The following is a 113056-nucleotide window of genomic DNA, read 5'->3' as shown; positions in this document are numbered from 1 at the left end:
TGAGGAAAAGGCCGTTTCCAGTTGCAGCTTTGTATCCAAAAAGCCGCAGGCCAGCCGTAGCTTTAGCGAAGGCTGGCGGAGAGAGTGGGATTCGAACCCACGGAACCTTGCGGCTCACCTGATTTCAAGTCAGGCGCTTTCGACCACTCAGCCATCTCTCCAGAGTCAGCTTATAGCTTTCGGCTTTCGGCTTCTAGAGAAAATTGCTGCTATGGCAAAACGTCAATCCTCGAACTTTAGCTCTTCCACAAGCCCAAGTCTGCGCCGCAAATCGTCATTTTTCGGTAGTTTGTCCGACGGAACGGAACGGGCTTTCCATGCCTGACGGAGTCCCTCCAGATAGCCTTTGTTGTTGATGAGCATATCGACAAACGGTTGTGCCTGTTCGCGGAAGCGGCTGGCACCCAGACGGTTAGTCATCATGTAAACCGAGGAGACGAACGCATCTTCGCCACCGGTTACTTCCGTGTGGAGCTCGTCTTCAATTGCATCGGCAATACTGTCGGCATCAATTCCTGCAAAAAAGAGAAGGTCTTCTGCTTTTCCGGATGGGAAAAACTGATTGAGTCCCAGTCTGCGCAGCGAGCAGGGGAGCTGGAAGTCAGCGATAATATCCGCAACCTGCGATGCAATGCCGCCTTCGGTGTTGTGATCTTCCACCACGACGAGATGCTGCGTTTCAAATGCGGCCTGCATGATTGCTGCGGCATCAATAGGGCGGATGCTTGAGAGATTCAGAAGGCGGATGCTGCGCTTGTTGCGTTCCACGGTCATCAGGCTGTCTACCGCTTTCACTGCTTCGTGCAGCGCGAGACCGGATGCAATTACCGTGATGTCATCGAGCGCATCGCCGTGACCGCGGATGAGATCTGCTTTGTTATCGTACTGATAGTCAGCGCCGTAAATCGGTTCACCATTCGGGGAGAGCAACTGCGGATGATCGCTGCGCGGAGAGAAAATGTACACGGACTCATAGCCCTCGCTGATAATTTCCAGTGCTTTCTCTGCCATCGCTCCTGCCTGATTGCTGTCACCCGGCATCCAGACCTGTGTGTGACGGAAAGGAATATTTAGATAGTTCTGTTCCTGATGTGTCTCGCCGTCTTCGCCGACGCTCAGTCCTGAGTGTGTACAGTCGTGAATGACGCCGCAGCGGGTGTGACCGCAGTTGATATCAATGAGACGGGCATTCGCGCGTGCTTCGTTGGTGCCGAATGCGGCGAAGGTGTAGGTAATAGGGAGTAGTCCGCTCTGGCGCATACCGGCGGCCATCATGTACATGTTTGCTTCGGCGACTCCGACATTGATCACGCGGTCAGGAAATTCTTTCTGCACTTTATCAAACCCACCGGAACCCGCGAGATCCGCATGGAGCACGACGATGCGGTGATCATGTTTCATCAGATTCTTCAGATGGGTGGCGCCGAGGTCTTTGCGCGCGGCACCTTTCTCTGTGGTGATTGTGCGCTTGTAGTCCTTGCTGACTGTCCAGTCGATCACGAGATCGGTTTCTGTTCTGGAATCCGCTGTGTAGCGTTTGAACTCTGCAGCGTGGAACGGTTCGTAGGATTTCACGACTTCTGCCAGACTCGGCATGTCTTTCAGCGACGCTTCGTACTCATCTTTGCTTAAGGGGGCACCATGATAGTTTTTTGCCCCGGTGTTCGATCCCGCTTCCATCACGGCAACGCCGTAGCCCATCGTTGTATAGTAACAGATGAAGGTTGGACGCTTTTCTTTGCTGGATGTGCGGAGGGTTTCTGCTTTCTTCAGTGCTGCTGCTACCTGAGCCGGATCGTTGCCGTTCTGTACTTCAATGACGTGCCAGCCGGCTGCGTGTGCGATCAATGCAATATCGGCGGCAACGACTTTGCTCGGGAGATCAGACAGCTGAATGTCGTTTACGTCCGCGTGGACAATCAGGTTATCGAGTTTCAGATGCGACGCGAGGCGCAGTGCTTCCGCCACCTGTCCTTCCTGACTGTCGCCGTCACCAATCAGCACATCGACAATACCGTCTTTCTTCTGATACTTGAGACCGAACGCCGTGCCGAGTCCGTGGCTTAATCCTTTGCCGAGCGGGCCGGTGCCAAAGGGAATATCGCCGATATCCGCTTCGACGTGGCCGGGGAGACCGTTTGGAATGCGGAAGTGATCAATAATCGCCTGCGGGTTTGCCAGGCGTGCGTCATGACCTTCGCGACCAAACAGCCACTGGAGTCCGTACGCCAGAAGCGAGAGATGTCCGGCGCTGATTCTGAGCGGCTGATCCACATGCGGATTGCGGATTTTTCCGAGCATGTAGGCAAACGTGAAAGACGAGAGCGGGCCACCCGGATGTCCGGACTGATGATCAAACGGTGCCTGAATGCACAGGTGACACATGATCTTGTGTGCGAGTTCGTACTGCCTCCGTTCGTCATCGCTCAACGTCACTCCATCGTTCGGTCCAATCCAGATAGTTTCCAGCTCCGGATTTGCCGCAAGCACGCGCTGGGCGGACATGGGGACAATGGACGGATCTTTTCCAATGAGATCTTTGCGGTCGGGGCGGGATGTGAGCATTGAGATTGAGGGATGAGGTTGAGATTACGGGGAGTATACAGTGTCACTCTGCCTGCCGGCCATAGCCCCTTGGGCGACGGCTGGAGCTCGTCGAAGAGTGTCTTGAGCCTTTTTGAAAGACTGTAGACATAACAGAAAACCGGTGTATGTTCGGTTTATCCTTCCTTTCTTCCTATGAATCTGAACCTTACCCGTCAGTGGTTTGATGCCGTTGATGAGTCGATAACCCCGGAACCGGCAGATGCGTCGCCCCCGTTGCAGGAATCGCTCTACCTGAGCCAGCAATTAGGTCTGACGATTGGAGAGTGTCGATGGGAAGCATTGGATGCATGGCGCGAAGAAGCCAATAAGAGACCCAGTGCTTTTTCGACTATGGCATTGGCTATTATCAGTTCTGTTCGAGAGGCTGCGAAAAAAGTGTCAGCAAACGGCCAGATATTTTTACCCGGAGAATGGACAGTGCTGCGGGAGCGCATGAACGGCGTTATTGATGCAGATCCGCAGATGCCGGCGTTTGCAGAAGCAGTCACTGCGCTTGCAGAAGAATTGCAGCCAGCTCTGTTAAATACCATGATGGTCGCCCCCCAGGGGTATGGAAGCTTTGGTCTTAAAAGCTCTTTGCGAACAATGAGTGGCACGGTTGCAAGTGGCATCAGTGCGCTTGCCCCCAAGTCTTCGAAAACTGGTATGGATGGAATCATGGAGGATCAGGCCAATAGAAATGAACCTCTCATCGATAGAGATCCGCGAGCAATTGTTTTTGATTTGTTGAGTGAGGTAGCGCAGACAATTTTTATTGTGACAGGGGAGATGAAGGCATATTTCGACAGAAATGATTTGATCGGCGAGCCATTGCCTCCATTTGAAACATGGCCGGAACGCGTCCGGAAAAATCCGCTTCCTGTTTCTGTTGAATAAGGATGGCAACCATTGATGACTTCCAGGCTCTCGACATCCGTGTTGGAAAAATTATTGCCGCAGAACCGTTTCCGGAAGCGCGCAAACCTGCCTACAAACTGACGATTGATTGCGGAGCTGAGATTGGCATCAAGCGATCATCGGCTCAAATTACGGCTCGTTATAGTATTGATGATCTTATCGGTCGTCAGATTCTCTGCGTGGTGAATTTTCCGCCGCGACAGATCGGGCCGTTCATTTCGGAAGTTCTGACACTCGGAGTTCCTGATGAGAATGGGGAAGTGGTCCTGATTCAGCCAGATACTGCCGTTCTGCTGGGTGGCAGGTTATATTGACTTTTTAGTAAAAAATTTTATAATATTCAAGCCAAGAATCGCTTGGTTTACAATTAAAAGCACTGTTACACGGAGAATAATGATGGGAAGCGTTTCTCTAAAGGTCGGAAGCGATGGCGCCTTGATTGCTCACCAGCACCAAAACTACTGGCTGGCAATTGAGTTGCGACTATACGCCCGTTGTACAGCACATTCCGTGGAATTCGCGCCATACACGGAAACCAAAATCGGAACGGTTTCCTGCACAACGCCGATCGAATTCCTGGTGCATGCGGACAATATTCTTTTGGTCCGCCATGAGTCCGCTGATCCGATCTGCCTGACGATTACCATGGAAGGGGATGAGCCGGTGACATTGAATAATGTTGCCAGTGGCGACCAGATTGGCGTAGTCGCTTGTCACGGCTCACAACGTCTGGTTATCCAGAAGGAGTGAGAAAGATTCTTTGTGACAGTGCCGCCGCCCTTGCTCTCGATGTCTGTCGGGAGCCGGGGCTTTTTTACTTTGTAATTACCAGCATCTTCTTCGGTCCGCTCAGGATCGTATCCGTTGATCCGTTCCAGTCATGAATAGCGTTGATGAGCGTATCGTAATCGTACTTGTAGCCTTCGCCGCGGCGGGTGCCGACGTCATTGGTGATGAAGTTTTTGCTGTCGTAGCCGACAACGACAAGCATGTGGTACGGAGGACCGTCACCGGAGAAGTACGGGTTTCCGAGTGTCTGACCGGCGGCAGGGATAATGACCGGATTTCCTGCAGCAAGTTCGCGCTTCAGACTCTCGACGCTGACATCTGTCACAATGCGTCCGTTCAGTCCGTACAATTCTTTCGCGATGGTCAGGAGCTCTTCGGTGTCGACGTCGATTTTGTAGCCGTTTGCTGTTTCCCATGCGACCAGTTTCTGGATTTCATCTTCCATGGTTTGTGGCGTGATTGTTTTTCCTTCAAGGAAATATTTCACAAGAATGAGTGATGCTTCCTCGCATGCTTCCTGATGCAGTGCGTCCCAGTTTTGCAAAGGGGCTTGTGAGGCAAACGGAACGTCGATGCGGACGGAAGAGGGGAGATCGTCGTTGGAGTTTTCTGTTGCAGTGGATGATGTTGCTGCAGCGGCGGACGAGGTGACCGATGTTGCAGAGGAGGCAGAGGTGTTTGTTGATGATCGCCCGATAGTGGATAGAGATGACGATTCATTTCCGAGCGGGAACACAACATCCGGCTGCTGATAGTAGGCGATGGTGGCGTAGGTGCCGACGCTGACAATCGCGATGCCGGCAAGAATAAGTGGAAAGGGACGCATCATAGTGTGAGGAAGGATATGATTCTTATACTCCTCCTAAGACAAAAATGTGGTGCCTCTCTTTCAGAAGCATCGTGCATAGCGTCTGCATTCGTTGTATCATCGCATTGCTTCTTTCCCATCACACTCATGAAATTATTTTTGGACACGGCAAATGTTGAACAGGTAGCACTCGTTGCGAGCTGGGGCGTCCTTGATGGCGTGACCACCAACCCGTCGCTCGTTGCGAAAGAGGGGAAAGATTTCAAAAAAACCGTGATTGAAATGTGCAAATATGCGCCGTGCGTGAGTGCGCAGGTGACCGCAACCGATTTTGAAGGAATGAAGAAGCAGGGAACGGAATACGCAAAGTGGCACAAGAACGTGTACGTAAAAGTCCCGATGACGACCGAAGGTTTAAAGGCTCTCAGGTATTTCCGCTCCAAAGGAATCCGTACGAACACCACACTCATCTTCAGTGCATCGCAGGCGCTGCTTGCTGCAAAGGCCGGTGCCAACATCATCAGTCCGTTCATCGGACGCCTGGATGATATTTCCGAAGACGGCATGGCACTCATTGATGAAATTATGGATATCTGGGACAACTACGATTTTGATTGCGAAGTGCTCGTCGCGTCCACGCGTCATCCGCGTCACATTGTCGACGCAGCGAAAACGGGCGCTCACATCTGCACGCTTCCGTTCGATGTCTTTGCTAAGCTGCCACTTCACCCGCTGACGGATGCGGGGCTGAAGAAGTTTCAGGATGACTGGGCGAAAGTGACTGCAAAGAAGAAGTAGAGTGCGCAATTTCTTTGAGCATCATTAGCAATCCTGCATACTTGTTTTCAATCTGTCTGACCAAGGCACCCCATTCCACCTGACGCAGGTCAGTATCATCAAATGGTTGTTCCAGTGATGCGTTATTGAAAGGATGAAGCACAGTCTCCGGATTTTTAAGGCGATTGATCTGTGTCAGAAATGTTTCACGCATGGAAAAATAGATTTTCTCCCATTCTGTCCTGCTCTCCTGGGACACATTTTCCAGGGCAAGAGAGAGTTCGTCGGGCATGTTTTTGACTTCGCTGAAAGGAAAGTAGCCGTTGAAACGATCCATTGCTTCTGCCGCTTCTGCGTGTGATTCTGTCATAGAAGAAAAAAGGGAGTGATTCTATGGGAGAGGTGCTATGCTACACAAGAACATATGTCTCTGCCCGCTCTCGGCGTCATCGGCCTTAGTACCATGGGAAGCAATCTCGCCCGTAATGCAGCGAGAAACGGTGCGATGGTATCAGTCTTCAACCGCACGACAGAAAAAATGGAGGAGTTTATCAAGAACCACGGAACGGAAGGCCAATTTGTTGCCTGCAAGACTGTTGCGGAGCTTTGCGCATCACTCGCACCATCCCGCGCGATTTTGATTATGGTCAAAGCCGGCCAGCCCATTGATGATGTCATCGCCGAACTTCTGCCGCATCTGTCGCCGGGCGATATTCTGATTGATGGAGGAAATAGCCACTACAGCGACACACAGAGACGGTTTACGGAGCTTGCTGCAAAACAGATTCACTTCATGGGAATGGGTGTCAGCGGCGGCGAAGAGGGGGCACTGAACGGCCCGAGTATGATGCCCGGTGCGTCCAAGGATGCGTTTGAATATATCAAACCTCTTCTTACATTGATGGCTGCCGATGATGGCGCCGGGGGAAAGTGCGTAGCGTACATTGGCGAAGGCGGTGCGGGTCATTTTGTGAAGATGGTTCATAATGGCATTGAATACGGCATGATGCAGATGATTGCCGAAAGCTACGATCTGTTGAAACGCCTTGGGGGGCTCACCAATGCGGAAATGGCGACGGTCTTTACCGAGTGGAGTACGAGCAATGAACTCCGTGGATTCCTGATGGAAATTACGGCAAAGATTTTTACGAAAAAAGATCCGGAGACCGGAGCGGATGTTCTGGATGTCATCAAAGATGCTGCAGGACAGAAGGGGACCGGCAAGTGGACGACGGAAGCTGCGTTCAACTACGGCGTTTCCGTTCCGAGCATTACTGCTGCAGTCGATGCGCGTATTATGTCCGGCGCAAAAGATTTCCGTGTGATGCAGGCTGCCGCGACACCGCTTATTGTGGATGAGATTACCGTCGATCGTACTGAGCTGATTCAGGAGGTGCGCATGGCACTCGAGCTTTCTATGCTGAATGTGTATGCACAGGGATTGCAGCTCATCAGCGAAGCATCCAAACAGGAAAAATGGAACCTCAATATTTCCGAAATCTGCCGTATCTGGAGAGGGGGCTGCATTATCCGCAGCAGTATGGTGGAGCAGTATCAGAAAGCATTTGCAGGTGATCGTGACGCAGGTCTTGCGCTCCGTGCGCGTTTCAGCGACGGACAGATTGCCTGGCGCCATGTGGTGGTGATCGGAGCTCTCCGCGGCATTGCTCTTCCTGCCATCAGCTCCTCGCTCTGGTACTACGACACCTACCGCACCGCACGTCTCCCGCAGAATATCATCCAGGCACAGCGTGATTTCTTTGGAGCACACACCTTTGAGCGTCTGGATAAAGAGGGCAGCTTCCATGTGGAGTGGAATTCCTAAGCTATCACTATGATCTTTTCTCCTCTTCCCGGTACGCCGGTTGTCACACAGGGATTCGGTCAGAATCCGGAAATCTACAGTCAGTTCGGGTATCTGGGACACAACGGTATCGATTTTGGTGTGGATATCGGGACGACGATTTACGCTCCGAACGATGGGATTGCGACTATCAAAGACGATGGAACCAAGGGCTACGGCTTGCATGTCGTTCTCAAGAGCGACAGACGGTACAGTCTGCTCGCACATCTCTCAGAGGTCAGTGTGCAAAACGGACAGAGTGTGTCGCAGGGGGATCCTGTCGGGAAAAGCGGTATGAGCGGATTTTGCACAGCTGCACATCTGCACTGGACATATAAACTGCTTGCAAACGGTGCCGTACTGAATAAAGACAACGGCTATGACGGCGCAATAGATGTGACGGAATTGACGCGTCTCTGGCTCGATAAAGATCTACACCATGACGCGGAATTCACGGATTTTGCACAAGAGTATCTGACGATGAGTTTTTCGGATGCACAGTATCTGAAGCGCGTGATTGCGTGATTTACTTCAGGAGCAACGCTGCTCCGAGTGCCCCGGATCCATCCAGTGCTGCAACCGCAAGTTCCGGGAGGGGAGTTTCCGGTAGTGTCCACTTCTTGAGCTCGTCCCGTACTTTTGACATGTGCGGCATCAGGGCGCGGCCGGCGCTTCCGCCAAAAACAATAATATCCGGATTCAGCAGGTACGTGAGGTTCGTTGCGAGCCAGGCCGTTTCCTCAAACACGTGCGGCTGCAACCAGTCGCACACTTCTCCTTCCAGATAATCCTGCGGCTTCTGTGCGGCCGTACAACGGCGTCCCATCGCGGTTCCGGACAGAAACTGTTCCACATCTCCGCGCATGTCGTCTGTATGATACGGGGGCTTTCCCGGCATCAGGAGCATGTGTCCGATTTCACCGGCGAATCCGTGGCTGCCGCCGAATATTTTCCCATCAATCACAATACCGCCGCCTACACCTGTTCCCATTGTAATCCCGACCACAATCTTCTTTCCTTTTCCTGCACCGAGCATTGCCTCTGCCAGTGCAAAACATCCTGCGTCATTCGCGACGCGGACGGGCAGCTTCAGTTCTTTTTCCAGGAGTTCTTTTGCACGGATATTTTTTCCGGCGCTGATATTCGGTGTATGGATGACCACACCTTCCGGTTGGCGGATGAGCCCCGCAATACCGACCCCGACCCCCGTTGTCGTGGGTGTGCGCATTTTTGCTGCGATCTGCATGCAGTCACGCAGAACAATGTCCAGACCTGCGGATGCATTTGTTGCAATACGTTCTTCGGTTTGTCTCTCATAGGTTATTGCGTCGTACCGTGCGATGATGGTTTTCGTTCCGCCAAGATCAATACCGATGACTGAGGTGTTTTTCATATCGTTAGATTATCACGATCATTTTCTTGGCGCACTGTTCACTTCGTAGTATAATGGAGGATTACATTGATTTTTTGGCATACTACTGCGGAAAAAAGAGGGTCTATCGTCAATGCAATATGCCCTGGAAATGGCAAAATGACGGTGACAAATCGGGCGTCATGCCTCAGAATTTGAGATTCATTTCCCCCTATTTCTATGGCACCACCCGCTGTTACATTCCCGGTTGCAGATGCCTCCTCTGCAGTCGAGCGAGAATTCCTGGCTGCATACGATGCCTATGCCGATGCCATCTTCCGTCACTGTTACTTCCGTGCGTTCGACCGCGAGCGCGGGAAGGATCTCATGCAGGAAACATTCATGCGTATGTGGGGTTATCTGTCGAAAGGCGGAGAAGTCCAGAACATGCGTGCGTTCCTCTATCGTATTGCGAACAATCTGCTTGCAGATGAAGCGCGGAAGAAGAAAGAAATGTCACTGGATAAGCTCCAGGAAGACGGATTTGATCCGGGTCTTGATGAAACCCCCATCATGCAGTCCAAAATCGAACATTCCCGCGTCATGCGGTCTCTCACACATCTGGATGACAATTACCGCGAGATGATTGTCATGCGCTATGTGAATGAATTGTCTCCGTCCGAAATCGCGGAAGTAACGGGCGAATCCGCTAACACCGTGTCCGTCCGTATCTACCGCGGCCTGAAGCAGCTTCGTTCCTGCCTTGCTACGGCGTACTGACCTGTTCTTTCTATTTTTGTTTTATTTCCTCTCCCACCCTTTTTATGGACCTGTCGCTCTCGCGCTTCTTCCGGGATGCACGATCAGAGAGACTGTCCGATGACGAGAAGTTGTCCCTGAAAAATGAGCTGATTACAGCTATTCAGGCTCGCCCTGCGCTGGCATATGTGCGCATGGAACTCTCTCCCATCGCCATTTCCCACTGATAGTAACCGTTTGTACTATCCACTGTCCCCGGCATACCGCCGGGGATTTTGGTATGCTCCATCGTATGCGCACCCGCAATCTCTACAGTCCAGACTCTTCTGAGCCCTATCCGCTCAGCAGATCCAAGCTGGAACTTTTTCTGGATTGTCCACGCTGCTTTTATTTAGATCGCCGTCTCGGTATCGGGCGTATCGACAGTCTGCCGTATTCACTCAATCTTGCAGTGGATGCGCTCCTCAAAAAAGAATTCGATCTGTACCGCGCAAAAGGGGAGGCACATCCGATGATGATCGCCTGCGGTGTGGAAGCGATTCCGTTCCGACACAAAGACTTTCTTACGTGGCGCGATTCACCGGAAGGCATCCGTGTCCTGCACTCACCGACAAATTTTCTGCTGTTTGGCATTCCCGATGACATCTGGGTGAATGAAAAAGGGGAGCTCATCGTTGTCGACTACAAAGCGACAAGTACCATTGCCACTCTTTCGCTCGATGGCCGTGATTCGTACAAGCGTCAGATGGAATGTTATCAGTGGCTGCTGCGTGCGAGCGGATTTGCCGTCTCCTCAACCGGGTACATCGTCTACGCGAATGCCATCAAGGACAAAGACATGTTCGACCGTATGCTTGAATTCACTCTGCAAATGCTTCCCTATGAAGGGAATGATGGGTGGATCAATGATGCGCTTCTCGGTGCCCATGAGTGCCTGCAGGCCGATCTGCCGCCTCCGCACGTCGAAGACTGCGAGTGGTGTGTGTACCGGAGAGATGCGCGCGGAGTAGAGTGATGTTTTTATAGTGACTTGCCAGCCATAGCCCTTCGTTCAATAAACTCGCGTCCACCTTCGTTCTTGCTACGACGGACAGCTTCGCTTTGCGAAGGCTGGCGGAGAGGGAGGGATTCGAACCCTCGAGACTCTTGCGAGCCTGCCACGTTAGCAGTGTGGTGCCTTCAGCCACTCGGCCACCTCTCCGTGAGTAGTGGCAGTATATGCAATTACAAACTCTTTGCCAGTGTGCTTTTGTTGGCCATGACGGGCAGTCCTTTCACGGTCGCGACTTCCAGCGTGTTGTCATTTAATGCATACGTCATAGCCAGAATCTCCAAGACCTCATCAGACACCAGCACGCATCCCATACTCTTGTAGCGGTCATCCTCAGCCAGGATTTCATCAATGTTGCCGGTGGCGTGAATGCCGTAATTGGTCTCGTACTCGCCGTCCATATAGAGGCGCAAAAAGAGGCCGCTTTTGCCGAATGTCCCGCGGTCGCGCTGGATGGTCGTGGATTTGACTGTCCAGAGCTCCTCCGGCGTGGCTCCGTTATACGTCTTTCCGATGTACCGGAGTGTCTTTTTCTGCCCTGATCCGATCTTGAATGTTGTATAGGAACCGTTCATATGCACGATGTAGCCCTGATTGGCTTCTGTATCAGCAATAAAGCGATCATGCTGCTGCGGAACCCACTCATGAACAGGGATGGGCTGCAGAACGGTCGAATTGACCGAAGATACCGTTGCCAAGCCAAAAAGTATGGAGACGATCTGAAGCATAGAAGCACATAATAGACTTTTATTCACTTTTGTCAATTATAGACGGCGTATTCAAATCATTAAATAGGTTCAAAATTTGATAGTTATGAGCCGATTCTCCCCATAGATTGAATAAATATTGTATACAATAATCCTCTCATACCGGATACCTCAAAATATTGCTCAGAATCAGCAATCCTATACACTTTAGCCATCTTATGACCGGACCCATGACTCACATTCCCGTGCTCGAAGAAACAGCCCTCTCATTCCTCAAGCCAAAGACAGGGGAGAGGGTGCTTGATGTCACGCTGGGACTTGCGGGACATGCGACACGTTTTTTGCAGGCGACAGGCCCGGATGGAGAGTTTGTCGGACTGGACGCAGATGCGACAAATCTCGCTTTTGCACGTGAAAAGCTCTCAATATTCGGCGATCGCGTCACACTTCATCATGTGAATTTCGGTCGTTTGCCGGAATTGGAACTTGAGCCTGTCGATATTCTGTTTGCGGATCTGGGACTCAGTTCGCCCCATGTGGATGATCCGGAGAGGGGATTTACATTTCGTGCAGAATCTCCGCTGGATCTGCGGTTTGACCAATCGATAGGGTTTTCGGCATCGCAGTATATCGAACATGCATCGGAAGAGGAGATTGCGCAGATTATGCGGGATTTCGGGGAACTGTATCAGCCGGCACGGCGCATCGGGAAAGAGCTTGCCGGGAAGACGTTCACAACATCCACGGAGCTGCGAGCAGTCATCGAATCTGTGTTTACGTTTAAGGCAAAATCGATGTTGCCTCAGATTTTCCAGGCATTGCGCATGGCGGTGAATGATGAGCTGGGGGTGCTGCAGACACTGCTTGAGACGGGGCCGTTTCTCCTGAAGTCTGGCGGACGGATGGGTGTCATCAGTTTTCATTCCCTGGAAGACAGAATGGTGAAGCAGGCGTTCCGTGCGCTTACCACACCGGAAAAAGATCCCATTACCGGAAAGATTTCCGTGGACGCTGCATTTGAATTGGTGACCACCAAAGCAGTGGTTCCGGACGCAGCAGAGATTGCTGCAAACCCGCGCGCCCGAAGCGTCAAGTTTCGCATTCTGCGTCGTCGGTAGTAGAATGCCGTCCTCATCCCTGTGTCTGCGTTTACATCCCGCACATCGGCTGTCACCAAACGTTCCTCCCTCGGCACGCTCGTTGACCAGAGCACGATGCTTCTGATGGTTGCGATCGGATCGCTGATTCTTCTTCTTGCGCTCCTGATTCTCTTCCACGAGAACGCGAACGCGACGACGGGGTACAGACTCCGTACGCTTGAGCGTCAGCGTTCACAATTGCTCCTCAGTGAAGAAGTGCAGAACATGCAGATAGCGCAGCAGCAGGCTCTCGAACAGTTGCAGCAGGATCCGAAAGTACAGGCGATGGTGCCGGCGAAAAATACGAAATATATTGTGGAGACCGGCCGATAATCGAACAGAAAAAAATCCGATTGTATTTCTACGCTCGGATTTTTCATTTCATATGTCGAATTTTTCTTAGGATACCTTTCTCACATGCACAGAGTGCACCGGTCCATCGGTCGTCTGTGTATCTGCAACAACTACAACCTGCTGACCAGCGGTGAGCAAACCTTTTTTAATGGCTGCAGCATAGGCAAGAGCAAGGGTCTCATCTGTATTGTCATCGTCTTTCTCGATATGAACAGGGAAGACGCCGTGCAAAATCTGCATGAAGCGTTCGACACGCGGGTCTGCAGTGCAGGCGATGATCGGCAGGTTTGAACGCAGCTGACTGACAGCCTGAGCGGTTTTGCCGCTGCGCGTGAGGACTAAAATAGCAGGGGCGCCCAGGGAGAGAGCCATGCTGACCGCAGCCTCTGCAAGTGCTCCGCGCTCACCGAGCATGCACATGTTATCGGTCTGATGATCCGATGACTGGTGCTTTTCTGTCTCTTCGAGAATCTTGTTCATTGCCTGCACAGATCCGAGTGGATGCTGACCGGCTGCTGTTTCTCCGGAGAGCATGGTGGTATCTGTACGTGTAGTGGCGGCATGGGCGATGTCTGTGACTTCCGCGCGCGTCGGCATCGGGTTTTCGATCATGCTTTCGAGCATTTGCGTTGCGACAATCACCGGCTTCCCTTTGTGGCGGCACTTGCGGACGATCATGTCCTGAATAGCAGGAATACGTTCGTAGGGAATTTCTGCACCGAGATCACCGCGTGCGACCATGATGCCGTCGGACTCATCAATAATCGCATCAATATTTGCGACAGACTGGCGTGTTTCAATTTTTGTGATCGTGCGCATCGGGCTGTTGTGCTTCTTCAGAAATTCGTTCACTTCCTTCACTTCCTCTGCTGTACGGATGAAGGAGAGTGCGACGTAGTCCATATCTTCCTTGATGCCGAGTTCAAGATCGCTCCAGTCTTTATCTGTCATGGACGGCAGGCTGATATCGGCACCCGGGAGGTTCACATGGCGGCGTGAGCCGATACTCCCGTCGTCGTGCGATTTTGCAATCACCGATCCGTCATCATTGATTTTAACCACTTCAAAAGACATCACGCCGTTATCAAGCAGAATGGTTTCTGCGTCCGCCACATCTTTCGCAAACTCCTTATAGTTGATGGCGATAACCGGGCGGGTGGCATCGGTGACCGGTGTGTGCGAGAAAATCACTTCCTGATCCTTTGCAATGACAATCGGTTCCGTGACATCTCCTGTGCGGATTTCTGCTCCTTTCGTATCAAGCAGCAGCGAGATGCAGCAGCCTTTTTCTGCATTGACTTGCTTTATTGTCTGGATTGTTTTCTGATGACCTTCCTGCGATCCATGCGAAAAGTTGATTCTGGCAATATTCATGCCCGCCTGCTGCAATTCGTAGATTTTCTCAGCAGAATTGGAAACGGGGCCCAAAGTGCAGATGATTTTTGTGAGACGCATGGGAAAGAGGAAGGAAAGAAGGGAGCCCATGTTTTAGCATATAAATGGAAGCTTGCCCAATCTTGTTCTGGATTAAAACTGCAAAGAATGCTATAATGACTGGATTTATGAAAACACACATTTCACTCTCCGGATTCTTCACAGCGATGAGCGCCGCGGTCATGCTCGGACTCTTTGTGCTGCAGGCAACGGTCCAGCTTCGTCCGCAGTATCTTGTGTCGTTTGGTATTACGCAGCAGATTGCGTACGGATATGCATCATCCTCTTCATCGGCAGCGCCGGTGTGCGGCAACGGAATCAAGACGTCGCTCGAAGGATGTGACGATGGCGACACCTCATCCGGTGACGGTTGTTCTGCAAGTTGTACCGTGGAGTCCGGATATAGCTGTACCGGAACGGCGCCCAGCGTCTGTGTGGAAGTGTGTGGTAACGGAGTAAAAACAACATCGGAAGCATGCGATGACAGTGACACCTCATCCGGTGACGGTTGTTCTGCCACCTGTACGGTTGAAACAGGATATTCCTGTACCGGAACGGCGCCCAGCTCCTGTGAAACCACCTGTGGTGACGGCGTCAAAGCAGGTGCTGAAGCATGTGATGACGGTGACACCTCAGCCGGTGACGGCTGTTCTGCAACCTGTACGATTGAATCGGGATACAGCTGCACGGGTACAGCACCAAGCGTCTGCGCGACAGGATGCGGCGATGATGTTGTAGCAGGCGCTGAAGAGTGTGACCCGGGTGCAGCAGGACAGACAGCGCTGTGCAACAGTGACTGTACTACAGCCAGCTGCGGGGACAGCAAAACAAATACTGCGGCAGGGGAACAGTGCGATGCCGGCTCTGAAAACAGCAGCACTGGTACCTGTACTGCAACATGTCAGAAGACATACTGTGGCGACGGTATTATCCAGACACCGAATGGAAACGGGCAGTCAGAAATCTGCGAGCCCGCTCTCCAGTCCACCTGCCAGAACAGCTGTACACTCGGACAGGGTATTGGAGGAACGACCTATACACCTCCTCCTGCTACCAGTTCTTCCAGTACAGCCCGTCTTGCACCTCCTGCTACCTGTGGAAACGGCGTGTTGGATCTTTCAAAGGGTGAAGAGTGTGACCAGGGGCGTTTCAATGGACTCTCTCCTCTCTGTGACCGCTGGTGCCGCTCGCAATTCTGCGGTGACGGTGTTGTCCAGAAACAGAACGGTGAAGAATGTGAGCCAAGCCGCGATTCTGACGGAACGTATAACATCATGCAGTGCGGACAAACCTGTACTGTTCCGACCTGTGAAACAAATGGCTATTGCGCCGGAGGCTGTCGCTGGCTGTTCCTCTCCGCGTGTATGGCGACCTCACAGGAAGCAGTATCATCTTCGTCCTCCTCCGCTGCGTCAGCTGCAGTATCGTCCTCATCCGTGAGTAGTTTTATGGATGTGCAGAATGATATTGCTGTTGGCATTGAAGAGACGACGGGGCCGTTGAGCGGCACATTGCAGTCGTCATCAGCAATCAGCCTGCAGTCTCTCATCCTTCCTGTACCTGAGAGCAGCAGTGCAGAATCTTCTTCTTCCTCTTTTGATTTCATTTCTCCTACAACAGCATTCTGCGGAGACGGTGTTTTGAACATTGATGAAGAATGTGACCGGGGGATGGCCGACAATGAACTCGGAAACGGCTGTACGCCTACCTGTAAAATCAGTATCTGTGGAAACATGTCACTCGAACCAGGGGAGGAATGTGATGACGGGAAACGGAATTCTCTGTCCAAGCCGGATTCCTGCAGCACACTCTGTCTGCTGCCGCGCTGTGGTGACGGAATTGTCGATCCGGCTTTCGGTGAAATCTGTGACAACGGTACAAACAATTCTGCAACCCAGCCTGATGCATGTCGTATGAATTGTGTCCCTGCAACCTGCGGCGATCTTGTTCTCGATGCATCTGAACAGTGTGATGACGGTCCGAATGGCAGCAATACCTGCTCTTCATCCTGCACTCTGAAAGGCGTTGCAGCCGATACAGACGGATTGCACGCTGCCGCTCCGGAGACAGACAATTCCACTCAGATTCTGCTCTTCCTTCTGTTCCAGCTCCTGATTTTTGTGTACAGGCTGGATAGGCAGGTGCATAGACGATAACATAGGCGAGCTTTGGTCATGTCCCGGTAGCTCAGTTGGATAGAGCGGCAGCCTTCTAAGCTGTAGGTCATTGGTTCAATTCCAATCCGGGACACCACGTAAAAACACGCACAGCGAATTGAGCAGCTTATTTTACGTGTCTAAATATAATGCACTCACATAAAACCTCCCCACTAGCCAATTTGTTGGCAGTGGGGGATGGTGGTTTCTCATTCTTCAGGGGGATCTGCTTTGTAGGTGATGTACCGGAAGATGCCATCACTTCTGCGTCCAAAGTGGATGTCCTTTTTCAGTCTCTCGGATGCGTCGAGTGCGAACTGCGCCATCGTCCAACAGAACAACTTCATCGCTTGTTCATCGGGTTCTCGATACCCCTCGAGGATTATTTCAATTTTCCCACTGACATTTCTTGTGACCGTGACTTTTCCTCCGTTTCTATACAGCGTGGGATGATTGGCGCTCACAAACTCAAGTTGTTCAATGCTTGTTGTTTTCTTTGTGCGCTCTGATATGAGTTGTGCCCTCACGTTCGTTTCTGAAAAAGTGAGAATGAATTCCACTTCTGTTTTTGGTCTTTCTGTCATCATGATCACTATCGCAATGACGAGGGACGCGAGAACAATCTTAGGAAGTGAGCAATAGCGGTCCGCCCAATGAGCCGGGTTCGCAGGCATGTGTATCTCCTACAAAGTTATGCGTGTGAATGATCAAACCAGTGGAGAGAGTGTAATGCTTTTTTTGTGTTTCAAAAGCGGATTATAAGCACTTCTGCAGTGCATCATAAAAGTGACCCCTGCCTGCATGCAGATAGGGGTCACGATTTTGACGGTTTCTCTTATTTATCTCATCGGTCCAGTCTTAATATTGATACATAATTCACATCTGTTTTCTGGAAGAGGGTTTATATAGGCCACATTGTTCGTTTTTAGAGCCAGATTCTTTTTCTCACAGTACAAAAACTTCAATGCCATAAAACATCCAAGAGTCTCTACTTTTGATTGTGCGTCTTTTGCATCAGCGTAGCCGTGGATCTTGATTGTCATTGTTGTGGTGTAATTGACCACTTCAATGCTCGCCGGTTCTTTGAAACAGTCGGCGTACTTTTTTACTTCTTCACGGACATTCGAGTCAAAAAATTTCTCCAGACGGGGACTGTTTGCATTTGCAGATACTTCTCCATTTTGAATACTGATTGTCAGGGAATCTTCCAGTAGCTCAGGTTTCAGTCGTTCCAGTGAAATGACTAATAACCCTAGCCCTAACGATGGAATGAAAATTTTCACAAAAAAATCCCATATCGCGCTTTTCATCAAAACCTCCCGTTGAATTCTAAGAAAAATATCTATTCTATCCAGCCCTTTCCAGCCGGTGAGATAAAGGAACAAAGAAGTGTCAAAACCTATGTAAACTTTACTCTACATTCTTTCTTCTGCAATAATGAATCCCTCCAAAGCCCGGGTCCTGTTCATAGACGATGTTCGGATTCGATCCGTCATGTGTCGGCCTCTTTCTTGTTCTCTCTGCATAAAACAGCATGTTCCAGCCATGTCATTTTCCCTATAAATCTGCTATACTGTACAGGATGGACAATACACCCAATCCCACACAGATTCTGCCCACACCTCCTCTGGATGATGTTCAGGAGAACAAAGATATCGCTGCACTCGGGTACGTGTGGATTCTGTCTGTGTTTGTGTATTTCTGGAAAAAGGATTCGCCGTTCGTGCGTTTTCATGCGAAGCAGGGGATTGTGCTCTTCATTCTGAGTATTCTTCTCTGGGCGGTGCCGATTGCCGGGCGGTTCCTGGAACTTCTGATTCTTGCACTGATGGTTCTTGGATTTTTAGGTGCCGCACAGGGGCAATGGAAAGATCTGCCGATTATCGGGGACATGGCATCCGGCCGCTGGTCGCATGTGCGTCAGTCGTGGAAAGATATTGTGCAGAGCATTGCCAGCCTGTGGCGCCGCCTCACGCAGTTTATCCGCAAGGAAAAAGAACGCGCTGCCGCCACAAAGCCTGTTGACGAAACTCCTGTAACAAACGACACTTCTTCCAATCCAAACCCTCCCACACCTTCTCTATGACCTACAAGCGCATTATGCTCAAACTTTCCGGTGAGTCCCTTTCCAGGGAAGGTGCCGGACAGGGCATCCATCAGCCGACACTTGCGAAAGTGGCAGAGGCGATTGCAGCAGTCTCGCGCGAGGGGGTGGAAATGGTGATTGTGGTCGGAGGAGGAAACATCTGGCGCTTCCGCGATCAGGCCGATAGCGGCATTGAGCGCACCGCCAGCGATACAATGGGTATGCTTGCAACCATCATGAACGGTGTGGCGCTTCAGGCCTCACTCGAATCCATGGGTTGCTTCTGTCGCGTTGCATCCGCCATTCAGGTTCCACAGGTCGCAGAACCGTATATCCGCCGCCGCGTCATCCGTCACCTTGAAAAGAAGCGCATCGTGATCTGCGCAGGGGGAACCGGAAACCCGTTCTTTACCACAGACAGCGCCGCCGCCCTCCGTGCACTGGAACTGAACTGCGATGCCGTTCTGAAAGCGACAAACGTTGATGGTATTTACGACAAAGACCCGAACAAGAATCCGGACGCTGTTATGTACAAGGAACTCAGCTACCAGGAAGCGCTCGAGAAGCATTTGAATGTGATGGACCAGGCGGCATTCAGCCTCTGTCAGGATGCCAAAATGCCGATCCGTGTCTTCAACTTCACCGATGTCGGGAATCTGATGAAGGTGGTGAAAGGGGAGGAAATCGGGACGTTAGTCCATTAACCGGTTATGAGTGATCGGTTATGGGTTATGGGATTTGCTATATTTCTTTTTTCCGATAACCGGTAACTCATAACCCATAACTTTTCAGGTGTAGACTTTTTTGCTAGTATGCAGCTATGTCTGATGTAAGAATTTCCACCTTCGAAGCCGACTCCCAGAAAGTGATTGCTTTCATGCAAAGCGAGTTTGCAGGTTTGCAGACCGGTCGCGCATCTGCGGCTCTTGTGGAAAATATTGATGTCGATGCCTATGACCAGCGCATGAATATGAAGGCGGTCGCGGGAATCAGCGTGCAGGATGCAAAGACGATTGTGATCCAGCCCTGGGACAGAACGGTTCTGTCTGCCATTGAAAAAGCTATTCAGCAGTCGAGTCTGGGTTTGAACCCTATGAACGATGGCGTCGTTATTCGCCTGACTCTTCCTGCTATGACCGAGGAGCGTCGTGAACAGCTGAAGAAACTTGTGCATAAAATGGCGGAAGAGGCGCGCATTTCCGTGCGCCAGGCTCGCCAGAAGGCGCAGGACAGTATCAAGCAGGAGGCGAATGAAACACTCAAAGGAAGCCTTACCAACGAACTGCAGAAGGCTGTAGACAAAGCGAATGAGCGCATCGATGAACTCCGTGCGGCGAAAGAGGAAGAAGTGATGAAAGTCTGACGAAGTTATTGGTTCTGGTTATTAGTTATTGGTTTATGGATCGAAGAATTTGCCTGCTGGCTCATAATGTCCGTTCGCTCTGGAACGTCGGATCGTTTTTCCGGACGTGTGATGCGATGGGCGTGGAGAAGATGTATCTGACCGGGTACACAGGTATTCCGCCGCGCAGAGAAATTACAAAAGTGGCGATCGGGGCGGAGGAGTTTGTGCCGTGGGAACAGTATGCTGACCCGCTTGAGATTCTGACAAAGTTAAAAGAAGACGGCTGGAGTCTTGTGGCACTGGAAATTACGCCTGACGCCATCGACATCATCAACTATCAACCAGCAGACAACGTGTGTCTGATTGTTGGTCATGAACTCACAGGAGTGCCGCCGGAGATTTTATCGCTCTGTGATGCGACGGTGATGATCCCGATGCTGGGACAAAAGGAATCGCTCAACGTGGCGGTTGCGGCTGGCATAGCTCTCCATCAATTACGAGTGTGAAAGTTAGAACGTTTGAAGGGTTTAAAGTTTCTACAAAAGTAAAAAGCCCGTCACTTTTGACGAGCTCTTTACCGTACAACATTTATTTTTTAACCTTTAACGTTTAAACAAACATGATCACATAATTTTCTTGTAGCGCTCGTACTTCACGCGGAGCACTGCGCCGTAGCCGATCAGGACGGCAACTGTTGTCACAATCCAGCCGACAATCGGCAGAATGCCAACAATCTTGAGTGCGAGGAAAATACCGAGGCTGATGCCGAAGATCATCCAGTTGTTCCACTTCTTCTTGTACTGCGCCTCAATGTAGCGCGCAAAGACCATGGCGGTGACTGCCTTTGCAAAGAGGAGACTGAGAGCGAAGAGCAGTGCGACAGCAATCGCGATCGGGAGTCCGATAACGGTAATGAGAAGAAGGACTGTTGCGATCGGGGTAAGGAGGAAATAGAGCAGACCGGTCAGGAAGCTCACGCCCGGCTTGGATTTCAGAACTTTTGCAGAATCCTTGAAGAACGTTTTCGTCAGAAGTACAAAGAGTCCGATCATCAGCGCTCCGGACAGAACGGAGTAGATGGTGATAGCCGTAATAAATGCTGCGAGAATACCGAGACCTTTCTCTGTCTCCGGCTTGTCGTTCATGGCAAATGCAGGATCGAACGTTGCGGTTCCGCGCACCATGGAGCCGAAATCCTGCTCACCGGTCGGAAGCCAGTAGGTGAGGTTTTTGTTGAAGAGAGTGGTGGATGCAGTGGTGAGAGTGCGTGCTGCGATAATAGTGTTGCCGAGCATCTGCCCTGTTACATCTATTGAATCACTCTGCACATCGGCGTCGCCGCGGATGATGCCATGAAGCACTGCAGATCCGCCCCGGATTTTCAGTGTTCCGGATACGTTTCCATCAATGGTTGTTTCGCCGGCCAGAGAGAGGACGCTGCCGCCCACTTCCACACCCTGCTGGATACGGACGTTTCCGCCGCCGACCAGGATATTGCCGCGCACATTTTTCATGATGACGACGGTTCCGCCGAATACGCGGACGTTTCCGCCGACAGTGTTGCCGAGAATGACAGTGCCGCCCATTGCCTGGACGCTGCCGGTGACGGGCGCGTTCACCGTAACAGTGCCGCCGCCGACGATGAGATCGCCCGTGACAGGCTGATTCACACTGATCTCATTGCCTCCGACATAGCGGTCAGAACCAATGGATGTGATAAATGTTTGGCTGCCGTTTGCGGCAAGCGCAAGAGGAGCCGCCGTCAGAAGAGACGCAGTCAGCAGACTGAGTGCCGTAAATTTTTTCATGAACAAAAGGGGAAGGAGGTTCTTAGTATAAGAGACTGTACGTCAGGTCTGTAATGCAAAGTTTTAAAATTGTTCCTTATATGCAATCAATCGGATCAATGTCGACGACTGCATCACTCAGATCCAGGGAGGGGAGTATGGTCCGCAGATCTTTTCCTCTAAGCAGTACGTGCCACACCTTTCCACCGCCGAATAGTGTCGGTGCGACGCTTGCCTGTGCCTTCATGTCCTCCTCATGAATGAAGCGGAGAATGGCAGCGTGCAGTTTTTTTGCGTTTTGTTCGGCGCGTTCTTCACGGAGAATAAACCGAATCATTTCGGTGGATGGGGGATAGTGCAGTTGCTCGCGGAGGGTGAGTTCTGTTTCCAGATAATCGCGTGTTCTGTGCTGCGATGCCGCGACCACCTCGACTGCTTCGGGTCTAAATGTCTGCACGATCACTTCGCCCTGCTGCGCGCGTCCGCTTCTTCCTGTCAGCTGCGTGAGCAACTGAAACACGCGTTCGCCTGCGCGGAAGTGGGGGAGCGAGAGTCCGATGTCCGCAATCATCACAACCGCAAGTGTGACGCCCGGCAGATCGAGTCCTTTCACCACAGATTGTGTGCCAAATAAAATATCCGCTTCCCGATCGCGCATTTTCTTCAGAAGAGTGCGCATCTGTTCCGGATACTGAAGCACATCGCTGTCAGCGCGGAGAATGCGCGCCTGCGGAAATTGTGCTGCGAGAATGTCTTCCACTTTCTGTGTACCCGCGCCAACGGGGAGAAGATCGTGTGCACCACAGTGCGGACAATCCGCAGGAAGATTCGCGGTCACTCCGGAAAAATGATCAAGCAAAAACGGCTGGCCGTATGATGAACGGTGCAGCGTGAACGGCAATTGTGATTCCGGTGAGACCAATCTCTTTCTGCACTTCAGACACAGAATCGCACTTGCCATACCGCGACGGTTTAAAAAGAGCACCGTCTGTTCACCTTTTTTCAGACGGTCACCGATGGCAGCAAGGAGAGTGGGGGAGAACGGGTACAGGGAGCCAAAATTCACAGTCGCAAGATCGACAACTTTTACGGTGGGAAGAGACTGGTTTTTGTACCGCTCCGGAAGTTCTGTCATATGATACCGCCCGCTCTTCACACGCGACCACGCTTCAAGCGATGGCGTTGCGGTTCCCATCACCAATTTTGCGCCGGCAAACTCGCACAACTTTTCTGCAGTCTCGCGCGCATGATATCGCGGCGTCTGTTCATTTTTGTACGTCCACTCATGTTCTTCATCCATGATGATGAGTCCGAGTTTGTGACACGGTGCAAACAGAGCAGAGCGTGACCCAATCACCAGTGCCGCTTCACCACTGCGGATGCGCATCCATTCACTTCTGCGTGATGCCGGCGTGAGCCGGCTGTGGAGCACGGCAATGCGATCGCGGTTAAAGAGAGTTTCAAATCGGTGGATAATGTGTTCGGTCAAAAGAATTTCCGGCACGAGGAGAATCGATTGCTTTCCTGCTTTTGCCGCATCGGAGATCATCTGCGAATATACTTCTGTTTTTCCGCTTCCGGTAATACCAAACAGCAGTGACGGTCGTTTTTCTTTTTTCATCTCCTCATATGCACTTTGCTGCAGTGGCGTGAGAGTGGGGGGTGTCCCCGCAAACACATACGGCTTGATCTCTACTGCGTCCGGAGAATGTGATTCCTCTTCTATGCTTCCGAGTTCTTTCAATCGTTTGATGATGGCTGCACTCACATCTGTTTCTTTTTTTACATCACTCACGCTCATCCAGCCTTCCCGCCGCAGTGTATCAATGACTACCTGCTGCTTCGGCGTCAGCTTTTCCGGTTCTTTGATGAAGCGATAGCCCGGAATATTTTTCGGGATCAGTGTTCTCCAGGGTGGTGACGGCAAAAACGGCGTCATCGCTGACCGCAGTGAGCAGTAATAGTAGTCCGCCATCCACTGCAGGGTTTTGAGCTGTGCAGTACTCAGGACCGGTTCCTTGCTGATAATTTCGTCGATCGGTTTCAGGGTAAAACCTTCTTCGTCCAGCGGTCCGTTGTCCGTAGAAAGGACGATTCCTTCCATCTCTTTTTTGCGGACAGAGATGCGCACGAGCATGCCCGGCTCCACGGTCAGATCGCCCGTTTCGTAACTGAGGCCATTATGGATGCCCGGTGAGCGTGAATTGACCAGAACGGTACAGCGCATGGACAAAGTATACCCTTCTCTAGCCGAACGTGTGTTTTTTGCTAGAATGTCTGCGTTCGGGGCGTAGCTCAGTTGGCTAGAGTATCTGCTTTGGGAGCAGAGGGTCGCGAGTTCGAGTCCCGCCGCCCCGACCATTCGTCACTTTTTCTCACAGCGAGCCGTTTCTATCGGACAATAAAATACCCCCAGCCCGTGGAGGTATTTCTCCGTTAGACTGAGGGTGGTTAGCCGCTCATCTCACTTTTACTTTCGGATGCTATCGATGTTCCGTGCTCGGCTCATTAACATCAGATAAATTCCAATGCTGAGCAAGGACACGAGAGCTCCCATTTCCATACAAAACTTTGGTGAAAAGCCTTGCTTGAACATGAGTGCAGCTGCCATGCATCCAAAGACTGCTCCAAACAAAAGACCCATCTTGACCATCGCAACTCTCCGATTTTAATGAGCGCTATGCCTGTATTGGCCGGCGCTCAACCTTAGGGTTAAGCACTGATCCAATGATCAGGCTTTTAACATTATAAACATAATATTAAATATTGTCAATATTTGTATTATTCCTGAATAAATCCGCGCACCTGACTTTCCCACAATCTTGCATAGATTCCTTTTTTCGCGATCAATTCTTCATGATTACCATCTTCCAAAACCACACCTTTATCGAGCACAATGATGCGATCCATCATTCTGAGTGTCGACAGACGATGGGCGATAGCGAGGACTGTTTTGCCCTGCATAAGCTGTTGGAGTGCCTGCTGAATGGCAGTTTCACTCTCACTATCAAGCGCGCTCGTTGCTTCATCGAGCACAAGAATCGGAGCATTCTTCAGAATGGCTCTCGCAATGGCAATACGCTGACGCTGTCCGCCGCTCAGTTTCACACCACGCTCTCCGACGAGAGTGTCATATCCTTTTGCAGTCTTGAGAATAAAAGCATCAGCCTGCGCCATTTTTGCAGCGGCCAGTACGTCATCGTCGGTTGCATCCAGTCTGCCGTAACGGATGTTTTCGCGGATGGTGCGGTGAAAGAGGGAGGTGTCCTGTGGTACGAGTGCAATCTGGTGACGCAGACTTTTCTGGGTGATGCGTCCGATGTTTTGATCATCAATCAGAATGTCGCCGTGCTGAATGTCGTACTGCCGGAGGAGAATGGATGTCAGTGATGTCTTCCCGGCACCGCTGTGTCCCACGAGTCCGACTTTCTGTCCGGGTTGAATCAGGAGATTGAAGTGATCAAACACCGTCTGATTGCCGTAGGAAAATGTTACATCGCGGAATTCGACTTTTCCTTCATGTACAGCCAGGTGTTCTGCTTCCTGTATGTCGACGATTTCATGCGGGACAAGTAGTTCGTTCAGCCCCTCTTTTGCCTGACTGTAGAAATCCGTGAAACGATTCATTTCATTGCCGATCGCAAAAATCTGCCTGATGAGCTGCAGCATGAGTCCGATGATCATCACCACATCTCCGACCGTGATAAGACTCTGTTCCAGTAACCGGATCAGCACCCAGAACACCACGCCCATGAAGAGCGCCTGCATGACATTTCCCGTCACTAAAATCCATTCCGAATAAAACCAGTTTCTGATTCCCGAGCGTTCGTATTCACCCATGTAGGTTTGCAGATGTGCCATTTCATATTCCTGATGCGCATTCTGATGCACTGCGGAAATATTGGATGCACTGTCGACCATGGTGCCGCGCATTTTTGAGACATTCTCGGCAAAGGCGATAGCATGTTTTCTTTTGCCGAACACCAGAGCCAGATTGATACCAATGTACAGGATCGTCCATCCAGCAAGGATAAGAGAAAAGAGAATGTTTGCCTGTGCTGCAGTGTAAAAACCGACGATGATAGTGATGACGAGCGGTAGAAACTGCCACAAAATGTTCTGCATGATTTTATCGACGCCTTCTGCGACGTTTGAGATTTTATTGGTGAGCGCTCCTGCAAAACGGTTATTAAAATAATTTGAACTGTGATGCGTCAGATACTGAAAAAGAGTCGTATATCCGTTCGTGCGTGCGTACGTCATCCATCTCATGCCGCAAAATCCGCTCATTCTCCAGATGCAACCGGTCACCAGTGTCACGGCAACATAGACGGTCGCCCAGTACCGGACATCCCGCATATCTCTGACGGTGGTTTCCATGGTCAGCAGAATGCTATCAATCAGTGTTTTCAGAAGCAGGTTCAGGAGTCCATCGAGCGTACTTCCAAGAGTGACAGCAAAAAGTGCGCCTACAGCCCACGGCCAGTACGGTCTGGTTGCGAAGAGTCCAAAAGCGAATGGTGTGCGTGGGATTGTTTTCATAGAGGGAAGAATCCATGCTAGCAGACTCAATGGTTTCCCGCAGAAAAAAGCCACAAAAAAGGGCGGAGAATCTCCACCCTTTTTCTATTCTCAACAAAGAAGAATTTATTTCTTGCCGCCGAATCCGACACCCAAACAAACGAGTGCAATTGCAGCGTGCAGGTAGTTATCAGCCTGGTTGATCACGAAGAGACCGAGAATATCGGTGCCACTCATGAATCCGAGGACTGTCACAAGAGCGTATACAACGCCGAAGATGATGAGATACAGGCGTGCGTATGAGAGACCGGCTGAGACGGCGATCAATCCGACGATACCGCTCAGGAGGTGAATAACGTTGTGGACTGTATCGACTTCGAAAATGCCGAGGATCGGATCATTTACGAAACCGAGAAGACCGACAACAAGGAGCACGACGCCCAGAATCCAGGTAACTGTCTTGATCATGGAAGGAAGGGGGATGGGGTAAAAAGAGAACAAAGCCGATTATATCATGACTTGATGCCAAAGTGTACCGATTGGATGTTTCTGCAACTCATTTTTATGACACATCGTTAAACATTCTCATGCTGAAACGTTTCATCGATACTTTTTATTTCTGCTATGCTCTTTGTTCTATGGCTCAATCATCCGCTCCCATCGCATACCGGCTCCGTCCCACACAACTTTCGCAGTACGTGGGGCAGACGCATATTGTGGGAGAAGGAACAGCACTTCGCCAGGCCATTGAACACGACGCACTCTCGTCGGTACTTTTATCCGGTCCGCCGGGAACGGGGAAAACAACGCTCGCCAAAATCATCGCTGAGGCCACAAAGGCGCAGTTCGTGCAGGTGAATGCGGTCATGAGTGGGGTCAAGGAGTTGAAGGAAATCTGTCTGGAAGCCGAAAGAATGCTCACGACGTTCAAGCAGAAAACGGTCTTGTTTATTGATGAAATCCATCGCTTCAACAAAGCGCAGCAGGATGCGCTTCTGCCTTTTGTGGAAAACGGTACCGTGATTCTGATTGGGGCTACGACGGAAAATCCGTACTTTGAAGTGAACCCGGCGCTTGTCTCTCGTTCGCATGTCTATCTGCTGAAACCGTTGACAGTAGAGGAGCTTGTGTCGATTCTGAAGCGAGCACTGAACGACAAAGCAGGATACGGCGGAGCGGTGCGCGTGACAGATGACGCATTGGAGCGCATTGCGCAGATCAGCAACGGTGACGCACGTATTGCGCTCAATGCACTGGAGCTTGCGGTCATGACATCCGGAAACAGTATCACCATTGCACAGGCGAATGCGCTGTTTCAGGAACGTGCAAAACGGTATGACAACGGAGGAGAGGATCACTACAACACCATCTCTGCATTTATAAAAACGCTGAGAGGAAGCGATGTCGACGCGGCCCTTGTCTGGCTTTTCAAGATGATCGAGAGTGGAGAGGAGCCTCGATTCCTCTTCCGCCGCATGCTGATTTTTGCATCGGAAGATATTGGCAACGCCGATCCGCAGGCATTACAAATGGTCCTCAGCGCGCAACAGGCCTTTGAAGTCGTTGGACTACCGGAAGGGGAGTACTTCCTTGCTCATGCGTGTATCTACCTCGCGCAAGCCCCGAAGAGCGATGGCGTGAAACATGCGATGGGTGCCGTGAAGCAGGCAATCAGGCAGCAGCCAACACTCGAAGTGCCGAATCACCTCCGCAATGCGCCGGTGAAAGGAATGAAGCAGCAGGGGTATGGTGACGGATATTTGTATCCGCATGATGCGGAAGAAGGTGTGGTTCCCGCGAACTATTTCCCGGTCGGCATGCAGCCGCAGGAGTTTTATGTCCCGGTCGACAGGGGATATGAAACGGATATCAGGACTAGAATTGCCAAAGCGAAGCAGATCATCCATCAGCAATGATTGCTGGCTGCTATTGCTAATATAAGTAAAAAATGTTATAATATAAAAAACACATGCGAACCACATACCCCCATCCTTCGACGACGCTCAGGACGAGCATCGCGTTTAGACCCTTTGGCTTTAGCTATGAGGAATTGCCTGCATTCCATGCAGCGTACTTCATGCTAGCGGTCATTTTTGCCGGTATTTTCAATCTGGGATTCTTTGCGGTTCTGATTGGGCTGCATCTTGTGCTCGACTTCATCAAATACCGCTTTTATCTCCGCAAAAAAAGAGCAAATGCTGCATTCACCGTGTTCCGTGAGAGTATTGCCGATATTGCACTGTTCTTCCTGGCATTGAGCTCTGTTGTGTATCTGCATTCCACTCTGCCGATTATCGCAGGACTGAGCGGGACCAAACTGACACACGTCATTGTCATGCGCGGTCTGGCAGTCCTCCTTCCGAAACTTACGATTCTTCATCACACATTGCGTATAGTCTTCAATGTTCCTGCCTATCTGCACACACCGACCGAACGTCCGCGCAGATTCTGGTCACTTGCAGAATGTGTGTATGCATCGACGCTGTGTCTGTCGCTGTTCTTCCTTGCAATCGCCCCGGGTATTCTTGGACTGAGTATTGCTGAATTCAAAGAGATGCTTCTGGAGCAGCTGATTCCGTGGAATATCTGATGTTGAGATTCTAACTTTCAGGAGAAGAGATCTGGGGCACCATTCGGGAAGAGATCGGCCTCAATCTCTTTTGTGAATGTGTACCACGTATCGTGGTCCACTGATTTTTGACCGTTTCCGTAGCGCATGACGAAGTCGTCAAAGCGTTCGTTGACTGTGACAATCCGGTCCATCAGGCAGCGTTTATCTGCATAGAACAGCAGTTTCTGCTCAACGGTCTGCATGGAGGGAAGGGGAGCACGCAACCCGTGGGTTTCCACTATTTGTGAGAGAACGGAAAATCCTTCCTCTGCGAGGAACTGACTGCAGGCTGCCTCGTGTTTCCCAACCGGATAGCGCTTTTTCCATATCTCCCAGGTCTGCAATGTCTCCGCTGTTTCGACAATGCCCACCGGCCGTACTCCTTTAAAATCCACAAACCGCAGAAGATCGTGCAGACGTGCAGCTGCAACAAGTGCGTCTTTGCGGACAATCTGTCCGTTTGCAATCAATGCATCTGCAAGCATTGACGATACGCGGGCGACTGCTTCACAGTGTGCGGTAATATGCGGAGAAATCATGGTTTCCGCACGCCAGTCATCAATCTGTTTTTCGGTTGGAATGTCCGTGTCACCAAACTGTGCCCGGAGATGGCGTCCGCTTCCGTCTTCTTCCAGATGCAGACTGATGGCGTACCGGTCTTTCATGCTGTCCGGGAGTCTGTTTGCCCACTCAATACAGCGGATGCCTGGCAGGTCCTCTGTCGATTCCACCAGCTGGACACTGTCGCGCTCGTTCAATCGGTACAGATCCAGGTGAATGAGCGGAAGATCGCGGTTTGTGGCATATCGCTGCTCCAGAGCGTACGTCGGACTGGTGAGCGGATCTGTAATGCCGAGTTTTTTTGCAAATCCCTGGAGGAAGGTGGTCTTTCCAGCGCCCAGATCGCCAGTCAGGAAAATCGTGATGGAATCGCCGTAGAGCGAATCAGCCAAAGATTCACCAGCAAAACGGGTTTTTTCCGCATCAGACAGCCGGAGGTGGAGGGGATGGTTCATTGACTTATTGATACAAAAATGATATTATAGGAGTAAATCTACATAAACAAATATCCTATGCACCTAACGAAGATCAAATCGGCAAAGAAAGCAGGTTTTTCAAAAAAAGTGATTCGCCGCCGGAAAGATCCGCCGAAGCAGACGATTGCGTACATGAAACAGAAGTCATCATTCCTGGTGGCCGTATTGTCGCTCGTCGCGTTTATTACAGGAAACATGGTAGGGGAGCATGGATGGTACGCTTTCTGGAAAGCAGCACTTGGTAACTACGATGATAGTCTGATCGCCTACACCGGAACAGTCCCTCCGATTGCGTATGTCCCGGATTATTCCAAGTGGTCGACCTACGGAGGAAATGCAGAGGAAAATACCTACCGCCAGATTCCGCAGGATCTTCTTATTCCGCTTCCGGCATACGATTCCCAGCATGAGCGGACGAAGAGCGGTGATGAAGGAGGAGATGTCTACTCCGTTGCCTACATGGGAGATTACGATAAGGGTATTGAAGGAAAGGGCAGTCACCCGGGTGTCGATATCCGTGTTCCGGTCGGCACTCCTATCCGCTCGATTGCAAATGGTGTTGTGACGGTTGTGAAAAATGATTCCAATGGATTCGGTCAGTTAATCGTCATCCGCCACCCGCACATGCCGGATCCGTCCAATCCTGATTACGAAACAGTGCTCCACTCCGTGTATGCTCACTTGAGTGCACAGCTTGTCGCTGTTGGTGACACTGTGCAGAAGGGTCAGCAGATCGGACTCTCCGGTAAAACCGGTGATGCATCCGGCCCGCACCTCCACTTCCAGGTCGACCGTGATGAAGCTCCGTGGCATCCGTACTGGCCGTTTACCGGTGAGGAACTGCGTCAGGCCAATCTGAATACCTACACTGCCGTCAATAAAGGATTCAAGCAGGACATTGCCTATCAGTACACGGTAAACCCGTCTGTGGTCGCACAGATGAACTATCCTGCTGCAAAGTATAAGCAGTCAGCTCCAACAACTGTTGCATCTAATACTGTCAAAAAGCCGACAACCGTTGTGAAAGCGACGGAACCGAAACTGACTGCTGCACAGCTTGCAGCCAAGCGCCGCGCAGACCGCGTTGCTCTTGCAGCGACCCGTCCGGTTGTGACGCAGACCGTTGCAACTGCTACAAAGCCGACGGTCATTCAGAAGCAAACAGTGGTTTCCGGTACACAGCCGGCTGAAGCACTCGCTCCCGCTCCGGTTATTGTCGCTGCTCCTCCGGTCAAAACCATTCACACAATTACGATTGAAACAGCTTCCAAATATACAGAACGCAAATGGCAGACGGTTCGTCTGACTCTCAAGGATGCAGACAATAAGACAATCTCCGGAGAGTCACTCTCCCAGAAAGTCTACATGCGTACCGCCTACGGTGACGCTGAATTCGAGCCAGCCGTGCTCACAGGGAAAGACTTCAAGAACGGTGTTGCGACTGTGCAGATGCTCCCGCGCGGACAGCGTACGGTTGTCATCCAGCTTCAGCCTCTGAATATTCTGAGCAGCCCGGTGCAGTACGCCGGGGAATAAGGGTGGGCTTCAGGTAGATTTCTACAAAAAATCCCTCACGGCCTTGCGGCTCTGAGGGATTTTTTGATAGTTGCTGATTCTTATTTTGCAGAACGAGCTGCTGCGCGGGAGGCAGCATTGGATTTGCTCGGTGTCAGTGTTGCGCGGCCGCCGAGGTCGAACGTGACCGTCAGTGTGCTGGTGGCATCGACAGTATCATCTTCAGGGTCATAGGTGCCGTAACCGTCAGCCCATGTGCTGAGGTTTGCGCTGGTGATAGTCGTCAGACGCTTGCCGAGCAGTTTTTCGAAGACTGCCTTGCGTGCGTTGAGCTGCGTTGCGAGCTCATCGAGAATGCTGAGTTCGTGTGTCTGCGTGTTCACGAGACGTACGTCCCAGCTGACGGAGCAGCCTTTTCCTTCCACATAATCACTGATTGCTTCGACTTTGCTTCTGTTGGTGATGCGGATGAAGATGCTCAGAGTAGCGTTGAAGGAATCCGTCGATACACCGGTACCGTCGTAGTACGGGTATGCGGATACAGAGCCGGACTTGCGGACACGGCCGTCTGCACCAACAAAGTTCTTGATGTCGGTGTACACCTGCTGCAGCATGTCGCGAGCAGCCTGACGGGATGCCATTTTGCCGCTTTCACAGTAGGCGTTGATAGCCACAAAATCCGGCTTCAGATTTTTTGTGACAGACGCAGAGACCTGCACGCCGGCCGGGTTACCAGGATAGTAAATGGAAGAATCCATCATATAACCGCCGCCCTTTCCGTCGACTGCTGCAGGCATAGCGGGGGAAATAACATCCAGCAATTCATCGGTTGTGACAGGATCTGCTGCCGGCTCTACAGCTGCTGTTGCTGCAAAGGCAGACATTGGTGCGCTGAGCGTGATAGCGGACGCGACAAGGAGGGAAAGAGATCGGGACATGTGAGAGGAGTGAGGAAATAGGAAGTAGGCGAGAGGGTTTTGGCCTAAGTTGAGACTATGACGCAATGATGATGCTTCTCTTACAAAGTATTTATGGACGATCAATTGATTTTGGTGCGCTGTACCACGAAAGCCCAAGCATCAGCAGAAACAGACAAAGAGCGGCGATGAGTTTCTGGAAGGAACTGAGGAACAGTGCCGTCGATCCAAAAAGTAATCCGATGGATGCTGTGAGGGCAATAACCTGACGTGGTGACCAGCCTTTCGCGAGGAGCCGGTGATGCAGATGTTCGCCGGACTGACTTCCTTTCATGGGGGATTTTCCCTGCAGAATGCGGCGCATAATCACAAAGAAACTGTCGATGAGCGGCACGCCAAGAACGAGGAATGCAGTTGCGACTTTACCGCCTGCAAAAATGGTCAGCGTCCCAAGCATCAGTCCGAAGAACATTGATCCACTGTCTCCAAGGACCACGCGGGGTGGCGGCACATCAAACAGAAAACAGGCGATAGCGATACCAGCAAGAATGAATGCGAGGAGAGCCAGTTCTGGCTGATTCACACGGGACGAAAGTGAAAGGAGGCCGATCGTCAGAAATCCGATCACGGAGAGAATCGACACCTGTCCCGGAATGCCATCAAACCAGTTGAGTGCGTTGATAGTGAGCATCAGCCACACAACTGTAAAGACGCCGCTCCAGATGGGAAGGGTGCCGAAATACGGCACGCCGACTATCCACGTATCCAGCTTCAAAAAGGAATCGCCGAGAGGATTGGTCAGTGTGTAAATGCGTGTGCCTGTTGCGAAAATCAGCAGTGCGATCAGTACCTGAAACAGTAGTCGTGTCCCGGGGGAAAGCTGGCGGCGGTCATCTGTAAAACAGCTGATTCCGAGGAGCAGCACCCCAATGACCAATCCTGCGTGTTGCATGGTCCATACGCCATAGTTCATCAGTGCATACACAATCAAAAACGTGAGAACCCCGAGGATACCGGTGGGGTAGGGGAGACGGGCGCGGATCAGTCCGTAGCGTTCCGGGAAATCAAGCAGTCCCATGCGCGGAAACATGCGCAGTGCAAGAAGATGCAGACAGACACAGAGAAGTCCTGCAAGGAGGGGAGAGGTCAAAAGGGGAGTCACGGTTGAAAGTGTAAATGGAGAATGGAACGCTTGTCGAGCGGACCCAAAAGAACACCTCTATCCCTGGGCACGAATAGGAACAGAGGTGTTAACTGAGAGAACCCTGCGAGCTCTCTCTGCTTCAGAAGGTATTGTTAGCCATTAACCTGCAGGACCTTTCGCTAAAGTATGTGCCCTTCTGAAATAGTACTATTCATCATTGTACGATTACTTTTAAAATCGTCAACGATTGTGGATTCAATGCGCTTCGTTACAATGCCTCCATGCCTACGTATCCCACACTTTCCGAAGCAGATCTGAACGGTAAACGGGTGCTGCTTCGTGCTGGTTTTGATTTGCCGATTGAAGACGGTGTTGTCACCGATATCACGAGAGTGGAAGCTCTCGTACCGACCATGCGTTATATTTTGGATCACGGAGCGTCACTCATTCTGATGTCGCATCAGGGGCGGCCGAAGGGCAGAGCGAATCCTGCATTCACCCAGCGTCCCCTTATCCCCGTTCTCGAAAAACTGCTCGGGACGACCGTACACTTTGCACCGATGTCGACCGGTGGTGAAACGTATGCACAGGCGATGGAATTAAAAGCGGGGGAGGTGCTGTTGCTCGAAAATCTGCGGTTTGATCCGCGGGAAGAGCTGAATGATGAGGCGTTTGCCAAACAGCTTGCGAGTCTGGGCGATGTGTATGTGAACGATGCGTTCACGAATTGCCACCGTGCACATGCCAGTATGATCGGTATTCCACGGCTGCTTCCTTCCTATATGGGATTGCAGCTGGAGCAGGAAGTCCTGCATCTTTCCAAGGTAACCGAGAATCCTGCCCGCCCGCTTGCGCTCATTATCAGCGGCGCAAAAATGGAAACAAAGATTCCGGTCATTCAGTTCTTCCTCGGAAAAGGCGACGACATTCTGCTTGGTGGTGCCATGGCCAACACGTTCATTGCAGCGACCGGAAAAGACGTCGGCTCCTCCTTGTTTGAAGCGGATTATGGAGAGAGTGCCAGAGAAATGCTTGTGCATTCTGACGGTGCGCGCATTCATGTTCCGGCTGATGTGATTGTTGCCCCTGCGATGACGCAGGAAGCAGAGTCGTCCACTGTCTCTGTTGATGCTATCCCGCACACACAGGCAATTTATGACCTTGGCGAAAAAACGGTGGATGCGTATATTGCCGCGATTGAAAAGGCTGCCACCATCGTCTGGAACGGACCGCTCGGTGTGTATGAAATAGAGCAGTTTGCCGGTGCCAGCCTGCGCATTGCCACAGCTGTCAGTGATGCCACCAAGCGTGGTGCTGTCACGATCATCGGTGGTGGTGACACGATCGACCTTCATACGAAATACAATCTGTCACTTGATGCCTATACATTCGTGAGTACTGGCGGCGGCGCCATGCTCGAATTTGTATCGGGTCAGGAATTACCGGCGCTTACTGCATTGCGTAATTAGACATTTTCCCGATGACCGATAACCGGTAACTGATAACCAAGCATCATGCCATCATCCACGTCACAGGCTATTCATGTGCTGTTCCCGCAGGACGGTGAATCGTGGGCGCAACTCGTCGAGCGCATGAAGCAGACAGACGGCGAAATCCTCCTCGTTCTGTCAGGACGGGAAAACGATCTGCTTGCCGCGAAAGACGTGCGTACATCCTTTTTCCGTGACTGTAAAAAAATCCAGCAGAGATTGCGCATTGCAACCAAGCAGCCAACAGTCGCCGCAGATGCACGTTCGCATGGCATCCGTGTGCTCGATCGGACGAAGTATATGCGCACACTTCTGGCAGGACACCCAAAGTTGAACGAAGCGCTCAGACTGTTTTCACCGCATCTCTGGCGTCAGCAGCTGAAGTCACGACTGCAGCGGATGGGACTGCTGGCGGTACCGAAATTCCGGACCTTCTTTCTCTTTGCGCTGAGCATCGGACTGTTTTATGTGGTGGTGTTCCGCCTGCTTCCGTCTGCCGATATTTACGTGCAGCCGCGCGAAGAAGCCATCAATCAGACCATCAATATTTTCCTCACGCAGAGTGGCGCAACACTCGAATCAACCAGTCATGTTCGTACGATGCCCCTTGTGCCTGTTGCGGTGCAGCTGCAGCATACGATGAAATTTGATCACATCAGCAAGCAGTTTATCGGACAGTCCGCACGTACCGAACTCACCATCATCAACAAATCCAACCAACTCTATTCGCTGCGCGTCGGTACGCGTTTTTCAAACCAGGCGGGCATGATCTTTAAAATTCTGGATCCCGCAAACGTGCCTGCCAAGAGCGAACTTGTGGTCCGCGCCGAAGCGGCTGATGAAGACCTGTACGGTCAGATTATCGGTGACCGCGGCAATGTACCTGCGGGGCTCAAATGGGATATCCCGGGACTTGCGATCGAAGAGCGTCCGAATATCTATGCGGAGAACAAGAAGCCTGCAACGGGGGGAACCACTGCGTATAAGACTGTGTTGCAGAAACAGGATCTGGATGTGGCGCAGGCGCTGTTTCAGAAAGAGCTCCTCGCCTCTGCAAAAGAAGCGGTGGCAAAAGAACTCGTCCGCCGGAATATGCAGAATCCGGATGTGGTGCTGAAGCTGTTTGATTCCAGCCAGCTCACCCAGGTGGCATATAACAACATCACTGTTCCGATGGATCAGATCGGGCAGACTGTGACATCCATTACCGTCGCGGGGGAGATTGCCTACAGCGGTTTTGCGTACGATTCCAAAGCGATTCTCGAACTTCTGAAAAACGAACTGCGGTCTCACACCAGAGAAGGGCGCAGATTGCTCGACGATAACCTCGGTCTTGCGGATGTCGTCGTCGCCCCCATTGAATGGGATGACGGATTTGCGTGGATCAAGATCACGGTCGACTTAACCGGCAAGCAGGAATATATCCTCGATCCGCTGTCTGCAGATGGCGCCATTTTTGCCAAGAGGCTCCGCGAGCGTGTCGTGAATATGCGACGGGAAGATGCATTACGTGTCATCAAGAATATGCCGGAAGTGGAGAATGCGCGTATCAAGCAATGGCCGCCGTGGAACAGTGTTCTGCCTGCCATTGCGTCTCATATCTCTGTGATTCCTGAGTAATGTGAAGAAAATTCTGCTTCCTCTCTGGCGTGTGGCACTGCTGCTTTTCTGGGTGAGCGTGAGCGTGGTCATGGTTATTATTATTTTGGTTGGAGGATCGTATATGCAGGTTAAAAGCCATTTTACGGGTAATGGAACATTGCCGGCTGACTGTGCTCTCGTCTTTGGCGCGGCGATTTACGGAAACCTTCCCGGTCCCGCTATCATTCGTCGTGTGACTACTGCTGCAGATCTCTATAAAGACGGAAAAGTGCACACACTGATTTTGAGTGGAGGCAGGGGAGAGGGGAACACGCTGAGTGAGGCGGCAATTATGCGACAGGAAGCAGTGCGTTACGGCGTACTCGCAAAAGATATTGTGATTGAGGACCAGTCACATTCCACATGGGAAAATTTACTCCATTCCCAAAACTTGACATCTCAGTGTTCATCGGTTGTAGGTGTCAGTGATGCCTATCACTTGGCTCGTATCGAAAAGATCGCGGAGCGGCAGGGGTGGACCCACTTTGGAACGGTACCGGCGGGGACACGTCCGCCGGAAATGAGTGAACACCAGAGTGTGCTGCGAGAAACATTTGCGTATTTGTATTATGCGCTGTGGATGGATCACTGGATCACCAAAGAGACATTACAGAGAAACTTTGAAAGACCCCGCGTCAGGACCTTGTATAGGTAAAGATCTCTTGCAAAGCCTCTGACGGCCTGTTATTCTATTAACATAAAATGCATTATGTTAAGTAAGCACGATCGATGAAAACTCCTCCCCCGCTACTCTCATCGGCTATCGAACGGTACTTACAATTTTTACAAACAGAAGAGAATAAATCGCGTCTCACTATCACCAATTACCGTCAGTCGCTTGATCTGCTTACTGCACTACTTCCGATCAAATCTGTCAAAGATTTTGATAAAATGGTCATTCGTGACTACAAGCAGGCTCTCAGTGATTTCCGCACACGACAGAACGGGGAAATGGCTGTACGAACACGAAATCATCACCTCACGGTACTCCGTGCATTCCTCCGCTACCTCATCCAGGAAGAAGAAATGGACGTCTACCCCCCTGACCGCATAAAACGGTTCAAAGAGGAGCAGCGACAGGTGAAGGTCTTAACCGGAGAAGAGCTGGAGAGACTCAGGGGAGCGCCTGACACCGATACGAGAGAGGGCAAGAGGGATAGCGCCATCCTCGAACTCTTTTTTTCGACCGGTTTGCGTCTCGCGGAGCTGCGGTCGCTCAACGTCAAAGACCTGAACTACAACACCCGTGAAATTTCCGTTCGCGGAAAGCGCAGCAAAATCCGCGTCGTTTTCCTCTCCGACAGTGCAGTCGATGCATTGAAGGATTACATGCTGAGTCGCACGGATCATCTGACTCCCCTGTTCATCCGCCATCCCGAAAGAGCCACAGACATTATGCCGCCGGGAGAAGAATTCCGGTTATCACGCATCAGTATCTACAACATTGTCAAAAAATATGCGCTGGCAGCCGGCATTGTCTCGAACCCGTCCCCACACACACTGCGTCATTCCTTTGCAACGGATCTTCTCCGTAACGGTGCTGATCTGCGCTCTGTGCAGGAATTGCTCGGGCATAAAGATCTATCCACCACGCAGATCTACACACACGTCACAAATCCTCAGTTGAAGGAGGTGCATCAGAAGTTTCACGGAAAGTAAGCTCTTGTGATGCAGTTGCAAACTTCTGAAGTTCCAGTCCAGTCGCTTTTTGTTCGCGGGGCATCCGCGTATCATTCCCTCGTTATTTTCTCCTCCTCGTTTTCATGGCCACTACACCCACTGGCAACCCTTGGTTTGCTTCCACAGTCGGTCTTGCAGGATTGATTGTCGGATATGTCATTGCAACAGGCATGCAGGGATTCGGTCCCACCAGCCTTGGTGCAACCAATAACCCGTCTGTTCCCGCTGCACCGACGGATCAGCAGGCTCCTGTTGTTCCTCCGACCAACGACACTCCTCCGACAGGTGGTGAAGATGCTCCGTACCTTGGTGAAGATGATGCAACGGTGACTGTTGTTGAATTTACAGACTATCAGTGTCCGTTCTGTCAGCGTCATTTCCAGCAGACGTTTGATCAGATCAAGACGAACTACGTCGACACAGGCAAAATCAAGTACGTCAGCCGTCACTACCCTCTTGGCTTCCATCCGAATGCACAGAAAGCATCTGAAGCTGCTGCGTGCGCAGAAGATCAGGATAAGTTCTGGGAAATGCATGAAGAGCTCTTCAATAAGCAGAGCGAGTGGTCCAACCTCTCTGCTGCTGACGCTGCTGCGAAGTTCAAGGAATACGCAAAAGATGTTGGTGTGAACGCAGGTACATTTGCCACCTGTCTCGATACCGGTGCAAAGACCGCGTACGTCCAGGCTGATCTGGCTGCAGGATCTGCATCCGGCATCGACGGCACACCGGGCTTCTGGATTCTTGGTCCGGATGATCAGAGTCAGAAGATCAGCGGTGCGTATCCGTTTGCAACATTCCAGTCTGCAATCGACGGTATGCTCGACTAATCCTCTCCCCGTATAGACTTTCAAAAGGAGGCGTCGCAAGACGTCTCTTTTTTTATGAAAATGCTCTTGCATTGCTGGGTGTACGAGCGTACACTTCCTTCTCATGCAGCTACTCCCCCACCACTCCCCCGGGACCTCTTACGCTCAGCAGAATGTGGTGATCGATTTCTCGAGTTTGCAGCAGCAGGAAGCCAATAGTGGAGACTTCTCTGTTGCAACAATTGTCGAGTGGGTCCGGAGTTACCCCCGCAAAGGTTCGGTGCATGTCTATCTCCCGTCGGACCATGTGCTGACAAACGCTCGCCAGCTGCAGAGCACCCTTCTCTCCCTCGGTTGCACTGTCACGAGACGGCTTCCTATGTGTCACAACTAATACTATGTCACGCGATACACGCAACGCCGGCTTCGCCTTCGTGGTTTCTACAGCCCTCGTCAGTGCTGCAGCCAGTCTTCCTTATTTCCTTGGTATAGTACGATGACGTTTATTGTTCTTATCATCGGCTTTCTGACGCTTGGGTGGATTATCAAACAGAGCGTTGGGGTGTGATGACTTTCTTAGTGTCATGGTGAGGACGATCGAACCATGAACACGATCAAAGCTACATCTTTCCATTCACCCTTCGAGCGTCCTCAGGGTGACACTTTCACAGAAAAGCATTATCCAATCCTCACAAACTTCCTCTTCCCCACTTTCGTCACACCCGCTTCCGCAACAACATCAAACGCTTCGACAAGTGTCTCATTCATCGTCACCGCCTTCTGTTCAATCAATCTCCGCGCTTCTGATTTTGATGTCAGGATTTTTGCGCGGACGAGAAGATCAATGAGTAGCTCCCCTTTCTCTGCTTTCACTTCCGGCATGTCATCCGGCACTCCTCCCTTTGCAAACACGTTGCTAAATTCTTCTTCAGCGGCATCCGCTTCTTTTTTGGAGTGATACATCGTCACGAGTTCTTTTGCCAAACGCACTTTGAATTCTTTCGGGTTTGCACCTTTCTTCATCGCTTTTTCTACGTCTGCGATTTCTTCCATGGAAATATCGGTGCAGCATTCCATGTAGGTGGTGATCAGCTCATCTTTGATGCTGAGCGTTTTTCCGAACATGTCCTTTGCGCTATCTGTCAGGTAAATGCAGTTGTCGTAGGACTTGCTCATTTTGCGGCCATCCGTTCCTTCGAGCAGCTTCATGGTCATAATAAATTTCTCGCGCTTCCCAAAAGCTTTCTGCAATGTGCGACCAGCGAGCATATTAAATTCTTGATCGGTACCACCGAGTTCGACATCGACATCGAGCATCACGGAATCGTAACCCACCATCAGCGGATACATGAATTCTGTGAGAGAGACAGGCATCCCCTCTTTTAATCTGCGTTCAAACATGTCGCGCTCCATCATCTGGTTCACGGTGAATTCGGATGTCAGTTTCAGAATATCTTTGAAGGACAATTTCTCGAGCCACTTGTGGTTGTAGGCAACTTTGATTTTCTTGAAGTTCAAAACTTTCGATGCTTGCTTTTTGTAATCCTGAAAATTTTTCTCCACCTGCTTTTTTGTGAGCGGCTCACGCATCGCATCTCTGCCGGATGGATCACCAATCATGGCGGTAAAACTTCCAACGAGGAAAATAACTTCGTGACCAGCATCGGCAAATGCCTGCATTTTGCGGAGTGGCACTGCGTGACCGAGGTGAATGTTTGCGCCGGTCGGATCAATACCCCAGTACATGCGGAGTTTTTTTCCGGATGCCAGTTTTTCTTCCGCCAGTTTTTGCGGAATAACTTTCGCGATGCCCCTTGTCAGTAGCCCGTCTTTTGTCATGAATGAGAGTGTACAGGACGAATGGGAAATTTAAAAAATGCCACCCAGTAAACGAAGTTACTGGGCAGCGATTCCTGTACCTAATCTTGGCGCTCATCCGGATCTCGGGGCACAACGGCCCTTACCGGCAAAGAATAATAATACAGGAGGGCTATGGTAGCTTTTTCATTCCCCTCTTCAAGTAATTTTAAATGCTCTCATATAAAAAGATGGAGACACGCATTCCTGCCTATGATGCGTGTCTCCTCGGGAGCAGATCAATTGATCTGCAACCTTTTCTCACCAGAGAGGTGCGAGGTGATCTACAACGAGATCGCCCCTCTGATATGTATATTTTAAACGATTTTAATATATATGCAACTTGGGATTTTCCGCTACAATGCATGTCTATGCACGAATGGATTGTCGAACACCCGGCTCGCCTGGATATTTTTTTGGCCAACCAAAATGTCGTTATTAGCCGTGTGAAGGCAAAAGACGTGGTCAAAGCTGGACATGTGATGGTCAACGGACGCATTGTGCGGAAAGTCGCGCTCGTGCTCGATATTGGCGATAAAGTCGAAATGTCTGAGACGGAAGAACCGGTGACCGAAACCCGGCTGGAAGCTGCTGATTTGAAGATGACTGTGTTGTATGAGGACGATGCATGTCTGGTTGTGAGCAAGCCCGAAGGCCGCTCGGTGCATCCGGGAGCAGGAATGCCGCCCGATGAAGTGACGGTCCTTCATGGAATCGTGCATCTGTTTGCAGAGCGCAAGATCCCCTTCTCCAGCTCGGCTGTACTCGTGCATCGCCTGGATAAAGAGACGACCGGTTGTCTCTTGATTGCAAAAACGCCGGAGGCTCACAAATTTTTGCAGAAACAGTTTGAAGATCGCACAGTGAAGAAAACATATCTCGCGATTGTGGCCGGTATCCCCGACCCACCTACTGCGATGATTGATGCGGCGATCGGACGTTCGACATCGAACAGAACCAAGATGACGATTTTCGGATCATCATCCAAAACCCGTGAGGCACGCACGACGTATACCACACTCGATGCAACGAAAGATGCAGCACTGCTTGCATGCGATCTCCACACCGGCCGCACACACCAGATCCGTGTGCATCTCAATGGCGTCGGCTATCCGATTCTCGGAGATCCGACCTATCTGTCTTCCCTTAGCGAAAAACTGGAACGCGAGTATGACATTCATGATTTGTGTCTGCATGCATGGAAGCTGTCGTTCGTGTCCCCTGCCGATCACAAAGAACACAGTGTTATTGCCGAGCCGTCGGCGGCATTTCAGGAATCGCTGAAAAAGATCGGATTAAAGCTCTAAATGCTGGATCGAAGGTGGCGGGCGTGATAGCTTCAGATATCCCCTCTTTTTCTATGATCTATCCTCACAAACCCGCGCCGGCAGACTTTCCCATCGCAGATATTTTTGTGGAGCGCTGGAGTCCGCGTGCGATGAGTGAACAGCCGATTGAAGAGGAAAAGATACAGACGCTTTTTGAGGCAGCGCGCTGGGCGCCATCGAGCAGCAATCTGCAGCCGTGGCACTATATCTACGCAACGAAAGATGATGGTGCTATGCGCCTTGCACTGGAATCACTGCTCGCAGAAGGAAACAGCTGGGCGAAACATGCGTATCTGCTCCTGATTTCTTTTGCGTACACCAAGCGTAAAAAGTCGGATGGCACGTTTGCGGACAATTATCATCATCTGCATGACACCGGAGCCGCGACCTATTCGATTGCGCTGCAGTGTGAGCCGCTCGGGCTTGTCGGTCACCAGATGGCGGGATTTGATATGACGAAGGCAAATGAGCTGCTCGGTGTTCCCGCGGATTACGTACCGGGTTCTATGATGGCAATCGGCTATCCTGCAGATGTCTCGATTCTTCCGGAGCCGAATCGCTCAAAAGAAAGTGCGCTACGACAGCGCAAAACGCAGGAGGAGTTTGTCTATCACGGACGTTGGTCCAACTGATCAGGTCCGTCCTCTGATGATCTGTCGTGTCTTTTTTACATGTTCGTGCAGCTGTGCGGCTCCCGTCGGGTCATTGAATGTCAGGCGCATGCCAATATTGTCATAATCAAGAGGTGTCTCCGGCTGCACGAACGGAATCTGTGTTGTCATGGCAAAGGCATTCCCTGCCGCAATGAAGTGACTGTTTTCGAAAGATGCATCAGTGAATGGATGTGTGAGGATGCTGATATTTTTTCTGCGTGATAAAGCCTGTATCAGATGTGAATTGCTGTTTTTTCCAAAATACAGTGCGCGAATATACGCATGTTTGGACAGTGCAAGAAGCCGGTCAATTGTATCCACGCTGATCGGTAGCGCTTCGGTATCTCCTGTCAGGAGAGAAATAGTCTTCACGTCCTGCTGATCTGCGTATGTCAGTACCTGGTCAACGGCCATATCGCGATGCCACTGTTGACGTAAAGCTATAGGATCAGTGCTGCGCTTTTGCCGGAAACGTGACAGGAGATTGTGTAAATCCTGACGGATCTCCGGACGAGGTAGGAAGAGTTCTTTTGGTGCAGGGCTGACTGGTTCAGACGGTTCCGTTTCGGGGCGTCCGAAAAAGCGGAAGAAACTCATGGATTAATACTGAACCGTATACGTGAACGAATCCAGGATCTGATTGTTCGCATCGCGCGCGTTAATCTTATACACGTTTGTGCCGCGCTTCAGCGTGCCATAATCCGTTTTCGCAATATAGTTCCAGCGTGTGACACCTGCTTTGTAGAGCTGCAGCTTGTAGCCATTCACCCAGACAGACGCTGTCTGCGCGGAAGTTGTTCCTTCAATCAGGATGTCGCTGCCGGTTGCTGTGTGAGTCGTTCCTGCTGTCGGGCCGGTCACGGTGATCACTCCTGCGGTGAGTGGAGCGTTCTGCGGCAGTGTTGCTTCATCAATCTGTGTTGGAGCTGCAGAGGATGGAGTGGACCCAATGGTGGAACCGGTACTCACGACGCCGACGGTGCCTGCTTCGACGAGAACCGTGAGTGTTGCAGGGGCGCTCGGGTTTCCAGCTGCATCAATGGCGTAGACATTGAAGACGTTCTTGCCGTCGACGAGGTTATTGAGCTGCTTGCTTGCGAGGTAACTCCAGGTGGTGTCATTGGCACGGAAGAGCTGCAGCTTGTAATCATTCACCATCATACCGGCTGCTCCTGCTGGGGCCGTCCCGCGGATTTCGACCTGAGCGTCCTGTGTTCTGTAAGTTTGGCCGTTCTTTGCGGGATTGGTGATCGTCGGCGGGACGATGGTCTGGATAGTTTTGCGGATGGTGCGTGAGACCTGATCAAGCACAATATCATTCATATCAAGCGCTTCGACGCGGATGTCTGTCGTGGCTGCATCAGTCAGCGCGAGTTCTTCGCTGAATGACATGGTGGTGCGGTTCACGGTCGCCTCATGTCCATTAATACGTACGCGTGCGACATTTGATCCTGCTGTCCCGGCAACGGTCACGGTTGGTGTGCTGACAGCTGCATTGTCTGCGGGGCTGCTGAGGACAATGGCATTCGGATCGATCTGAATACCTGTGCCGCTTCCTGTAGCAGAGCTGCCTGCGCGCGTCATCGCTTTGCTCTCTGTAACAAACGGTTTCTGTGCAACAAGCGGATCAATCGCGGAGCGGTACTGCAATGCGTTTGTTCCCGGTTTATCCGGCAGGCTCAGCTGCTGGCCTTCGCCGATGAACTGTTCTTCTTCACTTCCTTTCAGGGTCACTCCCACGCCGTTTCCATCAGCGCTGAAAACGAGCAGTGTCTTGCCGTCGACGGCAGCTTGCGTGTCTGCGGGGATGGTGAGTGTGAAGGCATCAGTGGAAATGGTGCGCAGAATGGAGCCGGAATAGATATCTGCAGACGGTGTATCCACCCACAGAGATCCTTTGGTCAGGGTGACTGCAACTGCTGCTTCCTCTTCATTCTTCTCACTCGTATCAATGGTGAGGTCGGTGCTGCCGTCCAGACGGATCCAGGAATCCTCAAAGAAGGACAGGACAGCGCGTCCTGTGCTTGCTGTGGAAATTTTGTCTGTGGCGTAGAGCGTCATCGTGTCATCAGCCCGCTGCATCAATCCTCCTTCCAGAGAAATATTCACGGTACCTCCTTTCTCGACAGTGAGTCCGACGGCAGCGCGATCAAGCCCGCTTCCCATTCCAAAGAGGCGGATGATGCCACGTCCGAGGAAGTAGAGCACTGTTCCTGCAATCAGCAGGAGAATCAGGCTCCGCACAAAAGACGGAACCACGGATGGTCGTGCAAGGGCGTACGGCCCGCGTCTCTGTCTGTAGCGTCGAAACATAGGAGGAAAAGCGTACGGGATAATAGCAGCTCCATGCAAGAGAGATCCATCGGTTCGATCAATTTCCATACTCAGGGATAGTTCCTGGTTTATAGTTATTGGTTATGGAAACATTTTTTCGAAAATACTTTCTCACGTGAAAACCATCAACCAGGAACTAGGAACCAGTACCCTCGTTACGACGTTACTCTCGCAATCTCCTCCTGACTCGTAATCCCCTGTTCGACGAGCATCTTTCCCCATTCTTTCATCGTCATATAGCCATCTTTGCGTGCCTGTTCCTCCATCAGTTCCGCGCGTTCCTGCACGAGAATCATATCGCGCATGGCCGGGCTGATGGTCAGGAGTTCCGGGAGTGTCATGCGGCCGCTGTAGCTTGCCGGGTCAGCCGGGTCGTAGGTTCCTGCTGCTTTGACTTCCGGTGAGAGTGTGCGGATGAGGCGCTGTGCCAGGATGGCGCGGAGAGCCGGCGCGAATGTATAGGGGCTAACGCCCATAGACAGAAGGCGCGGAATCGCTTCAATTGCGGAGTTTGTATGAAGTGTAGAGAGCACCAAGTGACCCGTGAGCGCGGCATCAATCGCGGTTTGTGCGGTTTCCAGATCGCGGATTTCTCCGACGAGCACAATGTTCGGGTCGTGGCGGAGAACGGAGCGGAGGCCGGATGCAAATGTGAATCCGTGGTCCGGATCGATCTCGCTCTGCACAATGCCTTTGATTTCATATTCGACCGGATCTTCCAGGGTGATGATGTTTCTGGCCGTGCCGATCACTGTCGACAGAAGGGAGTAGAGCGTCGTCGTTTTTCCGGAGCCGGTCGGTCCGGTCACAAGCACAAGTCCGTGTGGCAGCTTTGCAATGTTCTGCAGCTGTGTGACCATGTCTCCCGGGAAGCCGAGATCCTGGAGCGGAATAATACCGCGCTTCGGATCAAGCAGACGGAGAGTAATGGTTTCACCAAAGCGAGACGGGAGCGTGGCGACACGAACGTTCACAATGCGCTTCTGTCCGTTTTCTTCGGTGCCGAATGTGTACTGACCGTCCTGCGGAATATTGGTGATGTTCAGTTTCAGCTTCGAGACGAACTTGATGCGACGGACAAAAGCCTCGTAGTTCGCATGGGTCATGGGACTGAGTTCATCGAGCATACCGCGCAGACGGATTTCCAGGCGGACGTGATCCTTTTCCGGCGAGGTGTGAATATCGGACACGCCGATTTCGGTGCAATATTGCTGGAGTTTGTCCAGAAGTTGCTCGCCGTCGAGGCTGGAAAAGTCAGGATGAGTCATCTAGATATTATAGCACGTTTGGCGCTCCCCTGCTATCCTTTGCGCCTCTGATCCGCCTCTGATGCTTCTCAAAAGATCCTCTCATGTATCGGAAACTCAGAAGAAGCGTTCTCTGCTGCAGAGAATGGTCATTTTGCATAGCGTTTTGGTGGTGTGCGGCCTGACGCTCGTGGCCCGTATGATGCAGCTGCAGATTATTGACAGATCTGAATATCATGACGCAGCACAATCTCAGCACTTCGGTGGCGTCCGTTTGCCGGCGCAGCGCGGTGAAGTTCTTGCGCTCAATAGCAAAAGTGGTGAGACAACTATTCTCGCAACGAACACCACACTCGATCTTCTCTACGTCGATCCTCTCATTGCGGATGATCCCGCCTTCATTGCCGATACGCTCTCGAATATTCTTATTACCGATGCTCTGCATCAAAATTGCTCGGAAGGAAAAGAAGAATGTCCGCGTGAGCTGATCTCCTTTACGGGGTCGCCGTATGCGTCCCGCTACGATCCCCTCTCGTTCGTCCGGAAAATTTCGACCGGATCTCTTCTGGAACCGCTTCCTTCGGAACTGCCGGTGGGAACCGATGCAAAAATTCCGGATATCACGGAAGTCCGCAGACTCTTTGCGCGCAATATCCAGGAACGAATTTCTGAAAAACGTGTGACGTTCGTTCCTATTAAATACAGCGTCACTAAAACGGAAGCAGAGAAAGTGAATGCGTTGAATATTCCAGGCATCACGGTGAATCCGGATTCCAAACTGATTTCAGGAAATCCGGAAGTTCTGCGCCCCGGCTCTCTCTCGTCCATCAGCCGTCAGCTGGCATCCATTCTCAATATTGATCAGGAGAAACTTGAATACTCGTTGCGCTCAAGACCGCTCCGCTACGTTGCGATTATGCGCAGACTGACACCGCAGACATCGCTGCTCATCAAAGAAAAAATGCTCGACTCTCTCACAAAAACCAACGAGCTCCGTGCGAATGCCAAAAACCGCGAAGAGGCGGAAAAAATTGTCGACCCCCTCCGCTCTGTCGCACTCATCGCCGAACACTGGCGTTACTATCCGGACGACACTGTTGCATCGCAAGTGGTCGGATTCCTGAATACGAACCGCGAAGCACAGTACGGTATTGAACGTACATTCGACACGCAGCTGCGTGGACAGGAAGGTCTCATCAGTACGGTGAGCGATCTGCAGGGTGGGCAGATTCTGACCTCCAATCAGAAAATCATTGATGCGAAAAACGGTGATACGGTTGTGCTGACCATCGATCCGTTCATCCAGCGTGCCGTGGAGCAGATGATGCAGGATGGTATCAAGCGTTTTGATGCCGACAGCGGTCAGGCCATTGTCATGGAACCGCAGACCGGCCGTATTCTGGCGATGGTGAATGCTCCTCTTTTTGAACGAAATACGTACGCATCCGTCTACGACAAAGTGCCCATCACTCTCGCTCCTGAAAAAGAGCGCACCATTGTGGTGGAAATTTATAATCCTGAGACGAATGCCCGTGTTGTGAAAGATTATGCAGCGCAGGTCTTTACCGACGAGGGTCGTGCGACTCTCCCGGAAAAAATCCAGAAAGAACTCTCTGCCCTGCAGCGTGATTTTGATCTGAGGGATATCGCACGTCATTATCTGTACCTTGGAGAAAATGACCGCGTGGAAGTCTTCCCGACGGGAGTGGCGGGCATCTGGCTCAAGTACAAAAACAACATCGGTGTCGGTGCGTACCTGAACCGCACGGTGCAGGAAATCTATGAGCCAGGATCGGTCATGAAGCCTATCACCATGGCGATTGCGATTGATCAGGGGGAAATTACGCCGGAAACCATTTATAACGATGACGGCCCCGTGAAAGTGGACGAGTATACCATCAATAACGCGCTGAAAAGATTCTACGGACGCGTCGACATGACGTACTGCCTCGCGTTCTCCATCAACACCTGCATGACGAACATTTCCGGCAGACTCGGCAGTAAACTCTTTGAGCACATGATTGAGAAATTCGGATTCGGAAAAGTGACGGCTATTGAATTGGAAGATGAAGTGACCGGAGACATCAAGCCGTGGCGCCGCTGGAGCTTGTCCGATCTTGCAACCGCATCGTTCGGTCAGGGAATTTCTGCCACACCTCTCCAGGTTGTGACTGCAAATGCCGCACTCGCAAACGGTGGCAAGCTTATGCACCCGACTATTGTGGATAGCATTATTCACGCAGACGGTACCGTCGAAAAATTCGCCCCGCGCATTGTGGATCAGGTCATCACGGAAAAAACATCCGAGACCATCAGTGCCATGCTGGTGAACTCCGCCAACACCGGTTTCGCAAAACGTGGAAAGGTGAAAGGCTACGCAGTCGCCGGCAAAACAGGAACGAGTCAGATCGCCGGTCCCGGCGGACGCTACGAATCCGGCACAGGTTCCACAGTCGGTACATACCTTGGCTACGGTCCGGTTCCGAATCCGAAATTCGTCGTCCTGGTCAAACTCGATCGTCCGAAAAACCAGCAGATTGCCTACGGAGAATCCACCGCCGGTCCGTTGTTCCATGATATTGCGGCGTTCTTGTTTGATTATTATGGGATTCAGCCGACGGAGTAATCCTCCAGCGTGCCAGACCGGTTATGGGTTAGTGGTAATGGGTTATGCGGATCACTTATAAATCCGCACTTGGTTTTCCGTCTTCGTCCAATCTGTAACCCTGTTTCTTTTGCAGCATGGCAATAATTTCACTGATACGAAAAGTAGCTGCATGACTGTCCCGTCGTACCACCTGCATCGCTTTTGTCAGAATGCGTAATGTCGAGATGATAGTTGCATCCTGAATATCGTAAATATTTTTTGTCACACTCGTCGCCATACGGTTTGCGGATTCTATGACCTGTGCCGGATTTCTGTATTCTTCATATCTGTGCAGCTCTGTACAGAGTGATACTTCCCAATAGTGTACTTCTTTCGTATTTTCCATAGTGAGGTATCAATATCCGTCGTTATCAAATACATCGTGTTCTGTCAGTCCGAGCTGCGCACCTAAAAGTGCACGCAATTGTGCCAATGTCTTCCGTTCACGTTTCCTGACCTGCGTGACACTCATATCCAATACTTCACCAATTTCCTTGTGAGTGGTTTTTCCTCCCTCGAGAGTGAGATACCGCATGCGGATAATTTCCTGCTGATCGGGTTCCAGTGATTTGATCAGATTCAACATGACCTGCATTGTTTCCTGTTGCTGCAGTACGAGAGCAGGATCTTTTTCATTATGAGAAATTCTTTGATCCAGCTGCAACACGTCTACATTTTCTCCTTTTGCATTGGCCTTTTTTGCCATCACTGCATGTGCGCTTAATTTTTTCTTTGATTCCCATTTTCTTTTCTCCAATTCCATTGCCTCCCGCATTTCTTCATCAGTCGGTTCCCGTCCGAGGGTGGAGTGCAATGCCTCTTTTCTTTTCGCTACTTTCCTTTGAAAATCCTGTACATGATGCGGAATGTGTATGGTTCCTCTCTGATCGTCAGCTGTTCTGTTTATCTCGCGTTCGATGCAGTATGAGCCGAATGTAGAGAACCGGATGTTGCGGGCTTTGAATTTTTTCGTTCCTTTTATCAATCCCAGATTTCCAGACTGAATGGCATCCTGCAGAGACAGCCCCATTCGTACTTTTGTGCGTGCAATGCTTACAACAAGACGTAAGTTCGATTGAATGAGGTGTTCGCTTGCTTCAGCATCCCCTGCCTCCTTTTGTTCCGCCAATATTTGCTCCTCTGCCGGTGAAAGTAATGGCGATGCATCTATCTCCTGTAAATACACAGCGACAGGATTGAGAGGAGCCGACTGCGAACGTTTAGGAGACATACATGGCTGCGGATTCTAAAACTTTCCCACAGACACGCAAGAGTAAACTATCCTTTTCTTATTCCGTTTCATGAAGGCCTACTTCACCGTCACGCTCTTCGCCAAATTCCGTGGCATATCCGGATCCTTCCCGCGCTGAATCGCGAGTTCGTACGCAAGCACCTGAATCGGAATAATGTTCACGAGAGCCTGTGCTGTTGCAGCATCGGGCACTTTGATCCACTCATCAAAGATTTCGTTGTTCTCCGGAGCAACGCCAATTACAAGCGCACCGCGCGCTTTCAGCTGTACGGCATTACTCAGAATATCCGGCGTCACTTCGTCGTTTCCTGCGAGAACAATGCACGGCGTTCCTTCTTCAATGAGGGCGATGGGTCCGTGTTTCAGTTCGCCGCCGGCAAATCCTTCCGCGTGAATGTAGCTCACTTCCTGAATCTTGATCGCGCTCTCGAGGGCCATCGGGTAGTTCCAGCTCTTGCCGATAATATAAAGGTCTTCTTTTGCCTTGATACGGTCCGCGAGCTGCTTGAGGCGTTCGACGTAGCGCGGGTTCAACATGTCGTTGATCATTGATGCGCTTTCGAGGAGGAGCTTCTTTCCTTCCTGTAGTTTTCCGGCGAGCGCGTATGCAACAAGAAGAAGCACAGCGAGTTGTCCCGTGAGAGCTTTGGTGGAGGCAACGGCACGCTCGGGTCCGGCGTTAATGCGCAGTGTGTAATCAGACGCGCGATCGATACTCGATCCTTCCACGTTCACAATCGAGAGCACTTTCGCACCTTTGCTCTTTGCGACCTGCATAGCCTCGAGCACATCTGCAGTCTCACCGCTCTGGCTGACGACAATTAGCAGCGATTCCTTCTTCAGGAAATGGTGATACACCTTAAACTCGCTTGCTGGAGCGAAATTCACGTGTTTCTGTGCAACGACTGAGAAGAAATATTCCGCAGCCATACACGCTTTTCCAGCGGTACCGCAGGCTGCAAGGAAGGTTCCCTGTGCTTCGTTGATGGCGTTGGCCACGGTCATGATTTCTTCATCACTCTGGTTCACGGCTTTTGCCACGCTCTCTTTCTGTTCCATAATTTCCTTCAGCATGTAGTGTGCGAAATTTCCTTTGTCCGCCTGTTCCACATTGAAGGTGATTTCAATCTCACGCTTGTGATGCTCTGTGCCGGTGTCGATATCCGAGAAAATGATCGACTTGCCGTCTGTCACGACCATCTCTCCGTCATCCAGATACTGCACCGTCTTCGTGTGATGCATAAACGCCGGCGTGTCGGATGCAACGAAGTATCCGTCCGTTCCGACTCCCACAATCAACGGAGAGCCCGTGCGTGCCGCCACCATTGTGTCGCTGGTCGCGTGGACTGCGAGGATCGCGTAGCGGCCGGTGAACTTCTGGCAGGCGAGCCGGACAGCATGTGCGAAGTCATTCGTTTCCTTCAGATATTCTTCAATGAGGTGCGGTGCCACTTCCGTATCCGTTTCCGATGTGAACACATGTCCCTTTGCTTTCAGTTCGTCGCGCAGCTCCTGATAGTTTTCAAAAATGCCGTTATGCACCACGGCGATTGTTTTATCGGTGTTGAACTGTGGATGCGCATTGGCAACCGTGACGCCGCCGTGTGTGGCCCAGCGTGTGTGACCGATCGCGAGTGAGCTGTTACCCGACAGCAGTGCGCCATCCACCCCGCTGATCTTCCCGATCTCTTTCTTGGACGTCAGATGTGTTTCTGTTCCGTTCTTCCACGCAACGCCCCAGGAATCGTAGCCGCGGTACTCAAGGCTCTTCAGCCCGTCCACAGCCATTTTGGTCGCATCAGTTTTGGATCCGATGTATCCGAAGATTCCGCACATATCTATAGAACAAGAAGAGGTATGCCGCGCAGTATACTCATAGGCATTGGGTGCAGCTAGGGGCGAATCGTCAATATTCTGTGAATCTTTTGACCATTCTCTGTTTTCATCGATCAATGAAAATATCTGGCATGTCACACTGTCTTTTTTGAGGGATCAATCAAAACATGCTCTCGCCTTTGTTTGTTCTCCACACAAACGGCGTAATTGCCTCTTGACGCCCCTTTCCCCTTCCTTTACAGTCTCGCGGCTATGCCTTTGACCAAATCAGCCATCAAACGGGTAAAACAGGATAACGCGCGCCACAAGCGTCTCGTTCCCTACAAAACCATCATGAAAACCATGATGAAGAAGTTTGCTGATGCGGTGAAGGAAGGAAAGAAGGATGAGGCAATCGCCCTCATGCCGCAGGTCTATAAGAGTATCGACATGGCTGCCAAGAAGAAGATCATCCATGTGAACACCGCTGCACGCAAAAAGTCCCTGGTGGCTCGTCTCGTTGCAGCCAAATAAGGTTTCCAATGCACCTCCTTGCCCTGGATATCGGGAAGAAACGGACAGGTGTTGCTTTTGTCGATACCGATAATGACATCCCTCTGCCGCTCGATACGATTATCGAAAACACAGTAGATGGAATGATTGAACGGGTCGCCGGTATTATTGATGAACGTGGAGTGGATGAAGTGGTTATCGGATTGCCCCTGCTGCCCTCCGGGAAAGAAGGAGAGCAGGTCCTGTATGTCCGGATGTGTGCTGAGAAACTGGAAGAACGCGGTGTTGCGGTCGTTTTTATGGACGAACGGTACACGACATCAAAAATGACTTCTTTCGACGGCGATGCACGCGCAGCATGTGAACTTCTCCAGACATATCTGGAGAGGCGTTAATAGTTGACGGATGACAGCCTCATGGGAAAATGTCTAAACTTGTTTAAAAACACATTTGTGTCATAAATATCAAATTTGACAAACTCCAAAAATGATATAAATTATAACACTTGCTCGTTTTCACTACATCCGGCCACGGCAACATAACCGTGGAAAACAGTCCAGACGAACCAATGGAAGATCTTTTGCTCCTGTCAATGTTCTGGTAAAACGAAGGATGTTCTCTTTTTCCTCCCGATCCTATGGCTGACGCCTCCTCCACCCTTACTCCTCAGAATACCGCAGCAAGCGGCAAGCTTGCTGTCAATTTACAGTCCTTGCTGGACGATCTTTTTATGGTCTTAACGGAGAAGGAGGCAATGGTGATCAAGCGTCGTTTTGCCCTTCAGGGTCAACCAAAACAGACACTGGAGAAGATTGGACGACATTTTAAGGTGACACGCGAGCGTGTCCGTCAGATTGAGGGCATTGCACTGAGCAAGCTCCGCAGAACAGTCCGCACAACAAAACTTAATGATGTCAACGAAATGGCGAAGAGCATTCTCCGTGTGAACGGTGGCGTGATGCGTGAGGATGAAGTCATCAGCCAGGTCCTCAAGCGCATGCCGAATTCCACAGACCTCGACGGAGCGGTCCTCCGCCTGTCCTTCTCCATTGATACCGACATGAGCACCTCCGGCCACAGCGGAACATTTGTTCCTTTCTGGCGGCTTGACTCTCTGGCCATGGAAGATATTTCCGTGATTGTCGAGAACATGGTGAAGATCCTGAAGAAGCGCCGCAGCTGTATGAAGCGTGAAGAACTCGTTTCATCCGTGCAGGCACTGAACCTCTTCAAGGACAGAATCCCAGGCAAAGAACTCATCAATAGCTGTATGACCATCGACGAGCGTTTGCGCGAGATTGATGAAGGATGGGGACTGACCGAGTGGCGCTTTGTCCGCCCGCGCTCTATCCGTGACAAAGTCGAGATTGTGCTCCGCAAGGCCGGCGTTCCTCTGCACTTCATGGAAATTGCCAACCGCATCCGCGAAGCTCGCTTCGACCACAAGAACGTCACGGTACAGGCTGTCCACAATGAACTCATCCGCTACCCGCAGTTTGTTCTCGTTGGACGCGGTCTCTACGCACTCCGTGAGTGGGGCTACGAACCGGGTACCGTTGCTGATGTGATTGAAGCAATTCTGAAGGAAAAGGGTCCTTTGTCCAAGAAGGAGATCATCGCCGAAGTTGCCAAGCAGCGCACGGTGAAGGTTGGAACCATTTCCCTCAACCTCCAGAAAATGCCGTACTTCGTCCGTGTGGGTCGCGCTGTCTACTCCTTCGACTCCGCTAAGAAGTAAGCATTCTCCCATTGATTCTAAAAAATCCGCCCACAAGGCGGATTTTTTGTTGTCTGAGCTAGATGCTTGTAAGCTGTGTCCATGTCCTCCTCACTCAAAACCCGCATTTTTGCCATTGGTCTCACGACGTTCATTGCCGTTGTGTTTCTGAATGGCTGCCAGAAAAAAGATGTGATCGTTCTTCCCACTGGTCCGCAGACGCTCACAGGTGCCCTCTCTCCTGTCGATCTGTCTCTCACACGCCGTGGCACAGATGTCCTGCGACAGGATGGCCATGACGTGTATTACGTGGAAAGCAGTGTTGTGAACCTGCGTGCATTTGCCGGTATGGATGTGACGATTACAGGAACACTTGAACTGAATACGGATTCCAAGGCACTCCCTGTTCTGATTGCCACACAAGTCACACGCATTGAACAGCCGTCCCATCCGTGGACTATTCCAGCACTCAAGCTCACCTTCTCCGCACCCCTTGCCTGGAACGGTGATGTCTTCGATGACGGTATCCGCTTCACACAGACCGGATCGTCTACGGCACTCCTGACGATCAGCCGCTCATCTCTTGCCAGCCTCCCGTCCGGCACGCCACTGGTAGTCGGTGGCCAGCGGGCAGTCCGTGTGACGACCGGCTCAGGACTGGTCGTGTATGTACAGAATGGTCAGGACGTGATTGCTATTTCCCTGGACGACACACTGAGTGATCCTACACGCAAAGAACCTGTGCAGAGCGTGTTACAACTTCTGAAGACCATCACATTCACACACACCCCTTCTTCCGCTGCAACAACCGGAACAGGATCTCTGTCCGGCACGCCGTGCGGCGGACCTGCGGGAATTTTGTGTGTATCCGGAAGCTACTGTGCGGTAACGGATACCACTATCGGAAGCGGTATCTGCCGGCCGTTGGGTGGACGCTGAATGAGTGAGGTTGAGGGTGTACTTTCATACACCATCATCTTTTTCTCATCTATCAAGTTCACTTTCTTGATCAGGAGGATGAATGGAGGAATAGTAGGTGTACGTTCGTGTACCACACTATTTCTTTTTCTTTCACCACTCGTATGATGAAGCAATCCACTACCCTCTCCTCCTCTATGGACACTGATGCAAAGATCAAGGCTCCTGCAGCCGCTAAAAAAGTTTCCCTCACGCCGGATCAGATTAAAGTTGCCTCTATCCAGAATGCTCTCGACCAGATCAAGAAGCAGTATGGGGACGGCGCGATTATGGAGATGGGTGACAACAGCATTTCCCAGATTGCCCGCTTCGGGTCCGGATCTCTCTCACTCGACCTCGCCCTTGGCGGCGGCTTCCCGGTCGGGCGTATTATTGAAATCTACGGTCCGGAATCCTCCGGAAAGACAACCCTCGCACTCCACGCCATTGCAGAAATCCAGAAAGCAGGCGGCCGCGCGGCATTCATTGATGCTGAGCATGCGCTTGATCTTTCCTACGCCAAGAAGATCGGTGTCGATATCGATAGTCTCCTCGTCTCCCAGCCGGACGATGGCGAGCAGGCGCTGGAAATTACGGAGACACTTGTCCGTTCCAGTGGTATCGATCTCATCGTCGTCGACTCTGTTGCCGCTCTCACGCCGCGTGCAGAAATCGAAGGAACCATGGGAGACAGTCATATGGGTCTGCAGGCACGTCTCATGAGCCAGGCACTCCGTAAGCTCACTGCCATTGTCAGCAAGACCAACTGTTCTGTTATTTTCATCAACCAGCTGCGTATGAAGATCGGGGTGATGTTTGGAAACCCGGAAACCACAACCGGCGGCAATGCTCTCAAGTTCTACGCATCGCTCCGTCTGGATGTCCGCCGTATCGATAAAATCACCGAGAAGATCGGGACAGGTGACGGTGCTGAACAGGAAATTGTCGGTAACCGCACTCGTGTGAAAGTGGTGAAGAACAAAGTTGCTCCTCCGTTCCGTCAGGCGGAATTCGATATCCTCTACGCCCGCGGTATCAGTAAGGAAGGAGATATTCTCGATCTTGGTGTGAAGTATGGTGTCATTGAAAAGGCAGGTGCCTACTTCCGTTACGGCGAAGAGACTATCGGGCAGGGGCGTGAAGCTGCACGCCAGAACCTTATTGCGAATCCAACACTGACGGCAAAGCTCGACGAAGAAATTCGTTCGAAGGCGACGCCTGAGTAACAGGAGATATTGTATGGAGGAAGAGCGGGGTGAATCCCCGCTTTTTTTCTGTAAAAATTAGTATCAGAAATTATTCGCACTATGCGGACAGCGGAGTAGCATGCCTCTATGCAGGAGGAACTCTTCAATCAATATGGCTGGCGGCTGACACTCGACACGGCATCATTGCCGGATGGGCGGACGAAACAGTCTGTCCGCGTGCACCGCTGTGACTCTGTTCATATTCTCGCGTTTCCAAAACCCGGTCATATTTTGCTCTTAAAAGAGTACCGTCCGTTCTATCAGGAATACATCTGGATGCTGCCGAGCGGAAAAGTGGACAAAGAGACTGATGTCCTGACTGCTGCAGGACGGGAATTGCAGGAAGAAACAGGATTTGCGGCAAACATCATGACGCCTTACGGTCAGATCTACACCTCTGATTCAATTGTCATTACCAATAACATTTTTCTCGCGAGTGATCTCTACAAGAGTCCCCTGCCCCAGGATGATGATGAACTTATTGAAGTCTTCGAATTGCCTATCAAAGAAGCGATTGATCGTGTGTTCTCTTCTCCACGCATCCACTCACCCAGCGTGGTCGCGCTTCTCAAATACGCGCGTGAACACAACCTCTAATCCACACGTTATCCACATTTCCTCCACAGGAAAGTAATTTATTTCCACATGAACAGAGACTAGTCAAGAAACGTGGCAAGACCAAGTGGATTGTCAGGCGGGGTGATCACGTTACAATCAGTCCCCTGCTTATTTCCCGACTCCTATGACGACGACCGCAACGATGTTTGATGCACCGCCGCATTCTCTGGAAGCAGAGAAGACCGTTTTGGGTGCATTACTTCTCGATCCTGAAGCGGTTGTGAAAGTGACAGACTTTTTGCTGCCCCAGGATTTTTACGATCCGACGTACCGGGAAATCTTCCAGGCGATCTTCGATTTGTACATGGCGCATGAGCCGATCGACTTTATTACTGTTACAAACAAGCTTGCGGACAGTAAAAACGTGCAGAGCATTGGTGGAAGCGCGTTTCTTGCCGAACTTGCATCGTCTGTCCCCACGTCATCACACGTGTATCAGTATGGGCAGATTGTGAAGGCGAAAGCGCTTAACCGGAATATTATCGAAGCGGGACGGCGCATTGTGGGCCTGGGCTATGAGGTGGATAAGCCGATTCCGGAGATTTTGGATGCAGTGGAGAAGACGATTTTCCAGATTACGAATACCTTCCTGAAAGAAAAGTTCGTGCACATCCGCGACGTGCTTGATGAGCGCTATGAGAAATTTGCGGAATTGCATGCGTCCCCGAATGACGATGCCATTAAGGGGGTGCCGACGGGATTTTCTGCTCTTGATGCCAAACTGACCGGTTTCCAGCCGAGCGATCTTGTCATTCTCGCAGCACGCCCGTCCATGGGTAAAACAAGCTTGGCGATGAACATGGCGGTGAATGCCGCTATCAAATATAAAAAGACAGTTGGCATTTTCTCCCTGGAAATGAGCAAAGAACAGCTGGTCGATCGTCTTTTTGCGTCCATGCTCGGTGTTGACTCATGGAAACTTCAGCGCGGTAAACTCGACGACAGTGACTTCCAGAATATGGGTCCCATCATGGACGAACTCAGCAAAGCCAATATCTTCATTGATGATTCCTCTGCCTCTTCCATGCCGGAATTCCGCACGAAGGCACGCCGTCTGCAGATGGAACATGGTCTCGATATGATCGTGATCGACTACCTGCAGCTGATGAGTACGAATAATGCGAACTACGCCGGAAACCGTGTGCAGGAAATTTCGGAAATCTCCCGTACCATCAAACAGATTGCGCGCGAACTACACATCCCGATTGTCGCCCTCTCGCAGCTGTCCCGTGCGGTTGAAGCCCGTCCGGATAAAAGTCCGCAGCTCTCCGATCTCCGTGAATCCGGTTCCATCGAGCAGGATGCCGACATTGTGATGATGATGTACCGCGAGGACTACTACAACGAAGATTCCGACCGCCAGGGAATAACCGACATCTTCATCCGCAAACACCGTAACGGTCCGACCGGTCGCGTGGAACTTCTGTTCAAGAAGGAGCAGATGCGGTTTTATGACATCGACAAAGTGCACGGTCAGCCGTAATCTAGGATTACTTTCCTATGGAGCCGTTTGCGTTGTCACCGGCCAGACCGGAGATCTCCCTTCTCGGGATTCTCGGGTACGCACTCTTTGCGTTTGCTGTCGTGCTGACGCTCACGCCCTGGTTTGTTGCATTCCTCCGCAAAAACAACATCGGAAAACAGCTGCGTGTTGAAACGGTCGACGGGAAAGATCCGATGATTTTCCGCACGTACCATCAGAGTAAATTCGGGACGCCGACGATGGGTGGACTTCTTATCTGGGGTGGTATTTTCCTGACGGTCTTCATGTCGCGCCTGCTCGCGCTACCAGGCCTTGTGGAGCATTCCCTGCTGCAGCGTGGACAGGTGTATCTGCCGCTCTTTGTGCTGTTCTCGCTCGGTATTCTCGGGGCATTTGATGACTACCTGAATATTATCGGCACCGATGAAGCACGTATGCGCAGAGCGATGCGCAGAATCAAAACATTTGTGCTCGCAAGCGCTGTCGTGGTTATTCCTGCCGCTCTCTACTTTTTCATCAACTATCTCCGTGCTCCGACCATCGAAGCTGTAACCCCGGGCTTCGGCTTCGGGCTCATCGGGGTTTCAGTCTGGTATGCCTTCTTCCTGTTTGTGATGATCTTCTTCGCGCTCAGCGGTGTCGTGCTCGATGACGCATTGCAGAAGGTGCTGCTTGGAGAACGCAAGAAAGGCGGCCTCGGCGTCATGCCGAAAATTCTGTCCCTTCTCATCCTGAGTCTCATCGGCGCTCTGTGGTTTTACTTCAAGCTTGATATCAGCCAGATCCATGTGCCCTATGTGGGTGAAGTGAATCTCGGACTCTGGTATATCCCCGTCTTCATGTTCATTGTCGTCGGGACGTCCAATGCGGTGAACTTTACGGATGGTCTTGATGGCCTTGCCGGCGGACTTCTGGTGATTGCGTTCGGCGCCTTCGGGATTCTTGCGTATGTCGAAGGCCTGTTTATTCTCTCTGCTTTCTGCGCAGTCTGCGTGGGTGCTATTGCCGCCTTCCTCTGGCATAACGTTCCGCCTGCGCTCTTCTTTATGGGCGATACGGGATCACTCGCCCTTGGAGGAACGCTCGCGGTGATTGCCATGATGATTGACCAGGCGATGATTCTGCCGCTCATTGGCTTCGTGTTTGTGATCGAAATGCTTTCTGTAATCATCCAGCTCACCAGCAAGAAACTGCGCAAAGGCAAAAAAGTATTCCTCGCAGCTCCCATCCATCATCACTTCGAGGCCTTGGGTTGGGGGGAAAGTAAAGTAACCATGCGTCTCTGGATTGTGGGCGGATTTGCCGCTTTGCTTGGAATCATCCTTGGATTGGTCCGCTAAAGGATGACAGATGCACTTGCTTGATTTCGCTCTGCATAGCCGTATCATAAAGCCATGCTGAGAGTTGCCATTAACGGATACGGACGCATCGGGCGTCTGGTCCATCGTCAATTCATTCAGGAGTATGGAGATACAGTCGAGGTCGTCGCCATCAATGCATCATCCGACGTGGAGATGCGTGCGTATTTACTCAAATACGATTCTCTCCACCATCGTCTCAATGCCGATATCAAAGTGGACGGCGAAGACATGATCGTCAACGGCAAGCGTGTGAAAGTGGTGAAAGAGCGTCACCCGGACAAGTGTCCGTGGGCTGAGCTGAACGTGGACATTGTGGTGGAGTCGACGGGAAATTTTGATGTGCGCGAAGAAGTTGCCGGACATCTCGCAGCCGGTGCCAAGCGCGTGATTGTGACTGCACCAATGAAAGACGACACGCCGACCTTTGTGAAAGGGGTGAATGATCATCTGCTCACAAAAGACATGGATATCATTTCCAATGCATCCTGCACAACCAACTGTATTGCACCGGTCATTATGCTCATCGATCAGCTCTACGGTATTGAGTTTTTGCTGGTGAGTTCTGTGCATGCATTTACCGCATCGCAGAACCTGCTTGATAACAAGGCGAAGGAAAGCGGTGAACTCCGGAGAGCGCGTGCAGCCACGCTGTCCATGATCCCGACAAAAACCGGCGCCGTGAAAGCGTGTGCTTCTATTTTTCCGCATCTGAAAGGCAAAATCGACGGTATGGCGTTCCGTGTTCCTGTGCCGACCGTGAGCTGTGCGTACATGGCATTCACGCTCAAAAAAGATGCGACGGTTGAAGATATTCATGCGCACTTCAAGCAGGCTGCTGCCTCTCCTCAATTGAAAGATGTGCTTGAGGTATCGGAGGATCAGTGTGTATCGATTGATTTCCAGACAGATCCGCATTCGTCGATTATTGACGCACCATCCACGAAAGTGATCGGCGGACGTGCTGCACAGATTCTGAGCTGGTACGACAACGAATGGGGCTACGCGATGCGTGTGACGGAAATGACCGTCCGCCTCGGCGAACTATTGCATTCTTAAGAGTTTCATCTCCTTCCTTCCACCCATGAACTCCACCGCCATGCTCATTCCGGCACGCGTCTCGCTCAATAATCACCTGTACCACGTGAGTAAGGCATCCGATGATCTCCGTCACCTGATTCTCGATATCGCACGCTCTGCCAAATACATTCAGTTCGCATTGCGTACGACACAGACAGGACTTGCGGGAACACGAAATCAATTTGGAGAAGAGCAGATCAAGCTCGATGTGCTCAGCGATGACATTATCCAGCAGCACATTCGCGAAAGCAGACTGGTTGCAAGCTACATTTCCGAAGAACAGAGCGAGGTGATTGAACTCAATTCCGATGCTCCGTATTCCGTTGTCTACGATCCGCTCGATGGCTCCTCACTCGTCGATGTGAACTTTTCCATCGGGACGATTTTCGGTATTTACCCGGGCAAGGAACTGATCGGCCGTAAGCCAAAAGAGCAGGTTGCTGCCCTCTACATTCTCTACGGACCACGCACGCTCCTTATCTACAGTTCCGGCAACGGCGTGCATGAATTCCTGCTCGATGACGTCGGAGAGTTTGTGCTGCTCCGCGAATACATGGGCATTGCAGACGATGCAAAAAACTACAGCCCCGGAAACCTGCGCGCCATTAAAGACAACGCCGGGTACGCTGCACTCATGCAGACGTGGATGGATGAAGAGCTCACACTCCGCTATTCCGGTGCGATGGTTGCGGACGTGCATCACGTGTTCAGCAAAGGTCAGGGCGTATTTACCAACGTCGGCGGTAAGAAGTATCCGGAAGGGAAATTGCGCCTCGTGTTTGAATGCGGCCCCCTCGCCTATCTTGCAGAACAGGCAGGAGGCAGCGCATCTGATGGAAAAGGATCTATCCTCCATAAAACGATCGAATCTATTGATCAGCGCAGCCCCATCATCATCGGATCGAAGAACGAAGTCGAGCGGTCTGTGAGGATGTTAGCGGCTAGAAGCTGAAAGCCGAAAGCTCTCTCAATCCCAGAACGGTTCCTGCAGGGCTTTCTCGATCACTTCGTCGAGAGTCTTTCTGTTTTCCTCACGGATAGGCTTTCCTTCGATTTTGTAAATGCGCTTCATGGAGCGGTACGTTCCCCATGGGTAATACCGTTCGCGGCGCGGACGCATTTTTCCTTTCATTTTCGGATCATCGGACGGAGCTGCATCGGCATCTGCTTCCACCACTTTGTTTTTCATGGCGAGCGGCTTGGACTTTCCGTTTGGCAAAAATTCCACACGACCGACGACTGTGCGCAGTTCCGGATCGACATACACCAGATCGTCATCTTTATAGGTGACGGTGACGACGGTTGCCTCTGCGGGTGGCTGGACGGGTTCAGTCATGTTTTAGCTGATAGGTTATGGGTTATAGGTTATAGGTTATGGGATACTAAAAAAAGCTCTTTCCTTTTAAATGCGCAATAATGCTTCCAATCACCTATAAGCTAAAAACTATAACCTATAACCCAGATTACCGGTGCAAATGATGCTCTTCTGGTTCCAAAGGAGGAGGTGGGGGTGGAGGCGGCGGAATGTGGTGGAATTCCTGGCGCTCACTTTCAATCGAGTGTCCTTCCGGATGATGGAACAGTTCGTGGGAATCCGTCTTCCGGTCTTCCTGCCAGCGCAGGAAAGCATAAATACTGACCACAATGCTGCCAATGAGCGCTGTATAAATGCCGAAACGGATTTCGATGCGGGAATATTCATACGTCACTTTCATCAGCACAGAGAGGGCAGCTAGAAGAAGGACAGTGACCTGCGATGCAAGACAAAGCCGGACGATGTCGCGCTGTTTTCTGCGGACAATGGCGGGACCTCCGAGGAGCGGAACAAGTGTGATGAGGAGCAGGAATGCAAGAATTGCAAAGACTGCAATGCCGATGAACGATGTATAGAATCCAAAACCGGTATATGTGACAGCATCTCCTCCGAGCCATTCTCCGGAAAGCCATGGCAACGTGACAGAGATGAGCGCAATGATTGCCGCTCCATTTAATATTCGTTCTTCAAGATCCAATGCTGTCCATGCGCGCTTCATGTGAGTGACCATGGGTGAATGGTAGCAGAAAGAAAGCGGGAGATGAATGGACAGTGACCGCGCTTGCTAGTCGCAGTACACTGGGTGCATGCACATCGGAATCGACGTGCGCGAAGCATGCGCACTTCATCGCACCGGCAAAGGTCAGTGGACATTTGGATTCGTGTCGGAACTTCTCATACGCGATGCAGAGATGACACTCTATACAGACGCTCCCCTTCCGGAGAGCTGGCTAAATATCATCGACAAAAAAAAGACCGTGCACGTCGTGACCATCGAGACGAAAGGTCTCTTTTGGCACTGGAGAGCGGCATTACATTTTCTGCAGCACGATGCCATTCATGCGTATGTCAGCACCGTCAGTTACATTGTGCCGTGGATTGTCGGCCGCAGAAAAAAAGTTATTCCTGTCGTGCACGATCTCATTGCATTTCAGAATGAGCCGCATGACGCGCGTGCAACATTCATAGAAAAAATGACGCTGCGCCGCACGGTCTTTTCGGCAACGCGCATCTGCACAGTCAGTGCGTCGACGATGAAAGATCTGCTCAACAGATATCCGAAGCTGCCTGATGCGAACATCATTCCGGTCTTCGCAGGACCCATGACGAACGATACATCCGATAATCGCGCAGACGGCAAAACAATTCTGTGTATTGCCACGCTGTGTCCGCGAAAAAATCAGCTGCGGCTGATTGCTGCATTCGCATCTCTTCCCGGACATCTCCGGGCATCGCACAGACTTGTGCTCGTCGGCAAACGCGGATGGGATGACGAAGAGATTGTGAGACGCGCATCAACCACGCCTAATGTTGAATGGAAGCAGTACCTGCCGGATGATGCATGTGAAACATTATTCCGGTCTGCAACTGTCTTTGCATTCCCCTCTCTGTACGAAGGATTCGGGATGCCGGTCCTTGATGCATTCCGCCACGGCGTTCCGGTCCTGACATCCGATCGCGGCAGCCTGAAAGAAGTCGCAGGCTCTGCAGCATTGCTCATCAATCCAGAAAGCGTAGAGAGCATCCGTCACGGACTCGAAAAAATCCTCACAGATGCAGATTTGCGCCATTCGCTGCGGGAAAAAGGCAAGAAGCAGGCGGAAGAATTCTCATGGAAACGGACGGTGGATCTGTTTTTAGCGGCTCTGTAAGCGTATCCTCCTTTCCTATGGGGCACTATTCAAAGATCGGCCTGACTATTAAACCGCACCTGACGGACAAAGAGGACACGATTGCGTCCATTCTTGCCATTCTCCGGACAGAAGGCGCAGAGGTTTTTGTGGATAGAGTGAATATCGGCGAGTGCGAGAGCGTGAAAGATCTGCCGTCCATTTCACCAGATGTGCAGCTGGATGCGTTACTGGTGATTGGCGGTGACGGAACCATTCTGCGGTCCGTGCGTCAGCTCACGCAGTTTTCTGTGCCGATCATCGGCGTGAACAGAGGGGCTGTCGGATTTCTGGCGGAGGTGACAATGAAAGAAGCCGATACCTTGTTGCCTTTGCTCCTGCGCGGTGACGGAGTGATGGACGAGCGCAGTATGCTGACAGTCACTGTGGAGCGTGGAGGAAACAATATTTTTCAGTCATATGCACTGAATGAGGCGGTTATTTCCCAGGGCACTATCTCCCGCCTGCTTGATCTCAAAACAAATGTCGGAAAAGAGCATCTCGCCAATTTCCACGCCGATGGATTGATAATCGCAACCCCGACCGGATCGACCGCGTACTCTCTCGCTGCGGGCGGACCTGTGGTGCATCCGCAGATCGATGCCGTTATTTTGACGCCTATCAATCCTCATAGCTTCAACCAGCGTCCGATTGTCCTGCCGTCGCATGCTGATATTGAAGTGGAAGTCTTTAAGGCCAACGAATCGTTTTTGCAGAGCACGGTGAGTCTGACGATTGATGGACAGGTCTACCACGAACTGCAGCGACAGGATCGTGTGCATGTATCGGTGCACTCGGAAACGATCAAATTCCTGCGCCGCCGCGAGGATACGTTTTTCCATACACTCCGCACCAAACTCAAATGGGGCGAGAGACTGGAGCAGTAATCACCGCTGCCTGTTCACTGCGGCATTCCATCATCACGCCCATGCAGAACGGATGTTTTCCTGCATCGTGCATCATACGTTTGATAATGTCTGTTCCGTCACTTCCGCCAAAGAGTGCTGCATGCGGCTCGAATTGATACACGTCTTTCATCAGCGTGGTTGCGTCAGGAATATACGGCGGGTTGCTGACGAGTAAAAAAGGTTCGGCAATATCCGCGAGCGGTGCACATGCGTCGCCTTGTACAAAGATCATGCGATCACTCACGCTGTGACGATCCGCATTTTTCCTGGCGATCCTCAGTGCCTGCGGACTGATATCCGTTGCGATCACTCTGATGCTCGGCACTTCGCAGGCAAGCGTGATCCCAATGCAGCCGCTCCCCGTTCCGACATCGGCAACGGTGCGGACTGTCGACACATCGCCCCAGATATTCGATGCGATGACGATTCCTGTATCGGCGTCTATAACAGGCGCGACAGTCTCGCCTTTCATGCACCTGATTGCACTCTCAGCAAGCACCTCTGTTGCGGGTCTCGGAATAAGGGTGGATGAATGAACGCTGAATGATCGTCCGTAAAATTCTTTCTCCCCTGTTATGTATGCAACGGGCTCCCCTCTTTTCCTGCGATAGAGGCATTCAGACCAGCGTTCCCCCTCATCTGATGTGAGTTCATATTCCGGATGCGCAAGAATCCAGGTTTTTGGTTTCTGCAAGACAAAGGACAAAATGACATCCCGGTCGAGGGCATCAACGCCATTTCCCTGTGTATCGCGTATCAACATGACGCTATCATGCCAGAGATGAAGATAATTGCGATCGATTGCCGGTTTGCAGCCACCCTGTCTGGAATCGGGCGTTATACCCGCGAACTGGTGACCTGCCTGGTGGAAGAAGACGGTGACGTGCATTACGTTCTTTTTGTGAGATCGCCCGATGAAGAGTGGATTCCCCGCAGTGCCCATGTGCAGATCGTGACAGCGGATTTTCCGCATTATTCCCTCAAGGAACAGACCACTCTTCCGTCATTGCTCCGCAAAGTGCATGCGGATCTTTTCTTCTCGCCGCATTTCAATATTCCGTTTTTCTGTCCGGTGCCGTTTGTCGTGACTATTCATGATCTGATTCTGCACCGGTTCCCAAACGACGCATCACGTCTGAAAATTCTTCTGTACAAAATTCTCATTTCCCGTGCGGTGCGCAAAGCAACGCGCATTCTGACAGTCAGCGATTTTACGAAAACAGAAATCCGCGAGATGTACGGCAAGAGAATCGCCAAAAAATCCCACGTTGTCTGTGAAGGTGTCTCCTCTCTCTACCGTCCGGCCTCAGAGACAGAGCAACAGCGTGTCCGTTCAGTGTATGGCCTCGATCGTCCGTATCTGCTCTATGTCGGCAATGCGAAAGAACATAAGAATGTGCCGCTTCTCCTGAAAGCATTTTCCCGTGTACAACAGGCAGATCGCGATCTTGTGCTGATGACCGGTGGAAAAGAGTATGAAAAATTACTGCCGCTTCCACCGCATGTTCGTCAGCTTGCCAATGTGCCGGATGCGGATATGCCTGCGCTCTACTCTGCAGCAGATGCACTCGTGACCGCGAGTCTGTATGAAGGCTTCTGTCTGCCGGTTGCGGAAGCGCTTGCCTGCGGCACACCGGTGATCGCAGCAAGCCGCAGCGTGCTCCCGGAAATTACCGCAGGACATGCGATGCTGATCGAACCGACAGTCGATGCATTTGCAGACGCGATGTCGATGACATTTCAAAAGAAAGAACCATACATTGTCGGGACCTGGACAAAAGCTGCACAGGAAACAGCAGCCATACTCAAAAATTCCTGAAAGCTTCCACCTTCGCTATGGCTACGGCGGACAAGGAAAGCTAAAAGCTAGAAGCTCATGAAAAAAGTCCCCATCTCTCGACGAGGACTTTCTTCAATACACATTTTCTTCTCTTAGTTGTCGATCGTAATCGATGTGCTGGTGATGCTGCCCATGACAGCCGGGCCGGTCACATTGGAGAGATCGAGCGCGAAGGTCTTTCCAGAGCTTGCGCTTGAGGTCTTGATGATGGGGATACGCACTTTCTTGGATGATTCACCCGGAGCAAATGTCAGTGTGCCGGATGTGTTGGTGTAGTCGACACCAGCGCTCGCGGTGAGCGGAGTGGTGGAATAGTTCACTGTGACTGTTCCTGCAGCGGCACCGGCGCGCTGGACAGGGATGTCAATGTAGCCGCTGGACTTGCTGACGTTGTACGTCGCCTTCACGAATTTCACTGTGCCGGAACCGGACTCAGCAGACTCGTTATCAAACAGTGTGACTGGGGATGATGCGACTGTTCCGAGCGAGGCTCCCCCTGTCGGTGAACCGATGATGATGTTGAACGACTTGTTTCCGGTGATGCTTGCGTTGTAGTTGACCGGAATGCTGATAGTCTTCGATGTTTCACCTGCGTTAAATGTAAGCGTGCCGCTCACACTTGTGTAGTCGGAGCCGGATGTTGCGGTGCCGTTCGATGTGCCATAGGCAACGGTGACTGTTCCGGTTGTTCCTTCTTCGCGCAGAACGGTGACAGTGAGAGGTCCGCTCTTTTCATTGATCATGTACGCAAGGGCACTGAGGTTGAAGACTCCTGCCGGGTTGCTGGATGAACTGGAGCTCACAGATCCGTTTGATCCTGCAGAGGATGAGTTTGCAGACTGGTTGTCCTGAATCGTGACTGTCGTTGTGCTCGGGTTGCTGAGTGTACCGCCGTTTGTCACGTTGCTGAGAGCAACGGTAAACGACTTGTTTCCCTGAGCAAGCGGGTTATTGATCATGGTCAGGCTGAACGACTTGCTTGTTTCGTTGTTCGCGAAAGAGAGTGTGCCGCTTTTTGCGGTGAAGTCTGTTCCGGAGACAGCAGTACCGTTCACTGTTGTGTAATCAACGGTGACTGTTCCCTTTGCGCCACCTGTGCGGACGACGAAAATCTGCACAGCGGAACTTTCTGCCGTTGCATAGGTTGCTGCCGTAAAGCGGAATGTTCCCTGCGGCGGAATAACGCCGACGGAGGAACTCGAGCTGCTGGAGCTGCTCGATGATGAGCTGATGCTCTGCCTGCTGGAAGAAGAACTGCGCACCTCAACAGTGCCGCCGTCTGTCAGCTCGTCGCGGAAACGCTGGAGCATGACAGCCAGCTGACCGCGGGTCACTGCATCGTCCGGACCGAATTTTCCGTTGTCGTATCCCTTGATGATGCCGAGGCTATACATTTGTCCGATGGCGGCGTCATAGAAGGAACCTGCCGGAACATCCGGGAAAATTGCTGAACCGCGCACAGTGGCCGCGATTCCTGTACCAGCGACACCAACAAGAACGCCGACTGTAAACACAGCGCCCATCAGTGACCGCATCTTTCGTGACGTGAAAGACATAGCAAAGAGTGGAAAGTAAATGAAAGAGGCTCCAGTGTGCGAATCGGAGCGCAACAATGCAATGGAATGTGATGGACAGAACCGTTTTTCGGGACGAGACTATAGAGCATGGATCGCCTCTTCTCTGTTCTGCCGAAAGTTCTGCGTAAACGCGGACTCCAGGAGCATGCAGAAGGTGCGCTTGTCGTGTTGCGGGCCAACCGCTGGTTTGAGGAACATTTTCCGCATCTTAAAGGAGTGGTTTCCGTGAAAACATATAAAGAAACCACGCTGCATATTCAGTGCAGGCACTCGATTGCGGTTCAGGAATGCCAGGGTGCCATTGCCGATTTAAAGGCTTTTTTGGCAAAAGAATGCGCATTTGCCGGGGTTATTGATGTCCGGATCGGACGGGATTGATGCTTTTTGAAAGAAGACTTGCATCCGAAACTCTCTCTCCCTAGACTGCTGGCCTACTATGTTAGTTCTTCGTCTCCAGCGCACCGGCCGTAAAAACCTGGCAACCTACCGTATTGTTGCCGCCGAGAAGGCTCGCCCTGTAAAGGGAAAGTCCATCGAAATCCTCGGGCACTATCTGCCTGCGGAAAAGAAGCCTGTGCTGAGCGTGAACACCGAACGTGCCACCTTCTGGATCTCCAAGGGTGCTATCCCGAGCGACACTGTTGCCCGCATTTTGAGCAAGCAGGGTATGAAGGGAATGGAAAAGTACATGGATCGCTACACAAAGAAGCGTTCGAAGAGCGCACCTGCTGAAGAGCCGGCTGCTCCTGCTGCCGCTGCACCGACTCCGGCTGCAGAACCGGTTGCGGAGGCTGCTCCTGCAGAGGCTCCTGTCGCTGAAGCTCCTGCTGCACCTGCAGCTGAGGCCGCAACGACTGATGACAACGCAGAAAAGAAAGAGTAATCTCATCTCCGTATGAATAATTCCACCCCGTCGACGGACGTTCCGGGCCTGGCCTTTCTGCGCTATGTTCTGGAGTCCATTATCGAAGACAAAGATGAGCTGGTCATTGAATCCCGGCTCGATGAACTTGGCATTCTTTTAACCGTGCAGGTGAGTGACCGCGATATGGGAAAGCTCATCGGCAAAAGCGGACAGACTGTCAAAGCTCTCCGCACGTTGCTCCGGATCCTTGGCGGCAATCTCCAGCAGCGTATCAATCTGAAAATTTTAGAGCCGCCGACTTCATCCACCCCTTCCTAACATTTTATGCTACGTGAACTTCTTGAAAACGGAAGCATCATCGACATTATTGCGACCTTTATCGCACTGTCCCTGATCGTTGCTTCCATCCTCTGTTTGGTGTTCATCATCATTGGAGGTATCAGCTTTATCCTCTCTGCGGGTAACGAAGACAAAATCCGCAAGGCCGTTCATACGATCCGCTATGCAATCATCGGTCTGATTGTCACCTTCGTCGCGTTCTTCGCCGTTGCGTGGATCAGCAGACTGCTGAATATTCCGTTCGAGCTCAACTTCACGACCATCGTGAATCTCATGCAGGAAATCTTCCAGTCACTCGGAAACACCGGAGGAACCGGAGCGTAAGTCTTTCAAAAGAATGAGAAAGGGCCCTATATGGGCCTTTTTTTATGAATTCCATATTTTAAATAATATTGTATAATATACAATAGTTTCTACACCTCATTCCACGATTGTTCGTTGGAATCACCGTACCCCTTAGATGGAGAAGTTGAGATGCTGAATTATGCCCACGATGTCGTTGTTGATTTCATGAGCAACCGTGTGACGTGGTTTTTGACCGCGTCCATCTTGATGTTGTTCTTAATTCAACCAATTTGTTACCTTTGGAAACAAGCACGCCTGACAGCTCTCTACCTCGCTCGTTGCGTCTGGTTGAGTTGGGAGGGTCGTTGCTGCTGGCTGGGGATCTTTGCCGTCGGAGAGATGATGTTTTCTTGCTCTCTGATGAGTCGTCAATCCGGTCAAATGGTTGACGACCCGATGTTTGTTTTCATTATTGGGAGCATTATCTACGCATGGATCACGAACTTCATTGTTCAATGCTTTGATGACGAAACAATAACCGCCTTGTACAACATCGAAGCAGATGACAGGCAGCGTTGGGAAGAGACACATCCCCCGAAGCCCTATACTCCAAGTAAGCCATTCAGTTGGCTGGAGTTTAACTTCGGTTGGCGAACTCTTACGAAGATAACCAAATTCGTGCCTCGCCTCGCTGTGAGGCGTACGCGGAAGAAGCCATTGGAATAATAAATCGGAAACAATGGCAAAAAGGGGTTCGGATAGAAACTATCCGGGGCTGTAGCAATGCAGCCCCCCTTTGATATGCATATTTTCTATAAATCTTCTGATTTTTGTGTATACTCCAGCAACATTCCGGGCGCCTAGCTCAGTTGGTTAGAGCGACTCGCTTACACCGAGTAGGTCAGGGGTTCGATTCCTCTGGCGCCCACCAACCTCCGCAGGAGGTTGTCCGCCGTAGTCACACGAAGGCGGGCTGCGCATTACCATCAAAACCATCTCCTCCTGGCTACGGCTGGCAGGCCATTTTTAATCTATAGTGAAAGACCCCAGTATGGATAACTGGGGTCTCTCTTTGACAGTTCATTGCATGTTTGCTCGTCATGAGCCGAGGATCAACTTGCAGACAATGCTCGCCATGGTCATGGTCTGTCTCTCGTCCTCACTTTGAGACAGGATTGTGGCCTGGTCATAGAAGTGAGCTGCTTTGCGCAGATGTTCAACCAACTTCTCATTCTCGCTTTGCGCTGCCATGCGCCGATGCGCTGTTGCCAGTGCATTGGCGGCGACGAAGTTTGTCTCACTCATCTTCTCAATCTTCTCGTACGTGATGACGGCAATCTCCTCGATGTTTCCATCAATGAGGATCGCTGTCGTGTACGAATCGAAGCTCTTCCAGAACTCTGCCTTTTGCATAACGCGCGAAACCAACTTGATCTCGTCATTCTGTGCTTCGGTGGCGAAGGCGGAAGTCATGCTTGCAATAACGACGACCAAAGCTGCGATCAGAAACTTAAACATGCTATGTCTCCTTACTGTAAGTCCCCTCAAGACAAAGAAATGTATGGTGGCAACAGTTGCCAGCATCTCTTCATTCCTTTTCTTTGGGGCGCCGAAAACCGGCATCATAGCACTCTATACACCCGCGGATGGACACAGTGCTATGATCTGCTGAGGAGAACTCTGTCAAAGATCAGCTTCTACTTGCGTAGAAGTAACTATTATTATGATATAAATAATTAATTTAGTCAAATATGGCTCTCATACGTCGTTATAACTCACTCATTAGCTTGATCAGCGGCTAAAAATCCCTACACTGCTTTCATGGGTTTCATTGTTTTCATACAGGCAATTATCGCGGTTCTTCTGTCGTTTGCGATTCTTCTGCAGCACAAGGCGTCCGGCATGTCGATTGGCATGGGTGGCGCAGGTGTGACCTTCGTGCAGCGTCGTGGCGCAGAGAAAGTCTTGCATCAGGGTACGATCGTCCTCAGCATCGCATTCTTCATCCTGACACTCGTCGACTGGTTCGTCTGATACTCCCCTGATCGATGGTTCAATCTTCACGCTCCATTTTCCAGAGTCTGATTCGCGCGTATGTGCGATGGGAACGCTGGATTATTGCCGTGCTCGCGACGCTGTTTGTCGGAAGTCTCCTCATTCTGCTCTGGCGTTTTTACCGTCAGAGTACCGTGCTCGTTCCTGCAACAGGAGGCACGTATATTGAAGGATCGGTCGGGACTCTGCAGCCACTCAATCCGTGGTTCACCGTTACAAACGATGTGAACCGCGACATTGTGTCTCTTATTTTTGCAGGTCTCCTGAAATACAACCCGCAGACGCGTGCGATTGAAGAAGATCTTGCGACATATACTGTCTCCAAAGATGCAAAGACCTACACCCTCACCCTGAAACCGAATGTCTTTTGGCAGGATTCCACTGAGGAAGCGCCGCATCCGGTTACAGCAGATGACATTGTCTTTACCTATAAAACAATCCAGGATCCGGATTTCCCAAACAGCCTTCTCCGTCAGAATTTCCGCGGTGTGACCATCAATCGCATTGATGACAGAACCGTGAGCTTTGTCCTTGATCAGCCGTACGGATTTTTCACGAGCAATCTGACACTCGGTATTTTGCCGCAGTCGTCATTCAAAGATGTGCCGGTCAAACTGCTCGACCAGACGCTTGATTTCGGATTCAACCCCATCGGGGCGGGCCCGTACAAACTCAAAAGTATTGTCGAAACCGAATTGAGTACGGAAGTCACACTGGAACGTTTCGAGCGCGAACTTGCGCCGGAGTACCACCTCGAGCGCATTGTGCTCCGTGTCTTCCCGGATTATCAGACGCTCCTCTCGGATCTGCACAATCTTGATGGCATCCGCCTGGTGCCGCATACAGAGAACGGCAGGCCGGCTGTGCCCAACCGTTTCAAGGCAGGAAATTACACGCTACCGCAATACACAGCGCTCTTTTTCAACATGGACCGCAAGATCGTGCAGGATCAGGAACTGCGTCTCGGGCTTCAGCTTGGAACAAACAAGCAGGAGCTTGCCGAGTCTGTCGGAGAATCTGTGATTGTAGATACCCCCCTTCTCGAACTTGATGACACAGACTGGCGCTATCATTTCGATCCTGAAGCGGCAGCAGGCGCGCTCTTTCAGTCGGAGTGGTACTTCCCCGAAAAAATTCATCTCCAGCGCCTCCTTGAGCAGCGCGAAGCAAATCAGCAGGGACTTCTGAAAATGGAATCGGTTGTCTTTTTGGATACAGGGGCTGTCTTGAATGTGAGTGGCTCCGGCGGAGGACTGAGCGGCAAGAACAGGGTGAATGGTGCCCCGCTCCAGAGTAATCCGACATCATCCGGAGGATGGATTGTGGCATTGCCGACTGTGTCGCGCGGGACGGGCAGTATCCGCATCGGACTGAATCTTCTGAAGCTGACGGATGAGAAAGGAAAAATCATCGATTCATTTTACGTCCGCAGAGCAGTGGATGCCGTGCAGTATCAACTTGCTTTGAATGAACAGCAGCTTGTCGATATTTTCCTGAAGTCACGCGCGGGTAGCATTCCGGAAGATCAGCGCATCACCGTGAAGGACCTGACAGTTGAAAAAGGATTTTTGCGCCTGCGTCGTCCGACCGATGTTATTGGGACGCGTACGAATGATGCGGGTCAGTCGCTCACGCTTACCCTGCTCACGAGTCCGTCTCCGGCTTCCTATAAAGGGGTCGCTGAAAATGTGAAGAAGCAGTGGGGCAGACTCGGTGTAGATGTGAACGTGGTGATTCCTGAAAGCCGCGCGGATTTTGAGGACCGCCTTCTCAAGAGAGATTATGATGTTCTGCTCTTCGGGCAGTCGCTGCTCGACAATCTGGATAGCTATCCCTACTGGCACTCGAGCGGGGTCCAGAAAGTCACCGGTAACAGAAATGACCTCCGTCTGGATGCCTACAACCTGTCCCAGTACCAATCCTTCGCCAGCGATTCCCTACTGGAAACCATCCGTGGGACTGCCAATGAGACCGAACGCACGAATGCCCTCGTAAAGCTCAAAGAAGTACTGAAAAAGGATGTTCCGGCGATTTTCCTGTATTCCCCGCTCTACACCTTCTCCCACCGTGACGACATCCTCGGCATTGAATTGGGGCACCTATCCCTCCATTCCGACCGTTTTCTGACCCTGGGGCGCTGGTATGTGAAGCAGGAGCGTGTTTTTGCTGATGGAACAGGATGGCTCAGTTTTTTCCCATGGCTGTCAAGTCTGTTTGCGCAAGAGTAGGCCGAAATGCGGGTCTTATAGGCGTTACGCTCAGTGTTCTCTTACCATTGACGTATCCCCCTCACTCCCGTAGGATCTCTTCACCCTTTATGAACCACAGTATGGAAGTATTGCTCCTCGAAGACATCGCCGGCATTGGAAAGAAAAATGACCTCCTGGTCGTTGGAGACGGTTTTGCCCTCAATAACCTGCTCCCTCGTCGTGCAGCATTGGTTGCAACCCCTCTCGTCCGCAAGCGTTACGCTGACCTTATCCGTCGCCGCGCTGAAGAACGTGAGACAGAAAGAGCCGCTCAGGCTGGTTCTGCCAAGGCACTTTCCGGCAAGTCTATCTCCTTCACAAAGAAGGTCACGAAGGCCGGTAAGCTCTATGCAGCTATCAACCAGAAGGCAATCGTTGAGGCTATCAAGGAACAGCTCACGATGGATCTGACAGAAGACGCCATCATGATGGACGAACCGATCAAGTCGACCGGCACACATTCCGTCCGTATCAAGATGAACGATCAGATGATCCCCCTCTCTGTTGTCGTCGATGCAGAAAAGGAAGCAAAGTAATCACCGCATCATCGCATTTCAAACGGACCCGGAAGGGTCCGTTTTTGTATATAAAGCAGTCAATTGCTCTATATATTGACAAAATTAAAAAATAATATATTATAATAATACATATGGGCGCACTGTGCGTTCAATCGGAAAACCATATGTTGCCGAGATTTTCGGCTCCGATCATTTTAACCACCGAAGACAAAAGAGAACGAAGGTCATGAGTTTATTAACAGCAGAATACAAGGGAACGAATCGTGACGAGTCAGTCTATACGGGGAAGCTGGCATATTTGGTTGTCGGGAACCAGGTGTACTTTGCGTGTATAAAACGTGATGCACCCGACATCTATAATGCTGCTTCTGTGATTGTTCCTTTGCTGGAGAAATTGACGGGGAACCCTTGGCAGAACCTAATCTTCTTCAGCGTTGAGACGCACAATGGATCTATGGTCATGAAGAAGGGTGAATATGAAATCCATCGCATGTTTTTCAATGAAACTCAGGATGGGCTCAAGCCACTTTCATGGGATCTGATCGATATTTCAGCAAATAACAGGGCAGATCTGGAACAGTTCACCCCCGTACCAAAACTGCCAGGAATTGATCCTGCAATCTTGAACTTGTTCAAGATGTTCATTCATGAAAACGCAGAAGCTTAATACTTTCTGTATGTCTTCGGTGTGGACCAGGGAGCGACTTTGTCGCTCCCTGGTTTAACTTGCAATGGAATGTCGGTATCCCATAGGATGGTTCTTTACCACATGTATGGCGTATCTCTATTTCCTGTATAGCGACAAAGACCAGCGTTGGCACACGAACTGCACAGAGCTTGATCTCAAAGACCAGTTCAATGCGCATCGTACCGGGAAAGTCTCTGCTACCCGCAACAGACGGCCACTGCGGCTCGCGTACTTTGAAGAAATAGATACGTACAAACATGCCCGCAAACGTGAAGGATTCATCAACCACGCAGGCGCGGCGCAGGAAAAGAAACAGTTACTGCAGATGCTTCTGGAGCAACAAGAATTGTGGCCTATAGAAGGCCCTGTGATATGATCATTTCGTGTGGGCCAGTAGCTCAGTTGGTTAGAGCTCAGGACTTATAAACCTGCGGTCGGCGGTTCAACTCCACCCTGGCCCACCAAACAAATTATCTGTGTGGAATCCTAGCGAACCAAGCTTCTATTGGAATTAAGTCGACAGAATGTTTGCTATCCCATAGATACTCTCGTACTGTCAAATCAGTCTATTTTCTTTCCCCGTTATTGTATGACGACATTTTTTGACGAAGCAGAAGGTGCAGAAGCACCAGCAACGCCAGTGGAACCCGAAAGTGCGACTCCCGATACAGAGACCGCTGCGCAATAAGTCAGCCTCTCGATGAAGCCCGCTCCGGCGGGCTTTCGGATACAGACAAACATGCACACTCTCACTTTTCACTGCTATTTCGTTGACGCTTTGTTTTTCTTCCGGGATCATACTTTCTATGCGTACAACTTTCCTTTCAACATCGGCTCTTCTCTCTCTTGCACTTCTCACAGCCTGCACCACCTCACCTGATGGTCAGCAGAATAGTTCTTCTGCCAGTAGCGCCCAGACGTCCGTCTCGGACTCCCAGGTGATGATTCAGATTTCTGCCCCCCATGCGAATGCGACTGTAACCAGTCCGCTGACGGTCACGGGACAGGCGCGCGGAAACTGGTATTTTGAGGCATCATTCCCCGTCCGTCTCCTTGATGGCAATGGGAACGAAATTGCGATTACTCCTGCACAGGCACAGAGTGATTGGATGACGGAAGACTTTGTACCGTTTGTTGCCACATTGAATTTTACGACGCCTGCAACGCCTACCGGAACATTGGTTCTGGAAAAGGATAATCCGTCCGGCTTGTCAGAGAATGCGGCGGAGGTTCGTATCCCTGTGGCGTTTTAATATTCCTCTTTTTCACTATGAGCAGTCTTGAAACAGGAACCGTCGAAACTGAATCAGACGTGACTCAATTGTTAAAAGACATTCCGGGAGTGACTCTTCAGCAAGGAATCGCGGTTACTGCTGATCAGGTTAAAACATTACTCAGCGATATTTTCCTTATCGAAGACCGATCAGGTTTTGCGCTCACCACGTTGATTACAGGCCCCCATTCCTTTGTGGTGACAACCGATCACTTTGAAGAAGTCACTGCAGATGTCGACGCACTGGGACTTGCGAGCAATGTGACAGTCAGGAAATTTGATCTATCACAGTAAGGTCTTCAGATAGTCTTTCGCTTCACTTTTTGATGTAATCATTCCTTTCTGCTGCGCTTCATGAATTTTCTGCAGCAGCGCTCCGACTTCTGCTCCCGGTTTGACACCCAGAAGGTCCATCACGTCATCGCCGGTAAGGAGCGGCTTTTGCGGACGCGGTTGCCTGTCGAGGAATGCATTTTCATCCGCGATGATGCGGTAGTAGAGATCGAAATTGCCAGGAGTTGTTCCTGCTGCATCGAGGTAGAAGAGTTGTATGAGTTCTGCAAACCACGGATGGTAATACCAGTGCCCTTTGCGGTCGTCTTCCATCTCGAAAAACGCATTCATCATCATGTGGTGTTTGATCATCCAGGCAATTTTCTCGATGCGCTTTTTCGGCATCTGCAGGCGTGTGAATACGTCGATAGCAATCTCCGATGAGACGGTTGCATGTTCATTGAATCGGATCCGTTCCTCTTGGGAAAATGTTTTCGTTTTCCCGACATCATGAAACAGTGTTGCGATTCTGACATCGGCACCATCTTCCTCTCTGAATTTTTTCAGACAATTCATCGTGTGATTCCAGACATCTCCCTCCTGATGATATTCCACCGGCTGAGCCATGCCTTTACAGGCATACAGTTCCGGAAGGAAATGCTCGAGAATACCGAGCTCCCACAAATCTTCAAATGCAATCTGCGGATGCGGGCTCATCAGTATTTTTTCGACTTCTTCCAACTGACGCGACCCAGACAGGGTTTTGACCAGTGCAGCCTGTTCACGCAGTGCCCGATACGTATCCGGATGATACTGGCCGTTCAGTAATGCCTTGAAGCGGACGCAGCGCAATATTCGCAATGCGTCATGCTTGATGCGCGTAGCGGGGTCACCGATAAACTGGATCATCTTTTCTTTCAGATCCGCTTCGCCGTCGAATGGATCGTAGAGTTCCCGGCTGATCGGGTGAAAATAGAGGGCGTTGATAGTGAAATCGCGTCTCTTTGCGTCACTGTCTCGATCACTGAATGTGACCGATTCCGGATGCCGTCCGTCCGATGCCTCGTCGTCTTCGCGGAAGGTCGTGATTTCAAACTCATCGTTTCCGATTGGAATGCGTACGCTGCCGAGCGCCTTTGGGGTGAGCGTCGCTTTCGGGAAGAGCGCGATGATCTGTTCGGGCGTTGCGGCTGTTGCAATGTCGATGTCTGCGGGAACTTTTGCCATCAGCATATCGCGGACACATCCTCCTACCCACCAGGTATCAAACCCTGCATCACTCAGTGTTTCTACAATTTTATAGGCCGCTTCTCCGTATGCAGTTCTCAGTGTTGCGTCGATGATCTCTTTCGTAAGACTCATGAAGTCAGTATACACTCTCTTTATGCTCCGCATCGCAACTCCCGGCGTTCCCCTCTCTGCCCCGAAAGGCAGCGGCACCATTGAAGGTATCGAATACGCCGCGACACTGGGCATTAATGCCATGGAAATGGAATGGGTACAGTCGACGCCGAAGAATCCGGATCACGTGGCAAAGGTTGCGGAGACAGCAAAGCAATGCGGCTTTGCGCTCACGGTGCATGGTTCGTATTTCATCAACCTCTGTGCGGATGACCCGGAAAAGCTGGAAGCGAGTAAACGCAGAATTATTGATGCATGCGCTATGGCACAGATTGCAGGTGCCGTCTCTGTGTGTATTCATCCGGCCTTTTACCAGGGCAAAACATCAGCCCAAGCGCTGGAATCAGTCCGGCGTGCGACCGATGACATTCTGAAATCCAAAAATACGCTCTTTCCGGATGTGAATCTCGCGTACGAAACCATGGGAAAGCAGACGCAGTTTGGCACGCTGGAAGAAGTGCTGACCGTCAGCAAAGAGTTTGGTTTGTATCCGTGCGTCGATATTTCGCATATGCATGCGCGCGCGAATGGCGGCATGAATGCGGAGAAAGAATGGAAACAGATGCTCGATACCTACGCTGAGTATCTGGGTGAAGATGCACTCCAGCATGTGCACTTTCATCTCTCCGGGATTTTGTATTCCGAGAAGGGCGAAAAGAAACACCTGCCGATGGATGAAGCAGAATTCAAGTGGCGGGAGTATGTGAGCGTCCTGAAGAAGCGAAAAGTAGGCGGAATACTCGTGTGTGAGTCCCCGCTGATGGAAAAGGATACCTTGCTCATTCAAGAGTATTATCGTGGATTGTAATTTATTGAGGCACTATCTTTGCTAGGATGTCGATGATTTAGCATTCCCCTCTTTCACATGAACCTCGCCATCAATGGATTCGGACGCATCGGCCGCCAGGCTCTCCGTATCATTCTCGACAAGCATCAGGACGTGAACGTTGTGCTCATTAATGACCTGACCGATACGAAGACGCTCGCACATCTTTTTGAGTTCGACAGTAGCTACGGCATTTTCAAGGGAGATGTATCTGCGACAGAAGACAGCATTGTCATCAATGGAAAGGCCATCAAAATTACCGCCATCAAAGATCCTGCTACGCTTCCGCACAAAGAGCTGAACGTGGATGTGGTACTCGAGTGTACGGGGCGTTTCACCAAGCGCGACGATGCGGCGCTGCATCTCACCGCAGGTGCCAAGAAAGTCATTATCTCCGCTCCCTGCAAGGACCAGGCCGATGCCACGATTTGCATGGGTGTGAATGAGACGGTGTATGACCCTGCAACCATGCATGTCATCAGCAATGCATCCTGCACGACCAACTGTCTGGCTCCGATGGTGAAAGTCCTGAACGATTCATTTGGCATCGTAAACGGATTCATGACGACTATCCACAGCTACACAAACGACCAGAATCTCCTCGACCTCCCCCACTCCGATCTCCGCCGCGCCCGCGCCGCAGCCATCAACATGGTGCCGACGAGCACAGGCGCTGCCAAAGCAATCGGACTGGTGGTTCCGGAACTCCAGGGCAAGATGAACGGTATTGCTGTCCGCGTGCCGACACCGACCGGAAGTTTGAATGATGTCACTATTATGACGGAGAAAGAAGTCAGTGTGGATGCCATCAATGCAGCCTTCGATGCAGCGGCAGCCAGCGGATCACTCAAAGGAATTCTCCGCGTCGAGAAGCGCCCGATTGTGTCCCACGACATCGTTGGTGACCCCAGCAGCTGTATTATCGACTCTGCTCTGACGCAGGTCATGGGTAAGAACCTCGCCAAAGTATTCGGTTGGTACGACAACGAGTGGGGCTACAGCAATAGAATCGTGGAACTTGCCAAATATGTTGGCGGTACGCTCTGATATCTCTGTTGCAATTGACACGATAGTTTGAAGGGAGCTCCGTTCTCCTGCATGTTCCGGAGCTTCCTGTGGCAATAGTCCGATTGCCATCAGTTTTGCTCTGCGCAAACGTGCATCCCGGTTGTGATTCTGATATTTCTGTCTGCAGTTGTCATTTGAAAATGATGATGTCCCAAAATGGACGTTCATGAGACCTGCAATGGTGATGTAATCCACTTCTTTCTTTGCCGTGAGATACTTTCTGCTTTCTACTTTCTCACGCAGGAATGCCCATTCCTCCGGAGAGAATACCACTCGGTGATCCTCTGTGAGTTTTTTTGTACGTTTCTCCGCAAGTTTTCCTGCATGGTTTTCATATTTCCTGTGTCGTTGCCTTGCTTCTATCAGTTCTCTCTTTTCTGTAGGAACGGCATTGATAATCACTTTTCTCACAATCTGTTCATTTGTTTTTGGTGCGGCACGTTCGTTCAGATGTAGTTCATCGTGGAGGCGGTTTACAATATCGTGCGCGTAGATTTCTTCTTCCATGAACAAGCTCGCAATGCGGTTGCGCAGAGCATCATCCTGGAGAATGCGCATGTATTCCTTCTGTTTGTATCCGGCAGGAAGAGCGTTTGTTGGCAAATCCGTTGCTTCCGGGTTATGCAGCCTCATACTTTCTTCCTATTTTCCTATCTTTTTTTACATAGTCAATAACAGACAGCAATCGTCTGTTATTGACTAATGAGAGTACCTATTACTTTTCTTCCGTTGGCTTTTCATCGACCACTTCCGCATCCACCACATCGTCTTTCGGCTTCTCACCGCCGGATGCTTTTGCAGCTTCTTCTTTCTGTGCTTCTTCGTAGATAATCTTGCCTATTTCCTGCGCTGAGAGTGCGAGATCTTCCGTTGCCTTCTTGATGTCTTCGCTCGGTGTGTCTTCCTTCTTCAGGAGGTCGCGGAGCGTGTTCATCTTTTCGTTCACGGTTTTCTTCGTGTCATCCTTTATCTTCGCATCGTGTTCGCGCAGCTGCTTCTCGAGGTTGAAGATCATTGCATCGGCAGAGTTGCGGATATCAATTTCTTCGCGCTTCTTCTTGTCTTCCTCTGCGTGCAGTTCTGCATCTTTCTTCATCTGCTCAACTTCCTCTTTGCTGAGACCTGTGGAGCCCTGAATGGTGATGTGCTGCTCTTTGCCGGTTCCCTTGTCTTTCGCTTTCACGTTGAGGATACCGTTTGAGTCGAGGTCGAGAGAGACTTCAATCTGCGGCATACCGCGCGGAGCCGGGGGGATGCCATCGAGGATAAAGCGGCCGAGAGACTTGTTGTCCTTCGAGAGTTCGCGTTCACCTTGTGTGATGTGAATTTCGACGGACGGCTGATTGTCTGCGGCGGTGGAGAAGATCTGGCTCTTAGAGGTCGGGATCTTTGTGTTGCGCTCAATCAGCTTGGTAGCAATGCCTCCCATGGTTTCGATGCCGAAGCTGAGCGGCGTCACGTCGACGAGGACGATGTCTTTATTAATGTCTCCGCCAAGCACACCGGCCTGCACGGCAGCACCGATTGCGACCACTTCGTCCGGGTTCACACCCTTGTGCGGCTCTTTGCCGAAAATCTCTTTCACCTTCTCAATCACCTTCGGCATGCGCGTCATTCCTCCCACCAGCACCACTTCATGAATATCGCTCTTCGAGACCTTTGCATCTTTCATCGCCTTCATACACGGCTCGATGGTTTTCTCGATCAAATCCGCAACGAGTGATTCGAGCTTCGCGCGGGAGAGCTTCATCAGCAAATGCTTCGGGCCTGTCGCATCAGCGGTAATGAACGGCAGGTTGATTTCTGTCTCCATGGACGACGACAGTTCGATCTTCGCTTTTTCTGCGGATTCCTTCAGGCGCTGGATAGCGATCTTATCGGCACTGAGATCGACACCGCTCTCCTTTTTAAATTCTGCGAGAATCCATTCAATAATCACCTGGTCGAAGTCATCTCCTCCGAGGTGTGTGTCACCGTTTGTCGCGAGTACTTCGAACACGCCGTCGCCCATTTCGAGCACGGAGACGTCGAAGGTTCCTCCTCCGAGGTCGTACACCACAATCTTCTCTTCCTTTCCTTTATCAAGTCCGTACGCAAGCGCAGCGGCCGTCGGTTCGTTGATGATGCGCACCACTTCGAGTCCGGCAATCTGGCCCGCTTCTTTCGTAGCCTGACGCTGGGAGTCGTCGAAGTACGCAGGAACGGTGATGACTGCTTTATCGACTTTCGTTCCGAGGAACGCTTCCGCATCTGCTTTGAGTTTCTGCAGCACTTTTGCGCTGACTTCCTGTGGCAGCATTTCTTTGCCGTTCACGACAATCGATGCGCGGCCTTCTTTGCCGCTCTTCACTTCAAACGGCATATTGGCCGCTTCGCTCTTTACTTCATCGTGTCTGTGACCAATGAAACGCTTCGCAGAGAAAATCGTGTTTTTCGGGTTCGTGACAGCCTGGCGCTTGGCGGATACTCCGACAAGGACTTCGTTGTCCTTGAAGGCAACGACAGACGGGGTCGTGCGGTTTCCTTCGGCATTCGGGATCACGACCGGCTCACCGCCTTCAATAACCGCGACGCAGGAGTTGGTGGTACCAAGGTCAATTCCAATGATCTTGCTCATAATCTAGGGGGTAAATGAGGAAATTTATCACTCGGGATTTTAGAGTGATAAATTTGCAGGGTCAATATCTTTCTCTTTAATTCTCCGACCAGTCCCGTCCAGGAAAGAGTCTTTCACCATTAATACTAATATTGATTCCTCTGTAATTGCTGTCCCGTTCCTGCAGGAGACATTCAATCAGTTTATCCACAGCAGGCTCCCTGATTTGTTGCTCCATTTCTTCAGGAGACTCCCCCCGATAGTTGTTTGGTTCGTTCATAGTTGAATGGTAGACATTTTTAAGAATCTGTCAAAAGACAGAGCGGAAAGAGAAAAATACGCTATACTGCCCCTATGTTTTTAGACGAAGCAAAAATCGAAGTCTCCGGCGGTGATGGTGGTGACGGCTGTGTCAGCTGGCGCCGTGAAAAGTACGTGCCCAAAGGCGGACCGGACGGTGGAAACGGCGGGCGCGGCGGCAATGTGGTGTTTGTGGCGGATTCGAACACAGATACACTCAGCGATTTCGCATCCCGTAAACGGTTTGAAGCGGAAAAAGGCGGCTTCGGACGCGGGGCACATAAAGCAGGAAAGGCGGCAGAGGATTTGATTCTCGCTGTTCCACCGGGAACAACCGTCTCAGAAGTCGATCCTACGGACCCAACCAAGCGCATCCTCATTGGAGATTTGCGTGTGGTGGGCGATCAACTCGTCGCTGCAGCCGGTGGGCGCGGCGGATTTGGAAACGGCCACTTCCTGAGCTCCACACGTCAGCGTCCGGATTTTGCAGAACTCGGTGAGCCCGGTGAGCATCGTTTTATGATTCTGGAACTGAAACTGGTGGCAGATGTGGGAATCATCGGATACCCGAGCGTTGGAAAGTCGACTCTCATCTCCGTTATTAGTGCTGCACGTCCGAAAATTGCTGCGTATCCGTTTACCACGCTTGTGCCAAACCTCGGTGTGGTCACTATCGGCTCATCTTCGAGTTCCCAGGGCGGACGCTCGTTTGTGGTCTGCGATATTCCGGGACTGATTGAAGGCGCCAGCGAGGGCAAAGGCCTTGGTGATAAATTCCTCAAGCACGTCGAACGCTGCGGAGTGCTTCTGCATCTGCTGGATATCGAACGTGCGCTTGAAGAAGGAAACAAGGTGAATGTGCAGAAACTGATTGATGACTATCATGCCATCCGCAAAGAACTGCATGCTTATTCCGAGACGCTCGATACGAAGCGTGAGCTCGTTCTGCTCAATAAAACCGACCTTATTGGTGGCGATACCGCTGCCATTGAGAAAGAACTGAAGAAGAACGGCATCGATATTTACATGAGCATTTCCTCTGCCACGAAAGGAAACACAGATGAGCTCGTGACGAAGCTTCTGCCGCTTGTCCTGGAAGAACGTGAGAAGCGCGCCCAGCTTGCAGACGACATTGCCGAAGAAAAGGCATCTGCCCTGCCTATTCTCAAGCCTCAGGAGGCATCGATCAAAATGGGTGCGTACCGTATTGAAAAGAAAGAAGACGGACACATTTATGTGACCGGTAAGCGCCTGGAGCAGTTTACTGCCATGACCAACTTTGATTCAGCCGGCGCCGTTGAGCGCTTCCGCGATGTGCTGGACCGCATCGGATTCCTGCGCGCACTCAAGCAGCACCTCAAGAAAGAGAATGAGGAGGATGCGGACCGTCATGTCTATATAGGAAAGGTCCGCGTGGACGAACATCTCTAAATACCAAAAAGGGCGGGCTTCAGCCCGCCCAGAAACCCCCTCTTTCACCGATTACCGCTCCGTGTGGTATCAATATCGCGATCCGTATCGGTGGATCCTTGTCGTGCCGTGTCATTCTGCATATCGTCTCTATTACTACTTGTCTGAGCATCCTGCTGCTGCCTGTCGTTCTGATTCTTTTTCATAGAACGTGGGGGAAAAGAAGTAAGTAAGGAACAATCGTGCACGATTGCAGTAGTGATGACGGGGGCTTCCGGCGTGACTTACAAAAATGATCACTATTCTACGAATTCGTGAAAAAGTGATCTATTCTAACGCATTGATAGGAAATGGTGGCCAGGGCCAGGATCGAACTGGCGACACCTCGCTCTTCAGGCGAGTGCTCTACCACTGAGCTACCTGGCCAAAGGTCGCAAAATCGTGGTGCGGGGACTATAGCAAATGCTCTCTCAACAAAGAAGAGGTCTGAACCTCTTGTCTGAATTTGGCTTCGGATAGATCCGACCATTATACCATAAATAGCCTCTCTTTGCTGCGCTTTTGTGACGGGGATGCCGGTATAAAATAGATATAGGGCATTTATACGCCTATTTGACAGATTATAAGAAAATGCTTTACATCTATTATAAACCATGGTTTAATACTCCTCCTTTCTTATTAATCCCCCCAACCACCCGTGGAAAAGTTCTCCTTCCTCCGCCGGACGCTGTCCGCATTTGCTCTTCTGAGCATGATCGCCGGTACAACGGTCGCGTTGGCCGATTCTAGTTCTTCTTCCGGTTATACAACCATCTCCATCACTGATGGAAAGGTGACTGTAGCCCCGGGTGCAACAATCCTCTACGTGGTCACTCTGACCCGCCATGCAGGACCTGTTGGCTATTCTGACCTGGTTGTCACGCTTCCGAGCGAGGCTGACACTGTGTATCCGGACCGTGATGGCCGTGTCGCAGGAAACCGCGTCATTTGGGACAAAGTGGCTGTGAGCCAGGGGGAAAAGCAGATCTTCACCATTTCTGTGAAGCTGAAGACCAATATCTCTGTAAACACAGAGCTCCACGCTGTTGCTCAGTCCTCCAACCTCCAGGCTTCTGATGTCACCACCGTGACCGGACGCCTCCCAGACAGCACATTCCGCGTACATGTGACGGATAACCTTGAATTGGTCTATCCGGGTGAAACACAGCACTACGTTGTGACTGTGCGCAACACCTCTGCATCTGCAGCCCGCACAGATGTGACCGCAAACGTCACATCCCTCAACTCTGTCGACTCTATCTCCCCTGCTGCAAACATCTCCTACCCGGTTATTACCTGGAGAGACGTCTACTTTGAGCCGAACGAACAGAAGACCTTCACCTTCAATGCAGACATGCGCAAGCGCCAGGCTCCGTACACCGCAGCCCGTGTGATTGCCCGCGCAGGTACCTATACCGCTACAGATACGACCCTTTCCCGCGATTTGCACGGTGATCCGACCTTCATGGTCGCAACGGAACGCAATGGCATTACAACCATCAGCTCCCGCGACAATCACTCGTCCCGCACGTCTTCTGCGAACGCCAAGAGTGTTCTCTTCCGCAAGACCGCAGACTCCGGTGACGTCGTCCCGGGTGGCACTATCCGCTACACCTTCCTTGTCCAGAACGTTCTTTTGAACACGGTCCGCGATGCAGTCATTACCGAGCGTTTTGACCCGGCTCTCGTCACGATCGTCGACGCTGGAGAAGGCAAGATCATTGGAAACGGTATCATCCAGTGGACTCTCCCGGTCCTTCAGTCCGGTGAGACATGGAGAACGTCGTACACAGTCCGCGTCTCAAACAACCTGAAGAACGGTACCGCTATCAACAGCGTTGCAACGCTCAGCGGAAAGGACGTTGGTAACGCCACTCTCAACGAGAAAGTGACTGTTTCCACCACCACATCCGTTGTCGGAAACCTTCCGGCTACTGGTGCCGCTATGGATCTTCTCTTCATGGTTGCGACCGCTCCCCTTGCATTCGCCGGTATGAAGCTCCAGCGCCGCAAGCTGCGTTAAGCACTCCCCTATCGACTGTAAAAAGAGGGCCTTCGGGTCCTCTTTTTTGTAGAAAAACGAAGTGTTATTTCGTCATGTATCTTTATATTTGCAATATTTAGAAAAATGTAGTATAATACAATCAAATGATACACAAATACACCAAATTCCTTAACGGAGCTTCTCTAGGCACATTATCAGGAATCGCCTTATTGTTAGTTCTGTCAAATATCTACCTCCTTCAGTCCGTCGTCCGCGACAGCGTTCACGAGGCTGCGCCCAGTGCCCCTACAGGGTCGGTTGCAGACTGCGGTGACTGCGAGGCCTACACCGGATCCAGCGCCCTTCTGAACGAAGCGCAGAACCTCCAGAAGAGACTCTCTGCGAGTGGCGGTATGGTCCCGGGTGTTGCAACGCTCGTCCGTGCGCTTGAACAGCGCGAGGTATTGCAGACACGGTCTGTCACGGTGAAAGTATCTGACTCAGCATCGAGTGCAGAAAAAACGGAATGGACAGTCTCTCTCAAGAATCATCCGGAACTGATCACACTTGATGTGCAGTGGTCTTCCGCATCCTTCACGGTCGATAAAGCTCTTCTCTCTTCGTATATTGCAAAAGGAATATTTGAAAACCAGCGCCAGCATGTCTCGACCAAAGTGACAGCTGTCACGCAGGACAAGCAGAAAGTCTCCCGCGCGGTGGATGCTCCTGTCGCACATAATGGATTTGCATACGACAGCAATTCCATGAGCCGCGTTGTGGCGAATGCTCTGGAGAATGGATACGACAACGTCGAAGTAAACGTCGCCTTCAAAAAGGCTGACGTGATTGTCGCCCTCGATGGAAAAGAGCAGTCCCTCACACTGCTTGCATCCGGCCGCTCCGACTTTTCGAACTCTCCGGAAGAGCGCGTCTGGAACGTGCACAAGGCTATTGATGAACGCATAAATAACATTGTGGTGAAGCCGGGAGAAGTCTTCTCGTTTGTGGATACTCTCGGTGGCCCTGTCACGCTGGATAAAGGCTGGAGAGAAGGTCTTGGCCTCTTCGGTGGTGGCGCTGCCCTCACTCCTGGTGCCGGTATCTGTCAGGCTGCTACCACGGTCTTCCGTGCAGCACTCCTCGCAGGATTTCCGATTGTTGAAAAGCGCAACCACAGTATGTGGGTCGACCACTACGAACCGTATGGTGCCGGACTCGATGCCACTATCTTCCCTGGTGTCCACGACATGCGCTTCAGAAACGACACCGAAGGGTACCTGCTCATTCAGGCCTACATTCATGACATTGACGACGTAACTGTGCAGGTCTACGGCATCAGCGATAACCGCACCGTCTCTCTCGATGGCCCGTACTTCTACAACACGAAGCCTCGCGCCAGTGAACTCAAGCCCCTCGGACACGATCAGGTGGGATGGGTGCGCACCGTCACACACACCGACGGTCGTCAGGAAGTAAAACCTCTCGTTGCAACCTACCACAAGGGTATCCCCCGCTTCGTCTTCAAGAAGTACGAAAACACCCCGGGTACCACCCTCCTGCACGCTCTTGTCTCCACTGGAGGCACGCTCGTGGTTGCAAACGATCTCTGATTGTTGTGCCTGTAGATGCATGTTGCTAGACTGGCTGCATGCGTTCCACACTCACCCTCAGCCTCGTCCTTAGCCTTTTTCTCGCAGCCTGTTCAGGTTCTGTGACCGACCCACAAACGGGTAGCGGCACAAACACCGGCACGGGTGCGACGATCGATACTGCAACCGGCACCGGTCAGGTGATGACGAAAGAAATGCTGATGGCACTCGCAGACGCAGGCAATGCTGATGCGCAGTTTGAAGTGGGAAGCATGTACATGGAAGGAATTGAAGTACCGAAAGATATGGCCAAAGGTGTGCAGTGGCTGGAGAAAGCAGCCGCACAAGGCGACCTGCGCTCCCAGTTCAACCTTGGTATTTCCTACTACGACGGACTCGATCTCCCCCAGGACTACGCAAAAGCCCGCCAGTGGTTCGACAAAGCCGCAAAAAACGGTAGCGACCGTGCGGAATATAACCTCGGCGTCATGTTTTACCGCGGCGAAGGCGTCACCATCGACATGAAGCGCGCAATGAACTACTTCAAGTCCTCTGCAGAGAAAGGCTTTGCCGATGCTGCGTTCAACCTTGGCGTCATGTATGCGAAAGGAGAAGGTGCAGCCCTGAACAACATGGAAGCGTATTCGTGGTTCACGGTTGCGGGAATCCTTGGCGATACAAAGGCGCAGGAAGTGATTGGTCCGGTGACGGCAAAGTTGAGTGCGGAAGAGAAAGAAGCTGCGACGAAGCGGGTGCAGGAGATTATTAAGGGGATTCAGGAGGAGGTGGAGGGGTGATCCGTATGTCAATTTGTATATGGTCCTAAAAACCTATCACCATTAAAGTGAATTAAATGTGTAGGTTCTTCTGCAATCCATACTTCAGATTCCCAAGAAATATTACTCAAATATTTAACCATGGCTTTACGGGTTAAAAATGAAGTTACAAAAACTAAACCAGCTTTTGAGGAGCTAAATAATCGCTTCAATTCATCTCTTCTTTTTCCATCTACAGGTCCATGTGATGTAACAGCTTCAATAAGAATAAGCCAATTTTTTTCAACGTGATACAAAATAACATCTGGCATTTTACCGTGCGATTCAACTGTAATGTTTAAGTTTGCAATCAACTTTTCATCATAATAAGCAAATTTTTCTTCAGTATCACCAACATAAACTAGTTTGCCATTTGGTGTATAAATAGATGCAAATTCTTCAATTATTTGCTTAACTAAAATATTTTGCCCACCTGGAGATAGAGTTATTGTTTTTCCGGCTGCAAGTTTTACTGGGATGCGATTCATCTTTCTCTCTCGTGCGTAACGTTTTTTCAATGTTTCAATGATGCTTAGATATACAGTTAGATTATTTCCCCACTCTTTTGTTCCATAAGTTTTAAGAAGCTCAAGAACTGTTGGATCAATCTGATACACTGCTTTAGGACTATTTACTGGCCGATCAGGCTTGTCTGGATTTGCAGTGATTAAGCCAGCTTCAATAAATTGATGAACACTCTGTCTTCTCACAGTTTCTCTAGTGTTTGGCTTATATTTTTTTTTGTAATATTTAGCAAAGAATTCCATCATTGGAGTAATGCCGCACAATGGATTATTCGCTTCATCCCATGAATTTTTTGGCTTTATATCAAGCAATGCTAATAAAGTTAAAGCAGAACGTTCATTCTGCTGCTCTCTAGGTAATTCTAGCTGTTCGAGTATAGCCAGTGCTTCTTGAATATGTTTCATTTGAGCTATAGGGCTCGTTTATAGTAGCGCAATTTTCTTGTTAAGTAACTCTTTTTGCACGAGAGCATCAATTGTTTCTTGGGATATAGGGAATGGAGTTTTTTTACCTAGAGTTCTAAGTTCTTCTAATGATGGGTATTTAATGCTGTTTAGATCAGTGGCATTAACTTGTGTATGACCGTTAAAAAGTCGGAAATAAGTATCAACTAGAGTTGAATTAAGAAATACAAATATTCCTTTAGCTAAATTCTCGTCCAAACCTACTCCATTCATATGGAAATAATTTAAATGGTTTTCAAAACCAATTAGGTCAGCTTTCGTAAAAGATGGTTCATAAATGACCGCAACGATTCGGCGCTTTTCTTCTTTTGAAGAAAAACGTTTTACGATCACATATCTCTCATTGCTAATCAATGAAGGTTCAGTATTGATATTTCGAATAATTGCATTCGGCTTTTTAGAATTCATTTTTGGCCAATGTATTTTTCCTTCACTAAAATGAGTTGGAAAAATTAGAGGAACTGTATCTGATTCAGGCATACCTCTTAAAAATTCTTTTGCACGGAAATCCACAACTTTTCCTGTTGATACTTTAAGTCCTAAATTTGATAAAGAGGAATTAAAGTAGTTCATATTTTTTGAAGCCCAATCACCAATTTCGTTCGGTATTATATGTATAAACATTTCAGGATCATTTGGATTAATTACCTTTGAGTAAGGTATTTCTCTTGATGAGTTGATTGCGTCAACTGATTTATTACTCGAACTAATTTGAACAAAGGGAATCTCTCTGTTTTTAAATGCGCTAAATATAATATTTTCTTGTAGTACTGCATCTTCTTTAAATGCATCTTTACGAGATTCGAAAATGTGAATTTTCGATAATGCCATCTTTTTCAAAAATAATTCTCTGAAAGGACGGAAATATGGACCATTGCAAAAACTTCTTGGTGTAATCGCAACCATTTGACCATCAGCCTTTAATAATTTCATAGCAACTGCTAAGAATCCTGCGTATAAATTCCCTGTTTCGATTCCTACTTCTCTCAGTAAAAATCGTATATCTGACTGACTATGTATTTTCTTATACGGAGGATTCATTACTACACAGTCAAATAATTGCTGCTCGGATGACTGTTGTAATTTCTGAACACTATCTTTTATAAAATCTGAGTTAATTATTTCATATTCAAATTTAATTCCTTGATTTTTACATAGAAGGGCGCAAATTTTATATGTTTCTTCTAAATAAGCTAAAAGTTCTGTATCAACTTCAAAGGCAGTTAGTTTTATACTCTTGGTTTTGGAAGATCTTTTACATATTTCTTGAATACAAGCTATAGAAAGATTTCCAACACCTGCACCTGCATCTAGTAAGGAAAGATGGGATTTGTTAAATTCGAACATTGAAGCTAATAAATGAGCAATTGGTGCTGGTGTAAAAAATTGACCTAGACTAGATTTTTTTTCAGAAGTTGTTTCAAGTGCAGCTCTAATTCTAAGAGCTTCTACCTGGTATAAAATCGATTTTGGAAGCTTAATAGCCTTTGATTTTCCTATTTGCGCTGTAACTATCATTGTTCACAATTGTACATTGTGTGCTGTTATTTGAGAAATTGCTAAATCACCATTATTTAACTATTTGAAAAAAATAAAAGTTAGGTAAACTGTACGCATGGAACGCAGACCTACATTACACGATATTTCTTGGTTTTTAGACCAGTCTAATTTTAATAAACTTAATCTCGACCCCCCTTATCAGAGACGTAGTGTATGGACTGCAAAAGATAGGAAATTTCTTTTGGATACTATTTTTAGAAATTATCCATTTCCTCCCATCTTTCTTCATCAAGATAAAGATGATAATGGTTCTGCAACATATAATGTTGTTGACGGTAAGCAACGTATTCAAACAATAATAATGTTTACTAAAGATGAAATAGCAATTGATAGAGACTTTGGAGACACAAATTTAAATGGTAAAAAGTTCAGTGAGTTAGATTCAAAATATAAGAAAATATTTTGGGATTACGTTGTATTAGTTGATTATATAGATATTCCATCAGGCGAAGAAGTAAATGAGGTTTTTGATCGTGTTAATAGAAATGCTCGTAAGCTTGTTGAGCAGGAATTAAGGCATGCAAGATATGAAGGGTGGTTTATAAAAGAAGCTGAAACTGAAGCATTAGCTCCTTTTTGGGAAAAAATTAAACTAAGTACCAAAGCAAATATTAGAAGAATGCGAGATGTTCAATTGGTGTCTGAATTATTATTAATTACTATTGATAATAAAATTGAAGGCTTTAATCAAGATTATTTAGATAAACGTTATTCCGAACTTGATTCAATTGAAGGAATTGAATTTGATGAAGAAGCATATCAAGAAAAAAAATCTTCAATTAAATCTATTATTGAAGATATGGTTGACTCAAATGATCGTTGTATTGATTTTATAAAGACTGGTTACAATCTTTATACGCTCTGGGCTGTATTAACTCTCAATAATATTACAGAAGATCATACTGTTATTGCGGAGAATTATTTAAAATTCCTAGATAAAGTAAGTGAATTTAAAAATGAAGAAGATGCTGATTCTTTTTTGGCAACACATGACGCGTCATATAAGAATGCTTATGAATATTTTGTAAATACAAGTGGTGCAAGCACTGATTTCAAGCAACGAAAAGCAAGATATGATGCCTTAAAAAGTGCCTTATTAGATTAATATGAAAATTACTGCATCTTTAAGAAATGCATATCAACAGCAGGTCGAAGGCAATATCCAGCTTGAAAAAAAAGTTAGAGCTCTTTTGCAGGGATTGAGTAAAAAAGAGTGGCATTATGAAGGTAGGCAAAAAAAGATTGAAAGTTTTGCACTTAAAGTTGAATCCATTTGGGGTGGAGATCCTAGAAGCTTGGAAGATTTTTTTGCTTGTACACTTGTTGTAAGAAATTCATCTGAAATAGATGAGGCTATTGAAAAAGTTTGTGAAAAGTTTGAAATTCAACATCAACGCCCAGAAAAGAGAGATTTTACAAAGAAAGCCCCAAGCTCTTTTATTTTTGATGATTTGAGGTTATATCTTAAAATAAAAAAAAATCCTTCTTTACGTCCTGATCCTATAGATGACATTATTTTTGAATTGCAGATAAAAACTTATCTTCAACATGCATGGACAATTGCTACTCATGATTTGACTTATAAAACTGATGATATTAGCTGGCCGAAGGCAAGAGTTGCTTATCAAATTAAAGCCATGCTTGAACATGCAGAAGTGTCAATTAAGGAAATCGATAAAATTGCCGCTTCTCCTGAATTGCACAAGAAAAATGATGAAATTCAAGATTTACTCTCTTTAAAAGAAATTCTTGAAGAATTATGGCTAAAAGAAGATTTAACAGAGAATATAATAGGTTTAACAAAAAATATTCAGACATTACTAAAAGCATTAAATCTTTCACCTGATCAAATGAAATTAATGATCGTGGAAGCAACTAGTAATGGAAAGGGTGTAAGAATAAAAGACCTTCCTCCGTATCTAATAATTTTGCAAACAGTTATTGAGTATAGGCCAGATTTGATTAGGAAATTTTTTGCACAAAAAAGAGCTAGAGCAATGATTTTTGTTCCTAGTGAAATTAATATTACATCTATCAAAAATGTAGATGAAACAAAAATAGTAAGACTATAATAAAATTTTTCTGGTGGACCGGGCGGGACTTGAACCCGCGACCAATTGCTTAAGAGGCAACTGCTCTACCGACTGAGCTACCGATCCACGCGCCCCGCGAAGCTCCAGAGAGCGAAGTAGGGTATGTAAACTTGAAAACGAATGCCGATCCAATGATCGGACCGCGATAGGATAGCAAAAGACCTGTTCTGCGCAAAGCTTCTTTAGAGAACCTTCCGCGCATGCGCCGTTTCCGGATTATCACTAGAAGGAACCAGAATGGCTATGGGGAGGCCTTCGGACCAGGCGACGGTGTTTGGCTGGATGATGAGGGGGATTTTCTTTCCGAGGGAGATGGCCGCAGCCTGCTCTGTGTCCAATTCAACTGACACAAAATCTTTCAGAATGTCTTTCAGCGGGATGACATCGGACCAGACGGCTGCGTCGGGTTTGACGGCCTGCTTCACGTCCCAGTTCCCTACTTTCGTCCGGCGCAACGCTTCCAGGTACCCACCGACCCGGAGTAACTGTCCCAGGTCATGTGCGAGGGAGCGGATGTACGTACCGGAGCCACAGGCAACGCGCAGGACGAGTGATGGGTAGGTGTAGGAGACAATATCGCACGCGGAGATTTCCACCTCGCGCTTGGGCATCTGCACCTCGATCCCCTGCCGTGCGAGATCGTATGCGCGCTGACCGTCTACATGGACCGCGGAGTGTGCGGGAGGAGTTTGCGATATACGCCCAACGAAACGCTCTTCAATCATGCGGCGGACGGCAATGTGGTCCGGTTCCGGGACGCCGGGTTTGATGGGATATTTTTCGATGCTGCCTTCGCGGTCGTAGGTGCTGCTGACGGCGCCGAAGGTGACCGTTGCTTCGTATTCTTTGGTGAGGTGATTGAAAAATTCAATCACCTTGAGTGCCTTTGCACCGACTGCCACGACCATCAGACCAGAGGCTGCCGGGTCGAGGGTGCCCAGGTGTCCTGCTTTGGATTCATGCAAAACATTGCGCACGGTTTGCACAATATCGTGGCTGGTGGGGCCGACTGGTTTATCGATCAAAATGAAGCCGTGACGCATGGGAGGAGACTATAGATTTTGGCCTCATTTTGCCAGAGATTAGAGCACTTCATCGTCGTCCCCATAACCCATTACCCATAACTCATAACCCATCATTTAGGCGAATGCCGGCAAAATAGCACTTAACACAATGGCGAGTAGGCCAAGGACGGCAACAACACGGACAATTTGCTTCTGTTTCATGGGAGAACGGTGAGAGAGGTAGAAGTCGAGTTTTCGTGACCGGCTCCGTCATCAATAATCAATTTTACGGTGTAGTCACCGGGTTCGGCGTAGAGGTGAACGGGGTTGGCATCGGATGACTGTGCGCCGTCTCCAAAGTCCCAGAGGTAGTTTTTCGGGGAGCCCGTGGTACAGGCTGAGTAGAACTGGACGGAGCTGCCTGCTTGAATGTTCTCTTTGCTGCGTGTCATACATGCAAGCAAGACAGGAGCACGGACAACGAGTGACGACGTTGCGCGGTGGGATTTACCGGCGGCGGTCTGGACTGTGAGGCCGATCGTATAAGTCTTTGGAATGGTGTAGGTGTGCGTGACTCTGGCGCCTTGCGTGACTTCCGGCGTGCCATCTCCAAAGTTCCAGATGAATCCCGTTACGTCGTCTCCGGGGATGCTTGTTTCCGATGCATCGAAACTTACTTTGAGCGGAGCAAGGCCAGTCTCCGGATTCATGGCGATCGAGACGAGTGCAGAGGGCTGCTTGGCAATCACTTTGAATGTTTTACGCAGGACGTGATTATTCAGATCCTGTGCGACGAGTGTGAGCGTGTACGTGCCATCACGGCGGTAAATGGCCTGGAGATTCGTCTTTGTAGAACCGACTTCGGTCGCATCCGGTGCTTCCCAGTTGAATTCCACAAACGCGGTTTTCGTACTGGGGGTGAGATTCAATGTGAGCGGCACTTCGCCCTGAATGGTATCGCCCTGTGGTTTTGGTGATCCTTCAAACGAGAGATCCGGAAGACTGAGCTGATCCACGACCTGCACAGCTGTGTTGAGAGTGGCAACAGCGCCGCTTTCGGAGCGGACTTTTGCTTCAATGGCGTAGTTTCCATTTTCAGAGAACGTGTGTGCGACGCGCATGCCGCTTCCCTGCTGGCCATCCCCAAAATCCCACTGTACATCTGCGACGGGGGTGGTGGTCTGAATACTGAAGAGGGCTGCAAAAGGCGGAGAACCAATCAAAAGAGACGGTTCGTGTTCCAGTGTGACCGGGAACGGCAATGGCTGCGGTTCCTGCACAGTAATGGTGCGCTTGTAGGTGGCCTGCGTTTTATTCACAAGCTCAATGAGAACGGTGACGGTGTAGGTGCCTGTTTTGAAATACGTGTAGGTTGCCTGGAGTGTTTTTCCTTCGGAGTCGACTTTGCCATCACTCTCAAAATCCCACTGCACGTTTGCAAGTCCGGTCGGATCTTTCACGAGGGAGGCAATACTGAAGACCACCGGTTTTTCGACAATGGGAATAGACGGGGAGACCCCAAAGACTGCCGTGAGGATGGTGAAGCGCCTTCCTGCTGTGCGCGTGCTGCCGTCTGCGGCGGTCATGGTTACAGATAGTGTGTAGGCACCTTCGCGGTCATAGGTCGCGGTGAGAGTCGGGACAACAGTTTCCTGATCCGCTTTGCGGTCGCCGTTTAAGTCCCATTTGTATGTCACAGGTCTGAATCCACGGGTGGCAAGGACAGCGACAGCTTTTTCGACACTGAAGTTCATGGAGACCGGTGCGACCATTTCCTGGCTGGTGGTGGGCTTGGTGATATCAATACTGATGCCCGGTTCGCGGGAAATCATGAAGGCGGTGAACGCACTCAGGATTAATCCTGGAATGACAAAAATCACCAGACGGATGAGGGCGTTCTGGCGGGTGTTTCCCACAACGTGAGACTGCGCAATGCGCATGAGGAGCGCGGCTCCTGCAATCACGAAGACGAAACCACCGATCGCCATACTCAGCAGTCCAACGAGCACCAAAGAACGCATGGCCTGGTCAGACGACGGCAGGATGGCCATGAGCGCGAACGACCACAGAATGTAGAGGGCATAGGCAATACCGGCACCCATCAGCAGCATTTTCTCGATCTTCTTTGCTGCATCAGACATTTGCTGTGGCGCAGGAGTGGGGGCGGACGGAGGTGTCGGAGGCAACGGCTCAACGGGCTGTGGAGTGAGGCCATCGACGGACACGGGTGTCTCTGCCATAGAATCAGCGGGAAGAAGGTGAAACGGAACCGGACATAGTCGTCAGACCCGCTCCCGGGAACGGTGCGGCGTCTGTGGGAAGTGTGAACGTGACAGGAATGTTATGCTTGCTGATATCAACCGTGAGCTCAACATCCTGCGGCTGTGCGGCATTGGTCGAAGAAATAGTCCACGAGATGCGGTGGATCTGGAAGGTGTCTGCATCAATCCAGATGGTTCCGTTTGCCTGCAGATCGGAGAGCGCATCCATGTCGGCGGTCGCTTCCTGTCCGGAGACGCGGGATACTTCAGTCAGGTAGTCTCTCATTTTCTGCGGATCAATGGTGATGTCGTATTCATACGCCGTGTGATCACCGATGGTGGTGAGTCCATGATCGTTTGTCACGGTGACCACACTTGCCTGCATTCTCAGAAGAGACGGGTCTGGTGCAAGATCAGCAGGGCTGTCTGCATTGTCCGAGGGAATCACCCACCACTGATTCATCATCTGTGCGAGCAGTTCCGGTGGCAGAAGCTGACTGGCAGGGTCGATGGTGAAGGTGTTTAAGCGCAAATAGACTTCGTTTTCTGCAGCGACAATCACGTCACTGGAGAGAGACACGGTACTTTTTTGCTTCTGTTCATTGAGCTTTGTTGCATCAACCTGCAGTGCAAATTGCAGCTGCTTGCCGCCATCGGTGAGGCTGCCGGTTGCGTGTGCGTCGCCATCCCAACTGCCATCAATCAGTTCTGTCTTTCCAGAAAAACTAGCACGCACGTCGAAAGCGGCAGATTCCAGTGACTGGCTCGCCTCCGCGGCTTTATGTAAAACTTGCGAGGGCGGCAGGTCGCCTGCGCGGGTGCAGGAGACGAAAAAGACGACGGAGCAAAGCGCTGGGAAGAATCTGTTCATGAATGGGTGAAAGGCCGGAAGACAGTGTGGCAGAAAACGAGCGGCATTTCCAGTTTACCGAGCCCGTTTCATGGGTACTGCTTCTATATCACTCGGCTCTTTCACGCTGAGGTCTATCGTCCGTCTTTTGGATGCAGTCACATCACCGCGGAGCGTGAGGAGGTGTGTCGCATTTTTCTCAATGGTGAACGCGGGATCAAACACAATGCGGACCGTGTCATCGTCCAGAGAGATCGCGCTTTCTGATATCTGCTGGCCATTGGATGTGTAGAGTGCGAGGTTCTGGAGATCGGTATTGCGGGCAGAGCCGTCGTTGGTGAAGGTGATCGCGTTCACGCTTTGTGCAACAGTGTTTGCTTTCAGAGAAAAGCGAAGCAGGCTGCGGTTTTTTCCAAACAGGACATTGCGGGTGGCAAGCGGCACTTCTGTATAGGTCACGCTGCCTGCGTTTTTGGGAGCCGCCGAGACGGATGCAGATGTTGCTGTTTTCACGCTGACGTCCCCGTTGCTTTGAATATCGTCTTCGCCGTTGAGCACAATGCTATGTTCCGCGCCGGCGTGTGCGTCTGCGGAGAGATCCATGGCAACCTGGAGCGTGCGTGTTGTGCAGGCATCAATCGTGAGTTTGGAAGGACGAAGAATCGCTTCCCCTGTGGTGCGCTGCAAGACAGCGGCTCTGCTGATGCGGGTTGTCCCTTCAAGTAAATACACTCGTTCAATATCGTCTGTCGCCCCCATTCCCTTGTGATGCACGGTGAGAGTCCGGATGCTGACCGGTGCTGCGCAGGAAGCCTGCAACGTCAGTGTGAGCATGGGGATGCGGCTGCCGCCGACAGGAACGGAGCCTATCGTCGTTGGTGTCTGTGTGACGGAGAGTGCACTGCTTAAAACTGCAGCTGCAATGAGTGAGGTTGAAAGAGTGATCATACAACCATGATAAGGAACTCTGTACCGGATGCCAGCATTATCACCACTTTCCTCCCGCGCCACCTCCTCCGGATGAGCCGCCGCCAAATCCCCCAAATCCCCCACCCCCGCTGCTACCACCGAATCCTCCTCCACCCCACATGCCACCGCGACCGCCGCGGCCGCCTTTGAAGAGATGACTGTGCTTGGAGACGATGTAGTCAAAGAAGAGTCCGAGTGCGACGAGGACCGGAATACTCAGCCACCATGCATAGAGCACAGTGAGAACAATACCAAGGACACCACCAGCGACGCCTCCTGCCCACCACGACTTCGACTTCGCAAAACTTGCGGCCAGCCAGTTAAAGCCTATAAACACTAAAAACAGAATCCACGGGAACATGCCGGAGGATTCTTCTGCAGCGTACCGGTCAGCGGTGTATTCGCCGCCGATGTGTTTCTTCATAGATTCCACTGCAGACTCAATGCCATCAGCGTATTCGCCGTCACGGAATGCAGGAATGATATCGGTTTCCACAATCCCTTTTACGACCAGATCCGGCAGTGCCCCTTCAAGTCCGTACCCGGTTGCAATCCAGATGCTTCTATCCTGATACGCAATGAGCATCAACGCTCCGTTATTCTTGTCTTTCTGTCCAACTCCCCAGGTACGCATTGCTTCAAGCGCGACTTCGGCAATATCTGCGCCGCTCAATGACTGTACGGTCAGCACAGCGAGCTGATTGCTTGTGCTCTGGTCATACTCTTTCAGATTCTGTTCCAGACTGTCCTTTTGTTCCGGTGTAAAAATACCGGCTGCATCGGTGACGTATCCGTCGTTTTCCGGCAGTTCAAATGCATGTGCCGGTGCGCTCACCAGAAAAAGAGCACACAGACCGAGACCAAAAAGAGACAGGCGGGTGGTAGTCATGTGTTAATCAAATTGGACGGAAGGAGCAGTCTCTGCGCCAGGTGTGCTCTGGAAACCTGCTTCGGGTACGTATCCGAAGAATGATGCGACAATATTTCCCGGGAAGGTGCGGACGCGGATGTTATAGTCGCGCACAACATCGTTGTAATCCTTCCGGGCGGTTGCGATGCGGTTTTCGGTTCCCTCAAGCTGTGTCATGAGATCGCGGTATGCCTGTGTGGCCTGCAACTGCGGATAGGCTTCCACAGAGACAAGAAGACGGGACAATGCGCTATCAAGGTTTTGTGCAGCAAGAACACCGGCCTCGCGGTTTCCACCGGCATTGAGCCACTGTGTGCGGGCTTCTGTGACAGCGGTGAGTGTGCTCTGTTCAAAATTCGCGGCACCTTTGACGGTACTGACAAGGTTTGGCACGAGATCGAAACGACGCTGGTACTGTGTTTCTACCTGTCTCCAGGAGTTATCGACATTTTCCTTCTGCGTAACGAGTCCGTTGTAACTGCTAAAAACCCAGGCTGCGAGAAGAAGCAGAATGGCAGGGATAATGAGTTTCCAGGAAAATTTCATGGGAGTGAGGAAGGAAATGTACGATGATCATAGCAAACGATGCATGACATATCATACGTTTTTCCAAAAAAATCCACCTCCAATTCTTCTTTAGGGGCGTGTCACTTTTCCGGTGAGTGTCGCCTTCGCAAGCACCTGCCACTTCATGACTTTTTTGAGTTGGTCGATATCTGCGATGTTCTTGAACGTGTACGTGTTGCTGAGTGCGTAGGCGGTGAAGAGATAGCGGTGCGTACCGGTCGGAGGACAGAAGGGCTGGAAGCCTGCTTTCTGTGTGGAGTTCAAGCCTTCGACGCTATCGACGGGAACTTTACCCTGCGGCATGTCTGTGACCTGCGGCGGAATGTTATAGACGACCCAGTGTGTGAATCCTTCTTTTGGTGCGTCCTGGTCAAAAATGTAGAGAGCAAGACTGCGCGTGTTTTCCGGAACGTTCTCAAAAGAGATAGACGGACTGATTCCCTCTCCATCGCACGTGTAGGCAGCCGGAATGTTCCCGTTATCCTCAAACGAACTGCTGATGCTGAATGCAGGAGTCAGCGCATCGCTGATAGCGAAGATGGCTACGATCACAACAATGGCGCCGATCACGCCGGAGGCAATCCAGAGATTCTGCTTTGAAAACTGCATAGAAGAGCGAAAAAGTAGAGAATCATACTATCGAATACGGGGCCAAACCGCAAGACGCATTCAGCGTCATGCCGCGTCTCTGTCTGCGAGAATCTGCGATGCGTGGCCGTCCGGCTGTACGTTCTCGTAGACGTTGATGATGGTTCCGGTGGGATCAATCAGGAATGTTGTCCGCAGGATGCCCATATATTCTTTGCCGTACATTTTCTTTGGTCCCCACACACCGTATGCCTCGACGACGGTTTTCTCTGTATCTGCAAGTAACAAAAACGGCAGTTCGTATTTGTCGGCAAATTTCTTATGACTTGCAACTGAATCGGTACTGACACCAATCACGCTCACTTTCCTTTTTGTGAGTTCGTGGACAGAATCGCGAAAGGCGCAGGCTTCGGTTGTACAGCCCGGCGTGTCATCTTTCGGATAGAAATAGAGAACGATCCATTGTCCGTGAAAATCACTCAGACGATGCATCTCGCCATTCTGATCCGGCAGCGAAAAATCGGGAGCTTTGGTACCTGCTGCGGGAATCATTTCCAATAGAAGAAGACGAGTCCCATCACCAGAAGTCCGGCGAGGTCATGCAGGGAGACTATCCAGAACAGGCGGAAGGATTTCTGTTCATAGGCAAAGTGTGACAGTCTGACTGCAGCAATGAAGCCGACCCATATGACGATGACGCTCGCAAGCATGTCCTGCAGACTTCCCGAGAACGCGCGCGGCATCTGAAGCAACACGTAGCCGGTTACCAGGTAACACAGAAACGATGTGATCATGGCGCTGATCATGTGATCCTTTGTGATTTTCCCTTTTTTCAGCCCCACTTCTTTCATCCAGATATTGCCGAAAACTTTGGGGGCATACCAGATGGAACCGACGACCATATTTAAAAGGGCCGCTATCAGTACAGATAAAAACATCGAAGCATCCATGAAGAAGGGGGAAAGTTTATCTGACATTCTACTCGTCTTTCATGGTTATAAAAGCTCAGAGGACCTGTTTTAAAGCACGACGCAATGAAAAACAAAAAAGCGGACAGGCAATTCTGTAAGGATGAGACCGGCACTGCGTCTTATCTGTATACGTACTTCCTTCCCCTTTTCCCTATGGCAGAAAACGAATCGTCATCATCGACCATGATCGTGGCTCTTGTAGCCATCCTGGTCATCGTTGCTCTCGGTTTCCTTCTTTATAAGCAGTTGCCGAATGCAGGTGCGCCGGCAAGTAATTCAGGAATCGACGTTGATGTCGACCTTCCTGGAGGCAATACACCGAACCCGTAAGGACTCACTATGTTTCAGATTCTGATCTGATTCTATTTTCTCCCCCTCATGTCTATGGCAGATGAAAAGACTGAAGAGCAGAAGCTCGCTGAAAAAGAAGCAGAAAAGAAACGCTGGGAAGATTCCGGCAAAAAAGGTGTCCCCTTCTTCGGAAGTATTTCCGACCTGGGCGACAAGGACCAGAAAGGAGTCGGCACCGGCAAATAATTAACGGCGGTTTCCCCCACGACGCGGGCCGCGTCTGCCTCCCCCTTCACGGGGTGGGCGGGCCGGTCCGCGCGATGGTGGACGGGCTGCTGATGATCGCGGTGTGCGTGGAGAGCGCGGAGAATCGTACCGTGGGCGTTCTTCGTCACGTTCGACGGCAATAGGAGCGCGGGGCGGGGGCAGATCTTTCGGCATTGCGGCCTTCGGAATCTGTCCACGGATGAGACGTTCAACGGTGCGCAGTGAATTGAGCTGATCCGGCTGCACGAAGCTGATAGCTTTGCCTTCGCGTCCTGCACGGGCCGTACGACCGATGCGGTGGACGTAGTCTTCTGCGTCATCCGGCATGTCGTAGTTGATGACGAGTTCGATACCGGTCACATCAATGCCACGAGCGGCAATATCTGTTGCAATGAGCACGCGGTACTTTCCGGATTTGAATCCGTCGAGTGCTTCGCGGCGCTGTGCCAGGCTTCTGTTGCTGTGAATTTCTGCAGCCGGGTGTCCGATGACGTTTACAGAGCGGGCGATTTTCTTTGCGCCGAACTTTGTGCGGGAGAACACGAGGACTGATCCTTTGTATTCCGCAAGCAAATGTTCGAGCAGGCGCATCTTGTCACCACGGGCGACAACAAATACTTCCTGTTGCACGCGTTCTGCAGCGGTTCCTGCAGGTGCGACCTCAATGCGCAGCGGCAATTTCATGTGTGCTGTCGCAATTTTTACAATTTCGTGCGGCATGGTTGCCGAGAAGAGCATGGTCTGACGTTCCTTGGATACGGCACCGAGGATCTGATTGATCTGCGGGGCGAATCCCATATCAAGCATGCGGTCCGCTTCATCGAGGACGAGCATGTTTACGGTTGCAAGAGTAATCGTGCGGTGTTCCATGTGATCGATCAAACGACCGGGTGTGGCGATCACCACATGCGGCTTGTTGCGGATCATCTGGCGCTGCAGGTTCATTGATGCTCCTCCAATCAGGACCGCTGTGCGGAGTCCCAGGGAGCGTGCGACGCGCTGGAATGTTTCATCTACCTGGAGCGCGAGTTCGCGGGTCGGGAGAATCACAAGTCCGTGTCCTTTGCTTGCAAGGAGGTGCTGGATCATCGGGATGCCAAACGCCAATGTCTTTCCGGTTCCGGTCTGTGCAATACCGATAATATCTTTTCCTTCAATGCCCGGCCGAATACAGGAAGCCTGAATAGGCGTCGGGGTCACGAATTTTTCGCGATCGAGAGCTGCCAGGAGCTTGGGCTCAATCGGGAGTGCGTGAAAACTGCCGGTCTCTGAAGGGGTGTCCTTTTCCATGAAGTGCCAGTGTAGCATTTCTTTTACACTTTGGCGATGTACTATTTAGGCGTTCTGAGCGTTTTCAAGCACAAAAAGCAGAATCGAGTCCAGAATCGGCGCATTATCCTCATCGGCATACTCTAGTCGCAGAGAGGGGTGCCTGTTTGCATGAATGCGTAAAAACTGGCCGGTATTGTCGACATCAAGAACCTGGCCGAGGTTGATACTGATGGATTTCTTCCCGCCCTTAAATACCAGTCGTTTATTGGTGATAATGAGATTGCCGCTATCTTTCCAGTCGTCCGCCTGCAGATTCATGGCCTCTGACCAGTAGACCCGTTCCTGCGGGCGCAGAAGCATGCGCGGGATATCAATAATCGGCATGTTGCCTTTGCGCATTTCACTGAGGACCCGCATTCGGTAGAGCTGCTTTTTCGTTTTTGCGATATCGGCGTCCTTCAATCCCAGATAATCCTGAATCTGCTCGAGCTCATCCCATTCATCATCGGTCACGTCGGTATCTGTTGTTGCAGTCTCGAATGCAGTCACATATGCCTGTACGCGGATGGCATCGAGCACCTCAAGAGGCAGACCCAATTCTTCCCGTGTCTTTTCGAGTGTATCGATTTCCTCTTTTGTGAGCTTGCCGTCCTTCACTGCTTCCAGCACCGCCTGCCGGAATTCCCGTGCTGTGACGCCGGTTCCTTTTTTTGCAAGTGCCGTGAGCGTGGAGAGAGACAGAATTTCTAACATCAGAGAGACAGAAAGAAGTGATGGAGAGCAGTATCGCCGCGGACTTCCGGATGAAATGTTCCTGCGAGTACGCGCTTTGATTGTACGAGCACCGGTTCCTTCTGATAAGACGCAAGAACCGTCACATCCTGACCGACCTGTGTAATGCGCGGTGCGCGGATGAATGCTGCATGAACAGCATCAGGAATGCCGGTGACCGCAATATCTGCTTCAAAACTATCACGCTGTGTTCCGTAGGCATTGCGCTCAATCGTGATGTCGATCAGCCCAAGGGGTGTCGGTGCATTCTTTCCGGTTGCGGCTGTTGCCAGAAGAATTGCACCGGCGCAGGTTCCAAAAACGGCAAGTGTTCCATCAGACACTTTGTGTGTGATCACCTCCCCCACCCCCGTCTCCCGCAAAAACCGCGCGATGACGGTGCTTTCTCCACCTGGAATCACGAGATGCGTGATCGACGTCAGATCTGTGCGTGTGCGGATTTCTGTTGCGGTGTGCCCGAGCTTTAAAAAAATCGCAGCATGTTCTGCGACGTCACCCTGGAATGCGAGAATGCCGATGACCGGAATCTCCTGACTCATACAGTGTGCACAGAAACAATTACCATCCGCGTTGCTGCATGGATGTTTCCAATGTGGAAATTTCCAGTCCCGGCATCGGGTTGCCGAGGCCCTCGGAAAGGGTCGCGAGCATTGCGCTATCGGTGTAGTTGATGGTGGCACGGACAATAGCTGCAGCAGTCTGTGCAGGATTTTCTGATTTGAAAATACCCGATCCCACAAATACGCCTTCTGCACCGAGTCCCATCAGGAGCGCTGCATCTGCCGGAGTTGCAATGCCGCCGGCCACGAATGTCACCACAGGCAGGCGCTGTTCATCGCGGATGCGCTCGACGAGTGCAAGCGGGATTCTTTCGGTCTCTGCAAATTGTTTGCGGCCGTCGGTATTCATGGTTTGCAGGCTCTTCATTTCCCGCTGGATCATTTTCAGATGACGGACTGCCTCAATCACGTTCCCTGTCCCCGCCTCCCCTTTTGTACGGATCATGGCTGCTCCTTCGTTCACACGCCGCAGCGCCTCGCCGAGGTTTGTGGCGCCGCAGACAAACGGAATCGAAAAACTTTTTTTCTCGACATGGTCAAACGGATCGGCCGGCGTAAGGACTTCACTCTCATCAATAAAATCCACTCCGAGTGATTCAAGAATGCGCGCCTCAGCGGTGTGACCGATGCGGATTTTTGCCATAACAGGAATAGAGACTGCTGCCTGAATGTCTTTGATCAGACGCGGATCACTCATGCGTGCCACTCCCCCGTCGCGGCGGATATCGGATGGAACACGTTCGAGTGCCATCACTGCACACGCTCCTGCTTCTTCCGCAATCTTTGCCTGCTCCGCATTCACCACATCCATAATGACGCCGCCTTTGAGCATGCGCGCGAGATCGTCGCCGAGGGTATGAGATGAGGACGTCATGAAAAGAGAGATGTTATTACTTCATGGTCGGGACGAAAGGACTTGAACCTTCGGCCTTACGGTCCCGAACCGTACGCTCTAGCCAACTGAGCTACGTCCCGACTGCGCGCGATACTACAAGACTTATTTCGCTCAGGCTAGGGTGCTGCGTCTTTGTTGCTTCTATGAACAAAATATGATTAATAAACAATAAATTTAAAATATAGCAATACTAGTCCCCCACTCTCAAAACACGATGATGTACAAAAATTGTGAACATGTGATCTAATGCTATTCCTCGAATATGCCGGTGATAAACGTGAGATCAAGCAAAATGTTACACAAATTGTTGTTATAATTAGAACACATTCCTGCGTCAATCATCACTGGACAATAAAATCCGTCTCCGTACACTCCCCGAGTCCCTTCCGGGGACCTACTATGAAACACGTGAAGTACACAACGCATCGCGCTGCTTCACTTCCGCTCGTGCTTATGCACGTAGCGTTCATTACCTTCCTCACATTGAGCATGGTAATGAGCCTCCCGACTCTTCGGTAAGAGCAGGTGAAGTGAAAGGCCCACCGACATTCGCACCGGCGAATGACCATCATCCCCTCTCCCTACGGTATCGACCCTGAGACGGCCGTCTCTATGAACCCGATAATGGGGTTCTTTTTGTGTTATAAGGCTATCGGCAATGCTTTGTGGATTCGCGGCTTCTCAGGTGTCATTTTTAACGTGCACTATCCTTCAGTATACCCGTCGCAATCACCTGTCCCTGATCCGGCGCATCGTTCTTTTGACGCAGGAGAATCACCACATTTCTATAGGTTTTGATCTCTGCTTTTGTCGTCAGTCGTGCGTAATGACGCACATCGCCTGCAGTATTCTCCAGTGTTCCAATGGGCAAACGCTTGCCCGCAGCATCTTCGAGCCAGGCATCGTACACCGTGCCTTCTTTGGCGGTCGCAATGTTTAACTGTACGCCAATATTGGTGGACCCATCTTCAAACTCATACGCAGTCGCGACGCCGTTTGCCAATGTCCCGTTTGCACCGGTAAGCGCCCCGATTGCCAGGTTCATCATCTCGCCATGTTCGGTGTCTTTTGCCTGATTGTTGGGCGTTACCGTTAGTGTGGGAGTGGAGGCAGTGCTTTCTGTGTCACCGGTAACGGGAGTGTTTGCAAAACAGGCGGACAACACTGTTAGCAGAAGAACCGCGAGAACTATGGGGCGTAGATGCATGTGCAAATCTTACCACAACATGCCTGTTGCCTGAGCGGTGTATTTCTCGCGTTCTTCGCGTGCGTGGTCCGCAGCTCTGCGGGCTATCTGCTTGTATCGTCTTTCATCCATAGGAAAGAGCTGTGAGAGTTCACGTGCGACGGAGAGGAGTTCTTCGACATTCTGCGAGAGCGCGATGAAGTGTGTGTTCTGTTCAATGGCATCAGCATAGGCAGAGAAGATGGCATCGAACTCCAGTTTCCTGGTGAGGAGTGTTGCTTTCTGTTCCGGATCGCGTGCGGTCTGCAGGAGGAGATCCAGCATGCCGAGATCTGTGTATTTCCCGATTGCGTAGGCTTTCTCAATAGCAGCAGTTGCACCCGAAATATCCTGATCGCGCAGGAGCGCCATGGCCCGCAGCTTCCATGCACGGGCATCGAGAGCATTCTGTGTCATGTACACAGTGAGGGCGTTCAGAGCGGATGCAGGATCGTTTTTCTGGAGGTACAGCTGTGCCTCGCTCAGATGCATATCACGGCTGAACCATTCATGCTTTGCACGGTCGTACCACTGCAGAGCGGTGTCGGTTTCCCCATTGGCTTCTGCATGACGACCGAAAGACGAAAGGACCAGTCCTATACCTTCCGCGAACACGGCAGTCAGAAGGAGAACAGCCAGAAAAATTTTGACGCGGATGAGGTAGCGGGAAAATTTCCAGTACATGAACGATGTTGCGACGGATTCTTTCCGTGCACGCGGCACCATCAAAAATCCCAGACACAGCCAGAACGGAAGCGCGATGCCCACAAACTGGAAGTTGTAGTCGATCATGTTGTGCGCAGCAACGCCAAGGACCGCAACCAAAAGAAAGACTGCATTCATGTCTTTTTCCTGTGACCATTCACGCCTGTCCACAAAAAGCATCCGTGCAGATGACAGCACCGGCGTGAGTACAATAAGGACAAGCAACACCGCGACAATCCATCCAAAATCCAGTGCGGTATTCAGAATAACGTTATGCGCGTGGTCCGATGTTGCCAGGACGTGCTGCATGGAAGATGGCTGCACGAAGCGGAAACTGTATGGACCGTATCCAAGGAACGGATGATCAAACGAACGCTCGAAGGACTGCTGCCAGAACTGACTGCGCTCGTCGATGGATGATGTCCCCTCGGACGCGGTAAAGGTGATTTTTTCTGCAACAGACTGAACCGGGTAGAGCTGTGATCGCAGTTGGTTCACACCGAGGAAGAGGAGAACGGCGATCGTTGTGACAACCACCGCCTGTACGATAATGCCCGATACGGCACTCTTGAGAATGCGCTTATACCGGATATCACTGATGCCAAGAGCGCCGATAGAGAGGACTGTCAGAATGCACTGTCCCACAAATGCCAGAAGAGCGCCGCGCGAATAGCTCAGGAGTAATGCACCGATCAGCATTCCCAATCCCAACAGGATGACGGCACGCAGCTTCAGTGCTTCCGTGCGAATGAGCTGCAGAACAACAAGCGGCCATGCAAGCAGCGCAAAATCAGCCCATGCATTCGGCCAATAGTCTGTTGTGAACCGGATATCAAAGAATGTGCCAACCAGACGGTTTACGGGCTGGAAGACATAGACGGCGATTCCTATAAGAGCGGCAATGATTGCCGTTGCGGTAATCACCTGTAAAAAACGAGTGAAAAATCTCTCCTGTGTTCCATCAATTTTCTGGCGGATCACCCAGAGGAAAATCAATGATAAGGAAACATTCCGAAAGACTGTGTCCAGTCCGTAATTCTGCACGGATGAGTGCAGGTAGCTAGCAATGCTGAGAAACATCAGACCAAGCACCATAGCCCAAAGAAAGACCGGTGTATCAATCTTCTTGGCGCCTGTTGCCGCATCGCCGCTCGTAATCCCAAAGAACCGTTTTGCTGCATACAGAAGCGTCATAATGCCAGCGACACCTGCCAGTAACCACGTTGATTCCAGGCCCTTTCCCCCTCTCCAGAGGATGGAAAAGCACAAAAGCAGGAGAAGAGACCACTCACTGATGCGGGAGACAGACAAACGATTCATGGCGTAAAGTATAGGCCAATTTACCTGGCGAATGAACATGAATGTACAATGGCCCAAGTTTTGGTATCATCCCCCGGCTCGCGGATAGACGCGCGCAGGCACTTCACAGAATCGGCCGATGTGGCGGAATGGTAGACGCGTACGCTTCAGGAGCGTATAAGAGCAATCTTGTGGGAGTTCGAGTCTCCCCATCGGCACCACGTAAAAACGCGCAAAGCGAAGTGACAGTTGTTTTTACGTGCCGCGTGGCGCTGCCAAGCTGGCTCACTGTACATTTTTCTTGCATTTGTCATTTTTTTGGCTTTAATGCCTCAAATTTATGATGCTCAACGTGTACAGCGCCGATGTGACTGATGAGGCAACTGTCCTTGGTTTTCCGGATTTAATGCTCGATGAAGATGTTTTGGCTGCAGGCAAAGTACATATAGTTGTATCTGTTTGTTTAAACAGCAGAAAAAAATTAGTACAGATCATCCTTCGGGCACAAGTCATTTCTATTGATGACGAACAGACGACAGTATTTGAAATCAAGAAAGGATCACTCAGTATGGCCGAATCCCCTATTACGCATGAAATTATTTCCTTCAATCAGCAACAACTGCGTTTTATCGGAAATACCATTCTCCCTCTTCTTAAAAAAGAAGGTGATTATTAAATAGATGGTTATAAAGTCGGAATAAACCGCATCGACAGTGAATTCACACAGTGCCGCGTGTCTTTCGGGGTAATTTTTTCTCCGTGGAACACATGGCCCAAATGTCCTCCGCAGTTGGCACACTGAATTTCCGTGCGCATGCCGTCACTGTCGGGAATGCTTTTGACAGCTCCGGGAATGGCATCATCAAACGCGGGCCAGCCACAGCCGGCATCAAATTTATCCGTTGAGCGGTACAGTTCTGCATTACAGCGTTTGCAGATATACGTTCCTGCTTCATAAAAGTTATCGTATTCCCCGCTGAACGGACGTTCCGTTCCTTTGTCCTCTATGACATGTGCCTCTTCTGCAGTGAGCTGATTGAGTTCCATGCTGTTATTGTCCTCTTTTCACGTCTCTGTGCAAACAAGCGGAATCGGATTCTGGTCGGGCTCCATTAAGTCGGTCATTTTCTGTGCCTGGTGCGGAAAAGAGGTATAATCAGGGGATGAAAACTATTGCTGTCTACTTTACGGATCCGCACTTCAATGGATATCCATTCAATAAAGAAGAATACAGGAGCGCCTATCATGACCTGGCGGCAATGATTGCAGAAAAAGGCGGCCGTTTTGTGATTGTGCGCGGATTGGATACGTACAGAGAAGGGATGACATTTTCACGCTACTGGGCATTTGAGAATGATGATTTCCGGCTGCATGATGAGCCAATCAGCGTGGATATGATGTATGACAAGGGTGAAGATTTTGTCGGCGATGCCAATACGCGTTTTGCCAATGATCCTGCATTTGATGCTGTTTGTTCCGACAAAGAGCTTACAGCAGAGATGTTTCCGGATCTCGTTCCTGTCACTTTTGTTGCCCATGCAGCATCAGAACTTGATGGTGTTCTGCAGAAAATTCCTACAGACACCGTCGTTGCCAAACCTATTGATGGTGCCGAAGGACGCGGTATTTTTATTGAGTCCAAAAAGGATATTGCAAAGCATGTGACAGATTTTCCGTATCTCATTCAGGAATTTGTGGATACCTCCGATGGCATTCCGGGTTTGGTCGACGGCATGCACGATTTCCGGATGGTCTGCATTAATGGCGAAGTAGTTGTGAGTTACATCCGGACGCCTGCGGAAGGATTGCGTATTTCCAATGTATCTCTCGGCGGAAAGGAGACGGAGGTATTGATTGGAGACATTCCTGATGAAGCTTTGAACATGATGAAGATAGTCGACGCAAAACTGTCCCGGTATCCGCGCCGCATTTATTCTGCGGATTTTGCACGCGGCAAAGGCGGGAACTGGAGATTGATTGAACTTAATGCGAAGGTAGGACTGTCCCCGCTTTCTATGGGAAAAAACTACAGGCATTTTTATGAAAAGCTGACAGATCTTCTGCTGGGTGAAGCATATGGTCCTGCTTGATCAGCTCTGCTAGAGTAAGCCCTTTTATGAATGCGCCCTCTTCCATACACCGCTTTGTCGGACCGACCGATGTCCGCCGTTTTGCATCCGCTGATACCATTGAACATATCCAGATAGTGGTTGATGATCTGCGGGAATTTATCGTACACAGAGTCCGTTCGTCCGGGGACGCTGGCTGTAGTGTGGATGAGATTATTGATGCCATAGGGATTCCCCGCCGCTTCTTTGCGGTTGTGCGGGATAAAATGAATGTGCTGCTGCGAGAGAAATCTCTTTCAAAAGACAGAGAAAGGGGGCTGTATTTCTATGAGGAGACCTCGCTTACTTGACGATCCAAATTATCACTCTAAAATAGGGACTGCTAACCAAGTCATTTTTCTTTCATTTCCCATACATTTTCTATGGCAACTCTTCCAAAATTAGCCGTCTCGATTGAACCTCTTGGAGATCGTGTCGTTGTCATGCCTATTGAGGCTGAACAGGTTACAGCAAGTGGCATTGTGATTCCCGATACGGCCAAAGGCGAAAAGCCCCAGGAAGGTATTGTGCTCGCACTCGGAAAGGGCGGCATGGGCAAAGACAATGTAAATCCGCACGATTACCTGAAAGTCGGCGACAAGGTCCTCTTCGGAAAATATGCCGGTGACGACGTCAAACTCAAGGATAAAGACAATAAAGATGTCGAAGTCAAAATCCTCCACGTTGATTCCATTCTTGGTCTCGTAAAATAACGCATCCCTATTCTCCTATTTCCTATTACCTATAACCTATTATATGGCTAAACAACTTCTCTTCGGTGACCAGGCACGTCAGAAAGTGCTGAGCGGTGTCACCAAACTCGCAGCTGCTGTCCGCGCAACCATGGGTCCCAAGGGCCGCAACGTTGTGATTGATAAGAAATACGGCGGACCGACTGTCACGAAAGATGGTGTCACAGTCGCCAAAGAAATCGAACTGGATGATCCGTTTGAAAATATGGGCGCGCAGCTTGTGAAGGAAGCGGCAACGAAAACAAACGATGCTGCCGGTGACGGAACCACAACCGCAACCGTTCTTGCACACGCAATGATGGACGAAGGCATGAAGCACTTAAGCTCCGGTTCCAATCCGATTCTCATCAAGCGTGGTATGGAAATGGCGACGGGCGCAGTGACAGATTTCCTCGGCAAATTGAAAAAAGATGTGACGAAGAAAGATGAGTTCGAAGCCGTTGCGACAATTTCTGCACAGGACAGCGAAATCGGAAAGGCTATTGCAGAAGTCATCGACGAAGTGGGAAAGGACGGAGTCGTGACTGTGGAAGCGGGTCAGACACTGGGTCTTGAGAAAGAATTCGTGGAAGGTATGCAGTTCGATAATGGCTACATCTCGCCATATTTCGTGACTGATACCGCTCGCATGGATGCTGTATTTGAGAATGCATCCATTCTCATTA

General features: G+C 50.6%; 116 protein-coding genes and 10 tRNA genes (1 of these 126 cut by a window edge). 73 read left to right on the top strand and 53 right to left on the bottom strand.

Annotated elements, in window-relative coordinates; all coding sequences use genetic code 11:
- Window positions 1-73: 73 nt before the first annotated feature.
- Both K8942_03560 and K8942_03555 read right to left on the bottom strand, forming a co-directional pair.
- A tRNA-Ser gene (locus tag K8942_03560) sits at window positions 74-161 on the bottom strand.
- A 61-nt stretch (window positions 162-222) separates the two neighbouring features.
- Window positions 223-2565, bottom strand: a complete 2343-nt coding sequence (locus K8942_03555; GenBank protein UPA22114.1) for a hypothetical protein — start codon at window positions 2563-2565, stop codon at window positions 223-225.
- Between the two features lie 174 nt (window positions 2566-2739).
- Here K8942_03555 and K8942_03550 point away from each other — a divergent pair, with 174 nt between their 5' ends.
- The 3 genes from K8942_03550 to K8942_03540 all read left to right on the top strand — a co-directional run bounded on the left by K8942_03550 (window position 2740) and on the right by K8942_03540 (window position 4254).
- Window positions 2740-3483 carry a hypothetical protein gene (locus K8942_03550; protein UPA22113.1) on the top strand — a complete coding sequence of 248 codons (744 nt, stop codon included), beginning with the start codon at window positions 2740-2742 and terminating at the stop codon, window positions 3481-3483.
- 2 nt (window positions 3484-3485) lie between these two features.
- Window positions 3486-3818 (top strand): tRNA-binding protein, encoded by a 333-nt coding sequence (locus tag K8942_03545; GenBank protein ID UPA22112.1) that lies wholly within the window; start codon window positions 3486-3488, stop codon window positions 3816-3818.
- 196 nt (window positions 3819-4014) lie between these two features.
- Window positions 4015-4254, top strand: coding sequence for a hypothetical protein (locus tag K8942_03540; protein UPA22111.1), 240 nt, complete (start codon window positions 4015-4017; stop codon window positions 4252-4254).
- Between the two features lie 64 nt (window positions 4255-4318).
- Here K8942_03540 and K8942_03535 read toward each other — a convergent pair whose 3' ends face one another.
- Entirely contained in the window at window positions 4319-5122 is an 804-nt protein-coding gene (locus K8942_03535) for a C39 family peptidase (protein UPA22110.1), read from the bottom strand.
- Window positions 5123-5248: 126 nt separating this feature from the next.
- Between K8942_03535 and fsa the strand changes: the two genes are divergently transcribed.
- A complete protein-coding gene (gene fsa, locus K8942_03530; protein UPA22109.1) occupies window positions 5249-5899 on the top strand; it encodes a fructose-6-phosphate aldolase in 651 nt (216 codons plus the stop codon).
- Here the strand turns inward: fsa and K8942_03525 are convergent.
- Window positions 5814-6248: a hypothetical protein gene (locus K8942_03525; protein UPA22108.1), complete on the bottom strand. Its 435-nt coding sequence runs from the start codon at window positions 6246-6248 to the stop codon at window positions 5814-5816. The two genes, fsa and K8942_03525, sit on opposite strands and share 86 nt — an antisense overlap.
- Before the next feature lie 54 nt (window positions 6249-6302).
- On the opposite strand from K8942_03525, the gene gndA reads away from it, so the two are divergent.
- Both gndA and K8942_03515 read left to right on the top strand, forming a co-directional pair.
- Window positions 6303-7703, top strand: coding sequence for an NADP-dependent phosphogluconate dehydrogenase (gene gndA / locus K8942_03520; GenBank protein UPA22107.1), 1401 nt, complete (start codon window positions 6303-6305; stop codon window positions 7701-7703).
- Window positions 7704-7712: 9 nt separating this feature from the next.
- Window positions 7713-8246 carry a M23 family metallopeptidase gene (locus tag K8942_03515; protein ID UPA22106.1) on the top strand — a complete coding sequence of 178 codons (534 nt, stop codon included), beginning with the start codon at window positions 7713-7715 and terminating at the stop codon, window positions 8244-8246.
- Between the two features lies 1 nt (window position 8247).
- Here the strand turns inward: K8942_03515 and K8942_03510 are convergent, their stop codons facing one another.
- Window positions 8248-9114, bottom strand: coding sequence for an ROK family protein (locus K8942_03510; protein ID UPA22105.1), 867 nt, complete (start codon window positions 9112-9114; stop codon window positions 8248-8250).
- Window positions 9115-9312: 198 nt separating this feature from the next.
- Between K8942_03510 and K8942_03505 the strand changes: the two genes are divergently transcribed.
- The 3 genes from K8942_03505 to K8942_03495 are packed head-to-tail and all read left to right on the top strand — an operon-like array spanning window position 9313 to window position 10846.
- On the top strand, window positions 9313-9852 hold the full coding sequence (locus K8942_03505) for an RNA polymerase sigma factor (protein UPA22104.1): 540 nt from the start codon (window positions 9313-9315) through the stop codon (window positions 9850-9852).
- A 44-nt stretch (window positions 9853-9896) separates the two neighbouring features.
- Window positions 9897-10058, top strand: coding sequence for a hypothetical protein (locus K8942_03500; GenBank protein UPA22103.1), 162 nt, complete (start codon window positions 9897-9899; stop codon window positions 10056-10058).
- Window positions 10059-10111: 53 nt separating this feature from the next.
- A complete protein-coding gene (locus tag K8942_03495; protein ID UPA22102.1) occupies window positions 10112-10846 on the top strand; it encodes a PD-(D/E)XK nuclease family protein in 735 nt (244 codons plus the stop codon).
- A 96-nt stretch (window positions 10847-10942) separates the two neighbouring features.
- Here the strand turns inward: K8942_03495 and K8942_03490 are convergent.
- Both K8942_03490 and K8942_03485 read right to left on the bottom strand, forming a co-directional pair.
- A tRNA-Ser gene (locus K8942_03490) sits at window positions 10943-11032 on the bottom strand.
- A gap of 23 nt (window positions 11033-11055) precedes the next feature.
- Entirely contained in the window at window positions 11056-11610 is a 555-nt protein-coding gene (locus tag K8942_03485; GenBank protein UPA22101.1) for a hypothetical protein, read from the bottom strand.
- Between the two features lie 209 nt (window positions 11611-11819).
- Here K8942_03485 and rsmH point away from each other — a divergent pair, with 209 nt between their 5' ends.
- Both rsmH and K8942_03475 read left to right on the top strand, forming a co-directional pair.
- Entirely contained in the window at window positions 11820-12707 is an 888-nt protein-coding gene (gene rsmH, locus K8942_03480; protein ID UPA22100.1) for a 16S rRNA (cytosine(1402)-N(4))-methyltransferase RsmH, read from the top strand.
- Window positions 12708-12728: 21 nt separating this feature from the next.
- Window positions 12729-13061, top strand: coding sequence for a hypothetical protein (locus tag K8942_03475; protein ID UPA22099.1), 333 nt, complete (start codon window positions 12729-12731; stop codon window positions 13059-13061).
- A gap of 66 nt (window positions 13062-13127) precedes the next feature.
- Here K8942_03475 and pyk read toward each other — a convergent pair whose 3' ends face one another.
- Window positions 13128-14537, bottom strand: a complete 1410-nt coding sequence (gene pyk, locus K8942_03470) for a pyruvate kinase (protein UPA22098.1) — start codon at window positions 14535-14537, stop codon at window positions 13128-13130.
- A 107-nt stretch (window positions 14538-14644) separates the two neighbouring features.
- Here pyk and K8942_03465 point away from each other — a divergent pair, with 107 nt between their 5' ends.
- Entirely contained in the window at window positions 14645-16672 is a 2028-nt protein-coding gene (locus K8942_03465; protein ID UPA22097.1) for a DUF4215 domain-containing protein, read from the top strand.
- A gap of 20 nt (window positions 16673-16692) precedes the next feature.
- Window positions 16693-16769, top strand: a tRNA-Arg gene (locus K8942_03460).
- 112 nt (window positions 16770-16881) lie between these two features.
- Here the strand turns inward: K8942_03460 and K8942_03455 are convergent.
- Together K8942_03455 and K8942_03450 are read right to left on the bottom strand one after the other, a co-directional pair.
- Entirely contained in the window at window positions 16882-17346 is a 465-nt protein-coding gene (locus K8942_03455; protein ID UPA22096.1) for a hypothetical protein, read from the bottom strand.
- A 165-nt stretch (window positions 17347-17511) separates the two neighbouring features.
- Window positions 17512-18057, bottom strand: coding sequence for a hypothetical protein (locus K8942_03450; protein UPA22095.1), 546 nt, complete (start codon window positions 18055-18057; stop codon window positions 17512-17514).
- Window positions 18058-18254: 197 nt separating this feature from the next.
- Between K8942_03450 and K8942_03445 the strand changes: the two genes are divergently transcribed.
- From K8942_03445 to K8942_03430, 4 genes are all read left to right on the top strand, one after another.
- Window positions 18255-18758, top strand: coding sequence for a hypothetical protein (locus K8942_03445; protein UPA22094.1), 504 nt, complete (start codon window positions 18255-18257; stop codon window positions 18756-18758).
- Window positions 18755-19462, top strand: coding sequence for a UMP kinase (gene pyrH / locus K8942_03440; GenBank protein UPA22093.1), 708 nt, complete (start codon window positions 18755-18757; stop codon window positions 19460-19462). The genes K8942_03445 and pyrH overlap by 4 nt, the downstream gene beginning before the upstream one ends.
- Before the next feature lie 116 nt (window positions 19463-19578).
- Window positions 19579-20121 carry a ribosome recycling factor gene (frr, locus tag K8942_03435; protein ID UPA22092.1) on the top strand — a complete coding sequence of 181 codons (543 nt, stop codon included), beginning with the start codon at window positions 19579-19581 and terminating at the stop codon, window positions 20119-20121.
- 35 nt (window positions 20122-20156) lie between these two features.
- Entirely contained in the window at window positions 20157-20609 is a 453-nt protein-coding gene (locus K8942_03430) for an RNA methyltransferase (protein UPA22091.1), read from the top strand.
- Window positions 20610-20726: 117 nt separating this feature from the next.
- On the opposite strand, the gene K8942_03425 is transcribed toward K8942_03430, so the two are convergent.
- Both K8942_03425 and priA read right to left on the bottom strand, forming a co-directional pair.
- Window positions 20727-21911, bottom strand: coding sequence for a hypothetical protein (locus K8942_03425; protein UPA22090.1), 1185 nt, complete (start codon window positions 21909-21911; stop codon window positions 20727-20729).
- 76 nt (window positions 21912-21987) lie between these two features.
- Window positions 21988-24117 (bottom strand): primosomal protein N', encoded by a 2130-nt coding sequence (gene priA / locus K8942_03420; protein ID UPA22089.1) that lies wholly within the window; start codon window positions 24115-24117, stop codon window positions 21988-21990.
- 57 nt (window positions 24118-24174) lie between these two features.
- Between priA and K8942_03415 the strand changes: the two genes are divergently transcribed.
- A tRNA-Pro gene (locus tag K8942_03415) sits at window positions 24175-24251 on the top strand.
- A gap of 420 nt (window positions 24252-24671) precedes the next feature.
- On the opposite strand, the gene K8942_03410 is transcribed toward K8942_03415, so the two are convergent.
- Both K8942_03410 and K8942_03405 read right to left on the bottom strand, forming a co-directional pair.
- Window positions 24672-26432 carry an ABC transporter ATP-binding protein/permease gene (locus K8942_03410; protein ID UPA22088.1) on the bottom strand — a complete coding sequence of 587 codons (1761 nt, stop codon included), beginning with the start codon at window positions 26430-26432 and terminating at the stop codon, window positions 24672-24674.
- 105 nt (window positions 26433-26537) lie between these two features.
- A complete protein-coding gene (locus K8942_03405; GenBank protein UPA22087.1) occupies window positions 26538-26879 on the bottom strand; it encodes a DUF4383 domain-containing protein in 342 nt (113 codons plus the stop codon).
- A gap of 170 nt (window positions 26880-27049) precedes the next feature.
- Here K8942_03405 and K8942_03400 point away from each other — a divergent pair, with 170 nt between their 5' ends.
- Window positions 27050-28327 carry a replication-associated recombination protein A gene (locus K8942_03400; GenBank protein ID UPA22086.1) on the top strand — a complete coding sequence of 426 codons (1278 nt, stop codon included), beginning with the start codon at window positions 27050-27052 and terminating at the stop codon, window positions 28325-28327.
- 53 nt (window positions 28328-28380) lie between these two features.
- Window positions 28381-29001 carry a hypothetical protein gene (locus K8942_03395; protein UPA22085.1) on the top strand — a complete coding sequence of 207 codons (621 nt, stop codon included), beginning with the start codon at window positions 28381-28383 and terminating at the stop codon, window positions 28999-29001.
- 17 nt (window positions 29002-29018) lie between these two features.
- Here K8942_03395 and tsaE read toward each other — a convergent pair whose 3' ends face one another.
- On the bottom strand, window positions 29019-30038 hold the full coding sequence (gene tsaE, locus K8942_03390) for a tRNA (adenosine(37)-N6)-threonylcarbamoyltransferase complex ATPase subunit type 1 TsaE (GenBank protein UPA22084.1): 1020 nt from the start codon (window positions 30036-30038) through the stop codon (window positions 29019-29021).
- A gap of 57 nt (window positions 30039-30095) precedes the next feature.
- Here tsaE and K8942_03385 point away from each other — a divergent pair, with 57 nt between their 5' ends.
- Window positions 30096-31595, top strand: coding sequence for a M23 family metallopeptidase (locus K8942_03385; protein UPA22083.1), 1500 nt, complete (start codon window positions 30096-30098; stop codon window positions 31593-31595).
- A gap of 80 nt (window positions 31596-31675) precedes the next feature.
- Here the strand turns inward: K8942_03385 and K8942_03380 are convergent, their stop codons facing one another.
- Entirely contained in the window at window positions 31676-32512 is an 837-nt protein-coding gene (locus K8942_03380) for a hypothetical protein (protein ID UPA22082.1), read from the bottom strand.
- Between the two features lie 91 nt (window positions 32513-32603).
- The gene (locus K8942_03375) at window positions 32604-33653 is read right to left on the bottom strand and encodes an undecaprenyl/decaprenyl-phosphate alpha-N-acetylglucosaminyl 1-phosphate transferase (GenBank protein UPA22081.1); all 1050 of its coding nucleotides are present in this window, start codon (window positions 33651-33653) and stop codon (window positions 32604-32606) included.
- Between the two features lie 263 nt (window positions 33654-33916).
- Between K8942_03375 and K8942_03370 the strand changes: the two genes are divergently transcribed.
- From K8942_03370 to K8942_03345, 6 genes are all read left to right on the top strand, one after another.
- The gene (locus K8942_03370; protein UPA22080.1) at window positions 33917-35104 is read left to right on the top strand and encodes a phosphoglycerate kinase; all 1188 of its coding nucleotides are present in this window, start codon (window positions 33917-33919) and stop codon (window positions 35102-35104) included.
- A gap of 45 nt (window positions 35105-35149) precedes the next feature.
- Complete coding sequence (locus K8942_03365; GenBank protein ID UPA22079.1) at window positions 35150-36745, top strand: hypothetical protein; 1596 nt, start codon at window positions 35150-35152, stop codon at window positions 36743-36745.
- A 1-nt stretch (window position 36746) separates the two neighbouring features.
- Complete coding sequence (locus tag K8942_03360) at window positions 36747-37421, top strand: YdcF family protein (GenBank protein ID UPA22078.1); 675 nt, start codon at window positions 36747-36749, stop codon at window positions 37419-37421.
- A gap of 74 nt (window positions 37422-37495) precedes the next feature.
- Window positions 37496-38425 carry a tyrosine-type recombinase/integrase gene (locus K8942_03355; protein UPA22077.1) on the top strand — a complete coding sequence of 310 codons (930 nt, stop codon included), beginning with the start codon at window positions 37496-37498 and terminating at the stop codon, window positions 38423-38425.
- A 104-nt stretch (window positions 38426-38529) separates the two neighbouring features.
- Window positions 38530-39276, top strand: coding sequence for a DsbA family protein (locus K8942_03350; GenBank protein ID UPA22076.1), 747 nt, complete (start codon window positions 38530-38532; stop codon window positions 39274-39276).
- A gap of 103 nt (window positions 39277-39379) precedes the next feature.
- Complete coding sequence (locus tag K8942_03345) at window positions 39380-39649, top strand: hypothetical protein (protein UPA22075.1); 270 nt, start codon at window positions 39380-39382, stop codon at window positions 39647-39649.
- 284 nt (window positions 39650-39933) lie between these two features.
- On the opposite strand, the gene tyrS is transcribed toward K8942_03345, so the two are convergent.
- A complete protein-coding gene (gene tyrS, locus K8942_03340) occupies window positions 39934-41094 on the bottom strand; it encodes a tyrosine--tRNA ligase (protein UPA22074.1) in 1161 nt (386 codons plus the stop codon).
- A 383-nt stretch (window positions 41095-41477) separates the two neighbouring features.
- On the opposite strand from tyrS, the gene K8942_03335 reads away from it, so the two are divergent.
- The gene (locus tag K8942_03335) at window positions 41478-42419 is read left to right on the top strand and encodes an RluA family pseudouridine synthase (protein ID UPA22073.1); all 942 of its coding nucleotides are present in this window, start codon (window positions 41478-41480) and stop codon (window positions 42417-42419) included.
- A gap of 53 nt (window positions 42420-42472) precedes the next feature.
- Window positions 42473-43072 carry a nitroreductase family protein gene (locus tag K8942_03330; protein ID UPA22072.1) on the top strand — a complete coding sequence of 200 codons (600 nt, stop codon included), beginning with the start codon at window positions 42473-42475 and terminating at the stop codon, window positions 43070-43072.
- Here K8942_03330 and K8942_03325 read toward each other — a convergent pair whose 3' ends face one another.
- The 3 genes from K8942_03325 to K8942_03315 all read right to left on the bottom strand — a co-directional run bounded on the left by K8942_03325 (window position 43073) and on the right by K8942_03315 (window position 46695).
- Window positions 43073-43690: a hypothetical protein gene (locus tag K8942_03325; protein UPA22071.1), complete on the bottom strand. Its 618-nt coding sequence runs from the start codon at window positions 43688-43690 to the stop codon at window positions 43073-43075. It lies immediately after the preceding gene.
- A 3-nt stretch (window positions 43691-43693) separates the two neighbouring features.
- On the bottom strand, window positions 43694-45406 hold the full coding sequence (locus K8942_03320) for a hypothetical protein (GenBank protein UPA22070.1): 1713 nt from the start codon (window positions 45404-45406) through the stop codon (window positions 43694-43696).
- Window positions 45407-45582: 176 nt separating this feature from the next.
- Window positions 45583-46695: a GspE/PulE family protein gene (locus tag K8942_03315; GenBank protein ID UPA22069.1), complete on the bottom strand. Its 1113-nt coding sequence runs from the start codon at window positions 46693-46695 to the stop codon at window positions 45583-45585.
- 124 nt (window positions 46696-46819) lie between these two features.
- On the opposite strand from K8942_03315, the gene K8942_03310 reads away from it, so the two are divergent.
- The gene (locus tag K8942_03310) at window positions 46820-49300 is read left to right on the top strand and encodes a penicillin-binding protein 2 (protein ID UPA22068.1); all 2481 of its coding nucleotides are present in this window, start codon (window positions 46820-46822) and stop codon (window positions 49298-49300) included.
- Window positions 49301-49355: 55 nt separating this feature from the next.
- Here the strand turns inward: K8942_03310 and K8942_03305 are convergent, their stop codons facing one another.
- The 3 genes from K8942_03305 to glmS all read right to left on the bottom strand — a co-directional run bounded on the left by K8942_03305 (window position 49356) and on the right by glmS (window position 52409).
- Window positions 49356-49667 (bottom strand): hypothetical protein, encoded by a 312-nt coding sequence (locus K8942_03305; GenBank protein ID UPA22067.1) that lies wholly within the window; start codon window positions 49665-49667, stop codon window positions 49356-49358.
- A 9-nt stretch (window positions 49668-49676) separates the two neighbouring features.
- Entirely contained in the window at window positions 49677-50552 is an 876-nt protein-coding gene (locus K8942_03300; protein ID UPA22066.1) for a sigma-70 family RNA polymerase sigma factor, read from the bottom strand.
- A gap of 78 nt (window positions 50553-50630) precedes the next feature.
- Window positions 50631-52409 carry a glutamine--fructose-6-phosphate transaminase (isomerizing) gene (glmS, locus tag K8942_03295; GenBank protein ID UPA22065.1) on the bottom strand — a complete coding sequence of 593 codons (1779 nt, stop codon included), beginning with the start codon at window positions 52407-52409 and terminating at the stop codon, window positions 50631-50633.
- A 252-nt stretch (window positions 52410-52661) separates the two neighbouring features.
- On the opposite strand from glmS, the gene rpsT reads away from it, so the two are divergent.
- The 10 genes from rpsT (at window position 52662) to K8942_03245 (ending at window position 62313) form a co-directional block, all read left to right on the top strand.
- Complete coding sequence (rpsT, locus tag K8942_03290; GenBank protein ID UPA22064.1) at window positions 52662-52922, top strand: 30S ribosomal protein S20; 261 nt, start codon at window positions 52662-52664, stop codon at window positions 52920-52922.
- An 8-nt stretch (window positions 52923-52930) separates the two neighbouring features.
- A complete protein-coding gene (gene ruvX, locus K8942_03285; protein ID UPA22063.1) occupies window positions 52931-53296 on the top strand; it encodes a Holliday junction resolvase RuvX in 366 nt (121 codons plus the stop codon).
- A 242-nt stretch (window positions 53297-53538) separates the two neighbouring features.
- Window positions 53539-54639: a hypothetical protein gene (locus K8942_03280; protein ID UPA22062.1), complete on the top strand. Its 1101-nt coding sequence runs from the start codon at window positions 53539-53541 to the stop codon at window positions 54637-54639.
- 81 nt (window positions 54640-54720) lie between these two features.
- Window positions 54721-55557: a hypothetical protein gene (locus tag K8942_03275; protein UPA22061.1), complete on the top strand. Its 837-nt coding sequence runs from the start codon at window positions 54721-54723 to the stop codon at window positions 55555-55557.
- A 176-nt stretch (window positions 55558-55733) separates the two neighbouring features.
- The gene (recA, locus tag K8942_03270) at window positions 55734-56801 is read left to right on the top strand and encodes a recombinase RecA (GenBank protein UPA22060.1); all 1068 of its coding nucleotides are present in this window, start codon (window positions 55734-55736) and stop codon (window positions 56799-56801) included.
- 108 nt (window positions 56802-56909) lie between these two features.
- Window positions 56910-57419 (top strand): NUDIX hydrolase, encoded by a 510-nt coding sequence (locus tag K8942_03265; protein ID UPA22059.1) that lies wholly within the window; start codon window positions 56910-56912, stop codon window positions 57417-57419.
- A 163-nt stretch (window positions 57420-57582) separates the two neighbouring features.
- Window positions 57583-58923, top strand: a complete 1341-nt coding sequence (dnaB, locus tag K8942_03260) for a replicative DNA helicase (GenBank protein ID UPA23143.1) — start codon at window positions 57583-57585, stop codon at window positions 58921-58923.
- Between the two features lie 17 nt (window positions 58924-58940).
- Window positions 58941-60263, top strand: coding sequence for a phospho-N-acetylmuramoyl-pentapeptide-transferase (gene mraY, locus K8942_03255; protein UPA22058.1), 1323 nt, complete (start codon window positions 58941-58943; stop codon window positions 60261-60263).
- Window positions 60264-60317: 54 nt separating this feature from the next.
- Entirely contained in the window at window positions 60318-61340 is a 1023-nt protein-coding gene (gap, locus tag K8942_03250; GenBank protein UPA22057.1) for a type I glyceraldehyde-3-phosphate dehydrogenase, read from the top strand.
- Window positions 61341-61365: 25 nt separating this feature from the next.
- Entirely contained in the window at window positions 61366-62313 is a 948-nt protein-coding gene (locus K8942_03245; protein UPA22056.1) for a fructose-1,6-bisphosphatase, read from the top strand.
- 15 nt (window positions 62314-62328) lie between these two features.
- On the opposite strand, the gene K8942_03240 is transcribed toward K8942_03245, so the two are convergent.
- Window positions 62329-62697, bottom strand: a complete 369-nt coding sequence (locus tag K8942_03240) for a hypothetical protein (protein ID UPA22055.1) — start codon at window positions 62695-62697, stop codon at window positions 62329-62331.
- Window positions 62698-62824: 127 nt separating this feature from the next.
- Window positions 62825-63394 carry a hypothetical protein gene (locus K8942_03235; GenBank protein UPA22054.1) on the bottom strand — a complete coding sequence of 190 codons (570 nt, stop codon included), beginning with the start codon at window positions 63392-63394 and terminating at the stop codon, window positions 62825-62827.
- A gap of 88 nt (window positions 63395-63482) precedes the next feature.
- On the opposite strand from K8942_03235, the gene K8942_03230 reads away from it, so the two are divergent.
- The gene (locus K8942_03230) at window positions 63483-64547 is read left to right on the top strand and encodes a glycosyltransferase family 4 protein (GenBank protein ID UPA22053.1); all 1065 of its coding nucleotides are present in this window, start codon (window positions 63483-63485) and stop codon (window positions 64545-64547) included.
- Between the two features lie 17 nt (window positions 64548-64564).
- Complete coding sequence (locus K8942_03225; GenBank protein ID UPA22052.1) at window positions 64565-65452, top strand: NAD(+)/NADH kinase; 888 nt, start codon at window positions 64565-64567, stop codon at window positions 65450-65452.
- Here K8942_03225 and prmC read toward each other — a convergent pair.
- Window positions 65424-66236 (bottom strand): peptide chain release factor N(5)-glutamine methyltransferase, encoded by an 813-nt coding sequence (gene prmC / locus K8942_03220; GenBank protein ID UPA22051.1) that lies wholly within the window; start codon window positions 66234-66236, stop codon window positions 65424-65426. The genes K8942_03225 and prmC overlap by 29 nt on opposite strands.
- A gap of 18 nt (window positions 66237-66254) precedes the next feature.
- Between prmC and K8942_03215 the strand changes: the two genes are divergently transcribed.
- A complete protein-coding gene (locus tag K8942_03215) occupies window positions 66255-67292 on the top strand; it encodes a glycosyltransferase family 4 protein (GenBank protein ID UPA22050.1) in 1038 nt (345 codons plus the stop codon).
- Between the two features lie 113 nt (window positions 67293-67405).
- Here the strand turns inward: K8942_03215 and K8942_03210 are convergent, their stop codons facing one another.
- A complete protein-coding gene (locus tag K8942_03210) occupies window positions 67406-68869 on the bottom strand; it encodes an S-layer homology domain-containing protein (GenBank protein ID UPA22049.1) in 1464 nt (487 codons plus the stop codon).
- Between the two features lie 108 nt (window positions 68870-68977).
- Here K8942_03210 and K8942_03205 point away from each other — a divergent pair, with 108 nt between their 5' ends.
- The 6 genes from K8942_03205 to K8942_03180 all read left to right on the top strand — a co-directional run bounded on the left by K8942_03205 (window position 68978) and on the right by K8942_03180 (window position 71310).
- The gene (locus tag K8942_03205; GenBank protein UPA22048.1) at window positions 68978-69268 is read left to right on the top strand and encodes a hypothetical protein; all 291 of its coding nucleotides are present in this window, start codon (window positions 68978-68980) and stop codon (window positions 69266-69268) included.
- 58 nt (window positions 69269-69326) lie between these two features.
- Entirely contained in the window at window positions 69327-69773 is a 447-nt protein-coding gene (gene rpsP, locus K8942_03200) for a 30S ribosomal protein S16 (protein UPA22047.1), read from the top strand.
- Window positions 69774-69785: 12 nt separating this feature from the next.
- Window positions 69786-70073 carry a KH domain-containing protein gene (locus K8942_03195; protein UPA22046.1) on the top strand — a complete coding sequence of 96 codons (288 nt, stop codon included), beginning with the start codon at window positions 69786-69788 and terminating at the stop codon, window positions 70071-70073.
- Between the two features lie 6 nt (window positions 70074-70079).
- A complete protein-coding gene (locus tag K8942_03190; GenBank protein UPA22045.1) occupies window positions 70080-70418 on the top strand; it encodes a hypothetical protein in 339 nt (112 codons plus the stop codon).
- Window positions 70419-70532: 114 nt separating this feature from the next.
- Window positions 70533-71105: a hypothetical protein gene (locus K8942_03185; protein UPA22044.1), complete on the top strand. Its 573-nt coding sequence runs from the start codon at window positions 70533-70535 to the stop codon at window positions 71103-71105.
- Window positions 71106-71233: 128 nt separating this feature from the next.
- Window positions 71234-71310: transfer RNA gene (locus K8942_03180), tRNA-Val, on the top strand.
- Between the two features lie 167 nt (window positions 71311-71477).
- On the opposite strand, the gene K8942_03175 is transcribed toward K8942_03180, so the two are convergent.
- Window positions 71478-71897 carry a hypothetical protein gene (locus K8942_03175; GenBank protein ID UPA22043.1) on the bottom strand — a complete coding sequence of 140 codons (420 nt, stop codon included), beginning with the start codon at window positions 71895-71897 and terminating at the stop codon, window positions 71478-71480.
- A gap of 303 nt (window positions 71898-72200) precedes the next feature.
- Between K8942_03175 and secG the strand changes: the two genes are divergently transcribed.
- The 8 genes from secG (at window position 72201) to K8942_03135 (ending at window position 77456) form a co-directional block, all read left to right on the top strand.
- Window positions 72201-72413 carry a preprotein translocase subunit SecG gene (gene secG, locus K8942_03170; GenBank protein UPA22042.1) on the top strand — a complete coding sequence of 71 codons (213 nt, stop codon included), beginning with the start codon at window positions 72201-72203 and terminating at the stop codon, window positions 72411-72413.
- A gap of 14 nt (window positions 72414-72427) precedes the next feature.
- Window positions 72428-74662, top strand: coding sequence for an ABC transporter substrate-binding protein (locus K8942_03165; GenBank protein ID UPA22041.1), 2235 nt, complete (start codon window positions 72428-72430; stop codon window positions 74660-74662).
- A 101-nt stretch (window positions 74663-74763) separates the two neighbouring features.
- Window positions 74764-75219: a 50S ribosomal protein L9 gene (gene rplI / locus K8942_03160; GenBank protein UPA22040.1), complete on the top strand. Its 456-nt coding sequence runs from the start codon at window positions 74764-74766 to the stop codon at window positions 75217-75219.
- A gap of 124 nt (window positions 75220-75343) precedes the next feature.
- Window positions 75344-75868, top strand: coding sequence for a hypothetical protein (locus tag K8942_03155; protein UPA22039.1), 525 nt, complete (start codon window positions 75344-75346; stop codon window positions 75866-75868).
- Window positions 75869-75974: 106 nt separating this feature from the next.
- The gene (locus K8942_03150) at window positions 75975-76265 is read left to right on the top strand and encodes a GIY-YIG nuclease family protein (protein UPA22038.1); all 291 of its coding nucleotides are present in this window, start codon (window positions 75975-75977) and stop codon (window positions 76263-76265) included.
- 11 nt (window positions 76266-76276) lie between these two features.
- Window positions 76277-76353: transfer RNA gene (locus K8942_03145), tRNA-Ile, on the top strand.
- Between the two features lie 342 nt (window positions 76354-76695).
- Window positions 76696-77142 (top strand): Gmad2 immunoglobulin-like domain-containing protein, encoded by a 447-nt coding sequence (locus tag K8942_03140; protein UPA22037.1) that lies wholly within the window; start codon window positions 76696-76698, stop codon window positions 77140-77142.
- Between the two features lie 17 nt (window positions 77143-77159).
- Window positions 77160-77456, top strand: a complete 297-nt coding sequence (locus tag K8942_03135) for a hypothetical protein (GenBank protein UPA22036.1) — start codon at window positions 77160-77162, stop codon at window positions 77454-77456.
- On the opposite strand, the gene K8942_03130 is transcribed toward K8942_03135, so the two are convergent.
- Entirely contained in the window at window positions 77448-78797 is a 1350-nt protein-coding gene (locus K8942_03130; GenBank protein UPA22035.1) for a CCA tRNA nucleotidyltransferase, read from the bottom strand. The two genes, K8942_03135 and K8942_03130, sit on opposite strands and share 9 nt — an antisense overlap.
- Window positions 78798-78819: 22 nt before the next feature.
- Here K8942_03130 and K8942_03125 point away from each other — a divergent pair, with 22 nt between their 5' ends.
- The gene (locus K8942_03125; protein ID UPA22034.1) at window positions 78820-79644 is read left to right on the top strand and encodes a TIM barrel protein; all 825 of its coding nucleotides are present in this window, start codon (window positions 78820-78822) and stop codon (window positions 79642-79644) included.
- A 57-nt stretch (window positions 79645-79701) separates the two neighbouring features.
- Window positions 79702-80709 carry a type I glyceraldehyde-3-phosphate dehydrogenase gene (gap, locus tag K8942_03120; protein UPA22033.1) on the top strand — a complete coding sequence of 336 codons (1008 nt, stop codon included), beginning with the start codon at window positions 79702-79704 and terminating at the stop codon, window positions 80707-80709.
- A gap of 736 nt (window positions 80710-81445) precedes the next feature.
- Here gap (K8942_03120) and dnaK read toward each other — a convergent pair.
- Window positions 81446-83347 (bottom strand): molecular chaperone DnaK, encoded by a 1902-nt coding sequence (gene dnaK, locus K8942_03115; protein UPA22032.1) that lies wholly within the window; start codon window positions 83345-83347, stop codon window positions 81446-81448.
- Between the two features lie 333 nt (window positions 83348-83680).
- Between dnaK and obgE the strand changes: the two genes are divergently transcribed.
- Window positions 83681-85057 carry a GTPase ObgE gene (gene obgE / locus K8942_03110; GenBank protein UPA22031.1) on the top strand — a complete coding sequence of 459 codons (1377 nt, stop codon included), beginning with the start codon at window positions 83681-83683 and terminating at the stop codon, window positions 85055-85057.
- Window positions 85058-85101: 44 nt separating this feature from the next.
- Here obgE and K8942_03105 read toward each other — a convergent pair whose 3' ends face one another.
- Both K8942_03105 and K8942_03100 read right to left on the bottom strand, forming a co-directional pair.
- The gene (locus K8942_03105) at window positions 85102-85242 is read right to left on the bottom strand and encodes a hypothetical protein (GenBank protein ID UPA22030.1); all 141 of its coding nucleotides are present in this window, start codon (window positions 85240-85242) and stop codon (window positions 85102-85104) included.
- A gap of 145 nt (window positions 85243-85387) precedes the next feature.
- A tRNA-Phe gene (locus K8942_03100) sits at window positions 85388-85462 on the bottom strand.
- A gap of 271 nt (window positions 85463-85733) precedes the next feature.
- On the opposite strand from K8942_03100, the gene K8942_03095 reads away from it, so the two are divergent.
- From K8942_03095 to K8942_03085, 3 genes are all read left to right on the top strand, one after another.
- Window positions 85734-87098, top strand: a complete 1365-nt coding sequence (locus K8942_03095; protein ID UPA22029.1) for a DUF11 domain-containing protein — start codon at window positions 85734-85736, stop codon at window positions 87096-87098.
- 191 nt (window positions 87099-87289) lie between these two features.
- Window positions 87290-88669 carry a VanW family protein gene (locus K8942_03090; GenBank protein UPA22028.1) on the top strand — a complete coding sequence of 460 codons (1380 nt, stop codon included), beginning with the start codon at window positions 87290-87292 and terminating at the stop codon, window positions 88667-88669.
- Between the two features lie 38 nt (window positions 88670-88707).
- A complete protein-coding gene (locus tag K8942_03085) occupies window positions 88708-89445 on the top strand; it encodes a sel1 repeat family protein (GenBank protein ID UPA22027.1) in 738 nt (245 codons plus the stop codon).
- 8 nt (window positions 89446-89453) lie between these two features.
- On the opposite strand, the gene K8942_03080 is transcribed toward K8942_03085, so the two are convergent.
- Together K8942_03080 and K8942_03075 are read right to left on the bottom strand one after the other, a co-directional pair.
- A complete protein-coding gene (locus tag K8942_03080) occupies window positions 89454-90392 on the bottom strand; it encodes a restriction endonuclease (protein UPA22026.1) in 939 nt (312 codons plus the stop codon).
- 18 nt (window positions 90393-90410) lie between these two features.
- On the bottom strand, window positions 90411-91970 hold the full coding sequence (locus K8942_03075) for an Eco57I restriction-modification methylase domain-containing protein (GenBank protein UPA22025.1): 1560 nt from the start codon (window positions 91968-91970) through the stop codon (window positions 90411-90413).
- 97 nt (window positions 91971-92067) lie between these two features.
- On the opposite strand from K8942_03075, the gene K8942_03070 reads away from it, so the two are divergent.
- Entirely contained in the window at window positions 92068-93117 is a 1050-nt protein-coding gene (locus K8942_03070; GenBank protein UPA22024.1) for a DUF262 domain-containing protein, read from the top strand.
- Between the two features lies 1 nt (window position 93118).
- Entirely contained in the window at window positions 93119-94084 is a 966-nt protein-coding gene (locus tag K8942_03065) for a hypothetical protein (protein ID UPA22023.1), read from the top strand.
- 11 nt (window positions 94085-94095) lie between these two features.
- Here the strand turns inward: K8942_03065 and K8942_03060 are convergent.
- The 10 genes from K8942_03060 to K8942_03015 form a co-directional block, all read right to left on the bottom strand.
- Window positions 94096-94171, bottom strand: a tRNA-Lys gene (locus tag K8942_03060).
- Between the two features lie 116 nt (window positions 94172-94287).
- A complete protein-coding gene (gene truB, locus K8942_03055) occupies window positions 94288-95148 on the bottom strand; it encodes a tRNA pseudouridine(55) synthase TruB (GenBank protein UPA22022.1) in 861 nt (286 codons plus the stop codon).
- A 179-nt stretch (window positions 95149-95327) separates the two neighbouring features.
- Window positions 95328-97349 (bottom strand): PKD domain-containing protein, encoded by a 2022-nt coding sequence (locus tag K8942_03050; protein UPA22021.1) that lies wholly within the window; start codon window positions 97347-97349, stop codon window positions 95328-95330.
- Between the two features lie 4 nt (window positions 97350-97353).
- Window positions 97354-98241 (bottom strand): hypothetical protein, encoded by an 888-nt coding sequence (locus K8942_03045; GenBank protein ID UPA22020.1) that lies wholly within the window; start codon window positions 98239-98241, stop codon window positions 97354-97356.
- 54 nt (window positions 98242-98295) lie between these two features.
- Window positions 98296-99168 (bottom strand): hypothetical protein, encoded by an 873-nt coding sequence (locus K8942_03040; GenBank protein ID UPA22019.1) that lies wholly within the window; start codon window positions 99166-99168, stop codon window positions 98296-98298.
- A gap of 40 nt (window positions 99169-99208) precedes the next feature.
- Window positions 99209-100078 (bottom strand): TPM domain-containing protein, encoded by an 870-nt coding sequence (locus K8942_03035; protein UPA22018.1) that lies wholly within the window; start codon window positions 100076-100078, stop codon window positions 99209-99211.
- 3 nt (window positions 100079-100081) lie between these two features.
- The gene (locus K8942_03030) at window positions 100082-100645 is read right to left on the bottom strand and encodes a LemA family protein (protein UPA22017.1); all 564 of its coding nucleotides are present in this window, start codon (window positions 100643-100645) and stop codon (window positions 100082-100084) included.
- Window positions 100646-100735: 90 nt separating this feature from the next.
- Window positions 100736-101275: a YbhB/YbcL family Raf kinase inhibitor-like protein gene (locus tag K8942_03025; protein ID UPA22016.1), complete on the bottom strand. Its 540-nt coding sequence runs from the start codon at window positions 101273-101275 to the stop codon at window positions 100736-100738.
- Window positions 101276-101341: 66 nt separating this feature from the next.
- On the bottom strand, window positions 101342-101806 hold the full coding sequence (gene bcp, locus K8942_03020; GenBank protein UPA22015.1) for a thioredoxin-dependent thiol peroxidase: 465 nt from the start codon (window positions 101804-101806) through the stop codon (window positions 101342-101344).
- Complete coding sequence (locus K8942_03015) at window positions 101803-102231, bottom strand: DUF1761 domain-containing protein (GenBank protein ID UPA22014.1); 429 nt, start codon at window positions 102229-102231, stop codon at window positions 101803-101805. The genes bcp and K8942_03015 overlap by 4 nt, the downstream gene beginning before the upstream one ends.
- A 57-nt stretch (window positions 102232-102288) precedes the next feature.
- Here K8942_03015 and K8942_03010 point away from each other — a divergent pair, with 57 nt between their 5' ends.
- Together K8942_03010 and K8942_03005 are read left to right on the top strand one after the other, a co-directional pair.
- Window positions 102289-102555 carry a hypothetical protein gene (locus K8942_03010; protein UPA22013.1) on the top strand — a complete coding sequence of 89 codons (267 nt, stop codon included), beginning with the start codon at window positions 102289-102291 and terminating at the stop codon, window positions 102553-102555.
- Between the two features lie 54 nt (window positions 102556-102609).
- Window positions 102610-102762 carry a hypothetical protein gene (locus K8942_03005; protein ID UPA22012.1) on the top strand — a complete coding sequence of 51 codons (153 nt, stop codon included), beginning with the start codon at window positions 102610-102612 and terminating at the stop codon, window positions 102760-102762.
- On the opposite strand, the gene K8942_03000 is transcribed toward K8942_03005, so the two are convergent.
- The 7 genes from K8942_03000 to K8942_02970 form a co-directional block, all read right to left on the bottom strand.
- Window positions 102763-104073: a DEAD/DEAH box helicase gene (locus tag K8942_03000; GenBank protein UPA22011.1), complete on the bottom strand. Its 1311-nt coding sequence runs from the start codon at window positions 104071-104073 to the stop codon at window positions 102763-102765.
- 45 nt (window positions 104074-104118) lie between these two features.
- Entirely contained in the window at window positions 104119-104808 is a 690-nt protein-coding gene (locus tag K8942_02995; protein UPA22010.1) for a hypothetical protein, read from the bottom strand.
- Complete coding sequence (gene pdxT, locus K8942_02990) at window positions 104808-105386, bottom strand: pyridoxal 5'-phosphate synthase glutaminase subunit PdxT (GenBank protein UPA22009.1); 579 nt, start codon at window positions 105384-105386, stop codon at window positions 104808-104810. The genes K8942_02995 and pdxT overlap by 1 nt, the downstream gene beginning before the upstream one ends.
- A 19-nt stretch (window positions 105387-105405) precedes the next feature.
- On the bottom strand, window positions 105406-106281 hold the full coding sequence (gene pdxS, locus K8942_02985; protein UPA22008.1) for a pyridoxal 5'-phosphate synthase lyase subunit PdxS: 876 nt from the start codon (window positions 106279-106281) through the stop codon (window positions 105406-105408).
- 24 nt (window positions 106282-106305) lie between these two features.
- Window positions 106306-106382, bottom strand: a tRNA-Pro gene (locus K8942_02980).
- Between the two features lie 614 nt (window positions 106383-106996).
- Entirely contained in the window at window positions 106997-107509 is a 513-nt protein-coding gene (locus K8942_02975) for a hypothetical protein (protein UPA22007.1), read from the bottom strand.
- A gap of 9 nt (window positions 107510-107518) precedes the next feature.
- Window positions 107519-109552 carry an O-antigen ligase family protein gene (locus tag K8942_02970; GenBank protein ID UPA22006.1) on the bottom strand — a complete coding sequence of 678 codons (2034 nt, stop codon included), beginning with the start codon at window positions 109550-109552 and terminating at the stop codon, window positions 107519-107521.
- Window positions 109553-109666: 114 nt separating this feature from the next.
- On the opposite strand from K8942_02970, the gene K8942_02965 reads away from it, so the two are divergent.
- Window positions 109667-109752, top strand: a tRNA-Leu gene (locus K8942_02965).
- A gap of 131 nt (window positions 109753-109883) precedes the next feature.
- The gene (locus K8942_02960; GenBank protein ID UPA22005.1) at window positions 109884-110207 is read left to right on the top strand and encodes a hypothetical protein; all 324 of its coding nucleotides are present in this window, start codon (window positions 109884-109886) and stop codon (window positions 110205-110207) included.
- Between the two features lie 8 nt (window positions 110208-110215).
- Here K8942_02960 and K8942_02955 read toward each other — a convergent pair whose 3' ends face one another.
- Window positions 110216-110578 (bottom strand): methionine-R-sulfoxide reductase, encoded by a 363-nt coding sequence (locus K8942_02955; GenBank protein UPA22004.1) that lies wholly within the window; start codon window positions 110576-110578, stop codon window positions 110216-110218.
- 116 nt (window positions 110579-110694) lie between these two features.
- Here K8942_02955 and K8942_02950 point away from each other — a divergent pair, with 116 nt between their 5' ends.
- The 4 genes from K8942_02950 to groL all read left to right on the top strand — a co-directional run.
- Entirely contained in the window at window positions 110695-111621 is a 927-nt protein-coding gene (locus K8942_02950; GenBank protein ID UPA22003.1) for a hypothetical protein, read from the top strand.
- A 26-nt stretch (window positions 111622-111647) separates the two neighbouring features.
- Window positions 111648-111950: a hypothetical protein gene (locus K8942_02945; protein UPA22002.1), complete on the top strand. Its 303-nt coding sequence runs from the start codon at window positions 111648-111650 to the stop codon at window positions 111948-111950.
- Between the two features lie 72 nt (window positions 111951-112022).
- Window positions 112023-112352: a co-chaperone GroES gene (locus tag K8942_02940; protein ID UPA22001.1), complete on the top strand. Its 330-nt coding sequence runs from the start codon at window positions 112023-112025 to the stop codon at window positions 112350-112352.
- 43 nt (window positions 112353-112395) lie between these two features.
- Window positions 112396-113056: the 5' portion of a chaperonin GroEL gene (gene groL, locus K8942_02935; GenBank protein ID UPA22000.1), read on the top strand. The gene runs 974 nt beyond the window's last position; the window shows 661 of its 1635 coding nt (coding positions 1-661); it begins with the start codon at window positions 112396-112398; its stop codon lies off the right edge, out of view.

The organism is Candidatus Peribacteria bacterium, assembly GCA_023038255.1.
Taxonomy (GTDB): Bacteria; Patescibacteriota; Gracilibacteria; order Peribacterales; family Peribacteraceae; genus CALREJ01.
This window is presented reverse-complemented; position numbering and strand designations above follow the sequence as displayed.

What these genes read in the sequence shown, in the direction of transcription:
- K8942_03195 (UPA22046.1), top strand. Translation starts at nt 69,786, where the DNA reads ATGAATAATTCCACCCCGTCGACGGACGTTCCGGGCCTGGCCTTTCTG.
- K8942_03005 (UPA22012.1), top strand. Translation starts at nt 102,610, where the DNA reads ATGGCAGATGAAAAGACTGAAGAGCAGAAGCTCGCTGAAAAAGAAGCA.
- K8942_03165 (UPA22041.1), top strand. Translation starts at nt 72,428, where the DNA reads ATGGTTCAATCTTCACGCTCCATTTTCCAGAGTCTGATTCGCGCGTAT.
- K8942_03370 (UPA22080.1), top strand. Translation starts at nt 33,917, where the DNA reads ATGCCTACGTATCCCACACTTTCCGAAGCAGATCTGAACGGTAAACGG.
- K8942_03465 (UPA22097.1), top strand. Translation starts at nt 14,645, where the DNA reads ATGAAAACACACATTTCACTCTCCGGATTCTTCACAGCGATGAGCGCC.
- K8942_03245 (UPA22056.1), top strand. Translation starts at nt 61,366, where the DNA reads ATGAACTCCACCGCCATGCTCATTCCGGCACGCGTCTCGCTCAATAAT.
- K8942_03380 (UPA22082.1), bottom strand. Translation starts at nt 32,512, where the DNA reads ATGTCCCGATCTCTTTCCCTCCTTGTCGCGTCCGCTATCACGCTCAGC.
- priA (UPA22089.1), bottom strand. Translation starts at nt 24,117, where the DNA reads ATGCGCTGTACCGTTCTGGTCAATTCACGCTCACCGGGCATCCATAAT.
- K8942_02970 (UPA22006.1), bottom strand. Translation starts at nt 109,552, where the DNA reads ATGAATCGTTTGTCTGTCTCCCGCATCAGTGAGTGGTCTCTTCTCCTG.
- K8942_03015 (UPA22014.1), bottom strand. Translation starts at nt 102,231, where the DNA reads ATGTCAGATAAACTTTCCCCCTTCTTCATGGATGCTTCGATGTTTTTA.
- K8942_03085 (UPA22027.1), top strand. Translation starts at nt 88,708, where the DNA reads ATGCGTTCCACACTCACCCTCAGCCTCGTCCTTAGCCTTTTTCTCGCA.
- pdxT (UPA22009.1), bottom strand. Translation starts at nt 105,386, where the DNA reads ATGAGTCAGGAGATTCCGGTCATCGGCATTCTCGCATTCCAGGGTGAC.
- K8942_03135 (UPA22036.1), top strand. Translation starts at nt 77,160, where the DNA reads ATGAGCAGTCTTGAAACAGGAACCGTCGAAACTGAATCAGACGTGACT.
- K8942_03505 (UPA22104.1), top strand. Translation starts at nt 9,313, where the DNA reads ATGGCACCACCCGCTGTTACATTCCCGGTTGCAGATGCCTCCTCTGCA.
- K8942_02945 (UPA22002.1), top strand. Translation starts at nt 111,648, where the DNA reads ATGAATGCGCCCTCTTCCATACACCGCTTTGTCGGACCGACCGATGTC.
- dnaB (UPA23143.1), top strand. Translation starts at nt 57,583, where the DNA reads ATGTTTGATGCACCGCCGCATTCTCTGGAAGCAGAGAAGACCGTTTTG.
- K8942_03445 (UPA22094.1), top strand. Translation starts at nt 18,255, where the DNA reads ATGGACAATACACCCAATCCCACACAGATTCTGCCCACACCTCCTCTG.
- K8942_03105 (UPA22030.1), bottom strand. Translation starts at nt 85,242, where the DNA reads ATGAAAAAGAATCAGAACGACAGGCAGCAGCAGGATGCTCAGACAAGT.
- K8942_03320 (UPA22070.1), bottom strand. Translation starts at nt 45,406, where the DNA reads ATGTTTCGACGCTACAGACAGAGACGCGGGCCGTACGCCCTTGCACGA.
- rpsP (UPA22047.1), top strand. Translation starts at nt 69,327, where the DNA reads ATGTTAGTTCTTCGTCTCCAGCGCACCGGCCGTAAAAACCTGGCAACC.
- truB (UPA22022.1), bottom strand. Translation starts at nt 95,148, where the DNA reads ATGCGTCACGGCTTCATTTTGATCGATAAACCAGTCGGCCCCACCAGC.
- K8942_03075 (UPA22025.1), bottom strand. Translation starts at nt 91,970, where the DNA reads ATGATAGTTACAGCGCAAATAGGAAAATCAAAGGCTATTAAGCTTCCA.
- K8942_03315 (UPA22069.1), bottom strand. Translation starts at nt 46,695, where the DNA reads ATGACTCATCCTGACTTTTCCAGCCTCGACGGCGAGCAACTTCTGGAC.
- K8942_03140 (UPA22037.1), top strand. Translation starts at nt 76,696, where the DNA reads ATGCGTACAACTTTCCTTTCAACATCGGCTCTTCTCTCTCTTGCACTT.
- K8942_03000 (UPA22011.1), bottom strand. Translation starts at nt 104,073, where the DNA reads ATGGAAAAGGACACCCCTTCAGAGACCGGCAGTTTTCACGCACTCCCG.
- K8942_03515 (UPA22106.1), top strand. Translation starts at nt 7,713, where the DNA reads ATGATCTTTTCTCCTCTTCCCGGTACGCCGGTTGTCACACAGGGATTC.
- K8942_03550 (UPA22113.1), top strand. Translation starts at nt 2,740, where the DNA reads ATGAATCTGAACCTTACCCGTCAGTGGTTTGATGCCGTTGATGAGTCG.
- recA (UPA22060.1), top strand. Translation starts at nt 55,734, where the DNA reads ATGGACACTGATGCAAAGATCAAGGCTCCTGCAGCCGCTAAAAAAGTT.
- rplI (UPA22040.1), top strand. Translation starts at nt 74,764, where the DNA reads ATGGAAGTATTGCTCCTCGAAGACATCGCCGGCATTGGAAAGAAAAAT.
- K8942_03385 (UPA22083.1), top strand. Translation starts at nt 30,096, where the DNA reads ATGCACCTAACGAAGATCAAATCGGCAAAGAAAGCAGGTTTTTCAAAA.
- K8942_03355 (UPA22077.1), top strand. Translation starts at nt 37,496, where the DNA reads ATGAAAACTCCTCCCCCGCTACTCTCATCGGCTATCGAACGGTACTTA.
- K8942_03050 (UPA22021.1), bottom strand. Translation starts at nt 97,349, where the DNA reads ATGGCAGAGACACCCGTGTCCGTCGATGGCCTCACTCCACAGCCCGTT.
- K8942_03455 (UPA22096.1), bottom strand. Translation starts at nt 17,346, where the DNA reads ATGCCTGCGAACCCGGCTCATTGGGCGGACCGCTATTGCTCACTTCCT.
- K8942_03080 (UPA22026.1), bottom strand. Translation starts at nt 90,392, where the DNA reads ATGAAACATATTCAAGAAGCACTGGCTATACTCGAACAGCTAGAATTA.
- rpsT (UPA22064.1), top strand. Translation starts at nt 52,662, where the DNA reads ATGCCTTTGACCAAATCAGCCATCAAACGGGTAAAACAGGATAACGCG.
- K8942_03555 (UPA22114.1), bottom strand. Translation starts at nt 2,565, where the DNA reads ATGCTCACATCCCGCCCCGACCGCAAAGATCTCATTGGAAAAGATCCG.
- K8942_03280 (UPA22062.1), top strand. Translation starts at nt 53,539, where the DNA reads ATGGCTGACGCCTCCTCCACCCTTACTCCTCAGAATACCGCAGCAAGC.
- K8942_03325 (UPA22071.1), bottom strand. Translation starts at nt 43,690, where the DNA reads ATGAGTTTCTTCCGCTTTTTCGGACGCCCCGAAACGGAACCGTCTGAA.
- K8942_03205 (UPA22048.1), top strand. Translation starts at nt 68,978, where the DNA reads ATGGATCGCCTCTTCTCTGTTCTGCCGAAAGTTCTGCGTAAACGCGGA.
- K8942_03510 (UPA22105.1), bottom strand. Translation starts at nt 9,114, where the DNA reads ATGAAAAACACCTCAGTCATCGGTATTGATCTTGGCGGAACGAAAACC.
- K8942_03130 (UPA22035.1), bottom strand. Translation starts at nt 78,797, where the DNA reads ATGAGTCTTACGAAAGAGATCATCGACGCAACACTGAGAACTGCATAC.
- K8942_03535 (UPA22110.1), bottom strand. Translation starts at nt 5,122, where the DNA reads ATGATGCGTCCCTTTCCACTTATTCTTGCCGGCATCGCGATTGTCAGC.
- dnaK (UPA22032.1), bottom strand. Translation starts at nt 83,347, where the DNA reads ATGAGCAAGATCATTGGAATTGACCTTGGTACCACCAACTCCTGCGTC.
- K8942_03365 (UPA22079.1), top strand. Translation starts at nt 35,150, where the DNA reads ATGCCATCATCCACGTCACAGGCTATTCATGTGCTGTTCCCGCAGGAC.
- K8942_03040 (UPA22019.1), bottom strand. Translation starts at nt 99,168, where the DNA reads ATGATCACTCTTTCAACCTCACTCATTGCAGCTGCAGTTTTAAGCAGT.
- glmS (UPA22065.1), bottom strand. Translation starts at nt 52,409, where the DNA reads ATGTGCGGAATCTTCGGATACATCGGATCCAAAACTGATGCGACCAAA.
- obgE (UPA22031.1), top strand. Translation starts at nt 83,681, where the DNA reads ATGTTTTTAGACGAAGCAAAAATCGAAGTCTCCGGCGGTGATGGTGGT.
- bcp (UPA22015.1), bottom strand. Translation starts at nt 101,806, where the DNA reads ATGATTCCCGCAGCAGGTACCAAAGCTCCCGATTTTTCGCTGCCGGAT.
- fsa (UPA22109.1), top strand. Translation starts at nt 5,249, where the DNA reads ATGAAATTATTTTTGGACACGGCAAATGTTGAACAGGTAGCACTCGTT.
- K8942_03215 (UPA22050.1), top strand. Translation starts at nt 66,255, where the DNA reads ATGAAGATAATTGCGATCGATTGCCGGTTTGCAGCCACCCTGTCTGGA.
- K8942_03070 (UPA22024.1), top strand. Translation starts at nt 92,068, where the DNA reads ATGGAACGCAGACCTACATTACACGATATTTCTTGGTTTTTAGACCAG.
- K8942_03275 (UPA22061.1), top strand. Translation starts at nt 54,721, where the DNA reads ATGTCCTCCTCACTCAAAACCCGCATTTTTGCCATTGGTCTCACGACG.
- K8942_03350 (UPA22076.1), top strand. Translation starts at nt 38,530, where the DNA reads ATGGCCACTACACCCACTGGCAACCCTTGGTTTGCTTCCACAGTCGGT.
- K8942_03425 (UPA22090.1), bottom strand. Translation starts at nt 21,911, where the DNA reads ATGAAAAAATTTACGGCACTCAGTCTGCTGACTGCGTCTCTTCTGACG.
- K8942_03225 (UPA22052.1), top strand. Translation starts at nt 64,565, where the DNA reads ATGGGGCACTATTCAAAGATCGGCCTGACTATTAAACCGCACCTGACG.
- pyrH (UPA22093.1), top strand. Translation starts at nt 18,755, where the DNA reads ATGACCTACAAGCGCATTATGCTCAAACTTTCCGGTGAGTCCCTTTCC.
- K8942_03485 (UPA22101.1), bottom strand. Translation starts at nt 11,610, where the DNA reads ATGCTTCAGATCGTCTCCATACTTTTTGGCTTGGCAACGGTATCTTCG.
- K8942_03035 (UPA22018.1), bottom strand. Translation starts at nt 100,078, where the DNA reads ATGACTACCACCCGCCTGTCTCTTTTTGGTCTCGGTCTGTGTGCTCTT.
- gndA (UPA22107.1), top strand. Translation starts at nt 6,303, where the DNA reads ATGTCTCTGCCCGCTCTCGGCGTCATCGGCCTTAGTACCATGGGAAGC.
- mraY (UPA22058.1), top strand. Translation starts at nt 58,941, where the DNA reads ATGGAGCCGTTTGCGTTGTCACCGGCCAGACCGGAGATCTCCCTTCTC.
- K8942_03430 (UPA22091.1), top strand. Translation starts at nt 20,157, where the DNA reads ATGGATCGAAGAATTTGCCTGCTGGCTCATAATGTCCGTTCGCTCTGG.
- K8942_03310 (UPA22068.1), top strand. Translation starts at nt 46,820, where the DNA reads ATGGTCATTTTGCATAGCGTTTTGGTGGTGTGCGGCCTGACGCTCGTG.
- K8942_03500 (UPA22103.1), top strand. Translation starts at nt 9,897, where the DNA reads ATGGACCTGTCGCTCTCGCGCTTCTTCCGGGATGCACGATCAGAGAGA.
- K8942_03210 (UPA22049.1), bottom strand. Translation starts at nt 68,869, where the DNA reads ATGTCTTTCACGTCACGAAAGATGCGGTCACTGATGGGCGCTGTGTTT.
- K8942_02975 (UPA22007.1), bottom strand. Translation starts at nt 107,509, where the DNA reads ATGCATCTACGCCCCATAGTTCTCGCGGTTCTTCTGCTAACAGTGTTG.
- gap (UPA22033.1), top strand. Translation starts at nt 79,702, where the DNA reads ATGAACCTCGCCATCAATGGATTCGGACGCATCGGCCGCCAGGCTCTC.
- K8942_03265 (UPA22059.1), top strand. Translation starts at nt 56,910, where the DNA reads ATGCAGGAGGAACTCTTCAATCAATATGGCTGGCGGCTGACACTCGAC.
- K8942_03010 (UPA22013.1), top strand. Translation starts at nt 102,289, where the DNA reads ATGAAAAACAAAAAAGCGGACAGGCAATTCTGTAAGGATGAGACCGGC.
- tsaE (UPA22084.1), bottom strand. Translation starts at nt 30,038, where the DNA reads ATGAACCATCCCCTCCACCTCCGGCTGTCTGATGCGGAAAAAACCCGT.
- K8942_03300 (UPA22066.1), bottom strand. Translation starts at nt 50,552, where the DNA reads ATGTCTCCTAAACGTTCGCAGTCGGCTCCTCTCAATCCTGTCGCTGTG.
- K8942_03190 (UPA22045.1), top strand. Translation starts at nt 70,080, where the DNA reads ATGCTACGTGAACTTCTTGAAAACGGAAGCATCATCGACATTATTGCG.
- rsmH (UPA22100.1), top strand. Translation starts at nt 11,820, where the DNA reads ATGACTCACATTCCCGTGCTCGAAGAAACAGCCCTCTCATTCCTCAAG.
- K8942_03175 (UPA22043.1), bottom strand. Translation starts at nt 71,897, where the DNA reads ATGTTTAAGTTTCTGATCGCAGCTTTGGTCGTCGTTATTGCAAGCATG.
- tyrS (UPA22074.1), bottom strand. Translation starts at nt 41,094, where the DNA reads ATGACAAAAGACGGGCTACTGACAAGGGGCATCGCGAAAGTTATTCCG.
- K8942_03150 (UPA22038.1), top strand. Translation starts at nt 75,975, where the DNA reads ATGGCGTATCTCTATTTCCTGTATAGCGACAAAGACCAGCGTTGGCAC.
- K8942_02995 (UPA22010.1), bottom strand. Translation starts at nt 104,808, where the DNA reads ATGTTAGAAATTCTGTCTCTCTCCACGCTCACGGCACTTGCAAAAAAA.
- K8942_03410 (UPA22088.1), bottom strand. Translation starts at nt 26,432, where the DNA reads ATGAAAACAATCCCACGCACACCATTCGCTTTTGGACTCTTCGCAACC.
- K8942_03405 (UPA22087.1), bottom strand. Translation starts at nt 26,879, where the DNA reads ATGATCAAGACAGTTACCTGGATTCTGGGCGTCGTGCTCCTTGTTGTC.
- K8942_03335 (UPA22073.1), top strand. Translation starts at nt 41,478, where the DNA reads ATGTCTATGCACGAATGGATTGTCGAACACCCGGCTCGCCTGGATATT.
- K8942_03230 (UPA22053.1), top strand. Translation starts at nt 63,483, where the DNA reads ATGCACATCGGAATCGACGTGCGCGAAGCATGCGCACTTCATCGCACC.
- K8942_03125 (UPA22034.1), top strand. Translation starts at nt 78,820, where the DNA reads ATGCTCCGCATCGCAACTCCCGGCGTTCCCCTCTCTGCCCCGAAAGGC.
- K8942_03065 (UPA22023.1), top strand. Translation starts at nt 93,119, where the DNA reads ATGAAAATTACTGCATCTTTAAGAAATGCATATCAACAGCAGGTCGAA.
- K8942_03025 (UPA22016.1), bottom strand. Translation starts at nt 101,275, where the DNA reads ATGCAGTTTTCAAAGCAGAATCTCTGGATTGCCTCCGGCGTGATCGGC.
- K8942_03330 (UPA22072.1), top strand. Translation starts at nt 42,473, where the DNA reads ATGATCTATCCTCACAAACCCGCGCCGGCAGACTTTCCCATCGCAGAT.
- secG (UPA22042.1), top strand. Translation starts at nt 72,201, where the DNA reads ATGGGTTTCATTGTTTTCATACAGGCAATTATCGCGGTTCTTCTGTCG.
- K8942_02955 (UPA22004.1), bottom strand. Translation starts at nt 110,578, where the DNA reads ATGGAACTCAATCAGCTCACTGCAGAAGAGGCACATGTCATAGAGGAC.
- pdxS (UPA22008.1), bottom strand. Translation starts at nt 106,281, where the DNA reads ATGACGTCCTCATCTCATACCCTCGGCGACGATCTCGCGCGCATGCTC.
- ruvX (UPA22063.1), top strand. Translation starts at nt 52,931, where the DNA reads ATGCACCTCCTTGCCCTGGATATCGGGAAGAAACGGACAGGTGTTGCT.
- K8942_03400 (UPA22086.1), top strand. Translation starts at nt 27,050, where the DNA reads ATGGCTCAATCATCCGCTCCCATCGCATACCGGCTCCGTCCCACACAA.
- K8942_03045 (UPA22020.1), bottom strand. Translation starts at nt 98,241, where the DNA reads ATGAACAGATTCTTCCCAGCGCTTTGCTCCGTCGTCTTTTTCGTCTCC.
- K8942_03305 (UPA22067.1), bottom strand. Translation starts at nt 49,667, where the DNA reads ATGGAAAATACGAAAGAAGTACACTATTGGGAAGTATCACTCTGTACA.
- K8942_03545 (UPA22112.1), top strand. Translation starts at nt 3,486, where the DNA reads ATGGCAACCATTGATGACTTCCAGGCTCTCGACATCCGTGTTGGAAAA.
- K8942_02950 (UPA22003.1), top strand. Translation starts at nt 110,695, where the DNA reads ATGAAAACTATTGCTGTCTACTTTACGGATCCGCACTTCAATGGATAT.
- pyk (UPA22098.1), bottom strand. Translation starts at nt 14,537, where the DNA reads ATGCGTCTCACAAAAATCATCTGCACTTTGGGCCCCGTTTCCAATTCT.
- K8942_02940 (UPA22001.1), top strand. Translation starts at nt 112,023, where the DNA reads ATGGCAACTCTTCCAAAATTAGCCGTCTCGATTGAACCTCTTGGAGAT.
- K8942_03030 (UPA22017.1), bottom strand. Translation starts at nt 100,645, where the DNA reads ATGAAATTTTCCTGGAAACTCATTATCCCTGCCATTCTGCTTCTTCTC.
- K8942_03495 (UPA22102.1), top strand. Translation starts at nt 10,112, where the DNA reads ATGCTCCATCGTATGCGCACCCGCAATCTCTACAGTCCAGACTCTTCT.
- K8942_03240 (UPA22055.1), bottom strand. Translation starts at nt 62,697, where the DNA reads ATGACTGAACCCGTCCAGCCACCCGCAGAGGCAACCGTCGTCACCGTC.
- gap (UPA22057.1), top strand. Translation starts at nt 60,318, where the DNA reads ATGCTGAGAGTTGCCATTAACGGATACGGACGCATCGGGCGTCTGGTC.
- K8942_03235 (UPA22054.1), bottom strand. Translation starts at nt 63,394, where the DNA reads ATGAAGCGCGCATGGACAGCATTGGATCTTGAAGAACGAATATTAAAT.
- frr (UPA22092.1), top strand. Translation starts at nt 19,579, where the DNA reads ATGTCTGATGTAAGAATTTCCACCTTCGAAGCCGACTCCCAGAAAGTG.
- K8942_03525 (UPA22108.1), bottom strand. Translation starts at nt 6,248, where the DNA reads ATGACAGAATCACACGCAGAAGCGGCAGAAGCAATGGATCGTTTCAAC.
- K8942_03345 (UPA22075.1), top strand. Translation starts at nt 39,380, where the DNA reads ATGCAGCTACTCCCCCACCACTCCCCCGGGACCTCTTACGCTCAGCAG.
- prmC (UPA22051.1), bottom strand. Translation starts at nt 66,236, where the DNA reads ATGTTGATACGCGATACACAGGGAAATGGCGTTGATGCCCTCGACCGG.
- K8942_03395 (UPA22085.1), top strand. Translation starts at nt 28,381, where the DNA reads ATGCGAACCACATACCCCCATCCTTCGACGACGCTCAGGACGAGCATC.